The organism is Streptomyces sp. GD-15H, assembly GCF_045291515.1.
Taxonomy (GTDB): domain Bacteria; phylum Actinomycetota; class Actinomycetes; order Streptomycetales; family Streptomycetaceae; genus Streptomyces.
The window spans coordinates 7,199,818-7,315,160 of sequence record NZ_CP149447.1; the positions used below are offsets into that span (position 1 = coordinate 7,199,818).

The following is a 115,343-nucleotide window of genomic DNA, read 5'->3' on the forward strand; positions in this document are numbered from 1 at the left end:
GACCGAGCGCCGACTGGCCGGACCCACCGCGGGCATCGAGAGCGTGAGTACGTCGTTCGGCGGTCCGTTCGTCGGCACGTACGTGGGTCTTGCCCACGACGACCGGGCGTTCCTTTCTGCACACGTGGAACCGACCGGGGTCGCCGGAGACCCGCAGAACGTGCGGTTCACCCGCGTCTCCGCCCGCTGAACCCTGAGGCCGTAAGCGCCGGGCCCCGCCCGTACCTTCGAGGTACAGGCGGGGCCCGGCGCCTACGTGTGTCGGGGCGCTGCCTCGGTGGCCAGGATTACCAGTGGGCACCCAGCCGCTGCCACAGCAGGAGTTCCTCGGCGCTCATCGGCAGGTCCGAGGCCATCCGCTCGGGGTGACCGGGGGCGGGCCCGGCCAGCTGCCCGGCGGACTCCACAGCGGTGGGACGTTCGGGTGGTTCGGGAACCCAGCCGGGGATGTTCACCCAGGTCGTGCCGACGCACTGCAAGCTGTACCAGAACGCACCGGCCAGCCGGCGCAGGGCGGGGAACACGGCTTGCCATAGGGTTTCTCCTTCGGCGGGGCGCCGGATGCTTCGGCGCAGGACGGGACAGGGACGGGGAGGCGGGGCTCAGAAAGCCGACGGGGTCCGGCCGACGGCGCGACGGCGGCTGTGTGTCCCGGCACGGCCGCGACGGCATGCGGCCGGAACCCGGGACCGGCGGGGGAGCGGCCCGCGCGCTCGTGCCCGGCGGTGCCCGGTGGGCGCTGTCGGCGAGGGGAGGCGCGGTGGGTGAGCTTTCGGCCTCAGCCGTGCTGCTCGCAGCACGGCCGCGCTCCGAAACCGTCGGTGGGACCGCGCTGCCAGGACGTGGCGCCTCGGCCCCCGCCTTCCACCTCCCACCGGGCCCTGCCGACCGGCCCGTGTCCGGCGGGTGCCGGCGGCCGACGGTGGACCAGCGTCAGCAGGACCACGGTCACCGCCGCCAGTTCCTCGGGGCTTGCCGTGCCCCGCACCACACGCAACTTCTCGTCGTCCGGGGCTCTCACAGCGGCTGGTTCCCGTGCTTGCGGGCCGGCACGACCTGGTTCTTGCCCTCCAGCATGGCGAGGGCCCCGATCAGCGCGGACCGGGTGTCGGCCGGGTCGATCACGTCGTCGACCAGGCCGCGCTCGGCGGCGTAGTACGGGTGCATCAGCTCGGCCTTGTACTCCTTGACCAGAGCGGCGCGCGTGGCCTCCGGGTCGGCCGAGGCGGCGATCTGCCGACGGAAGACCACATTGGCCGCTCCCTCGGCGCCCATCACCGCGATCTCGTTGGTGGGCCAGGCCAGCGACAGGTCGCAGCCGACGGAGCGGGAGTCCATCACGATGTACGCGCCGCCGTACGCCTTGCGCAGAATGACCTGCACCCGAGGCACGGTGGCGTCGCAGTAGGCGTGCAGCAGCTTCGCGCCGTGCCGGATGATGCCGCCGTGCTCCTGGTCGACGCCGGGCAGGAAGCCGGGCACGTCGACCAGGGTGACCAGCGGAATCCCGAACGCGTCGCAGAACTGCACGAATCGGGCCGCCTTCTCGGAGGCCGCGATGTCCAGCACTCCCGCGAGCACGCTCGGCTGGTTGCCGATCACTCCGGCGACCCGCCCTCCCAGCCGGGTCAGCGCGCACACCACATTCGGTGCCCACGCCTCGTGGACCTCCAGGAACTCGCCGTCGTCGGCCATCTCCGCGAGCACGGCCCGCATGTCGTAGCCCCGCTCCGGCTGGGCGGGTACCAGGTCGAGAAGCGCCTCACAGCGTCGGTCCACCGGGTCCTGGGGCGGATGGACGGGCGGCAGCTCGCGGTTGTTGGACGGCAGCAGCGACAGCAGATAACGGACCTCTGCCAGGCACGACTCCTCGTCGTCGTGGACGAACGCCGCCACTCCGGAGCGGGTCGAGTGCGTCTGCGCGCCGCCCAGCTCCTCATGGCTGACCTGTTCGCCGGTGACCGAGCGCACCACGTCCGGGCCGGTGATGAACATCTGGGAGGTGGAGCGCACCATGAAGACGAAGTCGGTGAGGGCGGGGGCGTAGGCCGCGCCGCCCGCGCACGGTCCCATGACCACGCTGATCTGCGGGATCACTCCGGACGCCCGTACCGACCGGCGGAAGATGCCGCCGTACCCGGCCAGCGCGCTGATCCCTTCCTGGATGCGCGCGCCCGCCCCGTTGTTCAGACTGACCAGTGGGGCGCCGGCCGCGATGGCCAGATCCATCAGCTTGTGGATCTTCTGCGCGTGGGCCTCGCCGAGCGCGCCGCCGAAGAGACGGAAGTCGTGCGCGTAGGCGAACACCTTGCGGCCGTGCACCAGGCCCCAGCCGGTCACCACGCCATCGGTCGGAGGCCGCCGGTTCTCCAGCCCGAAGCCTTGTGCGCGGTGCCGACGCAATCGCTCGATCTCGGTGAACGTGCCCTCGTCGAAAAGGAGTTCCAGACGCTCCCGGACAGTCAGTTTGCCCTTGCGGTGCTGGGCCTCGGTGGCCTGCGGGCCGGGGCCCGCGGCGGCCCGCTCACGGATGGCGGCCAGCTCGGCTGTCAGCTCGCGCAGTCCGGACGCTTTCTCGGCTGCCGCTCTGCGCGGCTGCCGCGCGGGCAGGCCCGCCTCGACGACGCTCATCCCTGGGTGCCCCTTCCCTCGTGTCGGTGCACACCGCCACGCCCGGTGGGCGGTGCGGGCGCGCCTTCAAGGCGAACCCCGAGGGCTGGAGCGGGAATGGAGGAGCGCTGGAGACGGTGGGTGCGGCCCGGTCAGAGCCAGCCGGACGCAGTGGCGATGCGGATCGCGTCCACCCGGTTGCGGGCACCCATTTTGTGCACGACCGTCGTCAGATAGTTCCGGACGGTTCCCGACGACAGGTGCAGCGTCGAGGCGATCTCGTCGATGTCACAGCCGGTGGCGGCGATCCGCAGCACGTCCGTCTCCCGCGGAGTGAGCGGGGAATCGACGACGTCCAGGGCGGCCAGCGTGAGATCCGGGTCGAAGGCCCGCTTGCCTGCGGCGACTGCTCTGATGGAGTCGGCGAGCTGGTCGGGGGAGGCGTCCTTGAGCAGGAAACCGTGGACCCCGGCCGTGATGGCCCGGCGCAGATTGGTCGGCCGGCCCAGGTTGGTGAGGATCAGGATCCGGGTGGGGCTCTCCGCCGGCGCAGCTCCTCGGCGATGGCGATACCGTCCTGACCGGGAAGCTCGATGTCGAGCACGGCCACGTCGGGCCGGAGAGCCAGAACCCGGTCGGCGGCCCCCGTGCCGGTGTCGAGTTCGGCGATCACCTCGATGTCGTCTTCCAGAGAGATCAGCGCCACCAGAGCACGGCGCAGCATGGACATGTCTTCGGCGAGCAGAATCCGGATCATCCGTAGGGGCCCCCGAACCCCCGATGGCTTCAGCCATGATGGCCAGTCAGAATCCGTCGCACTTTAGCCGATGGTTCAAGATTTGTGGACCTTTCGACAAGAGAGGTCCGGGAAGGTGCCGGGGACGGGTTCGAAGGACGCCGGCGAAGGTCAGAGCAGGAGCGGGGCGGGGTTGAGGTCCTCGTACCGCGTCGGACGGGGCAGCCGGCCCAGTGCCACCGGGATGTCGAAGAGCCTGCCCGGTGCGAATCGTGCCCAGAAGTGCCGCATCCCCGGCACCATCACCTTGACCACCGGAAGCCCGATGTCCGGCCGGGTCTGGTCCAGGACGAGAAGCTCCAACCCCTGCTTCGCCACGGCCTGTTCAGCGGCGTGTACGTCGTCCAGGAGATCACCGCGCTCAGGCACGGGGAAGTCGGCGGCGGAGGCGGGCGCCACCTTCTCGGCGGGACGCAGATAAGGGTGACCGGCCACGGTCGCGGTGCGCCACCAGTCCAACAGCCGCTCGTCCGGGCAGCCGTAGCCGCTGCCGTCCGGCGCGGCCTCGACCACGGCCGGCAGCATCTGGTTCACCTCCGCCAATGCCCGGCACAGCGCCACCTTCGCGTCGAAGTGCGCGCCGAACCCCAGCACCACGTCCTCAGCGGGCTTGTCCGTGCGACGGGAAATGGCGGCGAAGACCGGTATGCCGAAGTCCGAAGTGACGTCGAGTGCCTGGACTTCACGATGGACCGAGAGGTGCAACGCCTCGACCTCGGCCGTCCACGGCACATCGAACGACGCCGTGTCCACGGCTCGGTGCCGGGTGCGATTGTACCACCACAGCGCCACCGCGTCCCGCTCCACCAGCTCCAGAAAGCCCTGCACGACGGCGTCCTCCAGGGTGCTGCCGGCCGCGTTGCCGTTGGAGTCCGCCCGGACATGGCCCAGCCCTGGAGTGCGCGGCGCCTCGAAGTACAGCAGCGCGGTCGGGAGCAGCACGTGCCGGCCGTGGGTGAGCGACCACACCGGGGTCCAGTCGACGGGCGCCGACTCGTCGAACGGGACGACGCCCTGCCGCGGGTCGTAGAGCGTACAGCGGTCCGGGTGGACCGCCCGGTCGGCCACGTCGGGCCAGGCCGCCCGAATGGTGGGCTCGTCGCCCTGGTACATGCCGCTGTACCGCTCCAGCGCCTCGCACAGCGCGCCGGCCCGTGCGTCGCGCTCGGTCATGCCCTTGCCGCCGGACTCGCTGCGCAGATGGCGGGCCGGGTCGGTGAGAGAGCGCGGGCCCAGGGCGTGGTTGTGTCCGGCCCGGAAGGCGTAGAGCCCGGCCGGGCCCCGCCTGTCCTGCTCGATCCCCTTGACGACGCCGGTGACGGGAGAGACCAGGTGTCCGAAGGCGCGCAGGGTCTCCTCGGCCGGCACCGCGCGATGGCCGGAACCGGTCCGCTCCCGTTTGGGGCGAGAGCGCAGCGTCACCGGCGCCAGCGTCCGGCGGGCCACCAGACCCGGGTCGCCGCAGCGCGGGCACTGCGGGCGCGCGCGCAACGGATGCAGTACCGACGACATGGAGAGGGTGTCGAGGACGAGCACGCCGTTCTGGCCCGGATACCGGTGCCCGGCCAGCCACTTGGTGCACTCCAGAGCCGCCAGGTGATGGCCGAGGAGCAGGCTCGCCGGGGTCTCGGCGGCCGGCTGCGGTGTCGGCCGGCCCAGCGCGTGGCGCAAGTACAGCTCCGGGCCGCGGTGCCCGGAGAGACGGTGCGTCAGACAGGTGTGGCAGGCATTCAGGCCGGGGCCGTGGACCGGCCCGATCCATACGGTGGTGCCGTGTGGTTTGACCGGCAGCCAGACGGCCCGCCGGGCATCCAGCTCAGCCGCTGCGTCGGCCAGGCCGGGGCTCAGGTAGTCGTCGCACACGACCAGGGTGAGCGCGGCGGACGACGCGTCGTCCGCCGCGGCCACCTCCAGCCCGGCCGCGGCGCAGGCCCGGGCCGCCGCAGGCGCGTCCTCGCTGCCGGCCGCGAGGACCGCCACCCGGTCGGCCGACCTCGTGGCCGGCACGCCCGCCAGCTCCCAGTAGGCGGCCTCGGCGCGGTCCACGGCCGGTGCCGGACCCTGGTGCAGCAGGCCCGAGCGGTGCAGGTTGCCGACCACCGTGGCCACGTCGGCGGGCGAGCAGCGCGGGGCGGCGGCCGCGACCAGGGCCCGGAAGTCGGTCGGGCGGTCGAGCAAGGGAGCCACCACGGCCACCCGAGGGTCTTCGAAGGCCGTGATGGACTGCTCCGAGAGCAGATAGGTGGCCTCGTCCGGCACCACCTCGACTCGAACGTGCTGCTTGAGCCCGAGTTGCATGTCCGCCTCCGTGGTCGGTCGGTGCGTCGTGGCCGTCTGGTGGTGAGGTCCGTCGGGGACGGGTCGCCCGGCTCAGTGACCGGCCAGGGTCTCCGCCTCGGCGGCGATGCAGAGGGTGAGTGCGTGGTGGGAGGCCGGACCGAGAGCGGCGAAGTCCTCGCGGACGGCGTCGAGCAGCTCGCACTGCGCGGCCGCCGCGCTCCCCGGGGCCGGCGCGACCAGGTGCAGCTGCAGCAGCCGCTCGGCGCGGCGCACGTCGTCCTCGACGAAGGCGGGAGCAGCCGGCGCGGACGGGAAGGGGGCCTGGCTCATGGTGGGCTCCTCAAGGTCGGGATCGGGAGGGAAGGTCGTGCGATGTCCAGGAGTAAACGCGGGAGCCGCGAGGCGTGACAAGTGAATGGCTCACGATCGTGGTCGTGAACTCCTCATCCGTCGAAGGCCGTAGAAGGTGACAGGGGAGAACCGGTCGGCGCTGGTGTAACTGACGTAGAAATAGTGTCTGAGTTACGATCGCTTGTATGAGCGCAGTGCTGTGCACGTGTACGTTCTGTGCGAATAGGGGGCTTGGGTGTTGCGTTGCCGTGCGTTCAAGAACGGAAGAGTCGATTCCCTGAACGCTTCAGGAGAAGTCGGGGACGCCGATCCGTGGCCGCCTCCTGAACCCGGCTCCGAGCTTTCCGCCGTCAGCAGCAAGTCGCCGAGTCCTGCGATTGCTTCACTGATAGCGCTCGTGGTGTTGCTCGGCTACGCCCTCATGCAGATGGTCAACGTGCTGGGGGCGGCCACCGGGTTAGTCGAACTGGTGTGCAGTCTCGCCGTGGTGCCGGTCATCGCGACGCTCCACTGGGTGCACTCCTCACCCGCGTTCGCTTCGCTGCGCAGCCGGGTCCTGGTGTGGACACTGCCTCTCCAGGCCCTCATCACCTTCGTTCCCCTGTTCCTCTATGGCTGGCGGTGGGGCGGCATGGGCGGTTTCTTCGCTGCCTCCCTGCTGTACACCCTGCCGGGCCCGAGGGGCAGGGCGCTCTTCGGTTTGACCGTGGCAGGCGTCGTGGTCCTCTCCGCGGCCCAGCACCTCAGTTTCGTCAATGTCGTCTACATGGGCGTCTCGACGGCCCTCACGGGGTTGGTCCTCTTCGCCCTCGCCCGCCTTTCCGCGCTGGCGACGGCCATCCACGAGAACCGCGACGAACTGGCCCGGATGGCCGTCGCCCGCGAGCGCCTGCGTTTCGCCCGCGACCTCCACGACCTGCTCGGCTACAGCCTCTCCTCGATCACTCTCAAGAACGAGCTGATTCAGCGGATCGTCCTGACGAACCCGGAGCGTGCCCGCCAGGAGGTCGGTGAAGTCCTGGTCATCGCCCGGCAGGCACTTGCCGACGTTCGAGAAGTGGCCCGAGGCTATCGGGACCTGTCGCTCCTGGTCGAGACCGAGTCGGCGTGCGCGGTGCTGCGTGCCGCCGGTATCGAGGTCACCAGCGATGTCTCCGTCACCGGACTGCCGTCCGGCGCCAACACTCTGCTCGCGACTGTCCTGCGGGAAGGCCTGACCAACATCCTGCGCCACAGCCAGCCCAGCACCTGCCGGATCTCGACCCGGACCGACGAGAAGGCCGACACCGTTCAGCTGCACCTGGTCAACGACGGCGCCGGCACCCAGGGCGTCGCCTCCCTGGGCAAGGTGCCGGCCGGCACCGGCCTCGGCAACCTGACCGCCCGAGTCTCCGCGGTCGGCGGCCGGCTGCGCATCCGGCGCGGCCCCGAGGACGTCTTCCAGCTGATTGCGGAGGTGCCGCTGAGCCCGCACACGTACACCAAGAGTGCGCGGAACGCCGAGGCCAGGGCGGAGGTTCCGCTGTAGACCGTCGGTTCGCCCCGGCTGCATTCGACTGCGATTCAAGGGGCATGCCTCACCCTGTCACCATGCGCCCACACCACGACGGCCCGGTCTGGCGGAAGGCTGCGCCGGGGCGCGCGGGCAGCCCGCTGGTGGTGGTCGTGGACGGAGTTCCCGGTGGCCACCGTGACGGACCACGCCTACTGCGTCGGCTTGTCCGGCGCGGCTACCAGGTGGCCGTGGTCGTCCCCGACGCAGCCGCCTGGCGGTCCGCCGCGGCCGGCACCTGGCTGGCCGGACTGGCCGTCGGCCGCCGGGACGCGGCCGTCGAGGTCCGCCTGCTCGGCTTCGGCCCGGCCGGCGCCCTTGCGCTGCGGGCCGCCGCCCACGATCCGGCCGTACGCGCGGTGCACCTGCTCGGCACACCGGTGGGCCTGCCCCACCTGGAAGCTCGGCCCCGGCCGGCCACTGCGGCCCGACTGCAGGTCACCGCCCTCGAGAACGAGCCCCCTCGTCAGCCGCTGCACGCCATGCCGCTGACACCTGCCGAACTGTACGAGGTCCGGGCTCCCATCCGCTACGCGTACAACCCCGACGACCCGGTCACCCCGCCCCGGGACGTCGCACTGCTGAAACTCGCCGTTCGGCACTGCGAATTCACGGTGCTCTCGGCGGGCGACGGCGGTACGCCGCACGGCCCTGCGGCAAGACGCTGGGTGGTGGCCGGACTGCCGCGCACCAGGCACCCGCGGTGGGACTAGGGTCTCTCGTTCGGATCAGGCCGGATCAGGCCGGGGCCGAGCGAGAGACCCTGGCGGCCCGCCGGGCGAACCCGGAACGCCTCCGGACCCGGCACCGTCCCCAGGATGCCGCACACTTTCTGCGGCATCACCGAGCCGGGTGGCCCGCGGGCCACCCGGCTCGGTGATGCCGGCGTCGCGGCGCCGTCAGGCCACCAGCGGCCGCGAGTAGGTGTCGTCCAGCTCGGCGGCGCAGTTCAGCACCCCCCGTTGGAGTTCGCGCAGCCGCGGCGACGGCTCCACGCCCAGCTCGTCCACGAGGACCCGGCGCAACGCCGCGAAGGCCTCCAACGCCCGCCATTGCTGGCCCGAACGGTAGAGCGCCAGCATGTACTGGGCGCACAGCCGTTCGTGCAGCGGATGCCGCGCGGTCAGCGCGGCCAGCTCGCTCAGCAGGGACTGGTGGCGGCCGAGTGCGAGGTCCGCCTCGATCCGGCCCTCCAGAACGCTCAGCCGGAACTGCTCCAGCCGGGTCACCTCCACGGCCAGCCGTCGCCCGATCGGCACGTCCGCCAGTGCCCGACCCCGCCACAACTCCAGTGCCCTGGAGAGGTCCTGGGCCGCCCGTGCCCAGTCACCGGCCTCCAGCGCCTGCCGGCCACACGCCGCGCGCAGGTCGAAGGCGCAGGCGTCCACCGTCTCCGGCACCACGTCCAGCAGGTAGCCGCCGTACCGGGTGGTGAGAACGCGCTTGGCTTCCTCCACACCGTCGGGCAGCGCCGCGCCGAGCAGTTTGCGCAGTTGGAGGATGTACGTCTGCAGAGTGGACTGCGCGCTGCGGGGCGGACCGTCGCCCCACAGCTCCTCGATCAGCGCGGATACCGGGACGAGCTGCCGGGGATGGACCGCCAGCAGACCGAACACCTGCCGCGGTTTGCCCGCGGTGGGCAGCAGCGACCTGCCGCCCTCGGTGGCCTCGAGAGCCCCCAGAAGCCTGATGTCCATGCCGGTCTCCTCCCAGCGAACACGGTTGTGACACTGCCAGGTTCCCGGAGGCGCGGACGGGACGACAGTGCTCAGCGCACCGGCGGCCCGTGAATCCGCACCGACAGAACATGATGAAATCACGGGCGCGTTGCCGCCCCGGCCGTCCCCGCCCGTTCCGACGCCCCGGCCGGACGTGGCGTCCGGCGCCGCTCCCAGCCCCACCGGGTGATCCGCACCAGCGCCTCACGCACGATGGCGCCGCTCATCTTGGACTGCCCGAGCGCCCGCTCGACGAAGGTCACCGGAACCTCCGTGATCCGCAGTCCCAGCAGCGCCGTGCGGAGCGTCAGGTCGACCTGGAAGCAGTAGCCGTGCGACTCGACCTCGGCCAGCGGGATCCCTCGCAGTACGTCTGCCCGATAGGCGCGGAATCCGGCCGTGGCATCCCGTACCCCGATACTCAGCATCAGCCGGGTGTAGGCATTGCCCCACCGCGACAGCAGCCGGCGGGAGAGCGGCCAGTCGACGACCCTGCCCCCGGACACCCAGCGGGATCCGATCACCAGGTCGGCCCGGTCGAGCGCGGTCAGTAGCCGGGGCAGTTCTTCCGGCTGGTGCGAGCCGTCGGCGTCCATCTCCACCAGGACCCCGTAGCCGCGCTCCAGGCCCCAGGCGAAACCAGCGGTGTAGGCCCGGCCCAGGCCCTCCTTCGCCTCCCGGTGCAGGACGTGCACGGCGGTGTCCCGTGTGGCCAGCTCCTCGGCCAGCCGGCCGGTCCCGTCGGGGCTGGCATCGTCGACCACCAGAACATGGGCACGCGGCACCGCCCGGCGAAGCCTCCCGAGGACGTCCGGCAGACTCTCGTGTTCGTTGTAGGTGGGCATGACGACGAGGACGTCTTCCCGTTCGCTGTTGTCGGTTGTCATGTCGGACGACTTTGGGCGTGCGGACTGGAGTGTTCCTGGAAGAACCCTGGGAACAGCAAGGGGGCCCAGCCGGGGGCGACTCAGGGGAGAGTGGAATTCGAGGTGCCCTCAACTCGGCATCTACCAGGGCCTCTTAGCCTCGCCGCACGAGATTCGGTCAGTGAGAACTCGAGATGGGGGAGCAGTGGAAATAAAGGTCTTAGGGCCGTTTCAGGTGCTTCGGCGCGGCATGCTTGCCACGCCATCGGCGCCCAAGCTCCGCACCGTCATCGCGTTGCTCGCGATGAACGCGGAATCAGTGGTCGGCACACACCAACTGGTGGAGGAGCTGTGGGGGAAAGCCCGCCTCCCAGTTCCACCACCACCCTCCAGACCTACATCTATCAGCTGCGCAAGACGCTGGGGATAGGGGGCGCGGGCAACCTGGCCCAGCTGTCCGGGAACCCCGCCGCGGCTGACCGGGAGCCGGTCCTGCACACCATGATGAACGGGTATCTTCTCGGCCTTCCGGGAAAGGCCTTGGATTCCCAGGAGTTTGTGTCCAGGGCCCGTCGAGGGCGCGCTGAAATGGCTGCCGGCGAACTGGAGAAGGCGTCCGTTACATTCCGTTCGGCGCTCGGTCTGTGGCGGGGGTCTGCCATGACCGGGGTCGCCGTCGGGCCGATTCTCCAGGCCGAGGATGTACGGCTGGAGGAATTGCGTAAAACTGTTCTGGAGCAGCGCATCGACATCGATCTGCGGCTCGGCCGGCACCGCGAGGTGATTGGTGAACTCATCGGCATCGTCGCCCAACAGCCGATCCACGAGGGGTTCCAGGCCAAGCTGATGCTCGCGCTCTATCAGGCCGGCCGGCGCTCCGAGGCACTGCTCGCCTACCAGAGCGCCCGTAGCGCCCTCACGCGCGAACTGGGGCTGGAGCCCTCGGCTGAACTCCGAAAGCTCCACCAGAAGATGATCGCGGGCGAGCCCGTCATGGAGAACGCCACCCACCCGGCGGCCCGGACCACCCCCGTGATCCGGCTGCCCCCGGGCCTCCCCCGGCTGGTCGGCCGGGACTCCGAACTGGAACAGGTCGGCGCGGCCGTCGACGACCGGCTGGCGTCCGCGCCCGCCGTCCTCGTCCTCGGGCCGCCGGGCAGTGGCAAGTCGGCCTTCCTCACCTATGCCGCCCACCGCATCCGCTCCGCCTACCCCGACGGCGACCTCTACGCGCGGCTGCTCGGTCCGGACGGCGCCCCCGTGCCGCCGGAAACCGTCCTCAACGACTTCCTCCGCGCCATCGGCGTCCGCCCGGACCGCATCCCGGCCACACTGGAGGAACGCAGCCGGATGTTCCGCAGCTGGGCCGACGGACGCAAGGTCCTCATCGTCCTGGACGACGCCACCGACCCCGCGCAGCTGCGGCCCCTGCTGACGGCCGGCCCGGACAGCGCGGTGCTGGTCGCCGCGCGGCGTCGGCTCGTCGACCCGGCGCTGACTGCCACCGTCGAACTCGCCCCGCTCTCCCCGGGCGCGGCCCGCCGACTGCTCGCGGACGCCTGTGGCGACCACCGCCTCGCCGACGACGCGGCTGCCACCCAAGGCCTGCTCGACCTGTGTGCCCGGCTGCCCGTCGCCCTGCGGGTCGTCGCCGACCAGGGAAGGCTCAGGCCGCACTGGCCGATGGCGCGGCTGCTGCGCTCGTACCGGAGCACCGGGGCCGGAGCACGCCCCGGACCGGACGCGGGGCAGGGCCTCGATGACATCGCGCTCGGCGAACTCGGGCTGCTGGAGAGCGTCGACCGGACCCGGCGGCTGCTCGGTGCGACGGAACGGCGGGCCGTGCACCGGCTGGCCGCTGAGGCAGGACCGGCTGTCACCCCCGACGAGGTGGCCGGTCTGCTGGGTGTCGAACCGCAGGACGCGGAGGCGCTGCTGGAGCACCTCGTCGAGCACTACCTGCTGCGTCCGGACCCCGACCCCGACGCCGATCGTGCTCCCAGTGGCGGTGCCGCTGCCGAAGCGGGGGGCCGGTTCCGCTACCGGTTCGTGCCGACGGTCCGGGCCGCCCTCGCCGCCTTGACGGATCCGGTGCCGGCCGAACGGCGTGACGGGGAGCGTGTGTCCGTCCCCGGGCGCGCAGTACCGGTTTCGGGCACCGCAGGGCCGGTGCTTGTCACCAGGTGACCGGCAGGGCCAGAGGCCCGCGGATCATCTTGCGCTCCTCCCAGCGGAGCCGCTCCGGCGGCTCCGCCGGGCCGAGCCGTGGGAACCGGTTCAGCAACGCGCCGAACGCGGCGGACAGTTCGACGCGGGCCAGGTTCGCGCCCAGGCAGTAGTGCACACCGTGCCCGAAGGCCAGATGCGGATTGTGCGCGCGCTCCAGGTCGAGGACGTCCGGGTCGGTGAAGACTCCGGGGTCGCGGTTGGCGGCGGTCGTGGCGGGCTGCACAGCCGTCCCCGCCGGAACGGTTCCGCCGGGCAGGTCGACGTCTGCCACCGTGACCCGCAGTGTGCCGCCGCCGACCGAGACCGCGGTGAACCGCAGCAACTCCTCCACGGCCCGTGCCGACAGACCGCCCGATGCCCGCACCGCGGCCCACTGCTCCGGGTGCGTGAAGAGAGCCACTGCCGCGTTCGAGATCAGCGCAGCCGTCGTCTCGTACCCGGCCACCAGCAGCGTCACGCCAAAGGTGACGATCTCCGTGTCCGACAGCGCCGCTTCGCCCCGGCCTGCCGCCAGCACGCCCAGGACGTCGTCGGACGGCTCCGCACGCCGCCGTGCCACCGCCTCGCGGAGCAGCTCCTTGAGCCCCGCCACCGCCCGCATCATCTGCTCCGGCGTGTGCCCGTCAACGCTCAGATAAGCCTCGGTCATGGCACGGAAAGCGGGCAGATCGGTCACGGAGACGCCGAGCAGGCCGCCGATCACGCCGAGCGAGAACGGGCGGGCGAAGTCCGCGACCAGATCCGCGGGCTGTCCTGCCCCGGCCATTTCCCCGGCCAGTCGCGCCGCGCGGCACCGCACCTCCGGCGAGAGTGCCTTCACCCGCCGGTACGTGAACGCCCGCGCGACCGCCGAGCGCAGCCGGGCGTGGGCCGGCCCGTCCAGCGTCGTCAGCGAGGTCGGATCGAGGGGGATGCGGCGCGCCCGGGGCGCGTCGGCGCGGGCGGCTGCCGCCCGGCTGAACCGCTCGTCGGCGAGGAGCGCCCGGTTGTCCGCATACCCGGTCACCAGCACCGCGTCGCTGCCGGTCGGCAGCCGCACCGGGCAGAGCGGGCGCTCCTCACGCAGCCGTGCGAAGCCGACCGGCGGCAGCCACGGTGTGGCGTTGGGAAAGGGGAACCCCGGCGGGCTCCCGGCCCCCTCGGCGGGCCGGCCGGAGTGGACTTCCGTCGGGGTGTCCGCGGGCTCGCGGCCGGGGGCGCCGGTGTGGTCGGGCACGCTGGTCTGGGGCACGGGCTGCCTCCTGGGCCTCGTCTCGTCGCGGTCCGGCGGCTCACCGGCCACCGCCGGACACCAGGTTCACGAGCCGTGCTCGACACCCGCTGGGGCACCGGTGGGGCGGCCGGGACAACGCCCCGCTCCCGCGCCTACGTTTACCGGCGGGGGCCGACCCGGGCCCCACTCGGCCGAGGGAGACCAGGTGGGACAGGCGATACCGGTACCGGCAGCACACGAGACCGATGCGGCGCGGGCGGCGGCCCAAGGGGCGGGCACCGCGCCCGAACAGACGGACGTACTGATCGCCGGTGGCGGGCTGGTCGGGCTGGCCACCGCCGTCTTCCTGGCCCGCCACGGCGTACGGACCCTGCTGGCCGAGCGCCACCACTCCCTGGCCGTCCACCCCCGGGCCCGCGGTGTCAACCCGCGCAGCATGGAGTTGCTGCGCGGCGTCGGCCTGGAGGATGCCGTACGGGCCACCGTCTCCGGCCGCGCCCTCGCCCACAACTCCGGCGTCATCGCCGTCGAGAGCCTGGCCGGCAGGCACCTGGGGGAGCTGCGCCAGTCGTACCATGCCGACAGCGGCGCCGATTACAGCGCTCTCAGCCCGTCCCCGTGGAGCCTGTGCCACCAGGACGAGCTGGAGCCGCTGCTGTACGACAAGGCGCGTGAACTCGGCGCCGAGCTGCGGTTCGGCCAGGAGATGACCTCCTTCACACAGGACGCGGACGGCATCACAGCCGTCCTGCGCGTCCGGGACGGCGACCGGGAGGGGGAACCGGTGCGTGAGCACCGCGTCCGGGCCGCCTACATGATCGCCGCCGACGGCGCGGGCAGTCGTATCCGCGGTGCCCTCGGCATTCCCACTCATGGACCGGGCACCATGGCACGCTTCGTCAACATCCGCTTCGACGCAGACCTGCGCGAGGTGCTGGGGGAGCGGAGGTTCATCATCTGCTACACCACCGCGGCCGGTGCCCGCTGCGCCCTGCTCCCCCTCGACAACGCCGAGCGCTGGCTGCTGCACGTCGTCGACGAACGTGAGCCCGATGCGCCGCCGCTCAGCGAGGAGCGCTGTGTGGAACTGGTTCGTGCCGCGGCGGGTCTGCCCGGTCTGGACGTGACGGTCCACGACGCGCTGCCCTGGGACGCGGCCGGACTGCTCGCGGACCGCTTCCGGAGCGACCGGGTCCTTCTCGTCGGTGACGCCGCGCATCTGATGCCACCGAGTGGCGCCTTCGGTTCCAACACGGGCCTCGCCGACGCCCACAACCTCGCCTGGAAGCTGGCCGCCGTGTTGCGCGGGCAGGCCGGCGAGGCGCTCCTGGACAGTTATGACGCCGAGCGCCGGCCGGTGGCACGCGCCACCGTCGAACAGGCCGTGCTGCGTTCCAAGGACCGCCCGCGCCTTGTCGGACAGGGCGCCACCGAGCCCGATCCCCGGCTGCGTCCGGACCCGGCCGTGATGTTCCACTACCGCTACCGGTCGGACGCCGTTGTCACGGAGGGCGTGGAAGGGCAGGGGGCTGCCGACGACGTCTGGGAGACCGACCCGCGTGCGGTGCCCGGCACCAGGGCGCCCCACGTCGAACTGGAGTGGGACGGGGAGAAACTCTCCACCCTCGACCTGTTCGGCGAGGGCTTCGTACTGCTGAACACGGCCGACGTGGACTGGGCCTCGCCCGCCGCGGCGGCAGCCGAGGCCACGGGTGTCGCCGTGCGCGCAGTGACGGTGACCGATGCCGGGCCCGCCCCCACGGGTACGGCACTCGCGGTCTCCGCCTCCTGGCAGGAGCGGTACGCGACCGTACCCGGCGAGGCCGTGCTGGTACGCCCCGACGGCTTCGTGGCGTGGCGGTCCGGCGGCGTCGGCGAGGCCACGGCGGAAAGCGCGCCGGAGCGTGCCGCACGGCTCGTCTCCGCGCTCCGGCGCGTCCTCGCCCGGGAGCACAACGAGGCGTAACCGTCTCCAGTCGGGCTGGACGGACCTTGGAGGTGCGGGGGCCATCGTGAGAGGTGTGCAGGCCACCCCCCTCCTGCACGGGCGGCGCGGATCTTCCTGTCCGCGCCGCCCCTCGCGCGTACCGGCGGCGGCCTTCCTCAGGCGGAGCCGGGGCGAGCGAACCGGTGTGCCGCTTCCGCGGCGAGAGCCTCGGACTCCCAGGCGTCCCGGTAGTAGCCGGGCCGGGCGACCAGCTCGGCGTGCGTGCCGCACTGGGTGACCCGTCCTTCCTCCAGGACGACGATCTCGTCGGCCGCCGTCAGACCGCGCAGCCGATGGGTGACCAGCACGACGGTGCGGGGGCCGGGCGCCTGCGACAGCAATCGGGCGGTGAGCTCGTCGGCCGCTTCCGGGTCCAGAGCCTCGGCGGGCTCGTCGAGCAGCAGAACCGGTGGGTCCCGCAGGAGCGCGCGGGCCAGCGCGATGCGCTGCAACTGGCCACCGGAGACCGAGCCACCGTCCTCCCGCAGCACGGTGTCCCACCCCATGCGCCCGGCCCACTCGGCCAGGCCTGCGCATCGCAGCGCCGCTGCGATGCGCGCGTCATCGGCGTCCGGCCGGGCGAGGCGCAGATTGTCGCGGAGCGATGCGTGGAAGACATACGGCTCGGTCACCAGGCCGGTCATCACCCGCTGCACCGCGTCGTCTGCCAGCCCGGCGCCACCCAGCCGGAGACCGTCCCCGGTGGTGTCGCTGAGAAGCACGTGCCCGCTCTCCACCGGCACCAGTCCCGCCAGCGCGCCGAGCAGTGTGCTCTTCCCGGACCCGCTCGGTCCGACGACCGCGATCCGGCGGCCGGGCCGGAGCACCAGACTCACAGCCCGCAGCGCGGGCGCGGCGTCCGGCCGGTACCGAACGGTCAATTCGGCGACATGGACGGTCAGCTCCTCGGTGTCGAGGGATCGTCGTTCCGACGGAGGGAGGGAGGCAACGGGCTTCTCGGCGATGGCGACCGGAGCCTTCGGCTGAACGCCGTCCCCTTCCCGCAGCCGGCGCAGGGCCGATCGCGCCGCGACCCAGTCCTCCGCGGCCCGCGTCAGCGGCAGGACCGGTTCGAAGGCGACCAGCGCGGTCAGGGCGAGGACCGCCGTGACGACGTGGCCGGCGTCGTGCCGACGAGCGAGCAGCACGACCGCGAGCACCGTCAGTCCCTGCACCAGCACGGCCGCCGCGGTGGCCGTGGCCTGCGCATACGCACGGCGGCGCTCCAGCAAGGCCAACTGGTCCGCAGCAGCGGCCACCGCGGCACGCGCCCGCCCGGCGGCGCCGTAGGCCGCCAGATCGTCCGCGCCGTGGACCAGATCGGCGGCGCGGGTGGCCAGTTCCGCGCGGGCCGGAGCAGTACGCCGGGCCCAGCGCCGGGCGGTGCCCGAGGCCGCGGCCGGCAGGAGTACCGCGGCCGTCAGCAGGCCCGCTGCCAGCACCGGGACGGACGCCGGCAGCAGCCAGGCACCCGCGGTCAGGGCACCGGCCGTGCCCGCCGCCGCGGCCACGGCCGGCAGCAGGCAGCGGACCAGCAGGTCCTGTGCCGCGTCGGTGTCGCTGACCATACGGCTCAGCAGGTCCCCGCTGCGGCGGGCCGTCCCGGCCCGTATCAGCGAGGCGAACAGCCGTCCGCGCTCGGCCGCCTGGGCCCGCAGTGCCACGTCGTGTCCGGCCAGCCGTTCGCCGTACCGGAAGACCCCCTTGAGCGTCGCGCAGGCGCGCACGGCGACGATCGCCACGCTCAACGCGGACAGCGGGGGCTGCCCGGCCGCCCGAGTGATCAACCAGGCGGCGGCGCCGGTCAGCCCCAGCCCCGCCAGGGAGGCCAGCGCCCCCCACATCGCCGCGTACGTCACCCGCACCGCGGGCGCCCGTAATCCGTTCATGCTGCCGCCTCCGCCTCCGCCTCCGCCCGCGCCCGCGCCCGCAGGGCCACCTCCGTACCCGTTCACCGTGCCCCCTCACTCGCCGGTGCCGCTTCCCGCTCCGTGCCGTCCTGCCTCCGGCCGGCCGGGCCCGGCGTGCTGCGCCTCCGGGTGTCCGACACGATCCGTCCGTCGCGCAGGTGGACCACCCGGTCCGCGAGGGCGATCATCGCCGGGCGGTGCGCCACGATCACCGCGGTGCGCCCGGCGGTCAGCGCGCGAGCAGCGGAGGTCACGGCACCCTCCGTCCCGGCGTCCAGGCGGGCCGTCGGCTCGTCCAGCAGGACCAGTCCGGACGACGGTGCGCAGAACGCGCGGGCCAGCGCGACGCGCTGCCGCTGCCCTGCGGACAGTTCGGCGCCGCGCTCACCGAGCAGCGTGCGGTATCCGTCCGGCAGCCGCGCCACGAACCCGTCCGCGTGGGCGGCGTGGGCCGCTGCGCGCACCTCCGCCTCGCTCGCGTCCGGCGCCCCCAGCCGGATGTTCTCCGCGACGGAGCCTGCGAACAGGTGCGGCCGCTGCGGGACGTACAGGGGGAGTCCGGCCGGTTCCACCCGCACGGTTCCGCGTTCTGCGGACACGAACCCCATCAGCAACCGCAGGAGCGTGCTCTTGCCCGCGCCGCTCTCGCCGACCAGTGCGACCCGCTCCCCCGGGGCGATCTCCAGTGAGACGTCGTCCAGTGCGGCTGGGCCGTCCGGGCCGTGCCGGACCGTCACACCCGTCAGCCGGATCCCGGGCGATGCGGTGACGGCAGGGACGGACAGCCGCCCGCCGGTGTTCCCGGTGCCGGCGTCGGTGGCTGCGCTCCGGGGCTCGCCCGGGTCGGCCAGGATCCGGAACACCGCATCGGCCGCCGTCACGCCTTCCATGGCCGCGTGGAACTGGGCGCCGAGCTGCCGCAGGGGCAGATAGGCTTCGGGCGCGAGCAGCAGCACCAGCAGTGCCGTCGAGAGGTCGAGCGTCCCCGAGAGCAGGCGCAGCCCCACGGGAACGGCGACCAGGGCCAGCGACAGCGACGCGGCCAGCTCCAGGACCAGCGAGGAGAGGAACGCGACCCGTAGCGCGCGCATGGTCGCCGTGCGATGCCCGTGCGCCATCCGAGCGATCACCGTCGCCTGGTGCGGTGCCCGTCCGAAGGCACGCAAGGTCGGCAGCCCGCGCACCACGTCCAGGAAATGCCCGCCCAGCCGGGTCATCTCGCGCAACTGCCGTTCGGTGACGGCCTTGGTGTGCCTGCCGACCAGTGCCCCGAACAGCGGGATCAGCGGCAACGTCACGAGCACCACCAGCGCGGTGGTCCAGTCGGCGGCCGTCAGCCGGACCAGGACGGCCAGTGGCACCACAGCCGCGACGGCCGCCGCAGGCAGGTAGCCGGTGAGGTAGGCGTCCAGTGAGTCCAGGCCCCGGCCGACCAGAGTGACCAGCTCACCCGAGCGTTCCCCGCTCCGGGCGGCTGCCCCCGGCCGGTTCAGGTGCGCGGTCAGGCGGGCGCGCAGCCCGCGCTTCACCGCCGACGCGGTACGCGCGGCGGCCGCAGCCTGCGCCCACCCGAGCAGTGCCCGTGCGGCGACGACACCGACGAGCGCGGCCCACACCGGCCCCGTGTGGCGTCCGGAGAGCAGTCCTGCCAGCAACTCCGCCTGGATCAGCACGAACAGTCCGGCGAGGACGGCGGCAGCCAGACAGACGGAGAGATGGCGCAGCACGATGTGGTCGGAGCGCACCGACTCGAGCAGTCCTTTATGCATAGTGCGGCCATCCTGGCCCACCTGGGTCGAGCACGGCCCCAGCGTTGGTCGAGCGGCCTGTGCCCGGCCCCGCCCCGGCCTGCCTGACACTCCGTCGGCACCACCCCGTCCCCATGCCGCGTCCAGTGCGTCCACGCACCCTGTGAACGCCGCTTGCGGCACCGGACCGGTTCGCTTCGCTCCGAGAGGAACACATGGATGTCATCGACGGGACGCACACACCCACCGCAGGTCTCACCGAGGCCGAGGCGCGCAGAACGCTGCGGTCCGCCTGCACGCGGGCAGGTCTGGACGCGGCAGGCGCATCTCTGCTCAGGCTCGGTGAGAACGCCGTATTCCTGCTGACGGCCCGTCCGGTCGTCGTCCGGATCTCCCGCGGGGCTGTCCTGCCGCGCGCGCGCAAGGAGTTGGCCGTCGCGCGTTGGCTGGCCGGGGTCGGCTTCCCGGCGGTGCGACCGCTGTCCGACGCGCCGGAACCGGCCCTCCACGACGGCCGGGCGGTGACCTTCTGGCAGGCGCTGTCGGATCCCGGAGGCACGGCCGACTTCCGCGCGCTCGCCGAGGCCCTGCGCTCCCTGCACGACCTGCCCGCCGACACCGCCCCACCGTTGCCCGTCTTCGATCCGCTCGCCGACGCGGCCGGTCACCTCGCGCGGGCCGCCGGCGCCCCCGTCCCGGACGCCGATCGGGAGTTCCTCCGAGACCGGGTGGCGGACCTGCGTGAGGAGTACCGGACACTGCGCTTCGTACTGCCACCCGGCCCGGTCCACGGCGACGCGCACAAGGGAAACTACCTGCGCGCCGCGGACGGTTCGGCGGTTCTGCTCGATCTGGAGCACGTTGCCCACGGACCGCGCGAGTGGGACCTCGCCACCGCCTTCGGTATCCCTCACCGAGGTTTCGGCTGGCTCGGTGCCGACGACTACCGGCAGGTGGCGCGGACCGTCGGGTTCGATGTCGTTGCCTGGCCCGGCTTCGATGTCCTGTTGCGCATCCGCCTGACGTCGATGACGGCAGCGCTCCTGCGCGACACCACTCACGACCCGGCCGCGCGCGCGGAGTTCACCCGCCGCACGGCCACCCTGCGTGGACGAGGGGACGCGACCGGCTGGCGCCGTGGCTGACTCCGAGGCCGGGCCGGCCGGTTCCAGTGATCTTCCAGGGCTCGCCGAGGCGCCACTGCGACGGTCGGGGCGACGGACAGTCGGCCATTCCGAAAGCCGGCAAGCGGAGCAGGAAAGAACCGGAAACGCACACCGGACATCGGATGTCCGGATACGGAAAGGGGAGTCGACGTGACTGCGGTCATCACCGGCGAAGGAGTACAGGCCGGGCGGGGAGGGAGCGGCGGGGACAGCGGGAGCAGAGGCCGGTTCGGCGGCAGGGCCGGGCTGGTGCTCGCCGTCATGCTGGGCGTCGCCTTCCTCAAGCTGGGCTGGCACGCCACCACCAGCTATGTGCTCCAGCCCCAGCTCGCCGAGTACTTCCTCGTCGACCTGGACATCTATCTGGACGCCACCCGCGACATGCTGGCGGGCAGCCCGCTGTACGACGCGGACCCGCCGTTCAACTATCCGCCGTTCGCCGCCTACCTGTTCATCCCGTTCGCGGTCGTGCCGGAGTGGCTGGCGGCGGTGGTCTGGTACGTCGGCAAGATGATGTGCCTCCAGTTGCTGCTCTGGTGGTACCTGGGCCGCCGGGGGACGGCGTTCCGCCGCCGCCTCACGCTGGCCGCGGTCGGCGCGGTCCTGCTGTCACTGGTCTTCGACGCGCTGCAGCACGACTTCTCCGCCGGGCAGGTCAACCTGCTGCTGATGGGACTGGTCCTGTGGGACCTGTTCCGCGACCCGGAGGGCACCGGAAAGGCCGCCCGCTGGCGCGGTGTCGGCACCGGCCTGGCCGCCGCGGTCAAGGTGGTTCCCGCACTCTTCATCGTCCACCTCTTCCTGACCCGGCAGTACCGCACCGCAGCCGTCGCCACCGGCACCTTCCTCACCACCGTCGCCATCGGCTTCGCCACTCTCCCGCAGGTCGCCTGGCGGTACTGGACCGAGGTGCTGTGGGCGTCCGAGCGGGTCCACGAGCACCCGAGCAACGTCCTCAACCAGTCGCTGCGCGGCGTCGTCACCCGCGCCGCCGGACTGGACTCCGACCTGCTGTGGCTGACGACCGCCGCCCTGGTCACCGTCGCCGCCCTTGCCCTCGCCGTCGGTCTGCACCGGCGCGGGCTGACGCTGGAGGCGCTGTGCGCAATCGGCGTCGTCATCCCGATGATCACCCCGCTGGCCTGGACGCACCACTGGGTGTGGGTGCTTCCGGCCACCCTGCTCGTCTACACCTGGGCGCGCGGCTCCTGGGCGCGCATCGGTGTCGCGGCCGTCGTCACCCTGCTGCTCCACGGCAAGCTGTACTTCCTCGCCAACATCGGTGTCGAGGACGACGACCTGTGGACCCACGTCGGCTCGCTCGAACTCGGCCCGGCACAGCAGCTTCTGGCCTCCAGCGTCGTCGCGGGCGGCCTGGTTCTGCTCGCGATGGGCGCGCTCGCCCTGCGCTCGGCCCGACGGATCGCTGCCCCGCCCGCGCCGCTCACGGCGCCCGGGGAGGAGGGGGTGCGACCACTGTGACGATCAGCCGGACGAAGACGGACCTGATGATCGAGGCCGACGGCCTCGGCGTGACTTTCGACGGCCGCCCGGCGCTGGACGGCGTCAGTCTGGCTGTGCCCCGCGGCAGCGTCCTCGGGCTGCTGGGCCACAACGGAGCCGGGAAGACGACCCTGGTCCGAGCCTTGACCACGGTGCTGCCGCCCGCCTCGGGCAGGGCCCGGGTGGCCGGTCTGGACGTGGTGCGCGACGCGGCCCGGGTACGCGGCAGGATCGGTGTCACCGGCCAGTTCGCCGGCGTCGACGACCGGCTCACCGGCGTCGAGAACCTGGTTCTGGTGGCCCGGCTGCTCGGGCCGGCCGGGCCGCCGCCCGCGCCCGCGCGGACGTACTCCTCGACGCCTTCGGGCTCACCGAGGCCGCCGGACGGGGGGCCCGCACCTATTCCGGCGGCATGCGGCGCCGACTCGACCTGGCGTGCAGTCTGATGGGCCGACCCGAGGTGGTCTTCCTCGACGAGCCCACCACCGGCCTCGACCCGGCCGGCCGGCAGGCCCTGTGGGACCTGGTGGAGAACCTGGCACGGGACGGCACGACCGTGCTGCTCACCACCCAGTACCTGGAAGAGGCCGACCGCCTCGCCGATACCGTGACGGTGCTCTCCCGGGGCAGGGTCGTGGCCACCGGTACGGCTGCCGCGCTCAAGGCAGAACTCGGCCATCGCACGGCCGCGTTGACCCTGGCCCGTCCGGACGAGGTGCCGGCCGCCCTGACGGTGGTGCGGCGGGCCGGGCTGCGGCCGGTTGCCGAGGCCTGCCGGATCACCGCCCCGATCGCCGACACCGCGGAGTTCTTCACACTCGTGCGGGCCCTGGACGACGCCGGGATCGCCCCGGACGGCCTCACCCTGTACGAGCCCTCGCTCGACGACGTGTACCTCGCCCTCATCGGGCCCGACGCCCGGTCCACGACCGTACCCGCCGCCGTACCCCTGAAGGAGGCCGCTCCGGCATGACCACACCCCCCGCCGCCACCGGTTCGGCCCCCACCGACCCCGCCGTCGTGGCTTCGGCCCCCGCCGCATCCACCGCGGCCGGACCGGACGGCCCCATCTGGCCGGGCTCCACGCTCGCGACCCAGGTGACCGTGCTCACCGGCCGGCTGCTGCGCTCGCTGCGCGATCCGAGGATGCTGGTGGTGAGCGTCGTCCAGCCGCTGATCATGCTGGCGCTGTTCAGCCAGATGTTCCGCACCCTCGCGGACTCCCCGCACTTTCCCGACGGAGTGCGCTACATCGACTACCTGCTCCCCGCCCTCCTGGTCACCACCACTACCCAGGCCACCGTGTGGGCCGGGGTGGCGCTCGCCGACGACCTGCGCGAGGGCCTGGTGAGCCGACTGCGCACCATGCCGGTCAGCCTGCTCGCGCTGCTGGCCGCCCGGAGCCTGTACGCCGCAGCCCGCAACGCCCTCCAGCTCGTGGTGCTGGTGGTGGTCGGAGTCGTGCTGTTCGACTATCGGCCTGGCGGCCCGCTGGGCGCGACGGCCGCGCTGCTGGTCGCGTTGATGGTCAGCTGGGGGTTGTCCTGGGTCTTCCTCGGGCTCGGCGCGCGCATCCGCAACCCCGAACTGCTCCAGACTTTCGGCATGGTGGTGATCTTCCCGCTGGCCTTCGTCTCCAGCGCGTTCGTGCCCCTCGCGGGGCTGCCTGCCGGTGCCCGCGCGGTGGCCACGGCCAACCCGCTGACGCAGGCCGTCGAGGCTGCCCGCGGATTGTCGCTCGGTACCCCGAGCGCCGGCTGGATCACCGCCGTACTGCTGGCGAGTGCCGTTCTCGCGGCCGGCGGCGGCATCTGGGCCTCGCGCGAAGTACGCCGGGTGGGCTGAATCCGTCCGGTTCCGGCGCCCGCACGAAGGTGTCCTGGCCCCTCCGAGGGGCCAGGACACCTTCGTGCGTTCACGTGCGGGACTCAGCGGGCGACGAGCTTCTCCAGCGCGTCAGCCGCGGCCGCCGCGCCGCCGGCCTCCCGGGTCGCCCGGCCCATGGCGGCCAGCGCCCTCCGTACCGCCGGATTGTCCGCGGCGGCCCCGACCGCCGACCGCAGCCCGGCCGCGTCCAGCTTGTCCGGGTCGATCCGGGTGCCGAGGCCCAACTGTTCGACCTGGTCGGCGGTGATGGCGTGCTCCGGGGCGAGGGCCGCCACCACCATCGGCACCTCGTGGACCAGCGCCTCCATCACGCTGTTGGTGCCGCCGTGGGTGACGAACACGTCGGCCCGGCGCAACACCTCCAACTGCGGGACCGAGCGGCGCACTGTGAAGTGGCCGGGCAGCGCGGCGGCGTCCACCGCCCGCTCACCGGTAGCCAGCAGCACCTGCCAGCCGGTGCCGTCGAACGTGCCGCGCAGCGCGGACAGCACCGCGTCCGTCAGCTCCACCACGGTGCCGAAGGAGACGTAGGCGAGACGGCGGCCGGGCGGGACCGGCGGGCAGAGCGAGGTGCCCCGGGCCTCCGCACGCAGCGAGGCGCCGATGAACCGGAACGGCTCGCCGAACGTCTCGCCGGCCGGGTGGAAGGCACGCGGCATGACGACGAGCACGAGCTGCTCGTCGCGGGCGAACAGTTCCTGAGGGCGCACGGTCAGACCGTGCCGGGCGTTGATCCGGGCGACGACCCGGCCGGTCTCGGCGAAGCCGGACACCAGATGCTCCTTCATGGCCGCGTAGTGACGGGTGCGCACGGGGGAGAAGTGGTCGTTGCCGACGTAGCTGCCGACCACCATCGCCGCCGGGCCGGACCGCAACCGGGCGAGCAGTCTGCCCCACACGCACGTCATGTCGTAGACAATGGCGTCCGGGCGGTGCTCCTCGGCGGCCCGCAGGACGTGCGGCAGGACGTCCTCGGCCTCGGCGGCCAGCCACATCGGGACCTTGGCGAACCGGGCGACCGGGTCGGGCTCACGACGGTAGCCGTGCGGCTCGCGCAGCCGGACCGGCGCCAGCCGGGCGCCCACCGCCTCTGCCTGCGGCCGGAACTCCTCGGGCAGGTGGTAGGTGACGTGGTGGCCGCGGGCGACGAGCTCGGCGGCCATCGGCAGGGTCGGGTTGACGTGGCCCGCCATGGGGGACGGGAGCATCGCATACCTGGCCATGCTGGACAACTCCTCGGGATCGGGACGCGGGATCGGACAAGGGATCGGGACACGCGGACGGGCAAGGGGACGGGGAAACGGGCGGGCCGTCCCCACGCGCTCGGCGCGGGGACGGCCCGAGAGGCAGGTCCGTGGCGTGCGGACGTCAGAAGAAGGCGATGGTCCGCTTGTCGACCCTGTGCCGGAACAGCCACAGCACCCACATCTGCACCAACACCACCACGGCCAGCGCGGGCAGCAGCAGGACGGAGAGCGAGTCGAGGACACCGGCCGGTGCGGCCAGCCCGGTGAGGGACGGGGCGGTGCCCGCGCCGACCGAGAGTAGGGGGGTGGTGACGGCGAACGCCGTGAGGGCGAAGCCCGCGGCGGTGGAGCCACGGCCCAGCAGAGGGCCGGCGCAGGCCACCGCGGCGGCTCCCGCCGCGGCGACGGTGACCGCGGCCCAGGGAGCCGTCACTCCGTCAGCGAGCGGCACTCCGGCGGCGACGGCTGCCCCGAGCAGCACCAGCACCGGAACGACCAGCCGCTTCGCCTCCGCCGCCGCCCGACGGGACAGCTCCCCGGTGGTCCGTGCCGCGGTGAACGCGGCACCGTGCACGGCCAGCAGCATCGGCACGGCGGCCGCGCACAATACCGGCACGAGACCGAACAGCGTGCCCGAGGAAACCTGGCCGGAGGTCTCGGGCAGCCCCTGCGCCAGGTTGCCGAGGAACAGACCCCAGCTTGCGGCGAAGCCCGCCGAGGAGACGGCCAGCAGCAGTTCCCAGCGCCGCCGCCAGGATTCGTCCGGGCGCCGGGCGCGGAACCACATCGAGGCGCTGCGCAGCGCCCAGCAGCACACCAGCACCACCACGACCGGCCGGAACGCGGTGAAGGTGCTCTTCTCCAGCTCCGGGTAGGCGGTGATGAGCACACCCGCCGACACCACCAGCCACACTTCGCCCGCCAGGAAGTAGGGGCCGACGGCGGCCAGGACGGTGCGGCGTTCACCGGGCGTGCGGCCGAGGCGGCGCAGCAGCAGGCCGGAGCCGATCACGAAGCCGTCGAGCACGAACCATCCGCCGAGCATGAGCCCGAGCACGCAGAGCCAGAGGACGTCCATGGTCATTCCTTCTTGTTTCCGGGGCGGTGGAAGCCGGGCGGCACAGCGGTGGCGCCGCGCATCACAACGGAGGGAGCGGGGAGAGCGTGCCGGCGTCGGTGTCCGAGGCGGTACGGCGCCCCTGTTCGTCCCGCTCGGCCCGTGAGCCGTCTCCACCGGTGGGGCCGTTGCCCTCCGGGTTGTCGCCCAGTGTCAGCCCCAGGAACATCCGGCTGGTGCCGCGCCGGACGGTCCGTGCGATCAGCACCCAGTCGATGACGGCGAGCACCGCGAACACGCTGACGAACGCGATCAGCGAGAGGAGCATCGAACCGGCCGAGATGTCCGACAGCGCGTCCTTCACGGCGACTTCGCCGTAGACGGCCCACGGCTGGCGGCCCATCTCGCGGATCAGCCAGCCGCACAGCACGGCGACGAACGGCAGCGGGATCGTCCACAGCAGGATGCGCAGCATGGTCCTGTTCTGCTCGATGCGGCGGCGGAAGAAGAAGCAAGCGGCGACGAACGCGATCGTCCAAGCCAGATAGCCGGCCATCTGCATGGTCATGAAGGCGGTGCTGAGCCACTCCGGCGGCGCCCAGTCGCCCGGGCCGAGAAGTTCGGTCATCTCGGCCTGATAGGCGGCGAGCGCCTCGGCGTCACCGTGGACGGCGGCCGACTTTCCTTCCTGGTCGCCGATGAACGACAGCTGGGTGAAACCGTTCAGCACGGCCAGCCAGACACCGCCCAGGCCGAGTGCGACACCCCCGTGCAGCGAGCGCCGGAACACCTCGGGGTCGTCGGTACCGCGTAGGAAGTGCCAGGCGCTCGCCCCGGCCACCAGGAAGCCGCCCACTCCCAGCGACGCTGCCGCCAGGTGGTACAGGGCAGGCAGCGCGCCCTCGTTGGTCAGCAGGGCGGACAGGTCCGTGAGGTACATCGTGCCGTCGTCGCGCTTGGCGAAGCCCACAGGGTTCTGCAGAAAGCCGTTGGTGACCATGATCCAGTACGCGGAGGCGTAGGCGGTGGCCGTCACGACGTAGAACGAGAGCAAGTGGGCCCAGCGGGGCAGCAGATGCCAGCCGAAGATCCATACCCCGAGGAAGGTGGACTCGACGAAGAACGCGACGATCGTCTCCATCGCGAGTGTCGTGCCGAAGACGTCGCCGGTCAGCCGGGACAGCCCCGTCCAGCTCAGCCCGAACTGAAACTCCATCACCAGTCCGGTGACGATGCCCAGCGCGTAGTTGATCACGTAGACCTGACCCCAGAACCGGGTCATCCGGTCGAACACGGGGCGCAGAGCCGGTTTCCGGGTGAACACCGCCCGGCTGTTGAGGTAGGCGAGGAAGGGCGCGAGGCCCAACGTCACCACGACGAAAGAGAAATGGAGGAACGCGGTCAGCGCGAACTGAAGCCGGCCCAGATCCACGGCGGTCAAGGTCGCTCCTACGGGTCTGTGGAAGGCGCCGTGGCGGCCGACGCCCGGACCATGATCTGCCGAAGCGGTCGAGTCCGCCTGGAGAATCGATCGATCCGGTTCCGAGAAGTCCGCCCGTCCGGCTGTCCAGGAACTTTCGAGCCGTCTTCCAGCCCCCCTTGCGACGGTTGCCACCGCTGAAGACCACCCGACGGTCCCAACCAGGAGGCCCGCGTTGCACCGCACTCTCATCGTCGCCAAGCTCGCCGGTGACACCACCGGCGACATCGCCGACGTCTTCGCCGCATCCGACTCCACTGAACTGCCCCACATGGTCGGGGTCTCCCGGCGTACGTTGTTCTCCTTCCACGACCTCTACTTCCACCTGGTCGAGGCCGACCAGGACATCACCCCGAACCTGTACAAGGCCCGCAGCCACCCGCTCTACGAGGACATCAACACCCGCCTCGCCAAGCTCGTCTCGCCCTACGACCCGAACTGGCAGGAACCCAAGGACGCGATGGCGTCCGCCTTCTACACCTGGACCCCGCAGCAGGGGGTCCAGCGATGACACAGGCTCCGCCCGGCAGGATCAACGTCTCCGACGCCGTGCCCAACACCAAGCGCGGCGGCGACATACGGGTGACCCTCAGCCCCAGGACCACCGGCTGCGCCTCCGGCTTCGGCGGCGTGCTCTGGCTGGAACCTGGTGAGTGGATCACCGAGCACTACCACCCGTACTCCGAGGAGTTCCTGCACGTCGTCGCCGGCGAGCTGGAGATGACGTTGGACGGTCACCCCGTTCCGCTCGGTCCCGGCGACTCGCTCCTGGTACCGATCGCGGTGCGGCACCGGCTGGTCAACACCGGCACTGTCAAGGCGCACGTCGTCTTCCACCTCTCCCCGCTCGCTCCGCGGCCGGAGCTCGGCCACGTCGACACGGAACAGCCGCTGAACCCGGACGGTGTCAATCCCGACGTGGGCGGAACACGATGAGCCGGCGTGCCGTCATCACCGGCATCGGCGTCGTCGCTCCGGCGGCGGTGGGCCGCGAGGCGTTCTGGGACCTGCTCTCCTCGGGCCGCACCGCCACCCGGCCGATCAGCCTCTTCGACGCCTCCGGATTCCGCTCCCGGATCGCGGCCGAGGTCGACTTCGACCCGGCGGCGGCCGGTCTGTCCCCGCAGGAGATCCGGCGGATGGACCGGGCCGGCCAGTTCGCGGTGGTCTCGGCGCGCGAGGCCCTCGCCGACAGCGGCCTGGATCTCGACGGCATCGATCCCGGTCGCCGCTCGGTCAGCCTGGGCAGCGCCGTCGGTTGCACCACCGGTCTGGAGGACGAGTACCGGGTGCTCTCCGACGGCGGCCGGCTGCACCACGTCGACCACCGGTACGGCGTTCCTCACCTCTACGGCCACATGGTGCCCAGTACCCTCGCCGTCGAGGTGGCCCGGGTGACCGGGGCCGAGGGCCCCGTCGCCCTCGTCTCCACCGGCTGCACCTCAGGTCTGGACGCTGTCGCGCACGGCGCCCAGCTGATCGAGGAAGGCTCCGCGGACATCGTCCTGGCCGGAGCCACCGACGCCCCCCTCTCGCCCATCACCAGCGCCTGCTTCGATGCGATCAAGGCCACCTCACCGAACAACGACGACGCGGGCCATGCCTCGCGCCCCTTCGACGCGCGGCGCGACGGCTTCGTTCTCGGCGAGGGGGCGGCCGTGATGGTCCTGGAGCCGGAGGAGGCGGCCCTCGCCCGCGGCGCGCGGATCTATGCCGAGCTGGCCGGGTTCGCCAACCGCAGCAACGCCTACCACATGACCGGTCTCAAGCCGGACGGCCGTGAGATGGCCGAGGCGATCACCCTCGCGCTCGACCGGGCCCGCCTGGATCCGTCCGCCGTCGGCTACATCAACGCCCACGGCTCCGGCACCAAGCAGAACGACCGGCACGAGACCGCCGCCTTCAAGCGCAGCCTCGGCGCTCGCGCCCACGAGGTGCCGGTCAGCTCGATCAAGTCGATGATCGGGCACTCGCTCGGTGCGATCGGCTCGCTGGAGGTGGCCGCCTGCGCGCTGGCACTCCAGCGGCAGGTCGTCCCGCCCACGGCCAACCTGCACCACCGCGACCCCGAGTGCGACCTCGACTACGTGCCGCTCACCGCCCGTGAGCAGACCATGGACACGGTCCTCAGCGTCGGCAGCGGATTCGGCGGCTTCCAGAGCGCGATGGTGCTCACCCGCACTCTCCAGGAGGCGGCTTGAACACCACCGCCAGGACGATGAGCACGACCGCCGTCACGACCGGAACCGACACCGGAACCGACACGCGGATCCTGGTCACCGGCCTGGGCGTCGTCGCGCCGACCGGCCTGACCGTTGAGGACCACTGGCAGGCCGTTCTCGCCGGCAAGTCGGGGCTCGGCCGTATCACCGCCTTCGACCCGTCCGGCTACCCCGTCACCGTCGCCGGGGAGGTCTCGGGGTTCGAGGCGCGCGGCCAGGTGCCCGGCAGGCTCGTCCCGCAGACCGACCGTTGGACCCATCTGGCGCTGGCCGCCACCGAGGCGGCGCTCGCCGACGCCGAGGTCGACCCGGCCGCGCTGAACGAGTACGAGATGGCCGTCGTCACCGCCAGTTCCTCCGGCGGCACCGCCTTCGGCCAGAACGAGATGGAGAACCTGTACCGGCAGGGGCCCTCCTGGGTCGGTGCCTACCAGTCCATCGCCTGGTTCTACGCCGCCACCACCGGACAGATCTCCATCCGGCACGGCATGCGCGGCCCGTGCGGCGTCGTCTGCGCCGAACAGGCCGGCGGCCTGGACGCCATCGCGCAGGCCCGGCGCCTGCTGCGTACCGGTTCCCGGCTGGTCGTCACCGGCGGCACCGACTCCTCACTCTGCCCGTACGGAGTCGTCGCGCAGATCGCTGACGGACAGCTGTCCACGCGTGAGGACCCGGCCCGGGCCTACACCCCGTTCGCCGCCGACGCGGCCGGCCACGTCCCCGGCGAGGGCGGTGCGATCCTGATCACCGAACGCGCGGACGCGGCACGCGAGCGGGGCCGCAGCCGTGCCTGGGGTGTCATCGAGGGCTGGGCGGCGGGCTTCGACCCGTACGACAACGTTTCGGCGGCGGCCGGGGACGGCAGGCCACCGGTCCTCGCCGGAGTGATCCGGCGCGCCCTCGCCGACGCCGGCCTCACCCCGGCCGACCTGGACGCCGTCTTCGCGGACGGCTCGGGCACCCCTGCGCAGGACGCGGCCGAAGCCCGCGCACTCGCCGAGGTCTTCGGCCCGAACGGAGTCCCCGTCACCGCCCCCAAGTCCCTCGTCGGACGCCTCTACGGCGGCGGCGCACCGCTGGACGTCGCCACCGCCCTGCTCGCCCTGCGCGACAACGTGGTCCCGCACACCGCGGGCACCGGCCGCCCGAACCCCGACTACGCCCTCGACCTGGTCGTCGACCGGCCCCGCGAACTCCCGCTGCGCCACGTGCTGGTGGTGGCACGTGGGCACGGCGGTTTCGCATCGGCCCTCGTCGTCGGCGCGGCATGACCCCGCTCCGCAACACCCACTTTCGAAGGGAAGGACTCCTGTGACCAGTCTCGAACTGAACGACCTGTACACGATGATGATCGAATGCGCCGGCGTCGACGACGGCGTGGTGCTCGACGCCGAGGCCGCCGAGCGCGGCTTCGAGGACCTCGGTTACGACTCGCTCGCCGTCCTGGAACTGTTCGGCCGGATCGAGCGGACGACCGGCGTCGAGATCCCCGAGGAGGCGGCGCAGGAGCTGCCCACCCCGGCCGCTGTGATCGCCTACGTCAACGGCAGCCTCGCCCCGGCGGGAGCGTGACATGGCCGGCCACACCGACAACGCCGTCGTCATCGACGCGCCGATGGAGATCGTCTGGAAGATGACCAACGACGTCGCCGGCTGGCCCTCGCTCTTCAGCGAGTACGCCGCGGCCGACGTCCTCTCCCGCAGCGGTGACACCGTCCGCTTCCGCCTCGCCCTCCACCCCGACGAGAACGGCACCGTGTGGAGCTGGGTCTCCGAACGCACCGCAGACCCGGCCACCCGTACCGTCCGTGCGCACCGCGTCGAGACCGGCGTCTTCAAGTACATGTCCCTGTTCTGGGAGTACACCGAGGTCCCCGGAGGCGTGCGGATGCGCTGGGTGCAGGACTTCGAGATGAAGCCGCAGGCCCCCGTCGACGACGAGGCCATGACCCGCCGCCTCAACACCAACAGCGCCGGTCAGATGGCGCTCATCAAGCAGAAGGTCGAGGCTGCCGCGCTCGCGGCAGCCTCCTGAACCCGAGGAGCCACACCCCATGGACCTCCAGCTGAACGGCCGCAAGGCCCTGATCACCGGCGGCAGCCGCGGCGTGGGTCGCGGCATTGTGCTGGCCCTCGCCCGCGCGGGCGTCGACGTCGTCACCTGCTACCGGCAGGAGAGCGAAGCCGTCGAGTCGCTGCGCGCCGAGCTGAAGGAGACCGGCGGCGACCACCACGTGCTGCGGGCCGACCTCACGGACCCCGCCGAGATCGAGAACCTGCTCGCCGAGTGCGCCACCCGGCTCGGCCGGCTCGACCTCGTCGTCAACAACGCCGGTGCGATCAGCCACATCCCGTACGCGGAGCTGCCGCTCGAGGAGTGGCACCGTGTCATCGACACCAACCTCACCGCCTCGTACCTGATCGTCCAGCACGCCCTGCCGCTGCTGCACGAGGGCTCCTCGGTCATATCCATCGGTTCGAAGTCCGCCGAGGTCGGTATCCCCACCCGCGCCCACTACACCGCCTCCAAGGCCGCTCTGACCGGCCTGACCCGCTCACTCGCCAAAGAACTGGGCCCACGGGGCATCCGTGTCAACGTCGTCGCCCTCGGCGTCATCGAGACCGAGGCGATGCACGCCATGCCGGAGGGCGTACGACAGCAGATGCGCGAACGGTACGAGGCCAAGACCGCGCTCGGCCGGCTCGGCACCCCCGCCGAGGTCGGCCAGGCCATTCTCTTCCTGGCCAGCCCGTTGGCCTCCTACGTCACCGGCGCCACGATCAACGTCGACGGGGGTATCTCCTGATGACCGCACCCACTGAGGCCGCGGAGCCGACCGAGGCCGGCGCTCCCGCCAAGGCGTCCTACCGGGTCATGCTCCGGATGGAGATCCGGCCGGGCATGGAGGAGGAGTTCGAGAAGGTCTGGCTGGCGATCGGCGACTCGGTCACCTCCCACCCGGCCAGCCTCGGCCAGACCCTCGCCCGGGCCACCGACGAGGAGAACATCTACTACATACTCAGCGACTGGACCGACGAGCCGAGCTTCCGCCGGTTCGAGACCAGCGAGCGTCACCTGGAACACCGGCAGCAGCTGCACCCGTACCGCAGCGCCGGCTCCATGGCCACCATGCAGGTTGTCGCCCGGGTGGCACCGGCCGGCACGCACCGCTCGCACGAAGAGTGGGAGGCGGCCCGGTGAGTGCCGCGTCGGCCGGTGAAGTGCGAGTCCTCGTATACCACGCGACGGCGGACGAGGACGCCATCGAGGCGGCCTACCACCAGGTCAGCCGGGAGATGGCGAAGGTCGACGGAATGCTCGGCAACGAACTGCTGCACTCCCTGCCCGACACCCGGGGCTTCGTGGTGCTCAGCCGCTGGCGCGACGAGGAGGCGTTCCGCACCTGGGAGCAGGGCGCCTCGCACCGGGACAGCACGTCGCCGCTGCGCCCCTTCCAGGACACCCGGATGCGTGTCCCGTACGGGATCTACCGGGTGTGTACCGCCTACTGAACACCCGTGAGAAGCACGGTGGAAGGGCCCGGCCCCGGTTTCGCAGGAAACCGGGGCCGGGCCCTTCCACCGTGCTCGCGTGCGGTGGACTCAGAGGAAGTCCCGCACGGACTCCAAGTGATCCTCCAGAGCGCTGAGTCCGTCACCCGGACCGTCGAAGGAGACGTAGCCGTCCGGGCGGACGAGCAGCAGCCGTGGGCCCGGGTCCGGGGCCACCGGGGTGCCCGGCCCGGCTGAGCAGGCCACGAGAGGAAGCCCGAACCTGGCCGCCAGTGCGCCCGCCGCGGGGCCAACGCCGGGCCCTGGACCCGTCCCCGCTCCCGGAGAGGTCTCACCGCGCAGCAGCGCCACCCGCCAGCCCGGCCCCGGCGCGTGGGTGGCCCAGTCCGGGGCGGGCAGCCCCGCGAGTTCGCCGCCGGCGGCGGTGAGCGGGCCCGGCGCACAGGCGGCGTCCGGCTCCGTGCGAAGCTCGAAGACGCGAGCCAGCAGCCGGTCGCGGATCACCTCGAGCGGCACGGTCGCCCCGTAGCCCAGGACCCGTTCGGTCCGGACCCGGACCTGATCGGCCACCGCTCGCCGTTCGGCGTCGTAGGTGGCAAGCAGCACGGCCCGGGCCGCGGGTGGGGCGAACGCCGCCCTGGCCAGCTTCCAGCCCAGATTGGCGGCCTCCTGCAGGCCGGTGTTGAGCCCGTGCACCGGCATCGGGAAGGAACGTGCCGCGTCGCCGAGCAGCACGACCGGGCCGTCGACGAACGACGGCGCGACCCAACTGCGCGGACGTACCGACCAGACTGCTCGCGGTGCCCCGGTCAACCGCACCCCGACGGCCCGCCGGGCCGCCTCGGCGACCTCGCCGGGAGACGGCGTACGGCCGCCCTGCCCGGCCCACTCGTCGGGCAGGGCGAGGAAGAGCCGGTGACCGCCGCCGGGCAGCGGCACCAGACCGCCGTGCCCACCCCGGTCGCGCAGGATGTGCTCGACACCGGGCGCGGGCCTGTCCGCGGCCGCCACCTGCACGTCCGCGAGCAGCCAACGCATACCGGCTGACGCCTCCCCGGCCGGTACCGGCGCCCCGCCGACCGAACCGCCGGCGCCCGTCGCGCACACCACCCAGTCGGCCGAGACCTCCTCGGCCCCGGCGGGCCCGTGCAGCACGGCCTTCGCGCCGCCCGCCGCCTCGCCCCCGCGCCGCACCTCCACCAGCTCGACCCCGTACTCGACCTTGCCGCCGAGTGCCGCCAGCCGGCCCGCGAGCAGCCGCTCCAACTCCCCCTGGCGCACCAGCAGCGGGGTGTCGAACGGGCCGTCACCGGTGCGCAGGTCCACCTCGATGTCGGCGCCCGCGATCAAAAACCGTTTGCGCTCCAGCGCCACCCCGAGACGGCGTACCGCTTCCACGCGCATGCCCGCCGCAGCCAGCACCCGCAGACTGCGCTGCCACAGCGTCGGGCAGCGCGAGCCCGCCGCGGGGCCGGGCCGGCGGTCCACCACCCGGCACGGCACGCCGCGCGCGGCCAGTTCCACCGCGCACAGCAGCCCGCTGGGCCCGGCCCCCGCGATCAGGATCCGCGCCGTCACAGCAGTTCCGCCGCGGGTTCGCCGGCAACCACGGGAGGCGCCGGGGAGGACAGCGCGAGCCGCTCCATGGACCGTTCGGCGAAGACCGCCATGAACCCCTCCGGGGTTGCGGTGTCCCCGTACTCCTCCAGGTAGGGCGAGAGCCGCTCCTCGATCGCCGGGCGGCCCGGCCGGTGTGCCATGTACCGGGCCACATCGGCCACGTCACCGTCGTACGCGACGACCCGCACCATGTGCCGGCCGACGACGAAGACCGCCACGCCGTGCAGGGCGCCGCTGGTGCCGCCCCGGTCGTCACGGAGCATCGGGCGGGTCTCGGGGCGGACAGCCGTGAAGATCTGGGTGAGGGCGTCCGCGGCCCCCGCACGCACCGGGTAGTGGATCGCCGACAGCGCCGCCGGGACCGCGTTCACCACCCGTTGCTGCACTCGCCGCATCAGCCGCCCGCGGAGCGTCTTCGCGAGCCCGGCCGAGGCATCGGCGGATTCGGCGAGGAACGGGGCGATGCGCTCCTCCGACCGCGCCACCTCCGGCAGCCCTGCCAGTACCGCGGCTGGATCTTCGTACTCCTCGCGCAGTTGGAACGCCTGGAGCAGCAACTCCCCGCGGACGAAAACGGCGGCGGACAGCACAGGACCACCCGAGTCGAGCACGGGCGGCAGCAGCGCGGCGCCGAGCCGCCCGGAGGCGCCGGGGGCCAGCACCGAGCCGAAAGTGACGAAGGACATGGGAGTACCTCCAGTTGGGGTCAGGGAAAGGAAACGCGAGGAGCCGACGTCCGGCCTCAGGGCAGCAGGACCGCTGCCACGCTGGTGAGCCCCAGTGCGCCGAACGCGCAGGCGGTGCGCGCGACGTGCCACTGCCTCCAGCGCGGGCGCGGGTCCGGCCAGTCGGCGCCGAGCGCGCCCGGCCGCATCGTCGCCACCACCTTGTTGATCGGCACGTTGCCGAACTGCGACACCGCCTGCACACCGATCAGCAGCAGCGCGGCGGCGGCGAACAGGAGTCGAAGCCCGGTCGTCGGCGCCACCACGGTCAGCACCACGTCGGCCAGCAGCGCGGCGGTGACGATCAGCGGCATGTACGGGTGGTAGCCCTTGCCCAGCAGTTGGTGCGTCACCACGTAGTCGTCCGGCGTCAACGCGAACAGGGTGGGCAGCACGCTCACCGCGACCGCGAAGAAGACGCCCGCGACGATTCCGGTGCCCAGCAGGGTGACGCTGCCCAGGATCTGAGTGAACACGGTCGGTCCAACTTCCTTTCGGCAGGGCCGGGACGAGTCCCGGCATGGTCGGCCCGCCACCCTGCCCGAGACGCCTCGCGTGCCGGTCCAGGCGTTCTCCAGCGGCGGCCCCAACGCCTCTCGACCCCCCGTCGAGCCTGCCGACCGACGCTGAGGCGGACCGAGGAGGAGAACACCGTGATCGAACTGATGATGGCCCTGGTGCTGGCCGGCAACGGCGTCGCGGCCGGTGTCTTCGCGGGCACCGTGCTGGGCGGCGTCCCGCTGCTGATGTCGCTGTCACCCGAGGGGTACGTCCACGCCCACCGCTTCCTGGCGACCCGTTACGACCCGTTCATGCCGGTGACGCTGGCCGCCAGCGCGCTGATCGACGCGGTGCTGGCGTTCACCGCGCCCACCGGCACCGCTCGGCTGCTGTACGGCCTCGCCGGTGTCGTCCTGCTGGGCGTGATGACCGTGTCCGTGACGAAGACCGTCCCGATCAACCGCTGGATCGTCACCCTCACCCCGCAGACCATGCCGGACGACTGGGACAACGCCGACCCGCGCCGCGACTGGCAGCGCTGGAACGCCGTCCGCAGCTCCCTGTGCGTGCTCGGCCTGCTGATCAACCTGGCCGCGCTGACGACCGCCTGGAGCTGAGAGGAGCACCATGTCCCGCCGCACTGCGCTGGTCACCGGCGCGTCCTCCGGGCTCGGCGAGGCCTTCGCCCGCGAACTCGCCGCCCACGGCCAGAACCTGGTCCTGGTCGCCCGCCGCGCCGAGCGGCTGCGCACCCTTGCCCAGGAACTCACCGCCGCGCACGGCGTCACCGCCGAGGTGCTGCCTGCCGACCTCACCCGCCCCGAGGAGCTTGCCAAGGTCACCGAGCGCCTCGCCGATGGGCTGCCCGCCGTCGATCTGCTGGTCAACAACGCCGGAGTGCTCGGCCGGATCGCCCCGATCGCCGACCAGGACCCCGACGACCAGGCCGCCCTGGTCGACCTCGACGTCCAGGCCACCGTGCGGCTCACCGCCGCCGCGGCCCGCGCCATGACCCGGCGCGGTGCCGGCCGCATCGTCAATGTCTCGTCGATGACCGGCTTCCTGCCCGTCCCCCGCGGCGCGGCCTACGGTGCGGCCAAGGCGTTCGTCACCGCCTTCAGCGAGAACGTCCACTGCGAAACCACCCACCTCGGCGTGCACGTCACCGCCGTCTGTCCCGGCTCGGTCGGTACCGGCCTGCACCAGGGCTCCGGCGCCAAGGGCCGGCTCGGCCGCAACCTCGATCCGCTCGACGTCGTCCGGCAGGCCCTGGCCGCGGTCGAGGCGGGCCGGCCGCTCTGCGTCCCCGGCCGCGATTACCGGCTCAAGGCCCTGCTCGCCACCGTCCTGCCCCGCGCCCTGGTACGCCGCGCCGTGCTGAGCGTCTGGCAGCAGGAGAGGACACGCCGATGACCCCGACGACCACCACACCGCTCCACGTGCACGTCCGCCACCGCACCACCGACGCCGACACCCTGTACGCCGCCTACACCCGGGCCCGCCGCGACCTGGCCGGCGTCCCCGGCCTCACCGGCCTGGAACTGCTGCACGACACGGCGGACCCGGACGCCTGGCTCCTGGTCATGCGCTGGAGCGGACGCGCCGCCTACGAGACCTGGGAGTCCAGCCCTGCCCACCGTGGATACCGCTCCCCGATGCGGCCCTTCCAGGACCGCACCCACCCGGACGGCCACTACACGGTCTACGAGGACCGGGCTGCCGACGAGAGCGAGGTTCCCGCCCCGGCCCCAGCCCCCACGCCTGCCCGATGAGGAGTCAGCCCCGATGACGTTGAAAGCGCTCATGACCGCCGGGCACAGCAGTCGCGGCCTCCGGCCGGTCACTGCCGGCACCCCCTCGCAGCTCTCCCCGCTCGCCAACGAGCCCATGCTCCACCACATCCTGCGGGAGATCGCTGCCGCCGGCATCACCGACGTCGCGGTGGTCACCGGACCCGACGGAGGCGCCGTCCACCAGTCCCTCGGCGACGGCCGTGCTTTCGGCGTCCGCCTCACCTATCTGCACCAGCCGCACCGCCGCGGCCTCGCGCACTCCGTCCGCGACGCCCGCGGCTGGCTGGGCGACGACGATTTCCTTCTTCATCCCGGCCACACCGTCACCCACCAGGCCCTGCCCGCCCTGGTCCACGACTTCCACGACCGCCGCCCGGATGCCCTGGTCATGGTCGACGCCGGAGCCGACGGCCCGGTCGACACCGACGCGCTCGCCCGGCTCGGCAGCTTGGAGCCCGGCCCGCTCGGCGCCGCCCCCCGCATTCTGGACCCGGCCGACGGACCCGGCGGGCCTGCTGCTGGCACGCTCACCGGCGTCTGCCTCTTCACCCCCGCCGTCCATCAGGCCGTCTCCGCGCTGCGCCCCTCCTGGCACCGGACCCTGGAGTTCACCGACTCCCTGCTCTGGCTCGGCGAACACGGCTACCGGGTGCGGAGTCATGCCGCGCGGGGCTACTGCGGCGATGCCGCCCGCCCTGAAGGGCTGCTTGCCTGCAACCGGTATCTCCTCTCCGGCTGCAAGACCCTGATCGAAGGCACCGTCGACGAGGAGACCCGAATCAGCGGACCCGCCGTGGTCGCCCCCGGTGCGGACGTCACCCGCTGCCGGATCGTCGGCCCCGTCATCATCGGCCACAATGCCGTCGTCGCCGACAGTGTCATCGGTCCGGATGTCTCCGTGGGCCCCGACTGCGTGGTTCAGGACGCCTCCGTCCAGAGCTCGGTCCTCTTCGACGGGGCCTGGGTGACCGGAGTGCGCGGCCTGCGCGACTCCGTGATCGGCCGCGACGCCCGGGTCACCCGTAGGCCGGAACCGGCCGTCGGGCACCAGCTCGTCATCGGTGACCGGGCCACGGCCCGGCTGAGTGCCTGATGACCACGACCGAAGCCGAGCGGCCGGGGAGGGTGCCGGGAGGTGGACCAGGGGGGCGCCGACGCCACGGCTGCGTCGGCCGACGCCACCGGCTCACCGGCAGGCTGCCCGGCCGACTGGGAGAACTGGCCCGATTCGCAGCCGTCGGCGGCGTCGCGTTCACCATCGACGCCGGCGGCGCCAACCTGATGTGGTGGATGTTCGGCGACGGCGGCCACCTCACCGGCAAGGCGCTTTCCGCGCTCGCCGCCACCGCGTTCTCCTTCACCGCCAACCGGCAGTGGACGTTCGATGACCGGCCGCACCGTGGCCGGGCCCGGGAATTGGGACTGTTCGTCCTGGCGAACGTGGTCGCGACCGGGGTGTCCCTGCTCTGCCTGGGCTTCACCGTCTACGTGCTCGGCCTGGACTCGGTGACGGCCAAGAACGTCTCCGCCAACGTCGTCGGCGTAGCCCTGGGAACCGCCCTCCGCTACTGGACCTACCAGCGGTGGGTCTTCCCGCACAGCCGCGGTGTCGAGGACAGCCCGAACCCTGAGGAAAGGAACATCGATTCCGATGCGCATTCTGGTCACCGGAGGAGCGGGATTCATCGGCTCCCGGTACGTCCGAGGAATATTGGGGGGTGAGTACCCCGGAGCCGAGAACGCCCAGGTCACCGTCCTGGACGCGTTCACCTACGCCGGCCGCCCGGAGAACTTCGGCTCCTACCGCGGCGATCCCCGGCTACGGGTGATCCGGGGCAGGGTCGAGGACCCGGAAGCCGCCGACCTGGCCGTACGCGGCCAGGACGCGGTGGTGCACTTCGCCGCCGAGTCGCACGTCGACCGCTCCATAGCGGACGGCGCCGCCTTCGTCCGAACCAACGTGCAGGGCACCCAGACCCTGGTCGAGGCCGCCCTCCGGCACGGCGTCGGCGTCTTCGTCCACGTGTCCACCGACGAGACCTACGGTTCCCTGGCCACCGGCCGCGCCGACGAGAACCACCCCCTGCGTCCCAACTCGCCCTACGCGGCCTCGAAGGCGGCCGGCGACCTCGTCGCCCTCGCCTGCCACCGGACCCATGGCCTTGACGTCCGCGTCACCCGTTGCACCAACAACTACGGCCCCTACCAGTTCCCCGAGAAGATCGTCCCGCTCTTCGCCACCCGTCTCCTGGAGGGCCGCAAGGTCCCGCTCTACGGTGACGGCCTCAACATCCGCGACTGGCTGCACGTCGACGACCACTGCCGGGGTGTCCAGCTGGTGCTGGAGCGTGGCCGGGCCGGTGAGATCTACAACATCGGGGGCGGCGTCGAGCTCACCAACCGCGCCCTCACCGAGCGACTGCTCGCCCTCTTCGGCGAAGGCCCCGACCGCATCGAGTACGTTGCCGACCGCAAGGGCCACGACCGCCGTTACGCGCTCGACTGGAGCAAGATTCGCGAAGAACTTGGTTATCGCCCCCGCTGGAACCTTGCCGACGGCCTGGCCGCCACCACCCGCTGGTACGCCCGGAACCACGACTGGTGGCAGTCGTCGCGGACCCTCTCCGCCGACACCGTGGTGGCCTCGTGACCGGCCGCGACGGACACGGAACCCGGCCCGTGCCAGGCCGGAACGGCACGGTTCACCGCAGTGGTGCGGCAGGCCGGAGCGGCACGCCCGGCATTCGCGGCATCCTGCTGGCCGGTGGCTCCGGCACCCGCCTGCACCCGCTCACCGCCGTCACCTCCAAACATCTGCTGCCCGTCTACGACCGTCCCCTGGTCCACTACCCCCTGGCCGTCCTGATGGCGGCCGGTGTCCGGGAGATCCTCGTCGTCAGCGGCCCCGGACACCTGGCCGCCTACCGCTCCCTGCTCGGCGACGGCAGTCGCCTCGGAGTGCGCCTGGAGTACGTGGTGCAGACCGCGCCGCGCGGCCTCGCCGACGCGCTGCTGGTCGCCGCGGACTTCATCGGCGACCAGCGCGTCGCCCTTGCCCTCGGCGACAACGTCTTCCACGCCCCCGACCTGGCCGCACTGGTACGCCGGGAGATCGCCCGATTGGACGGCTGCACCCTGTTCGGCAGCCGCGTTCCCGACCCGCACCGTTACGGCGTCGCCGCCCTTGCTCCGGACGGCCGGCTGCTCGACCTGGAGGAGAAGCCCGCTGTTCCGCGCAGCGACCTCGCTGTCACGGGCCTCTATCTCTACGGCAACGAGGCCGTGCGGTACGCCGCCGGGCTCACCCCGTCAGCCCGCGGCGAGTTGGAGATCACCGACCTCAACCGTCGCTTCCTGGCCGAAGGACGGGCCCGTCTTGTCCGGATGGGCCCCGGCGTGACGTGGATGGACGCCGGTACGCCGGACAGTCTCCTGGACGCCGGCATCTTCGCCCGTCAGGCCCACCGCCGCGGAGTGCCCTTCCCCACTCCGGAAGAGGCGGCCCGCTTTTCGGGTTTTCTGCCGCCCGCCGTCGGCGCTTCGGGCAAGGACGGCTCCTGGACCGGGCAGCCCGTACGGGACGACGAAGTCCTGGCCGCGGGACAGGCGCTTCCCTAGAAGGTGAAACCGAGCCCGTGGGGAGGACACGAGCGGCCACGGTCACGGATTCCTGCCCGGCCCTGCCCCCGGACGGCTCGACCGGCAGGGCACGGCAGCGCGATGAATCCCGGGTCACGGGTACGTCCCGGAGCCACGGCGGCCCCGAAAGCGTGCGAGATGCCTGCGCGGGCCCGCTTGTGCGCCTACGCTCGCCTCGTGCTGCGCATCACCGACGCCCGGACCGGCGAACCCATGGACGCCACCCCCGCCCGGCGGGGCCTCACCCGCGTCGAGGCCCACACGCGCGGATTCGCTCCGACGAACCTGCGGGTGCTGCTCGTCGCGGACCTGCTCGTGCGTGCCCTGGAACTCGGCGGCACCCCGGTGTGGGCGCTGCTCGTGGGCGAACGGGACCTGCCCGAACTGCGCGCGGCGGGCGCGGCCCTCGGCGTACGGCCCTTCGAGGACAGCCGGGACGCCGGCACGGGGCTGGGCGAGGCCCAGGTCCTGCACGTGGTGAGCGAGGGCGGCGAGACCCCCGACGGAGTCCGGGTCGCCGTCGCGCCCGTCCATCCGGAAGGCCCCGGCGCACCGGACGGCACCGCCTCGACCGGCCCCACCGACCCGACCGTTCTGCGTCTCGCCCTGCTCGCGCACCCCAGGAGCAGCCCCCTGAGGCTCGACCCGGCCGTCCTGGACGACGCCGCCGGCACCCTCGCGCGGTGGCGCGGCGCGGTCGCCGCCTGGGCGCACCGGCCCTCGCGGCCCATCCCCGACGAGGTGCGCGCGGACCTGCGCACCGCCTGGGAGGACGATTTGGACGCGGTCGGCGTGCTCCGTGTGCTGCGGGACGTGGAGACCGCGCCGGACCTGCCGGACGGAGCCCGCTTCGAGACGTACGTCTACGCGGACCGGCTGCTCGGCCTCGACCTCGCCCGAGATCTGGGATCCCCGGCGTGAGTGGGGCGACAGGGGTGGCCGGGCACACCGGTACGGGACGGGTGCGACGGCTGGTCGTCCTGCGGCACGCCAAGTCCGCCTGGCCCGACGGCGTCGCCGACCGGGACCGCCCGCTGGCCGCGCGCGGCCGCCGGGACGCGCCCGCCGCCGGACGCGTGATCGCCGAGACCGTCGGCCTGCCCGGCCTCGTGCTGTGCTCCACCGCCGTCCGCACCCGCGACACCTGGGAGCTGGCGGCGGCGCAGTGGGACACGGCTGTGCCGGTCCGGTACGAACCGCGTCTGTACGCCGCCGACGTCCCCGGACTCCTGGCCGTGGTGCACGAGGTCACCGCCGACGTCGGCACCCTGCTGCTGATCGGCCACAACCCGGGCCTGGCGGACCTCGTCGTGGCACTGGCCGGCGACGGCGTGGACGACACGCTCGACCGGGTCCGCACCAAGTTCCCGACCTCCGCGATCGCCGTACTGTCCTGGCGCGGCGCCGGCTGGCCGGACCTCACCCCCGGCACCGCCCTGCTGACCGCGATGACCGTGCCCCGGGGCGCCGCATAGGCTGGCCGGATGCAGGACGAGTACCGCACCGTCGCCCGCGCGGGTGTGCACGAGACCGAGATCAACCGCTCCCGCTTCCTGTGCGCGCTCGCCCCGGCGGCCACCGAGCGGGAGGCGCAGGAGTTCATCGCCGGCGTCCGCAAGGAGCACGCCGCCGCCACCCACAACTGCTGGGCGTACGTCATCGGCGCGGACGCCTCCGTTCAGAAGGCCAGCGACGACGGAGAACCCGGCGGCACCGCGGGCGTCCCCATGCTCCAGATGCTGCTGCGCCGTGACATGCGGTACGTCGTCGCGGTCGTCACCCGCTACTACGGCGGCGTCAAGCTCGGTGCGGGCGGGTTGATCCGCGCGTACGGCGGCGCCGTCGGCGAGGCACTGGACACCGTCGGCACGCTCACCCGCCGCCGGTTCCGGCTGGCCACGGTGACGGTCGACCACCAGCGGGCCGGCAAGATCCAGAACGACCTGCGCTCCACGGGGCGCATGGTGCGGGACGTGCGCTACGCCGAGGCGGTCACGATCGAGATCGGCCTCCCGGACTCCGACGTGGACGCCTTCCGGTCCTGGCTCGCGGACGCGACCGCCGGGACCGCCCGCTTCGAGCTGGGCGGCGAGGCATACGGGGAGGCGTGACCCCCATTAGGTCACATTGCGGTCTTTAGGTGCATAACTGGCATAAGTGTCCCAGGTCATGACGGGGCGATACCGGAGTCACCGGCCGTGAGGTCGGACCGGCCGTTACTCTCAGGGATCATGAGACTGCTGCACACATTTTCGAGGCGCTGCTTACCATAACTGCGCTGCTTCCACAAAGTGCCAGGTCAGGGTGGGGTCGCCGCGTCGTCGAGGCGCTCGTCGGCGGTGTCGGTGCTGGTTCGGTGCTGACCTGTGGGCACCGCTTGTCATCCCTGGTGATCTCTCCCGTGCTGGGTGCGTGCTGGGTCCTGGGGCTTCAGGTTGTTGGCGGCGGATCGATGTCGGGCCGGGTGGGCAGTCCGTACTGGTGGCCTGGCGGCGTGGAATCTCTTCGGCTCGCCAGCGCATGTATTCCGGCGGTGAAGCGTGAGGAGGTCTTCTTGAAGTCCTGTACCGTACGGCTCTGACCTGCGGTGGTTCCACTGAACCGGTCTCTGATCTGGGCTGATCCATCTTTCTGGATCTTTCAGATTCCTGTCCGGCTACGCAGTCGATTCTTCCCGCACGCCCCCGGCGCTGCTCATACTCCCCAGATTCTCCCCAGAGATGGCCCGCGCCAGGAGGTAATGGCGACGGGGAGGCTGACCTGGAGCGTGTCTCCTTGATGGGTGGGTCAGTTGATCGGATGTGTTTGTCCGGTTTAGTGATCACTGATGCGATGTGGGACCGGATCGAGCCGCTGATGCCGGCCGATCCGGTCCGTGGAAGGCGGTGGGCCGACCGCCGTCGGACCCTGGAAGTCATCGCGTGGAAGTACCGCACCTGCTCGCCTTGGCGCGACCTGCCAGAAGAGCTCGGGCCCTTTCGGAGGGCGTTTGCGTAGGCCTATTCCGAAAGTGGCTTTCATCGCCGCCCTGATTCGTAGCGGTCCGAGTCGTATGCGACCTTCGCCCCCTCTCGCCACTCGGGGCCCGCCATCCGTTTCGCTCGCCTCCGCCGCTGGAAGGCCGTCTGGTTTGAAGATGCGACAGAACCTCCTGATGATCAGCGGAACGACACCTTCCGGCCCTCGCGTTCCCACGCTACGGCGTGAGCCGTACCCCCAGCGACCTGTCCGACGCCCGATGGGCCTTGATCGAGCCGACGTTGACGGCATGGCGGAAAGCCCGGCTCGACCGCAGGCCCACCGGCCAGCCGGCCAAGGCCGACCTGCGCGACGTGTTCGACGCGATTCTCCACGTGAATCGGACGGGAATCCCCTGGAAGTATCTTCCGCACGACTTCCCTAACCACGGCACGGTCTATTCCTGCTACGCCGCCCGGCGCGGCGAGGGAATCTTCGCCCTGCTCAACTACGACCTGACCGGACTGGCCCACGTGAAGGAGGGACGCCAGCCTGAACCCACCGCCTCCGTCATCGACACCCAGAGCGTGAAGGCATCCACCAGCGTGCCCGTGACCGGCCGGGAACCGACGCCGCGAAGAAGATCGTGGGCCGGAAACGAGGCATCCTCACCGACGCGCTCGGCCTGATTCTCGCCGTGACCGTCACCGCCGCGAGCCTCTCCGGAAACGCCCTGGGAATGCGCCTCCTCGACCAGGCCAAGAAGACCTGCCCGACCATCGCCGAGAGCTGGGTCGACACCGGTTTCAAGAAGGCCGTCGTCGAGCACGGAGCGCAGCTCGGAGTCGACGTCGAAGTCGTCGACAGAAACCCCGGAATTCGCGGTTTTCACGTGGTGAAAGACGCTGGGTGGTGGAGCGGAGTATCGGTTGGATCATGATGCACCGCCGACTCGCCCGCGACTACGAGACCCTCGCCGCCAGCTCCGAAGCCATGATCCACGTCGCGTCGATCGACAACCTCGCCAAGCGCATAACGGACGAGACCATACCAACCTGGCGAGGAACCTACTGGATCATAAGTGGCAATCCGCCCACACTAAACGCCCTCTCAAATGATCGAGTCCCTACCGAACCCGGAACGGTTCAGTTCCTACCGAGCCCGGGGCGGTTCACTCCATGAGGTTGCTGAAGGAACCAGGGTTGCAGTCGAGGGCCGTCTCGCGCAGGATGGCCCAGGTCGGCGAAGCAGTTGCCGACCACGGGGCACGCAAGCTAGCGACCGTCCCGTCCTGACGCGCAACGGCTTCGGGGACGGCCGTCCGAACCACTCTCTGGCTGCCGAGTTGTTGAATCGCCTCCGAATAATCGCGATTCAGCAGTGCCCGGCACGTGCCCCGCCCTTCGCCATTCACCGGCTCGATCGATATCGCGCCGCCATGACCGGCTGCTTCAGTAATATGGAGAGTCAGAACAGTGAACACAGAATCGCTTTGGGCACGGTCCACCGAAGTGACTTACATGAACGAGGGCGGAAGGGCCGGGCATCCTTCGCATGCGATCGTAACCAAACGTATCGCGGAGATGTACTCAGAGGAACCGTTCGAGCTGCTCGACTGTGGCGTCATCTCCGGGGTCACGTACCGCCATCTGCAGCAGGCGGGTCTCGCGGTCAACTACACCGGCATCGACATCGGCGAGGCCGCCCTCGCCGACTGCCGCGAGCTCCACCCCGAGGCGCAGTGGCAGCAGATGAGCGTCACCGACCTCGCCTTCCCCGACGGCTCGTTCGACGTGGTGAACTGCCGCCACCTGCTGGAACACCTGCCGTACTACGAGACCGCCGTCCGCGAGCTGTTCCGAGTCGCTCGCCGCACGGTGGCGATCTGCCTGTTCCAGGTGCCGCGGGAGCCGGAGGCGCTGCTGCGCCGGGAGACGGCCAACGGCTACATCTGGCTCAACCGCTACGCCCCCCTTCCCTTCGAGGCGCTGCTGCACTCCCTGTCGGAGTCGGTCGAGACCGTCGACGTCACCGCAGACCACCGCTCGAACCGGATCTACTTCTGCACCAAGCGATCCGCGTAGCCATGGCCCCCTCCAGCAGGACAGGTGACGTGTGTCCTCGCCCCGACCCTCACAAGTACTACAGTCTCAGGTCTTGTGACTACCGATCGGTGATGTCGTTGTCCGGTCATGCTGGTCGATGTGGCACCGGAGCATGTGGAGGGATGGGCTGAGGAACTTGCCTCGCTCACCGCAGGGTTGGGGCACTTGTTCGTGCGGCCGGAGCCGTGGGAGGTGAGGCTGATCCTTTGGAGTGGACACCCTGACAATGGATCTTGAAGGTCCAGGGAGGGAAGTCCAGGTGGGACACCAGTCTCCGTACCCGGAGGAGTTCCGGAAGGACGCCGTCGCGCTATACCGCGCGTCCGACGGCAAGCGTACGTACGCGGCGGTGGCCGCGGACCTCGGGATCACCGGGGAGACGCTGTGGACGTGGGTCCGTAAGGACACCGTTCAGCACGCGCCCGAGCCCCGAACGGCCGTGGGTGGCCAGGATCCGGCGGCGGAACTCGCCCGGCTGCGGGCCGAGAACGCGCGGCTGCTGAAGGCCGAGAAGGAATGGCAGCTGGAGCGCGAGATCCTGCGCCGGGCAGCCGCCTATTTCGCTCGGGAGGTGAAGTGAGGACCCCTCCCCAAGCTCTGCGAGCAGGGGATACCCCATGCTGGGACTTCATCTCCGACAATCGTGCCGACTTCGGCGTCCAGCGGCTCTGCCGGATCCTGGGTGTCTCCCGCTCGGGCTACTACCGGCACCAGGCCACCGCGCAGGCCCGTGCCGAACGTCAGGCCGAGGAAGCCGCGACGGTCGCCGAGATCCGTGACGTCCACGCCGAACACCAGGGCGTCTGCGGTGCCCCGCGCGTCCATGCCGAACTGCGGGCCCGCGGGCGCCGGATCAATCGCTGGGGGTGCCCCCGCTTGCGGGGGAGCGTCACCCGGCTGATGCGGAGCAATCACATTGTCGGGAAGCACTTGCGCCGCAAGAAGCGCACGACGATCCCTGACAGAGCGGCCCCTCCCGTCCCAGACCTGATGAACAGGGACTTCACCGCGCCGGCACTCGACACCAAGTGGTGCGGGGAAATCACCTGTATACCCGTCGGGTCGACATGGCTGTATCTGGCCACGGTCATCGACATCTGCTCGCGCCGGGTGGTCGGCTGGTCGATCGCCGGCCACATGCGCACTCAGTTCGTCACCGACGCGATCGAGATGGCGGTGGCCGCCCGCGGCGGCCGGGTCGACGACGTGGTCTTTCATATGGACAAGGGCGCCCAGTACAGTGCGGCGCCTTCGCGGACGCCTGCCGTCGGCACGGCAGCCGCCTCAGCATGGGCCGTGTCGGGTCGAGCTACGACAACGCATTCGCCGAGTCGTCCTTCCAGGACTGAAACGGGAGTTGCTGCACGAACGGCGCTGGACCTCGAAGGCACAGACGCGGCTGGCGCTGTTTCGCTGGCTGTCGTACTGCAACCGACGCCGCTGACACTCCGCGCTCGGCTATCTCACACCGATCGAATTCGAACAGCGACTGATCGCATCACGTACGCTGTCGCTTGTCGCATGAAACCCGGTGTCCACTCCCGAGGGTGAACCTCAGACGACCTCCTTATCCCCCCCGCAGGCGCGCGGCGGCCGCATCACGCCCGACCCGTACAACGCGCCGGCCCGGCGCCTACCTGCGGAGCTCCTCCGACTGTTTCTGGCGTCAAGTCGACAAATCGGCAGCAGAGTTGAGTGTGCCGCCAACCGCATCACTTTACTGATCAAGGCTTACATGATCAAGGCTTGTGCTCAGGGGTCCCATCAGGCAGCCTCGATGTCATCTGCGCAAAGGCCGACATCAGTCGAGCATTGGGCCACGCGCTTACCCTTCGTTCCGAACCAGATCTCTATAGGAGAGTGACGTGCCCATGCACGTCGGCATCATACGAAATTCGTTTGCGTGGCTTCGCCGCTGCATGTCCGAGAGGTCCGTCGAAGTCGCGCCTTGCACGCGCCAAGGTATCGACTGGCACACGGGCCACCATGGCGGTTCTCACGTTCTCTCCTCTCACGGTAGCGACGCCCAATGACCATGCGCACTCCGCCAAGCCGGTCCGCGCTCGCGTCGAGCGCGTCTTCGCCCGCCTGAAGACATGGAAAATCGTCCGCACCTGCCGCTCGAATGGCAGGCGGTATCCAGGAGTTGCGCCTGTGACCGTTGCCCTGTATCCAAGATGCCCCGCCTGCAGTCCGGCAGTGACTTATCCTGCTGATCTCTCCTCCACCCCGGTGGAGGGTTGTCGGGCACCCGCCCTCAACGAAACAGAAATCAATCTGCTGAAGTTGCTGGCGCAGGGGCTGACGGACGATGCCGCCGCCAAGCGGCTCTGCATCTCCGTTCGCACTGAGCGGCGCATCGTGGCCGAACTGATGCGTCGACTTGACGCGAACAGTCGGTTCGAAGCAGGCGTCAAGGCCGCCCGTTTAGGGTGGATCTGACGTTGTCATCGGCGAGCCGGGACCGAAGGAGAACCAAGAGGAGCTGCTATTCACGCTAGGCCCAAGCTGCCGGTTCGGCGACCGGGAACCCGAAGTTCGCGCGTACCCACTCGTCACTGAAGATCGTGTCGAGATATCGCTCACCCAGATCCGGAGCGATCGCCACGGAGGTGAGGCGTCTGTCCGGGTCGTGCTGCTCGAGCCAGGTCATCGCGCCGCTCACCACGGTCCCGGTCGAGCCGCCGAACAGGAATCCGCGAGCCATGAGCGCGCGGCAGGACCGAATGGTGTCCGCTTCCGGTACCTGGATGGTGTCGTCGACGATGTCCAGGTCGAGGCACGGGGCCGGTGTACTGGAGCCGAGGCCGGGAATCAGCCGCAGCCCTGCCGGTCCTCCGAAATTCGCCGAGCCGTTCGAGTCGACCGCGACGACTCGGACACCGTTGCCGTGTTCCCTGAAGTAGCGTGCGCAGCCCATCAGGGTGCCACCGGTGCCGGTGCCCACGAACAGGACATCGAGAGCGGGAAACTGTTTGGCGATCATCGCCGCCGTGCCCTCGTAGTGGGCGATCCAGTTCGCCGGGTTTTCGTATTGGTTCAGCCAGACATACCGCGGGTCGGCCCGGCACAGCTCCTTGACCCTCGCCTTGCGGGCGCCCAGGAGGCCGTCGACCGGGTCGGGCCGGTCGACCACAATGACCTCGGTTCCCAAGGCCGCCATGAGACGCAGGGCAGCCGTGTTGCACCGCGGATCGGTGACGCAGACGAACCTCAGGCCCTTGCCGGCCGCCACGACACTGAGCGCTGCGCCGAGGTTTCCCGAGGACGACTCGATGAGAACGGAGTCGGCGTTGAGGAGGCCGGCGCGCTCCGCCGCGGCGACCATGGCCGCCGCAGTGCGCATCTTCACCGAACCACCGAAGTTGAACCCCTCGCACTTCAAGTACAGGTCGCGAGAGACGAGTGGCTTGAGGTCGACATAGACATCCGACTCGATCAGCTCGTGCGGAGCGGAGACGATGGTCATTGCTCACCTTGTGCTAGTGAGTTCCGGTCGCTGACTGTGGCAGCCAAGGCTCGGTGGTCGACCTTGCCGTTGGCGGTCAGCGGCATCACGTCGAGGCGTTTCCAACGCTTGGGCACCATGTCGATGGGGAGCCTGGCCCGCACGAACGTCTCAAGGTGCTCACAGGAGACCGCGGAGCGCGTCACAACGAACGCGGTGAGCACCTTCCGCGCCCCGTTCTCACCGATCACGGCCACCGCGCAGCCGGCCACGTCCGGGTGACGGCTCAGCACCGCCTCGATCTCGTCGAGTTCCATGCGGACTCCGCCGACCTTCACCTGCCGGTCGATCCGCCCCAGGTAGTGCAGGACGCCGTTGTCCACCCTGCCCAGGTCACCGGTGCGATAAAGCCTGCCGGTCGGCGAGGTGGGGTCGAGGACGTCGTGGAAGAAGGCGTCGCGGGTCGCGTCGGGATCGCCCAGGTAGCCGAGCCCCACCGCAATCCCGCCGACGAAGATTTCGCCGACCTCACCCGGAGCGGCAGGGGTCCAGGTTCCGTCCTCCGGCCCCGGCCGCAGGCAGTAGAGCTTGACGTTCGCCACGGGCACCCCGATGGGCAGGCGAGGGCCGGCAGTGTCCGAGGCCGTGACGGTGTGATGAGTGACGTCGTCGGAGCACTCGGTGGGGCCGTAGGCGTTGAGCAACTCCGCTTGGGACAGCCCGGCGAGCACCCGGTCGGCCAGCCCGGGCCGGAGCTCTTCCCCGGTGGATATCAGCCAGCGCAGTGCCGGGAACACCCGTTCCGCGCTGCGCCGCTCGGTTTCGTCCAGGAGGTTGCCGATGGCTGTCGGTACGAGTTCCGCCACGGACACCTCGTGCCGGATCAGGAGCCGTTGCAGACGGGTCGGGAACAGGACGTCGTCCTCGGTCGCGACCACGACCGTGGCACCGATCAGCAGCGGAGCGGCCAGTTGCCAGATCGAGATGTCGAAGACGAGCGGTGCCGTGAACGCCACGCGGTCGTTCTCTGTGAGGTCGAGGTCGAGGATCTTGGCCCACAGGTGGTTCATCATGCCGGAGTGCTCGACGACCGCCCCCTTGGGCCGTCCGGTCGTCCCCGAGGTGAAGATGACGTAGCGGGGCGTCGGCCCGGCCGCTTCCACGGCCGTCCCCTCCGGCCTCCCCGCTCTGTCGGTCAGGGCCGTGATTGTACGGGCGTTCGGATCGCCGGCCGTGTAGTCGACGACAAACGCGGCGGCGCTTCGCCGGAGGACTTCGGCGATTCGGGTGTCCGGCCATTCCGGATCCACCGGAAGGTAGACCGCGCCGATTTCCTCCAGTGCCAGGAACAGGACGACGGTGTCGGCGCTCCGACGGCCCAGACAGGCAACGACGTCCCCGGTGGCACAGCCGGCGCCGCGCAGCGCGGAGACGGCGGCGTCGACGGCTTCCGCCAGGCTGCGGTAGCTGATGACGGACTTCCCGGCGATGACGGCTGTGCGATCGGCAGGCTCGCGGCGTGCCGGCGTGTTCGGTCGACCACGCGCCCGGTGATGTCGATGTCGACCGGGTTCTCCAGAGCTGTGAGGGGCACTTCGGAGGCCGGCACCAGCCGGAGGATCCCGAGCTCCGGAGCTTGCAGAACACTTCGGGGGGTCGCCGGGCTCATGCCGCTCCGCCTTCCCGTATGGCGGTGGCGATTCGGCCCGGGGAGCGGTGGCGGTCGGTGTCGTGGAAGAAGCCGTCCACGGTGGTCAGCAGCCCCGCCTCGGCTGCTCGTCGGTGCACGAAGTCGCCGACCACGATGTCGAGCACGCCCAGGCCGAATGGCGAGAACACCACCGGGCGGCCGGGATCCGGCCGGAACGCGCCGGTTATCGCCTCGGACAGGGGCGCGTCGATGAAGTCGCGCCTGCCGGTCCGCTGCTCGGTCAGATGCACCGAGGTGCCCGCCGTCAGGACGTGGTCCACGTCGTCGACAACGTTGGTCGCTGTCAGGATGATCTCCGGGGCCAGGTCACGCAGCGAGACATGCAGCACCAAGGGGTTGTGCGAGAACCATGCCGACTCGGTGATGTGCGGCTGGGCGGCGGTGGTCGCGAGGACGAGGAGGTCGTAGGAGCGGATGAGATCCTCGGGGCTCTGGTGCAGGCGCACTTCGGTGTCGGGGTTGGATTCCGCGACATGCCGGGCAAAAGCGCCTGCGTATTCTTCGGACAGATCGTGGATGCCGACTCGATCGAAGGAAAGCCCGAGCGCGCACAGGTACATGTGAAGGTAGCGAGCGATAAATCCGGTTCCGAAGAACCCGACAGTGGCCGGTCTTCGATCCACTGCCAGGTGACGCACCGCCACCGCGGCCGAGGCAGCGGTGCGCACGGCACTGATGATCGAACCTTCCAGGCAGGCGTATGGGTAGCCGGTCGCAGCATCGTTCAGGAGCAGGACTGCCGAGGCACGAGGGATCCCGTGCGCGATGTTCTCCGGATAACTCGAGATCCACTTGAGACCATCCACACGAACATCCGCCCGCACCGCGCCGGGCAGCGCGATGATCCGGGCCGACGGCTTGTCCGGAAAGCGGAGGAAGTACGAGGGCGGATTCGTCGTCTCGCCCGAACCATGGAGCAGATATGCCCGCTCGACGAGGTCGATCAGCTCTTGTTGACGACCGGCCACGATCTCATGGACCACCGATCCGGGCACGACGGTGAACGGGGGTATCGGCTGGGATTCCACGGCTGCTCCAAAGTCGGTCGCCCGGTCTGTCGGGCATCCTCGGTTTGTCGATGTCGATGTCGATGTCGATGTCGAGGTGGTCGGGGTGTCGGGCCGTTTCATCCGGTGTGCCTTCCGTCGGGTGCCGGGGTGCCGACCGGAAGGCCGAGTCGGCGCAGGGCAGCCAACGCGTCGACCAGCCCGGCCCGCTCGTCACCGTTGCGCAGTGTGGTGACGACCGTCGCGGTGCCGCCGGCGGCGTCCGCGTTCTGCTGGAGGGCGGACGCCAGGACCGGGTGCGCGCTGATCTCGACCAGCACGTCGTGGTCGTCCAGCAGCCTGCGGGTCGCATCAGCCAGGCGGACCCGCTGCCTCAGGTTCCGCACGAAGTAGCGGGGTGTGACGTCCGCCGGATCGAGCGGTTCGCCGGTCACGGTCGAGATCAGCGGGATCCGGCCGGGCCGGGCCTCGAGTCTGCCGATGGCCCGTTCCAGATCCGCGCCGATGGTGTCGATCACGGGGCTGTGCGCGGCGAGGTCCACGCGCACCGGCGCACAGAGCACGTCGCGGGCCTGGAGCTCATCGATCAGGGCGGACAGTTCAGCGCGTCGGCCCGCCACCACGGTGGTCCGCGGGCCGTTCTCGGCCGCGATCACCGCATTCGCGCCACGTGCCTGCAGCAGGTCGGTGATGTCCGGCACGGAGAGTTCGAACACCGCCATGCCGTCCTGGAGCCCGGCGACCCGGCGTTGCTGATCGCTGTAGTGGACGACCAGTCGCGCGGCATCCGGCAGGTCGAGCAGACCGGCGATGACGCAGGCAGCGATCTCGCCGAGGCTGTGGCCCGCGACGGCCCCGGGAAGCACCCCGAAGGCTTCCAGCCACCTGGCGATGGCAACTTGGATGGCGAACACGGCGGGTTGCATGACGCCGATGTCACCGGTGCGCGCTTGCGGCTCGTCGAGGAAGAGCTCGTGGACGACGGAGTGGCCGGTGTGCCGTGCCAACTCCGTGTCGCAGTCCTGGAGCGCCTGGCGGAACACCGGTTCGGTGGCGAAGAGCGTCCGCCCCATGCCGACCCACTGCTGACCGTACGGGGAGCAGACGAAGGCAACGGTGGGCACCTTCCCCGACGCGCGTGGCGGGCGGCGTGCCGCGGGGAGCCGCGGCCGCCGCTTCACCGGTTCGGCGGAGCTGCGGCCGGGCGGCCGGCCCAGTTCACCGAGCCGCAGATCCGGCGCTTCGGCAACCACCGCGAGCAGATCGGTGAATTCCCGTGTCAGCCGTTCGGCGACGGCCGGTGCGAACAGGTCGGCAGCGTAGGTGAGGCTGACGTCCACTCCGGCCGGGACGCGCCCGCCGGTGAACCGCTCGATCAGCTCGAAGCGCAGGTCGAAGCGGGTCACTGCCTCCTCGACCGGTTCGGGACGCACCGTGAGACCGAGGAGGTCGAGCTCGGCCTCGGCGGTGTTCTGGAACGCCAGCATGACCTGGATGAGTGGATGCCAGGCGGAGGAGCGTTCAGGGTTGAGCGCCTGCACCAGGCTGTCGAACGGCACGTCCTGGTGGGCCAGGGCGGCCAGAACGCTGTCGCTGGCCTGCCGCAGCAGCTCCCGGAAGGTCGGGTCACCGTCGGTCTTGATGCGCAGCACCAGGGTGTTGACGAAAAATCCGACGAGTTCGTCCAGCCGGTCGTCGGTGCGGCCGGCGGTGGGGGTGCCGATGGCGACATCAGAGCCAGCGCCGTGACCGGTGAGCAGCACCGCCAGCGCCGCGTACGTGATCATGAACACGCTGGTTCCGGTCTCCCGGGCCAGCTCCTGGAGCGCCTCATGGGTGGCCTCCGGGATGTGGGCCTCGAGCCGTGCTCCCCGGTGCGAGGGTATGGCGGGCCGGGGCCCCGCCAGGTCGATCCTGAGTCTGCCCGGCATCCCGTCGAGCTGCCGGTGCCAGAAGCGGAGCTGCCGCTGGAGCAGACTGTCCGGGGCATCCGCGTGGCCGAGCAAATCGTTCTGCCACAACGTGTAGTCGACGTACTGGACCGGCAGTTCGCCCCAGGTGGGCTTCCGCCCGCTGCGTTGTGCGGCGTAGGCGGTCGCGAGGTCTCGGAGCAGTGGTGCCATGGACCAGCCGTCACAGGCGATGTGGTGCACCACCAGCAGCAGCACGTGCTCGTCAGAGGCGAGGCGGAACAGCCCGGCCCGCAGCGGGGTCTGGGCGGTGAGATCGAACGGATGGCACGCGGCGGTGGTCAGCGCCTCGGCGAGCTCGTCCTCGGTGATGTCGCCGACCGGCAGCTCCACGGGCGCCTCCTCGGGTTCCAGAACGATCTGCTGCGGGCGGCCGTCCCAATCCGGGTAGGCCGTCCGCAGGCTCTCGTGCCGGGCCACCAGATCGGACAGGGCCTGCCCCAGTGCCGGGATGTCGAGGGAGCCGTGCAGTCGGTACGCGCTGGGCATGTTGTAGGTGGCGTCACTGCCCTGCAGGCGGTTGAGGAACCAGAGCCGCTGCTGGGTCCGCGACAGGGGTATGCGTTCCGGCCGGGGAAGCCTGCGCACCGGGGGCCGGGATCCGTCGGCGCCTGCCCGATCGATGACGGCGGCCAGTCCGGCGACCGTCGGGGCCTCGAAGACCGCACGCACCGGGAGCTCCGTTCCCAGGGTGCGCCGGATGCGGCCGACCAGCCGGTTCGCGAGGAGCGAGTGCCCGCCCAGAGCGAAGAACGAGTCGTCGACGGAGACCTGGTCGACTTCGAGCACCTGGGCGAACAACGCGCAGAGGATTTCCTCGCGCTGGGTGCGGGGGGTGCGTCCGGCCGGAGCGGTCGCGCCGATGGCTTGGTCCATGTCAGATCCCCCACGCCGCCGACTCTGTCCGGATCTGCTCCGGCCATTGCCGGCGGTCCGGTCCGTACTGGCAGAGGAAGGCGTAGGTGAGCCGTTCCAGGCCGAACCCGACGCATCCGCTGCGCACCGGTTCGTCCGCCCCGCGGGAGATGTCGAACGCCCGCCCGAACAGGTCGTCGTGGAAGTTGAAGGAGCCGACGGCGATGCTGCGGTCCTCGGCGACGGGGAGCTGCAACTCGTACTTGAGCTCCAACAGCCGCTGGGTCCCGATCCGGTCCGAGGTGTCGGGGCCGCAGAAGAACGGGTCGTTTCCCACCTCGCAGTGCCCGCTCAGGCCGAGATCCTCGATGAAGGCGAAGACTTTCCGCATGAACGTCTCCCGTGCGGTCAGGATCTGCTCCCGCGAGCCGAGGAAAACGATCTCCCGGATGGTGAAGTCCCACAGTCGCTCCAGGCCGGCCGCGTACCCCGCCTCGAACCGGAATGACTTGCCGCGGGCGGTGACCACGTGCAGCCGGTCAGCCGCCAAGCGGCGGCCGCTGAACTGGTGGAAGGTGTGGTAGCACATGGTCGGCGGGAGGCAGTAGTCGACGTTGCCGCAGGATTCCAGCACCTCGGGGCCGATGCCCGCTTCGGCTCGGGCCGCCCGGAAGTCCCGGTAGACGTCGATGTCGTTGCGCAGCCGGGTGACGAACATCAGGTGCTGCGGGAATGCCCCGAAGTAGCCGGCGTTCTCCAGCGCCTTCGTTCTGATGAGCGTGGGGTAGCGGTATTCCTGGGCGGTGAAGTCCTCGGCGAGGAGTGCCAACAGTGCCGCGTCGAAGTACGCGAGGAGGGACAGCAGCGGCTCGCCGATGGCCACTTGCCCCTCCCCGGCCTCGTACACGGCGCCCGTCGCGACGAGTGTCGGCAACACTTCGGAATTCGCCGACCGCCGGTGCGGCGAGGTCCAGATCCCCTTGGCCGGGGTGACCCGCTGCAGGCGGACGTCGTTGTCGATCACGAAGTTCAACTTCTCGGTCAGCTCGTCGGCGTCGAGCGATTCGCGAGAGAACACCGTGACCGCGTGGACGGAGGCTTCGTCCGCCTCGAGCCGGAACCCGGTGATCTCCGGCGACACGAACAACACGCGGCGCTCGACCTCCGGGGCCAGGGCCACCGGGAGCGGGGCCCGCAGAGCCACCCGCGTGGACGTGTCGGCGGGTGGCCCGGCGAGCCGGCGGCCCGGGGAGGTTTGCGGCGGAATCATGATCGATCGCTCCTAAGCCGACGCCGGCGCCTTCGACGCGACGAACCCGACCAGGCCGTCGACCGTGCGGAAGTTGTCGAAATCCATGTCGGCGGGGCCGAGAGTGAGCTCGAACTCCCTCTCCAGGAAGGCCACCAACTGCATGGCGAAAAGGGAGTTGACGTATCCGAGAGCGAAGAAGTCGTCGCTGTCGGCCAGGGGTTCGCCGCCCAGTTGCGGCTCCAGGAACTGTCGGATGCGGGTGCGGACGAAGTCGTGGTTCATCGGTGTGATCCCCTTCTGATTCTTGAGTAAGCGGTTCTGGTTCGTCCACCAGAAGACTTTCCAGACTGTCTTGATGGGTTCTGTGGCAGTGTGTGGGCGCCGGGCGACTCCTGGGTCCTTCCTGGACCGCGAGTCCTTGGGAAAGAGCGGTGGCGCACGGTGTCCTCGGACCGCCACGAAAGTCTTGGCCGTGCGCGAGACATCGACCGTCGCGGTGTGAACCCGTCGCACGGTGACTCTCGTCTGAGCTCCGCGAGCCCTCCGGGCTCTAGGACAGACCAGGGCCCTCGCGGTGTGCCGCCGCCGCGAACGGCCCGCGAGACGACGACCCGTCGAATTCTGGGATCAGGTCGCCGCGCGGCCCGCACAGGACCGTGACCGCCTGAAGGAACAGCCCCGGCGCACGCGAGTGCTTCGGCCTCCCCAGCGCGCGACGGTGGGCGGCGAGCAGCTTGGCGAGGTAGCCCACGACGCGGCGGGAGATGTCGAGCGTGGCAACACAGGTGACCGACGTGAAGCCTCTGGTTGCACGGACGAGCTTGTGGTGAGAACCGTCCGAACCGGGGCTTTACCTCTGCCCGCACCCAAGAGGCCTTGCCAGGAACTGCCCGGAACATCCCGCTTCCGCCCCTTCACGCCGCAACGCGGAGATCATTTCGCCGAGAAAACCTCAGTAGGTGTAGAAACCGCGGCCCGTCTTGCGGCCCAGCAGCTTGGCGTCGACCATCTTCTGGAGCAGGGGCGCCGGCCGGTACTTACTGTCGCGGTAGCTCTCGTACATGACCGTGATGGAGTTCAGGATCGTGTCCAGGCCGATCAGGTCGGCGGTCTCCAGCGGCCCCATCCGGTGGCCGAAGCAGCCCCGGAACATCTGGTCCACCTGCGCGGCGGTGGCAACCTGATCCTGTACGCAGAACACCGCCTCGTTGACGGTCAGCATCAGGACCCGGTTGGTCACGAAGCCCGGGGCGTCCTGGACGACGATACCCTCCTTGCCGAGATCGCGGAGCAGGGAGAGCGCGGTGTCCAGCGTCTCTTCCGAGGTGAAGTGCCCGCGTACCACCTCGACCGTGTCCACCAGTGGGACCGGGTTCATGAAGTGCAGGCCGATGACGGACTCCGGACGGGTCGTCACCGAAGCGAGCCGGGTGATCGGCACCGCCGAGGTGTTGACGCCGAAGATCACGCCGGGGCGGCAGATCGTGTCGATCCGCTCGTAGACCTCACGCTTGGTGTCCCAGTGCTCGGTGACGTTCTCGACCACGAAGTCGACATCGGCCAGCGCCTCCGGCGCGGTGGCGCTCCGGATGCGGGACAGCACCGTGCCGGGGTCTTCCTTGGCCCCGCTCCCTGCGACCATGCCTTGGACCAGCAGGTCGCGCCTGATCTGGGACAGGGCATCGTCGAGCCGGCTGTCGGTCACGTCGATGAGAACGACCTCGTATTCCGCCTGCGCGAACGCCTGGGCGACGCCCCGGCCGATCGTGCCCGCGCCGACAACGCCTACTGTTCGGATGCTCAAGGGGTGCCGTCCTTGTCGTTCGGGGCTGAGAGGGGGAGACCACGCCGTCCAGGTGTGCGGCCAGTTCCGCGATGGTGACATGTCGGTACAGGTCGGCCATCGACAACCGGATGTTCAGGGCCTTCTGCACGCTCTGCGCAATCCGCAGCGCGGCCAGCGAGTCCACTCCGAGGGCGAAGGAGGTGTCGTGCACGTTGAGTGCGCTGATGCCGAGCTCCTTGGCCCAGACAGCGGCAAGTGCGCGTTCGGTGGGCGTGTACGCGGAGTCCGGCCGCCCGGCCAGCACCGGGCCGTCGGCAGCGGGCGACGCCCGCTGCCGACGGCCCGGTGCTGCGGTCGTGCGCGCGGCCTGCAGGGCCTTCTCGATCGAGGCGGCCAGCAGCAGCGGCGGCCGGGTCAGCAGCGCGGCCGGGCCGCGGTCGCCGGGTGCACTCAGCGCGGGATGATTGATCTCGCCGACGATGACGTGCTCACTGTCCGCCGCCAAGATCTCGGTGAAGCTGTCGAGTGCGTCCGCGATCGATATGGAGCGGAAGAAGCCCTGGTCGGGCGGGACTCCGTGGTCGTGGGCCATCCCGGTGCCGAGCCAGTCGCTCCAGTCGATCGCGACCGTGCGGCGACCGCGCGCGCCACGCTCCTCCGCGAGTGCGGTGAGGTAACTGTTGGCGGCAGTGTAGTCCCCCTGCCCGGCCGCGCCGAAGACCGAGACCGTCGACCCGAAGAGAACCATGCAGTCGGGCGGGTCCTGGGCCGTGACCAGATCGAGTACCGCCGCCCCGAGCACCTTGGGCGCCAGGGTCGCGCGGAAGGTCGTGGCATCCTTGCGGAACAGGAAACCGTCGCCGGCGACGCCGGCGGCGTGCAGGACACAACTGATGGATCCGAGATCGGCCCGGATCTCATCGACGATCTGCGCCATCCGCACAGGGTCGGTGACATCTCCCCGGTACCAGCGGACCTCGGCCCCGAGTTCGGTCAACTCGCGCAGCACGACCAGTTTCCGCCGGAGCCCGGTGTCCTCCGCCGGGACCTGCTCCCACAGCCCGCGCGGGGAAGCTCCGAACGCCCCACCAAGGCCAGCCGCACCCCCGGGACGGTCTCGGCCAAGTGCCGGGCGACCGCGAGGCCGAGGCCGCCGAGGCCGCCGGTGACCAGGTGGACGCCGTCCTCCGGGAGCGGCGCGGCGCGAACCTCGTCCTGGAGCCGCACCGGCGTCAGCTGCGCCGCGTAGCGGGTGCCGCCGCGGAGGGCCGTGACGGTCGGTGTGCGCACTCCGAACAGCTCGGCGCAGATCTCCTCGACGGCGGTGTCGTCCGAGACGTCGACGCAGAGGACATCGGTCCCGTCGTGCTCCATCCCGATCACTTTCGCCAGGCCGAACAGTGTCGCGTGAACGGCCGCCGTCGAGCGCTCGTGTCCGGTCACCCGGGCCACCTCGGGCGCGACAACACTGAACCTGCCGGGCACCGCGTCGCGCTCCGAGAGGGCCCGGATCAGGTGGAAGAGGCTGTGGACCCCGTGCCCAAGCCGGTGCTCGAGCGCCATCGGGTCGATCGGCCCCGGCCCGACGGGTGCCGCGACATGCACGACCTCGGCGGGACGCCGGCCGCCGAGCGTGTCGAGCAGCCGACCGAAGCCCTCGGCAGTGGGCGGGACGATGCAGCGGCCGGGCTCGTCGACCGGGCTCCACCGTGCCCCGAGCTCGGCGTGGGTGACCTCGATCCCCCGGGCCCGGATCGCCTCGGCCAGCTCGACACCCGGGCCACCGGGCTCCGCAACGAGCAGCACGCTCTCCGGTACAGCGGGTGCGTCAGGCGCACCGGTCGGGGCCGGCAGGGGCACCCAGCGAAGCGTGTGGTGCCGCGCGTGCGGGCGCAGCCGCGCGACGGTGGCCTTGGCGTCGGTGACCCGCTTGGTGGTGAAACCGCGAACCTCCACTGCCGGCCTGCCCGCGTCGTCGCAGATCACGACATCAACCTTGCGGATCTCGGAGCCGGGCCGGTGATCGGCGTGCGGTCGGATGAGGCTGAACCCCCGGGCAGGGATTGCGCCGAGAATCCGCAGCGAGTCGTATCCCACCGGCAAGAAGAAGTCCCGATCCGTGACGACCCGGCGACGCTCGTGCTCATCCGCCAGGACGGCGAACGCGCTGAACCCCGTGGCGTGGTCGAGCAGCGCGGGATGCAGAACGAACTGCTCGCACTCGGTCCGATGGGCGGCCTGGCAAGTCGAGCCGGCCGAGGGCGACGTTCACCCCGATGTGCACCGCAGGCAGGCTCTCCCGCCACCGCGGGCCGAACGTCATGGTCCTGTGCGCGTCCAGCCGCTCGCCGGTGTCGACGGTCTCGAGGGCGCAGATCCTGCGCAGTTCTGCGAGGTCCTGTTGCGGAGTCCGCTCGGCGAACGGCCCGACGGCCGCGGTGCCGCGGGCGTGGACGGTCCAACCGTCGTCGACCGCGTCCCGGCTCGCGACCGTGAACTCGGCGAGGCCGTCCGTGAGGTCGCGGACGGTGGTGTGCACCGTTCGGGCCGTCCCGTCGGGAACCAGCAGGGGCACCAGAAACGTCACGTCCCGCAGCTCGGTGACTGGTCGGCCGAAGTGCACCGCCGCCGCGGCGCGGGCCATTTCCAGATAGGTGGTACCCGGAACGATCGCCTCCCCGAGCAGCCGGTGTTCGGACAGTACCCAGTGGCGTTCAACGGACAGCTCTGTACGGAAGACGGACTGGCCCAGCGAACGGAGCACGAGCTCGTCGAGCAGTGGGTGGGGTGCCTGCTCGGTCGGGGCGGCCGGTCGGGGCACCGCCTTCTCCAGCCAGTGGTGTCGGGGGTGGAGGGGGTGGGTGGGCAGGGGGATGCGCCGGCGGTGCTGGCCGTGGTAGTAGCCCTTCCAGTCAGGACCGGCACCGCTCTGCCACAGCAGCGCCAGGGCGCGGTGGAGGGTCTCGACGGGGGTGCGGCGGTCACGGCGGTGCGGCAGAGAGGCCAGCGCCGTGGCGGCCTGCGCCCCGGCGCCGGCATCGGCGGCGGCGAGAATGCGGCGGGCCAGACCGGTGAAGGCCTGGCCGGGACCGATCTCCAGCACCACACTCCCGGCGGCGCCCGCCGCGGTGCGCACGCCGGCGTCGAACTCCACGGTGGAACGGATGTGCCGCCCCCAGTAACCGGGATCGACGGCCTCGGCATCGGTCAGCCAGGTCCCGGTCACATTGGAGACCACCGGGACACGGGGAGCGCGGCGCTCCACCGCCGCCACCGCCTCCGTGAACACCCCGACCACCGGCTCCATCAACGCGCAGTGGAAGGCGTGCGAGGTGGCCACCCGCTGGGTCGGCCACCCTCGCTCCGCGGCGAGTTCGGCGAACACCGCCAGGGCATCGTGGGGGCCGGAGACCACGCAGTCACGCGGACCGTTGTGCGCGGCCAGCGCCACCCCCTGCGGCAGCACCCCCTCCACCGCGCTCCGGTCGGCCATCGTGTTGAGCATCCCCCCGGGCGCCTGCTCCTGCATCAACCGCCCGCGCAGCGCCACCAGCGCCAACGCGTCCGGCAACGAGAACACCCCGGCCACACACGCCGCCGTCCACTCTCCCAGACTGTGACCGATCACCGCACCCGGCGTGATCCCCCACGACTGCCACAACCGCGCCAGCGCGTACTGCACCACGAACAGCGCCGGCTGCGCCCACCGCGTCTCCTCCAACCGGGCGGCCACCGACCGGTCCTCGGCCTCCGCGCACAGGACATCGCGGATGTCCGTCTCCAGCAGCGGTTCAAGCAGCCGGGCGCACTCGTCGACAGCCTCGCGGAAGACCGGCTCGTCGCGGTACAGCCCCCCCGCCATGCCCGGATGCTGACTGCCCTGGCCACCGAACAGGAACACCACCGGCGCGCTCTCCCGCACGGTGTGCCCGGTGGTGACCACCGCCGGGTCACGTGCCTCCAAAGCCCGCGCGATCTCCTCCGCGTCACTCCCCACGACCGTGCGACGGTAGGGAAACACCCGCCGTCCCACCGCCAACGTGTACGCCGCATCGCTCAGTTCGGGCCGCCGCTCGCGCAGATGCGCCGCCAACCGGTCCGTGGCCTCCTCCAACGCCCGCTCCGAACGCGCCGACAGCACCAGCGCCGCCACGCCCCGCGCGTCCCCCGTCTCCACCCGCCCCGGCGGCGCCTGCTCCACCACCACATGCGCGTTGCTCCCCCCGAACCCGAACGCGCTCACTCCCGCACGGCGCGCCCGCCCCGTTCGCGGCCACTCCTCCAGCGCCGTCTGCACCCGGAACCGGCCCCCCGCCAGGTCCACCTCCGGATTCACCCGCCGGTGATTCACCGTCGGCGGCAGCACCCCGTGCTCCACCGCCAGCACCGTCTTGATCAGCCCCGCCATCCCCGCGGCGGCGTCCAGGTGCCCCACATTCCCCTTCACCGATCCCAGCGCGCACCGGCCCCGCCCCCCGAACACCCGGCCCAGCGCCTGCACCTCGATCGAGTCGCCGACCAGTGTCCCGGTGCCGTGGGTCTCGATGTAGTCGATCTCCTCGGGCTCCACGCCGGCCACGGCCAGTGCTTCCGTGATGACCTCGGCCTGGCCGGCGACGCTCGGCGCGGTGAAGCTTGCTTTGACCGCGCCGTCGTTGCCGATCGCCGAGCCCTTGACGACCGCATGGATCGTGTCGCCGTCGGCCAGCGCGTCCTCCAGGCGCTTCAGGACCACCACACCGACGCCGCTGCCGAACACGGTGCCCCGCGCCTCCGCGTCGAACGGACGCACATGACCGTCCGGGGAGAGGAAGGAACCGTCCTGATACAGGTAACCGGTGTTCTCGGGGACTTTGAACGCCACTGCTCCGGACAGCGCCATGTCGCACTCGAAGTTCTGCAAGCTCTGGCAGGCCGCGTGGACAGCCACCAACGAGGTCGAGCACGCGGTCTGCACTGGAAAGCTCGGGCCCTTGAGGTCCAGCTTGTGCGACACCCGGCTGGTGAGGAAGGCAAGTTCGAAGCCGAGGCCGATGTTCTTGCCCCGGAGGGCCTCGCCGTGGTCCAGGTTGCTGAAGATGTTCTCGAGGTAGGCTGTGGTGCTTGCGCCGCCGAAGACGCCGACGGAGCCGTCGAACCGGGCCGCGTCGTAACCCGCGTCCTCCAGGGCCTGCCAGCACGTCTCCAGGAAAAGCCGATGCTGCGGATCCATCACCTCCGCCTCACGAGCCGTGTAACCGAAGAACTCCGCGTCGAACAGCCCCGCACCCTCGAACCGCGGCGCGGCCCTCACATAGTCTGACCGCCCGAACACCTCCGGCGGCACCCCGGCCGCCGCCAACTCCTCCTCCTCCAACGGGACGATCGACTCCACCCCGCCGCACACATTGGCCCAGAACTCCTCCACGCCGCCGGCCCGGGAAACCGCCCCGCCAACCCCACAACCGCCACACCCCGCTGCCCCGCGGTGTCCGTGAACTCGGGCTCGACCGTCATCGCTGTCCCCTCGCCGCACGGCGCCTTTGCTGGTACTCGCGCCGTTTCTGCATGTTCTCTCTGCGCTCTTCGAACGCGCGGCCGCCGGTGTCCGCCGGGGCCGGGCTCGCCGCCAGCTTCGCCAAGTGCGCGACGGTGAGTCCCTCGTACAGGTCGGCCAAGGTGACCTTGCACCCCAGTCGAGCGTTGATGACATTCACGAGCTGGATCGCGACCAGGGAATTGCCGCCCAGTTCGAAGAAGTTGTCGTGACTGCCGACGCTCCCGACACCCAGCAGGTCCTGCCACACCGTGCCGATGGCCCGCTCGATATCGTCGGCCTTCGGCACGGGTGCCGCACCGATCGCCGCGTCCGCAGCGGCCGTTGCGCGGGCCCTGAGAAGGGTGCCCTCATCCGTCGGCGACAGCGCCTCCGCGAACAGCGCGCCGAGCTCGACGGGTGACACGACGATCTGCGGCTCGTCGGCGCCGTCCAGGATCGTCTCCAGGGCGCGCAGCCCTTCGGCAACCGTCATTCCGCGAAGCTCCACGGACTGCTGCCGGGCCTGCTCCATGCCGGTCGGGACCGGGGTGTTGACCGCCATGCCGACACCCCTCCACGGGCCCCAGTCGATCGCGATCACCCGTCGGTGCCGACTGCGGTCCTGCGCGAACGCGTCCAGGAAGCAGTTCGCAGCGCAGTAGTCCACCTGTCCGGCGCTGCCGATGTTCGCGCCGTTCGAGCCGAACAGCAGCATGAAGTCGAGGTCCTGATCGGCGAGGGCCTCCTCCAGCACGAGGGTCCCCCGGACTTTCGGGAGCAGCACCTTCTCGGCTGATCGCAGGTTCTTGAGCTGGACGAGTCCGCCGCCGGGCACCCCTGCTGCGTGGAAGACGCCGTCGATCGCGCCCCAGCGCCGGACAGCTCGGGCCACGGCCTCACCCATCGCCTCCCTGTCCGCGACATCGGCCTGGACCACCAGAATCTCCGTGCCGGTTTCCCGTAGCCGCGACAGCCGCCGCACGATGGTGGCGACCCGGCCGTCACCGGGATTGTTCGCGAGCCAGGCCGCCCAGTCCTGGGCGGGCGGCAATGGGGTACGGCCTGTCAGCACGATCCTGGCGCCGCGCGCGGCGAGGTGCTCGGCGAGTTCCAGCCCCAGATCACCGGTTCCGCCCGTGATCAGGTACGTGCCGCCGCTGCGCAGCGTCGGCTTCCGTCCCGGCGCGGGCAACGGCCTGGTGGTGAAGTGCTGAACCCATCGGTGGATGCCGCGATGGGCGACTATCTCCGTTCCGGGGCCCGGCTCCTGGGAGAGCTCGGCCATCACCCGGTCGAGCAGTCGCGAGGTCGGGCCGGCCGCGAGGTCGAGGTCCACCGCGCGGCACCGCAGGCGGGGCATCTCGCGCGGCAGGACCCGGCACGGCCCGAGCAGCGTCGCCTTCGCCGGGTGCAGGCGCTCGACGCCGGTGACGTTGTGGAGGCCGTTGCTGAGCACCCACAAGCGGCACGCGGAGTCGTCGGCGCTCCGTGCGAGGGCCTGAGAGAGTCGGATGAGGCTCTCGAAACCGAGGGTGACGGCGGATTCCTCGTCCTCCCTCTCCCGATCGTCCATTGCGGTTACGCTCCACGCGTGGACGATGTCGGTCGGGGCCGCCCCGCAGTCGCCGAGTGCGGCGATGAGCCGGTCGTAGTCCGTGCTGCAGCGCGGATCCAGTTCGTAGCGTTCTGATCCGGTGCTGCGCCAGGCATCGCCCGCGGCGACCAACGACACGGCCGCGCCGCCGGTGCGCAGCCGATCGGCGAGGGCCTGGCCGACTCCGAGACGGTCGGTGAACACCAGCCACCGCCGGCCCTCCGGCAACTCTCCGCCGGGCAGGGCCTCTCTCCGCCAGGACGGCGCGTAGAACCAGTCCGCTACCTCGGCACGGCGCTTCGTCCCTCCGCATGCCGGCTCTGCCGCGACCGGCTTTCGTCTCTCCAGCCAGTGGTGTCGGGGGTGGAGGGGGTGGGTGGGCAGGGGGATGCGCCGGCGGTGCTGGCCGTGGTAGTAGCCCTTCCAGTCAGGACCGGCACCGCTCTGCCACAGCAGCGCCAGGGCGCGGTGGAGGGTCTCGACGGGGGTGCGGCGGTCACGGCGGTGCGGCAGAGAGGCCAGCGCCGTGGCGGCCTGCGCCCCGGCGCCGGCATCGGCGGCGGCGAGAATGCGGCGGGCCAGACCGGTGAAGGCCTGGCCGGGACCGATCTCCAGCACCACACTCCCGGCGGCGCCCGCCGCGGTGCGCACGCCGGCGTCGAACTCCACGGTGGAACGGATGTGCCGCCCCCAGTAACCGGGATCGACGGCCTCGGCATCGGTCAGCCAGGTCCCGGTCACATTGGAGACCACCGGGACACGGGGAGCGCGGCGCTCCACCGCCGCCACCGCCTCCGTGAACACCCCGACCACCGGCTCCATCAACGCGCAGTGGAAGGCGTGCGAGGTGGCCACCCGCTGGGTCGGCCACCCTCGCTCCGCGGCGAGTTCGGCGAACACCGCCAGGGCATCGTGGGGGCCGGAGACCACGCAGTCACGCGGACCGTTGTGCGCGGCCAGCGCCACCCCCTGCGGCAGCACCCCCTCCACCGCGCTCCGGTCGGCCATCGTGTTGAGCATCCCCCCGGGCGCCTGCTCCTGCATCAACCGCCCGCGCAGCGCCACCAGCGCCAACGCGTCCGGCAACGAGAACACCCCGGCCACACACGCCGCCGTCCACTCTCCCAGACTGTGACCGATCACCGCACCCGGCGTGATCCCCCACGACTGCCACAACCGCGCCAGCGCGTACTGCACCACGAACAGCGCCGGCTGCGCCCACCGCGTCTCCTCCAACCGGGCGGCCACCGACCGGTCCTCGGCCTCCGCGCACAGGACATCGCGGATGTCCGTCTCCAGCAGCGGTTCAAGCAGCCGGGCGCACTCGTCGACAGCCTCGCGGAAGACCGGCTCGTCGCGGTACAGCCCCCCCGCCATGCCCGGATGCTGACTGCCCTGGCCACCGAACAGGAACACCACCGGCGCGCTCTCCCGCACGGTGTGCCCGGTGGTGACCACCGCCGGGTCACGTGCCTCCAAAGCCCGCGCGATCTCCTCCGCGTCACTCCCCACGACCGTGCGACGGTAGGGAAACACCCGCCGTCCCACCGCCAACGTGTACGCCGCATCGCTCAGTTCGGGCCGCCGCTCGCGCAGATGCGCCGCCAACCGGTCCGTGGCCTCCTCCAACGCCCGCTCCGAACGCGCCGACAGCACCAGCGCCGCCACGCCCCGCGCGTCCCCCGTCTCCACCCGCCCCGGCGGCGCCTGCTCCACCACCACATGCGCGTTGCTCCCCCCGAACCCGAACGCGCTCACTCCCGCACGGCGCGCCCGCCCCGTTCGCGGCCACTCCTCCAGCGCCGTCTGCACCCGGAACCGGCCCCCCGCCAGGTCCACCTCCGGATTCACCCGCCGGTGATTCACCGTCGGCGGCAGCACCCCGTGCTCCACCGCCAGCACCGTCTTGATCAGCCCCGCCATCCCCGCGGCGGCGTCCAGGTGCCCCACATTCCCCTTCACCGATCCCAGCGCGCACCGGCCCCGCCCCCCGAACACCCGGCCCAGCGCCTGCACCTCGATCGGGTCGCCGACCAGTGTCCCGGTGCCGTGGGTCTCGATGTAGTCGATCTCCTCGGGCTCCACGCCGGCCACGGCGAACGCCTTGGTGATGGTCCGCGCCTGGCCGGCGACGCTCGGCGCGGTGAAGCCGACCTTGACCGCGCCGTCGTTGCCGATCGCCGAGCCCTTGACGACCGCATGGATCGTGTCGCCGTCGGCCAGCGCGTCCTCCAGGCGCTTCAGGACCACCACACCGACGCCGCTGCCGAACACGGTGCCCCGCGCCTCCGCGTCGAACGGACGCACATGACCGTCCGGGGAGAGGAAGGAACCGTCCTGATACAGGTAACCGGTGTCCGGCTCGGGATCCACGTGGACGCCGCCGCTGAGGGCCATGTCGCACTCATGATCGAGGAGGCTGCGGCAGGCCGTGTGCACCGCGACCAGGGCGGTGGAGCAGGCGGTGCGCATCGATACGGCCGGACCCGTCAGATCGAGCTTGTACGCCACCCGGCTGGCCAGGAAGCCGACCTCGTTCCCGACCAGGATCTGGGTAAGGCCCAGCATCTCGACGAGATCGGCCCGCGACAGCACATGTTGCAGGTAGCGGTTGGCCCCGGCGCCGCCGAAGACGCCGACGGAGCCGTCGAACCGGGCCGCGTCGTAACCCGCGTCCTCCAGGGCCTGCCAGCACGTCTCCAGGAAAAGCCGATGCTGCGGATCCATCACCTCCGCCTCACGAGCCGTGTAACCGAAGAACTCCGCGTCGAACAGCCCCGCACCCTCGAACCGCGGCGCGGCCCTCACATAGTCTGACCGCCCGAACACCTCCGGCGGCACCCCGGCCGCCGCCAACTCCTCCTCCTCCAACGGGACGATCGACTCCACCCCGCCGCACACATTGGCCCAGAACTCCTCCACGCCGCCGGCCCCGGGAAACCGCCCCGCCAACCCCACAACCGCCACACCCCGCTGCCCCGCGGTCATCGGGCCGACTTCAGGTCGCTGACGAGCGCCGCAAGCGTGCGGACCGTGGGCCCCTCGTAGACGATGGTGAGCGGCACAGCCACCATTAGCTCCTGTCGCAGTCGGTGCACCACCTGCAGGCCGAGCAACGAACTCCCGCCGAGTTCGAAGAAGTTGTCGTGTACGCCGACGCCCTCCACCCCGAGCAGGTCCTGCCAGATCTCCGCCACCCGGCGCTCCGTCTCCCCGTTCGGAGCGACGTAGGGGTTCGTCAGGTTCGGACGTTCATGCCGCCGCGCCGGTGTCGGCACGTCGGCGATCGGATCGGCCCAAAGGTCCTGGCGGGCGGACAGGTCACCAGTGGACACGGCGATCTGCGGCACGGCAGAGGCGTCGAGGATGGCCTCGAACACTCGGCGGCCTTCGTCCGGGGTCAGCGCGAGGTCGCGAACGGCCTCCCCCAGGCCCGATGCGGTGCGCTCGTGGTCGGAGAAGAACCAGCCCTCCCAGTTGACGCTGGTCCAAGGGCGACCGGGTACATGCCGATGCTGGGCGAACGCGTCGAGAGCGGCGTTGGCCGCGGCGTACGCGCCGAAGCCCAGCCCACCCAGCAGCGCGGCGACGGACGAGCAGATGATCGCGAAGTCCAGCTCCTGGTCCACCAGCAGGTCGTCCAGGATCTGCGCGCCGATCAGCTTGGGGCGGAAGTGCCAGGAGCTTTCCTCGGGTCCGAGATCCGGCAGCACCCGGTGGGCAGCCTGCCCGGTGGTTCCCGCGCAGTGCAGCACCCCGTTGACCGAGCCGTATTCCCGTAGGATTCGCTGACGCACCTCGGCCATGCCCGTGGAGTCCGCGACGTCCGCCGTGACCACCATGACCTGTGAGCCGAGCCGTTCCAGTTCGCGGACCGCGTCGATGGCCGAGCGCACACCGGCCGGGTGATCGTGATCGTCCCAGTGCTGTCGCTCGGGTAGACCGCTGCGGCCCAGCAGCACCAACCGGACCGGCTCCCGCTCGGCGAGGATTCGGGCCATGAGCAGGCCGATCTTCCCGAGGCCGCCGGTGATCAGGTACACCCCGTTCCGCCTGACCGGTGACGTGCCCGAAGGCGTCGGGGCAGCGGAGGTGAAGACAAGCGTCCACCGATGTCGACCGCGCAGGGCCACGGTCCGCCGGTCCGGTGCCGCAGTGAGTTCTGCGAGCAGTCGGTCGGTGGTGTCCGCCGCGTTGCTCCCGGAGAGCAGGTCGATATGGGTGCACACCAGGGACGGGTACTCCTGACCGATCACCCGGCCCAGACCCTGAACGGCGGCCTTGGGAGGGCAGAGGGGCTCGTCGCCGAGCACGGAGCAGACCTCGGTGGAGACAATGTCCCAGCGTTGCGGGCGGGTCATCAGCTCCGCCTCGGTCTCCTGCGCCCACCGGACGATGCTGTGGAAGGACCGCTGGAGCAGGGCCTCCACCTGCTCGGGCGCCGTCGCGCGGTCCGCGTCGTCCCCGATCGTCCAGCAGTGCACCACTCGATCGGGGAATGCGCCGTCGGCCCGCATCGCTTCGGCGAGCTTCCGGTAGTGCGTCGGCTCTGCGGGATCGACGGCGTATTCGTGCTCGTTCTGCCGGATCCAGTCGGTTCCGGCCTCCACCGTCCGCACCGTCGCACCACGTTCGCGCAGTGCCTCGGCCAGCCGTCGGCCGACGCCATTGGCGTCCGCGAAGACGAGCCAGGACTGATCGTCCAGCCGGACGTCGCCGGCCGGGCGCGCCTGGGTCAGGCGCTGCCAGGAAGGCGCGTAGAACCACTGCGGCAAGGAACCGTTCCGCTGCTGTGCGGAGGTGCTCCCGGCGCCCGTGCCACCCGGCTCCAACCAGTAGGACCGGTGCTCGAAGGGATAGGTCGGCAGGGGAATTCGCTTGCCGGACGGTACGGGCGGGAAGGGGGACGGGACACCCGAGAGCCACAACCGTCCGGCCGCGGCGAGCATCGCGGCCCGGTCGGTACGACGACCGGATGGGCCGGGGAGCGTGGGGACGACCACTCGATCGGCCGGCGCTGCCGGATGCTGGAGGAGGTCGGGCATGAGCGTCGGAGCCGGGCCGATCTCGACGACCGCGAGGCCCGGAACCGACCACAAGGTGCCAACCCCGTCGGCGAACCGGACGGTGGCCCGGACGTGCCCGGCCCAGTAACCGGGGTCGGTGGCCTCGGCGTCGGTGATCCAGGTGCCGGTGACGTTGGAGACGAACGGACGCGACGGCGGGCTCAGCCGGACCGAGCGGACCAGCTCGGTGTAGGGCTCGATCACCGGATCCATCAGGGCCGAGTGAAATGCGTAACGGCTCGTCAGGCGTCGGGTGACCACCCCGTTCCCGGCCATCGTCCGGGCCGCCCGTTCGATTCCCTCGACGGTGCCGGACAAGACGCAGCTGCGCGGACCGTTGACCGCGGCCACGCACACGTCGTCCGTGGTGAAGGCGGAGGCGGCCGCTTCGGAGAGCGGGACCGCCAGCATGGCGCCCTCGGGTTGCCGTTCGATGAGTGCCGCTCGGGCGACCACCAGACGCAGCGCGTCCGGTAGCGAGAAGACTCCGGCGACGCAGGCGGCGACGTACTCGCCGAGGCTGTGGCCGATCATCGCCTCGGGGGTCACACCCCAGGAGGCCCAGAGTTTTGCCAACGCGTACTCGAGGACGAACACCGCCGGGTACCCGAGCCGTGGTTGGTCGATCGGGTGGGTGCTGGGTGCCGGCTGTTCCAGCATGCGGGCGAACCCGCCGGCCGGGTCGGAGGGTCTCGGCTCGGCGAACAGGGTGGTGCGGATGTCCTCTCCGAGCAGCGGCGCCAGGAGGGCGGCGCAACGGTCGACTGCCTGAGCGAAGACCGGCTCGCTGCGGTACAGGCCCCGTGCCATGCCCGGGAACTGGGTGCCGAAGCCGGTGAAGACGAAGGCCACCGATCGGCGCCCCGACTCGGGGACCGAGGCGGTCAGGAGCCGTCCGTCGGTCCGGGCTTCGAGCGCCTCGATCGCCGCGTCGACGCCTTCGCACACCAGCGTCCGGCGGTGTGGGAAGGCCTTGCGGCCCTGCTGAAGCGTTCGGGCGACGTCCGTCAGAGCCGACCCGGGGTGCGACCGCAGGTGGTCCTGCAGCCGGTCGGTGGCCTTCTCCAGCGCCTCGGGGCTGCGAGCGGAGAGCACGATCAGATGTTCGAGGTCGGTCTGCTCGGGTGCCTGCTCGGGTGCCTGCTCGATGACGACGTGGGCGTTGGTGCCACCGAGGCCGAAGGCGCTGACCCCGGCGCGGCGGGGCCGACCCTCCGCCTGAGGCCAGAGCCGAAGCTCTGTGTTGACGTAGAAGGGGCTGCCGTCCAGGGCGATCCGCGGGTTCGGCTCCTCGAAGTGCAGGGAGGGCGGCAGTTGGCCGTGCTCCACCGCCAGGACGGTCTTGATCAGGCCGGCGATCCCAGCGGCCGAGTCGAGGTGCCCGATGTTCGACTTCACCGAACCAAGCGCGCAGCCACCGACGGGCGCGTCGACGAACGCGGAGGTCAGCGCGGAGAACTCGATCGGATCGCCGAGCGCGGTGGCGGTGCCGTGCAGCTCGACGTAGTCGATGCTCTCCGCCGGGATGTCGGCGTTGGCCAGGGCTGCAGTGATGACGGCGGACTGGGTGACGGCGTTGGGCGCGGTGAACCCCGCCCGGCGGGCGCCGTCGTTGTTGACGGCCGAGCCCTTGATGATGGCGTGTATATGGTCCCGGTCGGCGAGAGCGTCCCGCAGGCGCTTGAGCACCACCATGCCGACGCCGTCGGCGCCTGCGGTGCCCTGGGCCCGCGCGTCGAACGTCCGGCAGTAGCCGTCCGGGGAGAAGATGCCGTCCTCGCGGTACAGGTAACCGTCGCGGCGGCCGGCGTCGACCGATACACCGCCGGCGAGTGCCAGGTCGCACTGGTAGGCCAGCAGTGCCTGGCATGCTTCCACCACCGCGACCAGCGAAGTGGAGCAGGCGGATTGGATGTTGAGGCTTGGCCCCTCCAGGCCCAGCTTGTAGGAGATCCGGCTGCTGACAAAGTCCGAGCGATTGCCAATGATGGTCAGCTTGTCGGCCGGATTCCCGACAGCACCCGGCTGCGAGCCCACGTTGTGGAGCAGGTAGGTGTTGTGACCCGCGCCGGCGTAGACACCGACCAGTCCCTCCGTGCGTGCGGGGTCGTGGCCGGACGCCTCCATCGCGGCCCAGGCGCACTCGAGGAGTATCCGATGCTGGGGGTCCATCAGCTCGGCTTCGCGCGGCGAGATACCGAAGAAACCGGCGTCAAATCCCTTGATGTCGTCCAGCACATCAGCCGGCCGCGACGAATGCCGGATCACGCCTGGTCCCGGCGTCCACGCCTCGTGCGTCGAGTTCCTCGTCGGAGAATCGGGTGAGGGAACACACACCCGCCTTGAGATTGGCCCAGAACTGCTCGACGGAGTCGGCGCCGGGGAACCGGCCGGCCATGCCGATGACGGCGATGTCCATGGAGTCGTCGAACTCGTCGGCCTCCTGACGCGCACCGAGGATCGCCTCAGTCATGGTGTCCTCGCTTCGCTTGCAACTGCTGCTGTCTGCGCCTCGCCAGGGCGGCGTTCGGACGAGCGGCGGCGCGGGGAGCGACGGTCGGCTCGGATCCGGTCCGAGAGAGGAGCTCGGCCTGTGTGCGCACGGTCGGACGGGCGAAGAGCTCCAGCAGGTCGACCTCCCGGCCGGTGGCGGTCCGCAGGCGGTGCTGAAGCTCGACCATGAGCAGCGAGTGGCCGCCCAGGTCGAAGAAGTTCTGCTCCAGCCCGACCGGCCGGTGCAAGACCTCGCTCCAGGCCTCGGCCACCAGCCGTTCCAAGTGGTTCCCCGATGGCACGGACGGATGCGAACCGTGTTCCTCGGCCGGGGCCGGGAGGGCGCTCCGGTCGATCTTGCCGTGCGCCGACAGCGGCAACTCGGCCAGTGCCACCAGCGTTCGGGGGATCATGTGCGCCGGTAGCCGGTCACGCAGGTGTCGATCGAGATCCGAGGTATCGGCTGCCCCGGGGGCATGGAGTTCGACATAGGAGACCAGTCGCCGGTCACCCGGGACGTCCTCACGGACGATCGTCACCGCGTTCCGGACGTCGGGGTGGGCGATCAGCGCGGCGTCGATCTCCCCCGGCTCGATCCGGAAGCCGCGGATCTTGATTTGGTCGTCCCGGCGCCCGAGGAACGCCACCGTGCCGCCGGGCAGTCGACGTACGAGATCCCCTGTGAGGTACAGGCGGCCTGCGGCGAACCCGCCGGAGGGGCCTCGGACGAAAGCGGCCGCCGTGAGGTCCTCCCGGCGGTGGTAGCCGCGCGCGACGTTGCCGCCGCCGATCATGAGCTCCCCGACCTCTCCCTCCGGCACCGACTGCCCCTCGGTGTCCACGATGTACGCCTCGGTGCCCGCCAGCGGGACGCCGATCGGTGAGGTGTGCCAGTCGGCGTTCGGGTGGTCAGCGACCGCAAGCGTGAGCACGCCGACAGTGGTCTCGGTCGGTCCGTAGTGGTTGAAGACTCGGCAGGACGGCACAAGTTCCTGCAATTCACGCAGCCACCGCCAGTCCGACGGCTCACCGCCAATCACCAGCAGGCGGCGCGGCAGGAGTTCGGTGAAGCGCGGGGATTCTTGCAGGGCCTTCAGGTGCGAGGGCGCTATCTTCAGGAAGTCGACGCCCTTGGTCTGCACCCAGTCGGCGAACCGGTCGGCATCCAGCGCATGCTCACGGGGAATCATGTGCACCTCGCCTCCGGTGCACAGCGGCAGGACGAAGGCGGTGACGCTGGAGTCCACCGTCAAGGGCTGCACCATCGCGAAGCTGAGCGGCTCGTCGATGCCGAAGCGCTGGACGGCGGCGCAGGTGTACGAGGTCAGCTGACGATTCTCGACAACCACGCCCTTGGGTCTGCCGGTGGAGCCGGATGTGTAGAGCAGATATGCGGCCCTGGTCGGGACGGCGCCGGGTACCGACGGGTTGCCGGTGGGCCGGTCGGCGACCGTGCTCCACTCCGGGTCGATCACCACGGACCTGCCGGCCACGTCGGTCGAGGCCTCAGCGACGAGGGTCAACTCGGCCCCCGCGTCCTTCAGGATGCCGGCTCGGCGCTCGCTCGGGTCATGTGGATCCACCGGCACGTACGCTCCGCCGGCCTTGAGAACGCCGAGCACCGCCGCGGCCATCCGCAGCCCCCGCTCGAAGCAGACCCCCACGGTGACCTCGGGGCCGACCCCGGACGCCAGCAGCAGGTGCGCCACCTGGTTGGCCCGCCGGTTGAGCTCACCGTAGGTCAGGAAGGTGCCCTCGGCTCGGACCGCGACGCCATCCGGTCGATGCGCCGCCTGCTCCTCGAACAGCTGATGAAACGCCCGGTCTTCGAGCTGAGGTCCGGTGTCGTGGTGAGCGTCGGTCATGCGCTGCTCCTCAGCGTCGTCGTGCCCACTTGGCTACGCCGGCCGAATTTTTTCACGGGGAGTGAATCACCGCCCCGGGAATAGGGACGGAATTGACCGGCCGGTGTTTTCGGTTCGGCGAAAGCACACCCGGTCCGGTCGATCGGTGCAGGACGCTACCATGCCCGTTTTAGGAGCTGTTGTGAAAGGATCGGGCTCTTGCCCGCGTTCATCACCGACCCCACTCGGCCCACCATACCGAATTAATCGGACCAAACACTCCCGAAGCCGATTCGAGTATGGCAGTTTCCTGCCTGCGTTAGGTTCGCCGGCCCATCTTCGGGACAAGTCGGCTACGTTGGCCGCAGAAGCACGGACGGCTTTCCCCTAATACCGTCCCGATCACACAGGGAGTGTTCGATGGGGGTTGTCGCAGGCGACTCGGCACCGAAATTCGCTCTCGAATGCCTGCGCTGCGGGCACCGATGCGAAGCACAGTTCCTGCTCCGCTGTCCGGTCTGCGCGGGAGCCCTGGACGCCCGTCCCGAGCTGGCCGGCGCCACCGTCCGACCGGCTGACGAGCCGGAGCTGCGCTACCTGGACTTCCTACCGGTGGCCTCGCCCGCATTCCTGGACCCCGGCATCAGCGTAGCCACCCCGTGTCGTCCGGCGCCCCGGCTGGGTGCGGCGATCGGGGTGCCGAACCTGTGGGTGAAGGACGAGTCCCGGCAGCCCACCGGCACGGTCAAGGACCGGCTGGCCGCCGTTGCGCTCGCAGTGTTCCGCCAGTTCGGCATCAAGGAGTGGGTGGCCTCCAGCACCGGCAACAGCGCGACCGCCCTCGCCCGGGCCGCCGCCCGGGACACCGGTATGCGGGCCCACTTCTTCTGCGGTGCGGATTTCGTCGTCGACCACGACCTGCCGGCGAGCGGGAACATCGAGCTGACGGTCCTCGACACCGGCTACGCCGAGACCAACCGGGCCGCGCAGGATTTTGCCACGCAGCGTGGGCTGACCTGGGAGGGCGGGTTCTTCAACTGGGCCCGCCGGGAAGGGCTCAAGCTCGGTTACCTGGAGTCCTTCGACGCGATGCCCGTCCCTCCGGACACGGTGGTGCAGGCGGTCAGCAGCGGCATGGGCATGCTGGCCGCCCACAAGGGTGCCACCGAATACCTGACCCTGGGCCGGCTGCCGGCCGTCCCCGGATGGTGATGGTGCAGCAGGAGACGTGCGCCCCCATGGCGAACGCCTGGCAGCAAGGCCGCGACGAACTCGACGACCGGGACGTGGTCGTCCGGCCGAACGGACTGGCCAGGGCGATCCTGCTGGGCGACGCACGTGCCTGCTACCCCTATCTGCACAAGGTCGCCTCGGCCACCGGAGGATGCATCCTCTCCGTGACGCAATCCGAGCTCGCCAGGGCTCGTCACCTGCTCGCCGAACTCGAGGGCCTGACGGTCTGCTATTCCTCGGCGGCCACGATCGCCGCGATCGGCAAGCAGGCCGCCGACGGCGCGATCTCTCGCGATCACACCGTCCTGGCCGTACTCACCGGGCGTTCCCGAGCCTGAGTGGAACCCGCTCGCCAGCTCTCCGCCCTCGCCCGGTCGCACCTCAAGGATGCCGTTGATGCTCAGTCACCTTTCCCAGGAACAAATCAAATACCGGAACGACTTCCGGGAGTTCGCGGACCGCGTTCTGGTACCCAACGCGGCGCGGTACGACGCCGACCAGGCGATCCCCGACGACGTGATCGCGGACCTCGCCGGTCGCGGCTACCTCGGCGCCCTGCTCCCAGCGGAGGCCGGCGGGCTCGGCCTGGGAATGGTCGACTACGGCCTGCTCACCGAGGAGTTGGGCCGCGCCTGCCAGTCGATCCGCAACTTCGTCGCCTGTCAGGACATGGTCGCCCATTCGATCTGGAAGTGGGGCACTCCTGAGCACCGGGAACGCCGATTGCCCGGCATCCTCACCGGTCGGACACCGGCCGCCTTCGCTCTGACCGAGCCCGAGGTGGGCAGCGACGCCGCCGCCATCGAGACGACCGCCGTCGCCGACGGCGCGTCGATCGTGCTGCGGGGTACCAAGAAGTGGATCAGCTTCGCGCGGCGCGCCGAGCTCTTCCTCGTCTTCGCCCTGTTCGAGGGCCGGCACACCGCGTTCCTGGTGGATCGGCACACCCCGGGGTTGTCGGTCGAGCCCATTGAGGGGCTGCTCGGGCTGCGCGGTTCGATGCTCGGCCGGATCTCCTTGGAGGACTGCCGGATCCCCGCGACCGATCTCCTCGGCGGACCAGGCCTCGGGCTGACCTTCGTCGCCTCCAGTGCGCTCGACATCGGCCGGTACAGCACCGCGTGGGGCTCGGTGGGCCTGGCCCAGGCGTGCTTGGAGGCTTGCGCCGACTACGTCGGCCGGCGTTCGCAGTACGACGTGCGGATCAAGGAGCATCAGCTCGTCCAACGGCTGCTCGCAGACCTGATCACCGACACCACAGCGACCCGGCTGCTGTGCCACCATGCGGGGCGCGCCAAGGAACTGGCCGAACCGACCGCCGTCGAACACACCCTGATGGCGAAATACCGGGCATCCACGGTCGCGGTACAGGCCGCGGCGGCCGCGGTGCAGATCCATGGCGCGCAGGGGATCGGTCCGGAGCTGCCGGTCCAGCGATATTACCGTGACGCGAAGGTTCTGGAGATCATCGAAGGCACCACCCAGATCCAGCAGACCCTGCTGGGTCGCTTCGCCGCCCGGACGGTACAGCGGTGAGCGCCACCCGCAGCGGCCCAGTCACCTTCGGGCAGCTCTCGGTCATCCGCTCGCTGGCGGTCCACGGCCCAGAACGGCAGGCGGTGGCGAACCTGGTCAGCGTCTGGGAAGTGCCGCCAGGCATCGGCACGGCGGCGGTGATGGATGCGTGGCTGCGCCTGGTCGAGGCCCACGAGTCGTTGCGGACCACGTACGACTCGCCGGGTGAGCGACCGGTCCAGATCGTGCACCCGTTTCGGCCCTCCCGCATCCCGACGGTCGAACTCGCCGAGGACACGTCGGCCGCTGCCCAGCGAGCGACCGCGGAGTGGGCCAGGGAGCCGATCTCGATCGACACCGGACCGCCGTGGCGGGCCTTCGTCGCGGAACACCAGGGCGATCCACTCTGGTTCTGCACCGTGATCCACCATGTGGCGGCCGACAACGGCGCGCTGCGCATCCTGGAAGCACAGTTCCACGAACTGCTGGCGGGGCGGGCCCCGGCAGCTGCCGACCAGCCGCTCGACATGGCGTTGGCCCAGCTGGCGGACCCTGCGCGGATCCGCCAGGGCGTCGCCCACTGGACCGAGGTGTGGGATCGGCTGGTCCCCTCCGACCGAGACCCGACCGACACCAGTGAGCGCCGCCGCGCCTCGCTCTACAGCACTGCGGCTCTGGCGAGCGCCCGGGAGCTGTCCCAGCGGCTACGGATCTCGGTCCAGTCGGTTCTGCTTGCCATCGGCGCGCTGGCGCTCTCCCGGCTCGAGGGCCGCGAGCAACTGACGTTCGCGCTGATGGCGGCCAACCGGCTCGGTGGCCCCTGGGCCTCGGTGGTCGGATCGCTCAACCAGTACGCCCCGGTGACCGTGACGGTGGACGAGCGGACGCACCCGCTGAAGTTCCTGCAGGATCTGTACGTTCAGTCCCTGACTGCCTATCTGAACGGCTGCTACGACGTCGACGTGCTCAAGCGCAGCCTGCGGGAGGCCGGTTGCCGGGATGAGGACCCGACCGCCTTTGCCAAGCACTTCAACTTCCTGGGTGAGGTGGACGCCGAGCCGGAGCCGCGCTCCCTGCTGCGCACCGGAGTCGAATGGCGCGGGTCGGCCCAGCGTTCGGGTCCCAACTTCCATCTGGCGACGGCCGTCGGGACAGGACTCCTGATCGGGGTCGGCGCGAGTCGGCACTGTCTGGCGGACGACGCGCCGGCGCTCCTGGCTGCCTCCATCGAAGCGGGCATCGTGAATCTCGCCGAAGGAGCACACGATTCGCTCCGCAATCTGCGGCTGGATCCGATCAGAGCAGTGTGAGCGGCATGAAGGAAGGAGGTGGGGACCTGTGACCTATCAGCGGAGGAAGAAGGTGAGGGGTGTCTGTGCCGGGTTCTGAGCAGTCCGGCCCCGCGGCGGAGCCGGGCGGAGCCTGGCTTCGCCGCCTGCCCGGGACGGAGGGCGCCGGTGGGCTGCGGCTCTTCTGCTTCCCCTACGCCGGAGCCGGGGCCTCGGTGTTCCGGGGATGGGGCGCGGATCTGCCGGAGGACGTCGAGGCGTTCGGGGTGCAACCGCCCGGCCGCGAGGACCGTTTCCACGAGCCGCCGTTCACCAGCGTGGACGCGCTGCTCGATGCGCTGTTGCTGGATCTGCTGCCGTATCTGGACCGGCCGTTCGCGTTCTTCGGCCACAGCATGGGTGCCCTCATCTGTTGGGAGGCGGCACAGCGGCTCCGGTCGATGCGGGCGCCGTCCCCGGTGCGGATCATCGTGTCGGGATGTAGGGCGCCGCACCGGCACAAGTCGCACGCCCCCGCGGACCTCGACCTGTCCGAGGCGGGGCTGATCGACAAGCTCCGGCGGCTCAATGGGACTCCGGAGGAACTGCTCCACAGCGCCGACTTCCGGCGCTTCCTGCTGCCCACCTTCCGAGCCGACGTCCAGCTTTTCGCCACCTACGCCCACCGCGCGGAGCATTCGTTGAACTGCCCAGTGACCGCTTTCGGGGGGATCGAGGATCCACGGGTCCGCGAGGACCAGATCCGGGCGTGGGGCGACCTGACGACCGGCCCCTGCGACGTCCGGATGTTCCCGGGCGGCCACTTGTTCCTGAATGAGACGCGCGCGAGCGTCGTGCGCGCCGTCGCGCGGGCGTTGACGGACGCGCCGCGTTCAGCCGCGCGTTCTTTTGACTCGATGTAATGGGAGAGACTGGGACTCATGACCGGATCCACGCGGCAGGTTGCCGACTTCGTGTTCGCTGAGGCCGCTCGGACGTTCCGTGTCCCGGCCGTCTCCGCAGCGGACCGGCTCGCCGACCTGAAGGCCGACTCGGTGGCCCTGCTCACCCTGACCAGCACGCTGCAGGACGAGTTCGCCGTCTCGATCGACATCGTCGACATGCTCCTGGCCGAGACGGTCAAGGACATCGTCGTACTGGTGGAGCGTCTGACCGCGACCCGGCCTGCGGAGCAGGACGCCTCCCCGATCTCCGACGAGGCTGTCCTGGCGCTGATCAGGTCCCGGCTGCCCGGCTTCCGGGACACCTCGGTGATCGCGGTGGACACCGACCTGTGGGAGGCGGGCATGGATTCGCTCGGCAATATCGCGATCATGGTCGCGGTTGAGGAGGCCTACGGTGTCGAGTTCCCCGACGAGCTGCTGACCCGCGAGGTGTTCTCGACGGCGGGCCGGATCGCCGAGGCGGTGCGCCGCATCGCTGCCGGCTGCAGCCGGCAGCTGACGGGCTGCCCGCACAGTACTCGAACGCCATCGCTGTCAGCGTGTGATCGGCCGAAGCCACGGCCAGCAGTCGGTCACCGTCCGACAAGGCGTCGGTGCGCTCCAGGTCCCGCATGTTCAGGGGCACGTCCGCGGCGAAGCAGTGCCCGACCTCGGCGGCCAGGCCGGCGTGCAGGCGGGTCGGCGGCAGCCCTGCGGCCAACGCCAGCAGGTGCCGGGTCGCTCTGCCGAAGTTCGGGGTCACCAGGTGGCCGAATCCGATGGCCGGGCCGCCCGCCACCCGACGGGCCGCCGAGCGCATGGCGGACACCACCGCTCTGGTGTCCGCCAGTCCCCGCTCCCGGGCCGATCGGGCCGGCCAGATCTCGGTGGCCGTGGCGAGCAGCCGAAAGGACGCGACGGGCGGGGGAGTCCTGCTCACCAGACAGGCCACCGCCCCGTCGCTGAAGACCGTGGTACTGATCGGTGGATACCGTGTCCCGGACAGGATCCGGTCGGCGGTCACCAGCAGGACCGAGTCCGCACCGCCTGTGGCGATCAGCCCGTGGGCCGTATCCAGGCCGGCGGCGAAGTTGGCGCACGCCGCGCCGCTGACGAACAGGGTCCGGACGGTCGACAGTCCGGCCGCGTACCGGTAGTCGTTCAGCCAGCCGGTCGGCTCCCGGTCCTCCAGGGAGTCGCTGCAGACCACGGCCGCCTGGAAGACGGCCGTGGCCGGGCCGTCCGGGGCGCCGGGGGTAACCGCCAGCGCCAGTTCGGTGGTTGACGAGTCGGTGACCCGCACGGCGGAAATACCCTGCTCGGTCAGTGCCGGAAGATTGGCCCGCACCTCGGAGTCCGCCAACTCTCCGAGGGCGATTCGCTTTCCGAGTCGGGAGGCGAGAATACTGACGTACACATCCGGATGCACGATGAAGAGGGCCCTTCGGCGGAATTGTCCGGTGCGACCTGCCCGGTTCCATCGGTGAGAGTTCCATATTTCGTCCGGCGCCAGGACGTGCGGGGAAATCGTGGCAATAACCTGCCACGTCGACGAGCGCCGGGCCGAGCGGCGATTCAGTACAGTGCACGAATGGTCGCTGACTTCGCCGGACCTGAGCCGGTCCATCTCAGCAATTGGGCCCGATTCCTGCTCTGGTTGATCGTGAGTCAGCTGCGGCGCACCCTCACGGGGGCGGTGCTGGGCAGTCTGTGGATGCTGGGGCTGTCGGTCCCGCCGTATCTGCTGTCCCGCGCCATCGACGACGGGCTGAAGGCCGGATCCGGCAGGGCGCTGCTCGGCTGGGTGGCGGTACTGTGCGTGGTCGGCCTCGGGAACGCGGCGTTGGGGATCGCGCGGCACCGAACGATGACCATGGTCCGCATGGACGCCTCGTTCAGGATCGTGCGGGCGGTGGTGCGGCAGTCCACCCGGCTGGGTGCCACGCTGACCCGGCGGAGCTCGACCGGGGAGGTGATGGCGATCGGCATGGCGGATGTCCAGGCGATCTCGCAGTCGCTGACCGTCACCGGCCCGGGGATCGGCGCCGTCGTGGCGTACGTCGTGGTGGCTCTCCTGCTGTTCGCCATATCGCCGTTGCTGGCCGCTGTCATCCTGCTTGGCGTCCCGCTGCTGGCCGTCACTGTCGGCCCGCTGCTGCACAGAATGCAGGAAGCGGGCATGAGCTACCGCGAGCAACAGGGGGCCCTGACTGCTCGGCTGGTGGACGTGATCGGCGGCCTGCGGGTACTCAACGGCCTCGGCGGCAAGCAGGCCTGCGCCGATCACTACCACCGGGAGTCGGGGGCGTTGCGCACGGAGGGCTACCGGGTCGCGGCGATCACCAGCTGGGTCGGCGCGCTCGGGGTGGGACTCCCGGCGCTGTTTCTTGCCGTGGTCACCTGGCTCGCCGCTCGGATGGCGGCGCAGGGATCGATCACCATCGGCGATCTGATCGCCGTGTACGGATACGCGGCGATGCTGATCGTGCCGGTGTCTTTCTTCATCGAAGGCGGCTCCGACCTGGCCCGGGCCTCTGTCGCCGCCCGGCAGGTCATCGCCTTCCTACGGCTGGAGCCCGAGCAGGGGGCGGATCCGCGAACGGCGCCCGCAGCGCCCACGGCGCCCGCAGTGCTCCACGACCCAGTGTCCGGCGTCGAGGTGCGCCCCGGCTTGCTGACCGCCCTCGCGGGCAGCCGCCCGGCGGACGGCGCAGCGGTCCTCGACCGGCTCGGTCTGCTCACCGACTCCGCCGTGACCTGGGGTGGCGTCCGGCTCGACGAGCTGCCCCGGGAACAGGTGCGGGAACGGATTCTGGTCGCGGACAATGAGGCATACCTGTTCGCCGGTGCTGTCCGTGAGGTCGTCGCGGGCCGCCACGAGCCCAACGACGTCGCGGTCCGAGCGGCGATCCACACGGCGGTCGCCGACGACATCGTGGAGGCGCTGCCCGAGCGGCTCGACGCAGCGGTCACCGGGCAGGGCGGCAACTTCTCCGGCGGCCAGCGCCAGCGTCTGCGCTTGGCCCGCGCCCTGTATGCCGAGCCCGAAGTGCTGCTCGCCGCCGAGCCGACTTCGGCCGTCGACGCGCACACCGAGGCCCTGATGGCCGAGCGAGTGCGGGACGCCAGGCAGCGGCGCACCACGGTGATCACCACCACATCGCCGCTCATCCTGGAACTCGCCGACGTGGTGGTGCATTTGGTGGACGGCAAGGCCGCAGGGTCGGGCACGCACCGCGAGTTGTTGCGCACCGACGCGGACTATCGGGTGCTGGTCACCCGCGGCTCGGAGGAGGAGCGGGGATGAGCATCTCGTTGCCCGTCGTGGGGCCGGCCGAGGTCCGCCGCGCCGCCTACGGCGAGATCCGCGCCGATGCGCCGGCATTCGCCCTGCTCATCGTGCTCAACGTGCTGGCCGCCGGGGCAGGGCTGGTCGGGCCGAAGCTGCTCGGCGACATCGTCGATGCCGTCAAGTCGGCTCCCGTGCGTACCGCGGTGGCGACCGTCGATCGGGCGGCCGTGCTGATCGTGGTCTGCACGCTGGCCCAGATGGTGCTGGCGCGTGCCGCCCTGTACGTGGGGGCGCGGTTCGGCGAACGCACCGCGGCGCGCATCCGCGAGCGGTTCGTCAATCGCACCCTGGCGCTGCCGGCCGCCTCAGTCGAGCACATCGACGCGGGCGATCTGATCACCCGGAGCACCAGCGACGTGACAACCGTGGCGGGGACCCTGCGCAGCGCGGCCCCGGAGGTGTTCGTGGCCACCGTGCAGATCCTGGCGATCGGGGCGGCGGTCCTGTTCCTCGATCCACAACTCGGGGCCTGCGGCTTGAGCTGCTTCGTCGTCGTCGCGGTGGTGCTGCGGTGGTATCTGCGACGGGCGCGCCCCGCTTATCTGGCCCAGGGCGCGGCGAACTCGGTGCTGGCGGATGTGCTGGTAACCACGGCGGAGGGCGCCCGGACCGTCGAGGCGTTCGGGTTGCAGCGCCGCCGCGAGCAGGCCGCCGAGGAGGCGATCGCCCAAGCCCGGCGGACCGGCCTGGCCACGCTGCGGCTGCGCACGGTGTTGTATCCGACGGTGGACCTTTCGTACGTCCTGCCCCTGGTCGGGGTGCTGATGATCGGTGGGGCGCTGTACGACCGGGGTGCAGTCAGCCTCGGTACCGTCATCGCGGCGACGTTGTATCTGCGGCAGCTGGCCGCGCCGATGGATGTCGTGCTGCTCTGGGCAGAGCAGTTGCAGAGCAGCGGTGCCTCCTACGCCCGGGTGGAAGGCCTGGCTCCGCTCGTGCGGGAGGAGCCACGGCCGACCGACGAGCCGGCCGACGACCGGATCGAGGTGGCGGACGTCCGCTTCGCCTACAGTCCGGGGGCGGACGTCCTGCACGGCGTCGGGCTGGTGGCCCGGCCGGGCGAGCGTCTGGCCCTGGTCGGACCGTCCGGTGCGGGCAAGTCCACCCTGGGCAGGCTGCTGGCCGGCATCGACCGCCCGCGATCCGGCACGGTCACCGTGGGGGGTGTGGCAATCGCCGACCTGCCACCGGACCGGCTGCGCCGTCAGGTCGTGCTGGTGACCCAGGAACAGCATGTCTTCCGCGACACCCTGCGCAACAATCTGCTGCTCGCCGAGGCGAACGCGACCGAGGCGGAGCTGCGCGCGGCGCTGTCGGCCGTCGGCGCGGATTGGGTCGCCGACCTCCCGGAGGGGCTGGACACCCGGCTGGGCGCCGACGCCCACCCGGTGGACGGCGCCCAGGCGCAGCAGATCTCGCTGGCCCGCGTGATCCTCGCCGACCCGCACACCGTCGTACTGGACGAGGCTACGGCCCTGCTCGACCCGAGTACGGCCCGCAGCACGGAACGAGCCCTCGCCGCCGTACTGGACGGACGCACGGTCATCGCCATCGCCCATCGCCTGCACACCGCCCACGACGCGGACTGGATCGCCGTGCTGGAGGGCGGCCGGGTGACCGAGCTTGGGACCCATGACAAGCTGGTGGCGGCGGGGGGCGCGTACGCGAAACTCTGGCGTGCCTGGCACGGGGAACGGGATCTCAGTCGCTGAGTCAGGGCCGAGAATTCCCAGAATTGGCAACCTCCTGCCATTCCGACAGACCACTTCGATTCCTTCGAAATGTCCTAGGTATAGTGCGCAGTTCCGCCAGAAAGACTACCGCAACCCGAATTGCGCTCGTCCAGCCGAGCTGAACTCACGATTCCCGTCCGAGGCCGTCGCGAAACGGCCCGCGCTAGGAGAACGATGATCGTACTCGGCCTCAGCGGCCTACCGAACGCCCAGCCCTTTCATCTTCGCCAGTATCCCGACGCCGCCGAGGTCGATCGACGGATATGTCAGGGAATGGACAGTGCTGCCTGTCTCGTGGTCGACGGAGAAGTGCGGGCCGCGGCGGCGGAGGAGCGATTCACTGGTGAAAAGGCGACCGGCGCCTTCCCGGAGCACGCCATCGCCTACTGCCTCGACCAGGCGGGAATTCACGCCGAGGACGTGGACTTCATCGCCCACGGATTCAACTACGACAAGTACCGCCGGTTCTTCCACCAGACCCCCGAGTACTTCGACGAAGTACTCAGTGGGCGCACCATCGTCAATGCTCTGGAAAAACTCGGCTGGCAGGACGTCCCCCGCCGGTTCCGCCCCGTCGACCACCATGTGGCGCACGCCGCGTCCGCCTACTTCTCCAGCGGCTACCGGGACGCCCTGTCCATTGTGTCCGACGGCATGGGCGAGATCAGCTCCCTGACCGTCCATCGCTTCCGGGACGGGAAGCACGAAGAGCTCCACAGCCAGGGAGTGGACGCCTCGCTCGGCATTCTGTACTCGATCGTCACTCGCTACCTGGGATACACCTTTAATTCCGACGAGTACAAGGTGATGGGCTTGGCCGCGTACGGCGATCCCCATCGGTTCTCCGGGTTCTTCCAGGACTTCCTGCGCTGCACCGGCGGGGAGTCGACTATCGCCTGGCCGCACCATGCGCTCGCCCGGTCGGGCGAGGGTTACCCGAACGCGCTGGCGTTTCTCGCCGCAGAGCTCGGGGTGGCACCGCGCGAGCCGGGCAGCGCGGTGCGGGACGCGCATGCCGACATCGCGGCCGCATTCCAACAGCGGTTCTCCGAGGTGCTCACCGAGCTCACCGGGTACTGGCTCGACCGGACAGGCGACGACTCCCTGTGCCTGTCCGGCGGCACCTTCCTCAACTGCCTCGCCAACGAATCAATTTCGCGGCTGCCGCAGATCAACCGGATGTTCGTTACGCCGGCCGCCGGGGACGACGGCACGGCCCTCGGGGCGGCGCTGGCGATCGAGGGGCGTTCCACCGGTGACTTCACGCCGTACACCGGGCCGGCCTACGGGCCAGACGCGGTGCGGGAGGCCCTGGAGGAGCCGGCGGCCCCGAGGTCCCGACCGATGGCCTGGCAGTACCACGGCCCGACCGACGAGTATCTGGAGCTCGCCGCCCGCGATCTTGCCGCGGACGACATCATCGGCTGGTTCGCCGGCCGCATGGAGTTCGGCCCCCGTGCCCTGGGTAACCGGTCCATCCTCGCTCTGCCGAGTGGCAAGGACATCAAGGGCCGGCTGAACCGGGTCATCAAACTGCGCGAGTCGTTCCGGCCATTCGCCCCGGCGGTGCTGGACTCCGACTACGAGGAGCTGTTCGAAGGGCGCCCCCTCGCCCCGAGCAGGTACATGTTGTCCACGGCACGTGTCCGTCCCGAGCGCGCTGCGGAAATCGCCGGAGCGGTGCATGTCGACGGCTCCGCCAGGGTCCAGATCGTCACCCGGGAGAACAACGAGCTGTTCTGGCGCCTGCTGCGCCAGGTCAAGCGGCAGACCGGCATCGGGTGTGTCATCAACACCTCCTTCAATGTCAAGAACCAACCGATCATCATGACTCCGGCACTCGCGGTGGACGCCTTCTCGACCATGGCACTCGACCGCCTGTACATCGAGGGGTTCCGGGTGACCGAACCGGAGGGTCAGTGAAGGACATCGGTGGCGCACGGCCGCTGTCGTTCGGACAGGAACGGTTGTGGTGGCTCCAGCAGTTGGATCCGAACCAGGTGGCCTACCACCTCGTCCTGCAACTGGAGTTCCCCAGGGGGTGGTGGAGCACGCCCTGCTCGCCGCGCTCACCGACCTGGTCGAGCGGCACCCGGTCCTGCGCACGACGTATCCCGTGGACGGCGAAGACGCTCCCGGCCTGCGGGTGCTGGACGGGTTCGAGCCTCCGCTGACCCGGTGCGTCGCGGCCGACGCGGACGAGCTCCGTACCGTTGTCGACGAACTGGCCGGCCTGCCTTTCGACCTGGCCCAGACTCCTCCCGTCCGCGGTGTGGTCGTCCGTCGTCCGGACGGCCCTGCGGTACTGGCCCTGGTCCTGCACCACATCGCCGCTGACGGATGGTCGCTCGAGATCCTGCACCGCGAGCTGGCCGCGCTGTACGAGGGCCGGCTACTCGGGCGGCATGTCGACCTGCCCCGGCCGGCGGCGACCTTCGCCGACCACGCGATCGACCAGCGCCAAAAGCCCAGCCGCGCCCACGCCCTGCAGCAGGTGGAATACTGGCGCACGGAGCTCGCAGGTTTTGAGCGCCTGGACCTTCCGTACGATCAGCCCCGCCCGGCCTCCTCCGATTTCACGGCCGACCGAGTCCGATTCACGCTTTCCGAACAGGCCACCGAGCAGCTCCGAACGTTCGCACTGCGCCGGCGCTGCGCCCTCTCGAGCGTGATCGCCGCGGCGTTCCAGCTTGTTCTCGGCGAGTATTCCGGCCAGTCCGACATCACCATCGGCACCGTTTTCTCCGGCCGGACCGACCCGAAGTTCAACGACACCGTCGGGTTTTTCGTGAACACCACCGCGCTTCGGGTCGACCTGTCCACCGCGCGGACGTGTCACGAACTGGTGCGTCTGGTGCACTCGAAGGTGGCGAACGCGCACGCCCATCAGGAGGCCCCCTTCGACCGGGTTGTGCCCGCCGTGGAGTCAGCCCGGGCGACCGGCCGTAATCCGATCTTCGATGTCCTCCAGGTGCACCACGGCGAGGGGTTCGGGAGCCGAGCGGTTCCCACCCGTACCGACCTGCTGCGGAAGCTTCCCTGGCGCAGCCCGGCGACCCAGTTCGATCTGGAATTCAGTACGGCCGTTTCGGACGGCCGGCTGCAGGGAGCCCTCGACTTCCGGGTCGACCTGTTCCGACGTGCCACGGTCGAAGCGCTCGCCCGGCGGCTGCTGCACGTCATCGAGCGGATCGCGGCAGCCGCTCCCGACGACCTGGTCGAATCGCTCCTGACGCTCGCCCCGGACGAACACGAGCAGCAGGTGCGTCGCTGGAACGGCCCAGCGGTGCCGGTGGCCCCGGGCCCCGTGATCGATTCGTTCGAGGCGCAGGTCGGCCGCACTCCGGACGAGGTGGCCCTGGTCTGCGACGATTCCTCGCTCACGTATGCTCAGTTGAACTCACGGGCCAATCGGCTGGCCCGCCATCTGGTGGGGCGGGGCGTGGGGCCCGAGCGCGTGGTGTGTCTGGCGATCCCGCGCTCGGAGGACCAGGTCGTCGCCCTCCTCGCCGTGCTGAAGGCGGGTGGGACGCTGCTGCCCGTGGAACCGGATCACCCTGCCGACCGGATCGCCCGGATCCTGCTCGAGGCACGACCGGTTCTGGTGCTGACCACCTCCGACACCTCGCAGAAGCTCACCGGGGCACTGCCGGATGCTACGGCGATGCTCCCTCTCGACGATCCCGCTCTGCTGCGCTCCCTCCTCGCGGTCCCGGAAGTCGATCTCGGCGACGAGGAGCTGATCGCCCCCGTCCAGCCGCAGAACGCCGCCTACGTGCTCTTCACCTCGGGCACCACCGGCCGGCCCAAGGGCGTGGTGATCGAGCATCGGAGCCTGGCCAACCTTCACGCGGACCACACCGCAACACTGTTCGATTCATGTGTGACGCCTTCGGGCCGGGACAGGCTGAAAGCGGCCCTGACCGCCCCACTGTCCGTCGATGCCTCGTGGGTCGGACTGCTGGCCATGATGGCAGGCCACGAGCTGCACCTGATCGACGACAAGACCCGGCTGAATGCCGAATCCTTGGTCCGCTACGTCCGCAACCACGGCATCGACTTCCTGGACCTCACCCCGTCCTACGCTCGAGTGCTGCTCTCCGCCGGGCTCCTCGAAGGTTCCGAGCACACACCACCACTGCTGGTCATCGGCGGTGAGGCGGCCGACCAGGAGCTGTGGGAGGACTTGCGGGCAGCAGCGGCCTGCGACGCCCACAACTACTACGGGCCCACCGAGTTCACAGTCGACGCGCTGACCGGCCGGGTCAGGGACAGCGATCAGCCGCTGATCGGCCGACCGATCGGGAACACCCGCGCCTACATCCTGGATTCCCGCCTGCGGCCGGTCCCGTCCGGCGCCCGCGGAGAGCTGTATCTCGCCGGCATACAGACGGCCCGCGGCTACCTCGGCCGGCCCGGGTCGACGGCGGAGCGGTTCATTGCCGACCCGTACGGGCCACCCGGTTCGCGGATGTACCGCACCGGAGACCTCGCCCGCTGGACGCCCCAGGGAGCGGTCGAATACCTGGGGCGTGCGGACGATCAGTTGAAGATCCGCGGTTTCCGGGTCGAAGCGGGGGAGATCGAGTCGGTTCTGCTGCGGCACGAGAACGTCGAACAAGCCGCGGTCGTGGTGCGCGACGACCGCCCCGGCGAGCCTTGTCTCGTCGCCTACCTGGTGCCCCGCGAGGGGCTGCTGGAACCGGTGGAGCTGCGCCGCCTTGCCCGGGAGTCGCTGCCCGGTTACATGGTGCCGGTTGACTACGTGTCGCTGGACTGTCTGCCATTGACCGCCGCCGGCAAGGTGGACCGGAGGAGACTGCCCGCGCCCGAGCGGGTTTCCCCGGTGTCCTCCCGGGCACCGCGCACGGCCCGGGAGGAGATCCTCTGCGCCCTGTTCGCCGAGGTGCTCGGCCTGGACCGGGTCGGCGTCGACGACAACTTCTTCGACCTGGGCGGGCACTCGCTGCTGGTGATGCGCCTCGTCGGCCGCATCCGGTCGGTGCTGGGTGCGGAGGTGGCGATCCAGACCCTCTTCGAAGCCCCCACCGCCGCGGCTCTGGCCGATCGGCTGGACGACGGCAGGCCGTCCCGGATCCCGTTGCGGGCGGCAGCCGGGGAACGTCGAAGCCGGCTGCCGGTCTCTCCCGCCCAGCGCCGCCTGTGGTTCCTGAACCGGCTCGACGCGGGCGCCTCGTACAACGTCCCGTTCGCGTTCCGGCTGTCCGGCGGCCTCGACCCGGACGCGCTCGAGGCCGCCCTGGCGGACGTGGTGGAGCGGCACGAGAGTTTGCGGACGGTCTTCCCCGAGGTGGACGGCCTCCCCTGGCAAGAGGTCCGGCCGCCGGAGGCGGCGCGGCCGCCGCTCACCGTGGTGGAGCCGGCCGAAGGGGAACTGGGCCGGGCACTGGCCGCCGCCGTGGGCCGGGGGTTCGACCTCACCGTGGAGACCCCCCTGCGGGCCCGGCTGTTCGTCACCGGTCCGGACGAATACGTGCTCCTGCTGGTGGTGCACCACATCGCCTGCGACGGCTGGTCGGCCGGCCCCTGCTGCGGGACCTCGCCGGGGCCTACGAGGCACGGCGGGCGGGCGATCCGCCACCCCCGGCGGCCCTGCCGGTGCAGTACGGGGACTTCACCCTGTGGCAGCGGCAGTTGCTGGGCGAGGAGGACGATCCGGACAGCCTTGCCGCGCGCCAGCTGCGCTTCTGGCAGGAGCACCTGGCGGGCCTGCCGGGCGAGTTGGGTCTGCCGTTCGACCGTCCGCGCTCGGGGGGAGCGGGTTCGCTGGGCGACACGGTCTCCTTCGACGTGCCACCGGATGTGGCCCAGGGGTTGTCGGCCCTGGCCCGAGCCAACCGGGTGACGCTGTTCATGGTCGTGCAGGCCGGCGTGGCGGCCCTGCTGTCGCGGCTGGGGGCGGGGACCGACATTCCGCTGGGCACCCCGATCGCCGGCCGGAGCGACGACCTGCTCGACGGCCTGGTGGGCTTCTTCGTCAACACTCTGGTGCTACGCACCGACCTCTCCGGTGATCCCACCTTCCGGGAGCTGCTCGCCCGCGTGCGCGAGACCGACCTGGCCGCCTACGCCCACCAGGACGTCCCGTTCGAGTCCGTGGTCGAGGCGCTCAACCCGGAACGCGTTCCGGGGGCCAATCCGCTGTTCCAGGTCAGCCTGGTCCTCGAGCACGACACGGACCCGGACTGGGCCCTTCCCGGCGCCGCGACGACTCCACTCCCGGTCGCTGCCGACACGGCGAAGTTCGATCTCACCTTCGCCCTGAGCGAGCCCGCCGGGCCCCTTCAGGACGGCTCGGCGCTGCAGGGCGCGGTCGAGTACCGGACCGACCTGTTCGACCGGGCGACGGTGGAGGAGCTCGCGGCCCGGCTGCAGCGGGTGTTCGAGGCCGTCGCGGCGGACCCCGGCATCCGGGTCGGGGACATCGACGTGCTCGCGCCGCAGGAGCGGCGCCGGTTGCTGGTCGAATGGAACGACACTCTGGCTCCGCTGCCGGAGGCGACCGTGTCGGCGTTGTTCCAGGACCAAGCGTCGGCGAGCCCCGATGCGCTCGCGCTCGTCTGCGGAAACGGCAGCTTCTCCTACCGGGAGCTGAACGGCCGGGCCAACCGCTTGGCCCGGCACCTCATCGGGCTGGAGGTCGGCCCGGAGTCCCTGGTGGCCCTGGCACTGCCGCGCACCGACGACCTGGTGGTGGCGCTGCTGGCGGTGGCCAAGACCGGAGGTGCCTACCTACCGGTGGACCCGGACCACCCGGCAGAAAGGATCGCCCACGTACTCGAAGACGCCCGCCCGGTCTGCCTGATAACGGCCGGGTCGCTGGTGTCGGGCCTGCCCACCGCCGACGGGATTCCGCGCCTGCTGCTGGACCGGGAGGACACCCGGGCGGCTCTCGTCGGCCACCGGGATGCGGACCTGACCGACGAGGAGCTAATCGCCCCCGTCCAGCCGCAGAACGCCGCCTACGTCCTCTACACCTCCGGCTCCACCGGCCGGCCCAAGGGCGTCGTCGTCTCGCACGGCAGTCTGGTGAACGTCATCACGGCTGGGGCCGAGCAGACCCACCTGGACGCCCACGACCGGCTTCTGGCGGTCTCCACGATCGCCTTCGACATCGCAACGCTGGAGATCTTCCTGCCCCTGGCCCGCGGAGCCGGGGTGGTACTCGCCGACGAGCACGCCGCGAAGGACCCCTCGGCACTGGCCGAACTCATTGCATCGACCGGGGCGACCGTGCTGCAGGCCACGCCCACGCTGTGGCAGGCGCTGATGGCAACCGAGGCGGATCAGGTCCGGGGCCTGCGCAAGCTGGTCGGCGGCGAGGCACTGCCGCCCGCGCTGGCGGCCCGGATGCACGGCTCGGGCGTCGCGGCCTTCAACCTCTACGGACCCACCGAGACCACCATCTACTCCACCGGTGCGCCGCTGTCATCGGCGGCCGTTCCGCCGATCGGCCGACCCCTGGCCAACACCCGGGTCTACGTGCTGGACGACCGGGCGCGACCGGTACCGGTGGGGGTGGCCGGCGAACTGTACATCGCAGGCGCCGGATTGGCGCGCGGCTACCTGGGTCGGCCGGGGCTGACGGCGGAGCGTTTCATCGCCGACCCGTACGGGCCCCCGGGATCGCGGATGTACCGCACCGGCGATATCGTGCGGTGGAACCGGGACCAGGAACTGGTGTATCTGGGCCGGGCCGACCAGCAGGTGAAGCTGCGGGGCTTCCGCATCGAACCGGGTGAGGTCGAAGCGGCACTGACCTCGCACCCCTCGGTGGCCCGGGCGGCGGTGGCAGTACGCGAGCACCGGCCCGGCGACCGGCTGCTGGTCGGGTACGTCGTGCCCCAGACGCCCGCCGCGGCCGAGGGGATGGACTCGGAGCTGCGCGCATTCGTGCAGCGGCGCCTGCCCGCGTACATGGTCCCGTCGGCGATCGTGGTGCTGGAGAAGCTGCCCCTGACACCGAACGGGAAGCTGGACCGTCGAGCACTGCCCGCTCCGAACTTCGGCGCGGCCGTCAGCGGCCGGGACCCGCGGACCCCGCAGGAGGAGATCCTCTGCGCCCTGTTCGCCGAGGTGCTCGGCCTGGACCGGGTCGGCGTCGACGACAACTTCTTCGACCTGGGCGGGCACTCGCTGCTGGTGATGCGCCTCGTCGGCCGCATCCGGTCGGTGCTGGGTGCGGAGGTGGCGATCCAGACCCTCTTCGAAGCCCCCACCGCCGCGGCTCTGGCCGATCGGCTGGACGACGGCAGGCCGTCCCGGATCCCGTTGCGGGCGGCGGCCCGACCGGATCGCCTGCCGATGTCGTTCGAACAGCGTCGCCTGTGGTTCCTGAGCGAGCTGGACGGTGGGGTCGCGTACAACCTCCCCTTCGCGCTCCGGCTGTCCGGCGCCCTCGACGTCGAGGCGATGAGGGTCGCTCTGGCCGATCTGGTGGATCGGCACGAGGTGCTGCGGACGGTCTTCCCCGCAGCTGACGGCCGTCAGTGGCAGCAGGTGCTGACGGGATCTGCCGCGGAGCCGTCCCTGACGGTCGTGTCGAGCACCGAGGAGTCTCTCGACGCGGAACTGGCCGTAGCGGCAGAACGGCCGTTCCGGCTCAAGCACGAACCCCCGCTGCGCTCGTTCGTTTTCGAGCTCGGTCCTGACGATCACGTGCTCCTGCTGGTGGTGCACCACATCGCCTGCGACGGCTGGTCGGTGCAGCCATTGCTGCGGGACCTGGCCGAGGCCTACGAGGCACGGCGGCGCGGGACGGCGCCGGATTGGCCGCTCCTGCCGGTGCAGTACGCCGATTACACGCTGTGGCGACAGGAGTTGCTCGGCAGCGAGGACGATCCGGACAGCCTTGCCGCGCGGCAGGTGGCGTACTGGCGTGAGGCGCTGGCCGACGTTCCGGCCCTACTGGAGCTTCCGTTCGATCACCCGCGGACACCCGAATCCGATCTCCGGGCCGGGACGGTGGATTTCGAGGTCGTCCCGGAGGTGACCGCAAAACTGGTCTCGGTGGCTCGTTCCTGCGGCAGCACACTGTTCATGGCGCTGCAGGCCGCAGTCGCCGTGCTGCTGTCGAGGGTAGGCGCAGGCCCTGACATTCCTCTGGGCACGGCTGTCTCCAGCCGGACCGACGAAGCCCTCGACAACCTGGTGGGCTTCTTCGTGAATACCCTGGTCCTGCGGACTGACCTGTCGGAGGATCCGCCCTTCACCGGACTGCTGCGACGCATCAGGCAGGCGGATCTGGAGGCGTTCGCGAATCAGGACGTGCCGTTCGAGTCCCTGGTCGAGGCGCTCAACCCGGAGCGAGTTGCGGGGGCCAACCCGCTGTTCCAGGTGAGCGTTTCGATGCAAGTCGGGGAGGAGGCGGTGCCGGACCTGTCCGGACTGGAAGTGCACTGGCAGGAGGTGGGCCCCGGCCTGGCGGCCTTCGACCTGGCCTTCGTGTTCGACCAGGTCGAGGCGGATGCTCCCCGGGACGTCCCCACCCATGGCCTCGCCGCCTCGATCCGGTATCGAGCGGATCTGTTCGACCGGACTTCGGTGGAGCTGCTGGCGACTCGCCTCCTGCGGGTGCTCGACAGCGTGGTCCGGGACCCTTCCGTGCGGGTCGGCGAGGTGGAGATCCTCTCGCCGGAGGAGCGCCACCGGGTCTTGGTCGAATGGAACGACACCGCCCGGGAGTTGCCGACGCGATCGCTGCCGGAGCTGTTCGCAGCGCAAGTGGCTCTCAATCCACGGGCCGTGGCGGTGGCGTGCGGGGACGAGGAGCTGACGTACGCCGAACTAGACGCCCGGGCGAATCGGTTGGCCCATGAGTTGATCGCCCGCGGGGTCGGCCCGGAGCGGATCGTGGCGCTGTCGCTGCCGCGCACCGACGACCTGGTGGTGGCACTGCTGGCGGTGCTCAAGACGGGTGCGGCCTATCTTCCGGTCGACCCCGGTTACCCTCCGGACCGGATCACCTTCATGCTGGCCGATGCGGCGCCCGTGTGCATGATCAGCACGGCGGCCGTGGCACCCGGCTTGCCGGACGCCCCCGACCTGCCCACTCTGGTGCTGGACGACGAGGAGTTCTCCCGGTCGTTGGCGAAGCGGCCCGCTGACGGCCCCTCGGACGACGTGCGCACCGAGCCGTTGTCTCCCGCTCATCCGGCGTATGTCATCTACACCTCCGGCTCCACCGGCCGGCCCAAGGGCGTCGTGGTATCCCACGCCGGACTTCCCGGCATGGCGTTGTCCCAGGCGGCGAGCCTCGGTGTGGACCGTGACGCGCGGGTGCTCCAGTTCGCCTCGATCAGCTTCGACGCCTCGGTGTCGGAGATCTGGATGGCGCTGTTGTCCGGCGGCCGCCTGGTCATCACGCCTGAGGCGAGCCGGGCGGCGGGGCCGGTGCTCGCTGATTTCCTCCGGGCGAACGGCATCACGCATGCCACGCTGCCGCCGGCGGTGCTGCTCGGCACGGACTTCAACGCGGACGTGGCCGGCATCACCCTCGTGACCGCCGGCGAGGCGTGCACTCCGGCGGTCGCCGAGGCGACCCGCCACTTCGGCCGGGTGGTCAACGCCTACGGCCCGACCGAGGCGACGGTGTGCGTGACAATGCACCCGCTCGACCCGGCGCAGCCGGTCGTCCCGCTCGGCCGTCCGCTGGCGAACACCAGGGTGTACGTGCTGGACCCAAGGCTTTCACCGTTGCCGCCGGGGGCGATCGGCGAGCTGTACGTGGCGGGACCGGGCCTGGCCCGGGGGTACCTGGGCCGGCCGGGGCTCACCGCGTCACGTTTCGTCGCCAATCCGTTCGGCGCGCCGGGGGAACGAATGTACCGGACCGGGGACCTGGTCTCATGGTCGAAGGACGGCGAGCTGATGTTCCACGGCCGCACCGACGAGCAGGTGAAGGTCCGGGGTTTCCGCATCGAACCCGGCGAGATCGAGTCGGTGTTGGCGGACCATCCGCAGGTGGGTCGAGTAGCGGTGACCGCGCGCGAGGATCGTCCCGGAGATGTGCGGCTGGTCGCCTACGTGGTGCCCCCCACCACCCTTCCGGGCGCGGAGCCGGACATCTCGCAGCTGCGGCGTTTCGCGGCAGATCGCCTACCGGGCTTCATGGTCCCGACTCTGGTCGTCCTGGACTCGTTGCCGCTGACCGCGAACGGGAAGCTGGACCGGAAGGCGCTTCCGGTGCCCGGTGGCCCGACAGCCGTTTCCGACGAGGATCCGCGGCTTCCGCTGGATCCGCGCACCGACCTGCTCTGTCGGGTGTTCGCCGATGTGCTGGGTCTGGAGCGGTTCGGAATGGACGACTCGTTCTTCGAACTGGGCGGACATTCCCTGCTGGCGGTTCGGGTCATCGATCGGATCAGCGCTCTGCTCGGTGTCGAGATCAGCGTCGGGACACTGTTCGAAGCACCGACCCCGGCCGGTCTCGCGGCGCGACTGGACGCCGCCCCGAGCGACCAGTTCTCGAGCGTCATCGAACTTCAGCGTGGCCAGGGGAACGGTCGGCCCGTGTTCTGCATTCATCCGATCGGGGGGCTCGCTTGGTGCTACTCGGCGGTGCTGCCCTATCTGGAGCGCGGACAGGCCGTGTACGGCATCCAAGTGACGGAAAGTCACGGAAGATTCCGATCGGTGGCGTCCATGGAGGAGTTGGTCGCACGCTACGTCGACCTCATCACCTCAACGCAGCCCGACGGGCCGTACATCATCATGGGCTGGTCCCTTGGCGGCGTACTCGCCTGTGAAGTGGCGAACCGGCTCAAGGCATCCAGCCGCCAGGTCGACCTGGTCGCCATGTTCGATTCCAGGCCGTACGAGGAACCGCTGTCCCTGGATGCCTCCGCGGGCGAATTCGAGGAGTGGATTGCCACCGAAGTCCTCGGCAGCGGAGGAGCGGAGGCAGCCATCGACGAGCAGCAGAGCCGAGCACTGATCCGGGCGGCCCGGGCGGTCGCCGCCGTTCTCCGCCCACCCACGACGGACGGTTACTCGGGGCGGGTGCTGAGCATCGCCGCCTCCCGGTCGACGGCGGAACTCGGTTCCCCGGAACCCTCATGGAGCCCGTATCTGAAGGACGTCGATCACCACACCATCGACGCGGAGCACCGGACGATGATGTCCGCGACGGCAATGCAACAGGCGGGTCCCATCCTGCGCAGTGCTCTGGCGAGGACGGACTCGACCCCGAGAAAGCGGGATGACGACGTGTGACACATCGGCCTCGGCATCTCGCATCCCGACGAATCCCGACCGCTCGGCGACGGCCGATGCGACTTTATTCGGCCCACGCTCGGCCGGACGCCGAGCTCCGTGCACTCTTCACCGATCTGCTGCTCGCCGTCGCCGACGCGGAGGCGGCCGGGCCCGTGCACCAGCTGCATTCCAACATGATCAGAGGATTCGAATTGCTCCCGGTTCTGCTGCATCGTCGCCGCCCCTGAAAGGAGTGCGATGTCCAACCCGTTCGACAACCAGGACGGAATCTTCCTGGTGCTTCGGAATGCCGAGGGACAACACTCATTTTGGCCCGAAACGATTGACGTTCCCGCCGGCTGGGATGTCGCGTGCGGACCCGCCCCCCGTGTGGACTGCCTCGCATACGTCGAGCACCATTGGACCGATCTGCGTCCCCGGAACCTGTGGAACCAGTGATCGGCGAGATCCTGCCACCCGGAATCGCCTGGGCGGATCGGTTCGACGCCCGGGTCACGGAGTTCCGAGGCCGCCCTCTCGACGCCGGCCCCTGCACCTTCGTATGGGTCGACGCCCGACCCAGAAGGTCCGCGAGGGCGGGCGGGTGGTCAACGTGCACGCCCTGGTCGCGGTCGGCGTGAACGCCGAGGGCCACCGTGAGACCCTCGGCATCGACATCGCCAGCAGCGAGGACGGCGCCGGCTGGCCGTCCTTCCTGTGTTCGCTGGTGGCCCGCGGCCTGACCGAGGTCCAACTGGTGGTCTCCGACGTCCATGCCGGCCTGGCCTCCGCGACCGGCGAGACTCTGCCCGGTGCCGCCTGGCAGCGCTGTCGCCCCCACTGAAGCCGTAAGGAATCAACCTGTCGGCGTGTCGTGGTCGGTGCGGGCGGCGGGGAGGTCGGTGGCGGTGCGGTAACGTCCCTCTATGTCCTTCGTCAAGCCTGGGCCGGTCATGCGGCGGCGGTTTCGGGGGTGCGGCATTCGTAGAAGGTTCCGTCGCGGAGCATGGCGAACAGAACACTGATGCGCTGGCGGGCGAGGCGGAGGAGGGCCTGGGTGTGGGTCTTGCCGCGTGCTCGCTGGCGGTCGTAGTAGGTGCGGGAAGCGGGGTCGTGGAGGGCGGCGAAGGCGGACAGGAACATGGCCCGTTTCAGGAGCCGGTTGCCGGTCCTGGGGGCGTGTTCGCCGTGGATGGAGGACCCGGAGGACTTGGTGGCCGGGGCCAGCCGGCGTAGAGGCCAGGTGGGCGGCGGTCGGGAACGAGCTGCCGTCGCCGACGGTGACCAGCAAGGTGGCGGCGGTCCTGACTGAGGGGCCACGAAGTTTCCGGACAGGGACCCAATAGGGTTGTCCTGAACAGGAGACGAGGAAGAAGTGGCGCCACCCAGTAAGTACTCGCCGGAGTTCCGCGAGGAAGCCGTCCAGATCGCGTTGAGGTCGAGCAAGACGATCTCCGAAGTCGCCCGGGAGCTTGAGCTGAACCCGGAGACACTACGCGGCTGGGTCAAGAAGCACCAAAAGCAGCAGGAACCGGCTCCCGATGCGGAACTGACGGTGAACGAGCGGGCGCGCCTGAAGGAACTCGAACGACGCAACCGCGAGCTGGAGATGGAAGTCACCTTCCTGAAAAAAGCCGCAGCGTACTTCGCGAAGGATCCCCGGTAGCAAGCAAGTACGAGTTCATCGACGAGATGCGGCTCGACACCACGGAGTACGCATTGGTCCGCCCAGCGTTTGCGGGACAACCCATAGCCAGACAGAGAAGGTTGGTGATGTAACGGGACGCCTCTTGGGAGTCCATGTCAGGGACTCCCGATCACCATTACGGGCTCGTACCCGGTGGCCTGATCAGGCCGTTGATTGACGCCGGACCTCGCGTTCCGGCGCCCTTCAACGTTCTCCCTCGCACGCGCCGACGAGGGGATTACGTCGTGTGCTTATCGCCGGCGCGCAGAGGGCAGGCCGCAGCACATTTGCCCGGGGCGATTTGAGGTCAATGATGGATCAGGGGGCGACATGCGTTAGCGTGGCGGGGGTTGGCGGCGAGTCCCGTGCTGGTTCGTGCTGGTTTTTGAGGCGCAATAGGGGTAAACGTGCAGGGCAGAGCGATTTCATGAAATTGCTGCACACTTCCGACTGGCACCTCGGCCGGTCGTTCCACCGGGTCGGCATGCTCGGTGCCCAGGCCGAGTTCATCGGCCACCTGGTGGCGGCCGTGCGCGAGCACGCCGTCGACGCGGTGGTCGTGTCGGGAGACGTGTACGACCGGGCGGTGCCGCCGCTCGCCGCGGTGGAGCTGTTCGACGACGCCCTGCACCGCCTCGCCGGCCTCGGCGTGCCGACGGTGATGATCTCCGGGAACCACGACTCGGCCCGCCGTCTCGGCGTCGGCGCCGGACTCATCGGACGCGCGGGCATCCATCTGCGGACCGACCCCTCGGCGAGCGGCACCCCCGTGGTGCTGTCCGACGCGCACGGGGAGGTCGCCTTCTACGGGCTGCCCTATCTGGAACCGGCGCTGGTCAAGGACGAGTTCAAAGTGGAGAAGGCGGGCCACGAGGCGGTGCTCGCGGCCGCCATGGACCGGGTCCGCGCCGACCTCGCCGCCCGCCCGCACGGCACCCGGTCCGTAGTCCTCGCGCATGCCTTCGTCACCGGCGGTGCACCGAGCGACAGCGAGCGGGACATCACCGTCGGCGGGGTTGCCGCCGTGCCCGCAAAGGTGTTCGACGGCGTCGACTACGTGGCGCTCGGGCATCTGCACGGCTGCCAGACCCTCACCGAGCGGGTGCGCTACTCCGGCTCTCCGCTGCCGTACTCCTTCTCGGAGGCGAATCACCGCAAGAGCATGTGGCTCGTCGACCTGGGAGCCGACGGAACGGTCACCGCCGAGCGGCTCGACTGCCCGGTGCCGCGTGCCCTCGCCCGGATCCGCGGCACCCTGGAGGAGCTGCTCACCGACCCCGCCCTCGCGCGGCACCGGGAGGCGTGGGTCGAGGCCACGCTCACCGACCCGGTCCGCCCCGCGGACCCCATGGCCCGGCTCACCGAACGCTTCCCGCACACCCTGAGCCTCGTCTTCGAACCCGAACGCGCGCCCGACGACACCGCGGTGTCCTACGCCCGGCGCCTCGCCGGCCGCGACGACCAGCAGATCGCGGAGGACTTCGTCGCCCATGTGCGCGGCGCAGGCCCCGACGAGTGCGAGCGGGCCGTCCTGCGGGACACCGTCGACGCGGTCCGCGCCGCCGAAGCCGTGAACGAGGTGGCGCGTTGAGGCTGCACCGGCTCGACATCACCGCCTTCGGGCCCTTCGGCGGCTCGCTGACCGTCGACTTCGACGAACTCTCCGCCGCGGGCCTCTTCCTGCTGCACGGCCCCACCGGCGCCGGCAAGACCTCGATACTCGACGCCGTCTGCTACGCGCTGTACGGCTCCGTCCCCGGGGCCCGGCAGAGCGGGCAGGGGATGACGCTGCGCAGCGACCACGCCGCCCCCGCCACCCGCACGGAGGTCACCCTCGAACTCACCGTCGCCGGCCGTCGGCTGGAAGTCACCCGGCAGCCGCCCTGGCAGCGCCCGAAGAAGCGCGGCACCGGCACGACACTCGACAAGGCGCAGAGCCGGCTGCGTGAATACGACCCGGCGACCCGGTCCTGGAAGGACCTCAGCCGCTCCCACCAGGAGATCGGCGAGGAGATCACCCAGCTCCTCGGAATGAGCCGGGAGCAGTTCTGCCAGGTCGTCCTGCTGCCCCAGGGCGACTTCGCGCGTTTCCTGCGCGCCGACGCGGAGGCGCGCGGCAAACTGCTCGGCCGGCTCTTCGACACCCGCCGCTTCGCCGACATGGAGAAGCGCCTCGCCGAACGCCGCCGTGCCACCGAGTCCCAGGTACGGGACGGCGACGCCGATCTGCTCGCCGACGCGCACCGGATGCAACAGGCCGCGGGCGGGGCAATGGAGCCGGTAGACCTCGTGCCGGGCGAACCGGGGCTGGCCGAGACCGTGCTGAGCGCGGCAGCCGTTGCCCGCAGCACCGCCCGCGAACAGCTCGACGTCGCCCACTGCCGCCTCGCCGCGGCCGAGTCCGCCCAGGCCGCCGCCGGCCGGTCACTGGAAGACGTACGCGAACGGGACCGGCTGCAGAGGCGGTTCGCCGAGGCGCGGCAGCGCGCGGCGCGGCTGGCGGAGCGGGCCGACGCCCAAAAGGAGGCGCAGACGCGCCTGGACCGGTCCCGGAAGGCCGAGGCGGTCGCCCCCGCCCTGGAACTGCGGGAGTCCGCCGACGCCGAGCACCGGCGGGCGGCCGACGCCGAGTCGCGTACCCGCGCCCTGCTCCCCCGGCCCTCAGGGACGCGGGTGCGGCCGGGCTCGCGGCCGCCGCACGCCGGGCCGCCGAGGAGCTGGGCGGGCTGGAGTCGGCCCGCCGTGCCGAGCGGCGGCTCACGGAACTGCTCGAGGAGCGGGCCGGCCTGGACCGTCAGGAACGCGCCGACGACGACGTGCTCGACGAGTCCGACGCGTGGCTCACCGACTGGGAGGAGACCCGCACCGGTCTCCAGGCCCGTATCGAGGCTGCGCAGGAGGCCGCGACCCGGGCCGGTGAGCTCGCCGTGCAACGCGACCCCGCGCACAAGCGATTGAACGCCGCACGGCTGCGGGACCAACTGGCCGAGGACACCAAGGGCGCCGCCGAACAGGCCCGCGAGGCCCGGGAACAGGCACTCGAGGCCAAACAGCGCTGGCTCGACCTCAAGGAACAGCGGTTGGCCGGCATCGCCGCCGAACTCGCCGCGGACCTCACCGACGGCGAGCCCTGCGCCGTCTGCGGGGCCACCGAACACCCCGCCCCCGCACGCAAGGTCGCCGGCCATGTCGACCGCGAGGCGGAGGAGCGGGCCCTGGTCGCCCACCAGAGTGCTGAGGAGCGCCGAGCCGACCGGGAAGGCCGCCTCGGCGTCGTACGCGAGGCGCTGGCCGCCGCCGGAGCGGAGGCGGGTGACACGTCGACCGCTCACCTCGCCCAAGAAGTTGAGGAGTTGGAGCGGCGGTACGCGCAGGCCCGGGGCGCTGCCTCCGTTCTGCACTCCGCCCGGGAACAGCTGCGACAGGCGGAACACGAGCGTGAACGGCGCATCACCGCCCAGCGGGAGGCGGCGGTCCGGACCGCCGCCCGAGCGGGCCACCGGGAGCGGCTGAACCATGAACAGGCCGTGCTGGGGGAGGAGTTGAAACAGGCACGGGGCAACGCGGACAGTGTGGCCGCGCGCGCCGCACAACTGGAGCTGTACGCCGCACAGTTCACCGAAGCCGCCGACGCCGCCCGCGTCGCCGACGGCACCGCACAGCGACTCAAGGACGCCGACGACCGGCTCGCCGACGCCGCCTTCCGGGCCGGCTTCGACACCCCGCGGGCGGCGGCCGAGGCACTCCTCGACGCGGCCGCCCACCGCGAACTGCAGGCCCGGCTGGACGCATGGCAGCAGGAGGAGGCCGCCGTACGCGCGGTGCTCGCCGAGCCGGACACCGCGGCCGCCGCCCAGCAGCCCCCCGCCGACCTCACCGCCGCGCAGCGCACCGCCGAGGACGCGGACCGCAGGACGCGCGAGGCGGCCTCCGCACGCGATGCCGCCGCCCGCCGCTGCGCCGAACTCGACCGGCTCTCCGCGCGGGCCACCGCCTCGGTGCGCCGGCTGGCGCCGCTGCGCGAGGAGTACGACCGGGTGGCCCGCATGGCAGGCCTCACCGCGGGCACCTCGGCCGACAACGAACGCAGGATGCGCCTGGAGTCCTACGTCCTGGCCGCCCGCCTGGAGCAGGTCGCCGCCGCGGCGACCGCCCGGCTGCACCGCATGTCGTCCGGCCGCTACACCCTGGTGCACTCCGACGACCGCACCGGGCGCGGGCGCAGCGGCCTCGGACTGCATGTGGTGGACGCGTGGACCGGGAGGGAGCGGGACACCGCGACCCTCTCGGGCGGCGAGACCTTCTTCGCCTCGCTCGCCCTCGCGCTCGGACTCGCCGACGTCGTCACCGACGAGGCCGGCGGTGTCCGGCTGGACACCCTCTTCATCGACGAGGGCTTCGGCAGCCTCGACGACCAGACGCTCGACGAGGTCCTGGACGTCCTGGACTCCCTGCGGGAACGCGACCGCAGCGTGGGCATCGTCAGCCATGTCCCCGATCTGCGCCGGCGGATCCACGCCCGACTCGAAGTGGTGAAGGGGCGGTCGGGATCGACGCTGCGGCGGCACGGCGTCACCTGAGCCGAACCCGTGGGCACACCAAAGAAGTCGACCCTGTCAGGTTTCGCGCATGGTGCGATACGCGAAGCCGGGCACGCCGGCCCGGTCAGCACCGTCAAACCCGGCCCGGTCGACACGGACTACCTCACCGGTGACGTCTCCGAGGCCGTCGCCGTGCGCTTCCCCGGCGGGAGTCGGGGGATGCCCGAAGATTCCGCCCGCCTCGTCCGTGGCCGGCCACGGACGAGGCGGGCGGAATCTCCCCGCTCGAACGGAGGGGAGAGCTTGGAGAAGGACCACCGGTACCGTCATTGACTCGGAGGGTGGATTCCGGCGTTGACCGGACGGCTCACAGCGCCGACAGTTCGTCCACCAGGTCGTCCAGGCCCAGCGAGCCCTGGGACAGCGCCGCCATGTGCCACGCCTTCGGGTCGAAGGCGTCGCCGTGCCGCTTGCGGGCGTTCTCCCTGCCGAGCAGCCAGGCCCGTTCGCCGAGCTTGTAGCCGATGGCCTGGCCGGGGATCGTCAGATAGCGGGTCAGCTCGCTCTCCACGAAGTCCGCGGGACGGCTGCTGTGTGCCCCGAAGAACTCCTCGGCCAGTTCCGGCGTCCAGTGCTCGCCCGGGTGGAACGGCGAGTCCGCCGGGATCTCGAGCTCCAGGTGCATGCCGATGTCCACGATGACCCGGGCGGCCCGCATCATCTGCGCGTCCAGGTAGCCGAGCCGCTGCTCCGCGTCCGTGAGGAAGCCGAGCTCGTCCATCAGCCGCTCCGCGTACAGCGCCCAGCCCTCCGCGTTGGCACTGACCATGCCGACGGAGGCCTGGTAGCGGGAGAGGTCCTCGGCGACGTGCGCCCACTGCGCCAGCTGGAGGTGATGGCCGGGGACGCCCTCGTGGTACCAGGTCGACACCAGGTCGTAGACGGGGAAGCGGGTCAGTCCCATGGTCGGCAGCCAGGTGCGGCCCGGCCGTGAGAAGTCCTCCGACGGGGGCGTGTAGTACGGAGCCGCCGCGCTGCCCGGCGGGGCGATCCGGGACTCCACCTTCCGGACCCGCTCGGCGAGTTCGAAGTGGGTGCCGTCGAGCGAGTCGATCGCCTGGTCCATCAGGCCCTGCAACCACTCACGGACCTCGTCGACGCCCTCGATGTGCCGGCCGTGCTCGTCGAGGTGCGCGAGCGCCACCCACGGCGTCGCGGCGCCCGGCAGGATCTTCTCGGCCTCCTTCCTCATCTCGCCGAGCAGCCGGTGGTACTCGGCCCAGCCGTAGGCGTACGCCTCGTCCAGGTCGAGGTCGGTGCCGTTGAAGTACCGGGCCCAGCGGGCGTACCGCTCCCGGCCCACGGTGTCCGGGGCGCCCTCGATCGCGGGCGCGTACACGTCGCGCATCCAGTCCCGCAGCTCCACCACGGCCGCGGTCGCGGCGCGGGCCGCCTCGTCCAGCTCGGCGCGCAGCGCGTCGGGTCCCGACGAGGCGAAGTCCTCGAACCAGCCACGACCGGAGCCGTCCATGTCGGACCACTCGGTGAGCTGCCCGACGAACGTGGCGGTCGGACGCGGGGCCGCGTACAGCTTGCGCTCCAGGCCGAGCGCGAGGGACTCCCGGTAGCCCGCCAGCGCGGCCGGTACCGCGCGCAGCCGCTCGGCGACCGCGGCCCAGTCCTCCTCGGTCTGCGTCGGTGTCACGGTGAACACCTCGCGCACCGAGTGGGCGACCGTGCCCAGGTTGCCGACCGAACGCAGACCCTCGTCGGCCTCGTACACGGCGATCTCCGCGGTGAGCCGCTCCCGCAGCAGCCGGGCGCAGCGGCGTTCGATGTCGCTGTCCGCGCCGGGCCGGGCCTCGGCCTCGTCGAGCCGGGCGAGCGTGGCCCGCTGGAGTTCCGCGAGCGCAGCCTGGCCCGCGGGCGAGAGATCGGGCAGACGGCTGGAACTCTCCTGCACGCCGAGATACGTACCGGTGACCGGATCGAGGGTGATGAGCTCGTCGACGTAGGCGTCGGCGAGCTCGCGGGGCAGTGGGCTGTTGGTCTGTGACATGCGGACCATCCTGGTACGCGGCCCGCCGCCCGTCACCCGGTTTGAGCCGAGGGCGAAGACGGCAGCAGTGGGCCGCAGTCCCACTGCTGGAAGATCAGCCGGGTCTCCACGCGCGCGACCTCCCGCCGCGACGTGAACTCGTCCAGCACCAGCCGTTGCAGATCCGCCATGTCCGCGACCGCGACATGGATCAGATAGTCGTCCGGTCCGGTCAGATGGAAGACGGTCAGTGACTCCGGCAGTGCCCGGATCCGCTCCACGAACGGTCCCACCAGCTCCCGCCGGTGCGGTCTCACCTGCACCGACAGCAGCGCCTGAAGTCCCCGCCCCAGCTTGGCCGGGTCCAGCTTCAGTCGATGCCCGAGGATCACGCCGGCGCGGCGCAACCGGGTCACCCGGTCCAGGCAGGTCGACGGCGCGACCCCGACCTGTGCGGCGAGATCCCGGTACGTCGTCCGGGCGTCGTTCTGCAACAACCCCAGCAGACGCAGGTCCACCGGATCCAGTACGACGGATTCGGTCATGGGCCGAACGTAGCACGGAGACAGCCGCTCACGACCCGGTCGGTGTTCACCCTTCGCTCCATGGACTTGGACAAGGACGTGCGCACGGACACGCGCAGCACCACGAGAGCACTCGCCACCGAGGCCGTGCACGCCGGCCGGGACGACCTCGCCCGGCAGGGACTGCACGCCCCGCCGATCGACCTGTCCACCACCTACCCCTCGTACGACAGCCGCGGCGAGGCCGCCCGTATCGACTCCTTCGCCGCCACCGGCGCGGAACCGGACGGCCCGCCCGTCTACGGGCGGCTCGGCAACCCGACCGTCGCCCGTTTCGAGACCGCCCTGGCTCGCCTGGAGGGCACCGAGGCCGCGGTCGCGTTCGCCAGCGGCATGGCCGCGCTCAGCGCCGTCCTGCTGGTACGCGGCTCCATGGGCCTGCGCCACGTCGTCGCCGTACGTCCCCTGTACGGGTGCAGCGACCACCTGCTGACCGCCGGGCTGCTCGGCTCCGAGGTGACATGGACCGACCCGGCCGGGGTCGCCGACGCGCTGCGCCCGGACACCGGTCTGGTCCTGGTGGAGTCGCCGGCCAACCCGACCCTCGCCGAGGTCGATCTGCGGGCCGTCGCCCATGCCTGCGGCTCCGTGCCGCTGCTCGTCGACAACACCTTCGCCACCCCGGTCCTCCAGCGTCCGGCCGGGCAGGGGGCGCGGCTGGTGCTGCACAGCGCCACCAAGTACCTCGGTGGGCACGGCGACGTCCTGGCCGGCGTGGTGGCCTGCGACGAGGAGTTCGCGGGGCGGCTGCGGCAGATACGGTTCGCCACCGGCGGCGTGCTGCATCCGCTGGCGGGCTACCTGCTGCTGCGGGGCCTGTCGACGCTTCCGGTTCGGGTCCGGGCCGCGTCGGCCAACGCCGCCGAACTCGCCCGCCGGCTCGCCGCGGATCCGCGCGTGGCCCGTGTGCACTACCCGCGCATCGGCGGGGCGATGGTCTCCTTCGAGGTGCACGGAGACCCGCACGCGGTGATCGGAGGGGTACGGCTCATCACCCCGGCGGTGAGCCTCGGCAGCGTGGACTCCCTCATCCAGCACCCGGCGTCCATCAGCCACCGCATCGTCGATGCCGGTGACCGCAGGGACGCGGGAGTGAGTGACCGGCTGCTGCGGCTCTCGGTCGGCCTGGAGGACGTCGACGACCTGTGGGCGGACCTGAACGGGGCGCTGGGAGAGCGGACCGGGGCACCGGGCGACGGCCGCACGAGGGGGACGGTCGGTCGGCCGGAGGTGCCGGCCCGGGGCTGAGGTGCGGGCTGTGCCCCGCGCGTATGCCGAACGGTCCGGCGGACACCGCCGGGCCGTTTCGTCTCGTGTTCCGGGTCCGGTGGGGCGGTGGTCTACGACCGGCGGCCGGTCCGCGAGCCGTGCTCCCACTCCTCCTGCGCGTGGCGGGCCCGTGCCGGGTCCAGGCGTGCGGTGACGACGAGGGTGCTCTCCTCGATCTGGTGGTCGAGGGGCAGGCCCAGCCCGCGCATCGCGGCGGCCATCCCGGTGTTGGACGCTTGCGTCACGGCGTAGACGTGGGCGCACCCCGCCTCGGTGGCCATCGACACCAACCGGGTCAGGAGCTCGGTGCCGATGCCCCGGCGCTGCCAGGCGTCCTCGACGAGCAGTGCCACCTCGGTCTCGTCGCCGTCCCACAGCAGATGACCGAGGCCGACGATGCGGCCGGAGGCGGTCCGCGCGGCGAGCGTACGGCCGAAGCGGGGGCCGAGCAGGTGGTTCAGGTAGCGGTCCGCGTCACCCACCGGGCCGTGGTACCGCCGGCGCAGGGTCTCGGGCGAGCACCGCTCGTGCATCGCCCGCGCCGCCTCCAGATCGCCGGTGTCCGCCCGGCTCACGGCGATGTCGCTGCCCTCGGACAGGGTGAGGACGTCCTGGCCGCGCGGGACCCGGGGGCCGAGCCGGGCGTCCAGCTCCACCAGGGCCCGTGCCCGGGCGAACTCGGTGGGCGTGAAGGGCGGATGCGGCCGCTCCACGGCGAGTACGCCGCCCTCCGGGGCGCGCAACCGCATCACGGTGTCCTCCAGGGCCCCCTCCGCCGGGACGCCCTCCGGCGCCGGCCGCCCGCCGCCCGGTGTGGCGGGCAGCGAACGGATCGTGGACCGCCCCAGCAACTGCCGTAACGCCACCGGAAGTTCCGCGCCGTCCAGTGCCGTACGTGCGGCGAGCTCCAGCATCCGGGGCGGGGCGGCCACCAGATCGCGGGCGTCGGTCCGCTCGGTCCAGGTGTCCGCGCCCCCGGCGCCCGTCACCGCCACCGTGAGGCCGGTGCCGGTCAGGTCGGCCGGGGCGCGCAGCAGGAACTCGTCGACCGTGGCCTCGCCCAGCGGATGCGTCTGCAGGCTCAGGATGTCGACCCGGTGCTCGGCCAGCGCCGTGCACAGCGCGGCCAGCGCGCCCGGTTCGTCCCGTACCGTCGTCCGCATCCGCCACAGGGCGCTCTCCGGCGGCCGGTTTTCCGCGGCCCCCTCGGTACCGGATGCGGGCGGTGCGTGACCGTGGCGGCGTGCCCACCAACTGTGGAACGCCGCCGTGAAGCGTGTGGCCGGTTCTCCCTCCGGCTGTCCCTGCGCGGGACGGCCGTGCCGGGTGTGCGTCACCTCGGACATGCCTCGACTCATGCGACCACTGTGCTGGTGCGGCGCGGCTCGCACGTAAACCCCGAGTGAACGACTCAGTGAACAACTCACCGCGGCACGAAGCGGACCGACGCACCGTCAGCACCGCGTCCCGACGTATTGCCCCACCCCACCGCCCAGTCCGCCCGGCGCCGGACCGCGCCGGATCGGACAGCGCCGCGCCGCGCCGTTCAGCGGCTGCCGTCGAGGAGGACGCGGGCGACCAGTGCCGGGTCGTCGTTCATGGGGACGTGACCGCAGCCGGGCAGCCGGACCAGTCGCGCCCGGGGGATCATCCGCTTGGCGCGGACCCCTTGACGGGGAATGAGCAGCCGGTCGCGGGCACCCCAGGCGACGGTGACCGGGACACCGGGCACGTCGCCGGCGAACCGCACCGCGGTGCCCGCCCGGAGCGTCTCGGCGAAGCCGGTGGCACCGGCCAGCGCGAGCGTCTCGGCGACCACCGCCTCGGGCGAACGGCGTCCCGGCCGGGCGTAGATGGTGCTGGTCAGCGCCGCTCGCCCGGCAGTCGAGCGGGCGAGCCGCTCGACCAGCGGCAGCGGCATCCGCTCCGCGACGCGTCGCATCCCGATCAGTACACCGAAGGCGTAGCGCCGCTCGGCCTGGGTCCAGAACCCGGCGGGGGACAACGCGGTGACGGACCGTACGAGGTTCTGGCGGCCGAGCTCCAGTGCCAGAAGCCCGCCGAGCGAGTTGCCCGCGACATGCGGCCGGTCGAGCCCCAGCTCCTCGCACAGGGCGCCGAGGGCGGCGTTCATGGTGGGCAGGTCGTGGGTGAGGCCGTCCGGCAGCGCCGGGGAGGCACCGAAGCCGGGCAGGTCCACGGCGATCACCTCGCGCTCGGTGGCGAGGATGTCCACGACCGGGTCCCAGGCCTGACGGTGGTGACCGACGCCGTGCAGCAGGAGCAGCGGTTCGCCGCGGCCCACGCGCGCGTAGGACAGGGTCACGGTCTGCGGGCCGTGCGGAGAGGTGACCTCGAACGAGACGGTCGCGGACATGAAGGTGCTCCTCGTCTGGAACTCGCGGTGGGACGCCGCCTGACGCCGTAGACACCTTGTCAGCAATTACTACCGGCGGGTAGTCCCCGGGCGCCCGGCTCCGGGCTCCTGCTCCGTGACGCGTCGAATCCTCCTGGACACGGCCGTGCGGGTCGGCTGGGATGGAGAGGTGAGCGCCGACACCGTGACCGATGCCTTCGAAGAGCACCGTCCCGTCCTCCAGGGGGTCGCCTACCGCATGCTCGGCCGGGTGGCCGACGCCGAGGACGTGGTTCAGGAGGCCTGGCTGCGCTGGGCGGGCGGCGACCGGTCCGAGGTCCGCGAGCCGCGCGCCTACCTGGTGCGTGTCACCACCCGCCTCGCCGTCGACCGGCTGCGTCAGATCAAGGCGCGGGGCGAGACGTACGTCGGCCCGTGGCTGCCCGAGCCGTATGTCACCGGCTTCGGCGACACCGCCCCGGACACCGCCGAGCAGGTGGTGCGCGCCGATTCGGTCTCGCTCGCCGTCCTGGTCGTCATGGAGTCCCTGTCCCCACTGGAGCGCGCGGTGTTCGTCCTGCGCGAGGCGTTCGGCTACCCCTACGCCGACATCGCCGCCATGCTCGACCGCGGCGAACCGGCGGTGCGTCAGCTCGCCACGCGGGCCCGCAAGCACGTCGAGGACCGGCGCCCGCGCTACGACGTCGACCCCGCCCAACGTCGCGAACTGACCGAGCGGTTCCTGGCGGCGGCGGCCGGCGGTGATCTGGAAGGGCTCATGAAGCTGCTCGCCCCCGACGTGCGTCTCGTCGGCGACAGCGGCGGCAAGGCCCCCGCCCCGCTGCGCGTCCTGGAGACCGCCGACAAGGTGGGCCGCTTCGTGCTCGGCGCCGCCCGCAAGAGCCTCCGGGACGACTTCTCCGCCCGCTTCCTGGAACTCAACGGGGGCCCCGCGGCACTGCTCCTCGCCGGCGACACGCCCGACTCCGTCTTCCAGCTGGATGTCGCCGACGGGCGCGTCCAGGTGGTCTACCTCATCCGCAACCCCGACAAACTGCGTTCGCTGGTGGCGGCCCGGTAGGGGGTCGGCCACCCGGCAACGGGGTCCGCGCCCTCCGGCGCGGGCCCCGTGGTCATGTCCGATTGGTATTGACCAAGGGTGGGGGGCGCCATATGGTCGCAGACAAGTGAAACAACCTTTAATAAACAAGGGCGCGAAAACGCCACCGGACCCGACGATCGCGGAGGACAGGGTGGGGACCACGCAGTTGGACACGGTGCCGGAACCGAAGTACTGGCATCTCAGGACCGTGCTCAGTGAGGCGCTGGACTCGGAGTTCTCCGTGGGCGAGATCCTGCCCAACGAGCGCGACCTCGCCGCCCGCTTCGGCGTGGCCCGTGCCACGCTGCGCCAGGCACTGGAGCAACTGGAACTGGAAGGCAGGCTGCAGCGCCGCCGCGGCGTGGGCACCACCGTCGCCCCGCCGCGCATGGGTGTGTCCGTCGGCACGGCGCAGCACGCCTGGCCGGGCGGGCCCGACGACGCCTGGCAGGCTCTGGACTGCACGCTCGAGGTGCCGCCCGCGGCCATCGCCGAGACCCTGGTGACCGGCCGGGACGAGCCCGTGCACACCGTTCGGCGGTCCCGGGCGTCCCAGGGCCAGCCCGTCGCCGCCGAACTGCTGTACATCCCGGCGGCCTCGGTGCCCGACCTCTCCGCCATCGACGCCCCGGCCGGGGCGGCACGCGCGCGTGCGGTACTGCGGGAACTGCACCACCTGGAACTGGAGCGGCACGAGAACGCGGTGGAGCTCGGCTCCGCCCGCGCGGACGACGCCAGGGAACTGGACCGCCTGCCGGGCGCGCCCGTCCTCGTCGTCACCACCCGCTTCATCACCCGGGGCCGGGTCTCCGCGCTCTCCGTGGCCACCTACCGCGCGGACACCTGCCGGCTGACCTTCGGCGACTCCGGAGGCGTGGAGATCCACCACGGCCCCGAACGCCGCGCTTCCTGAACGCCGCGCTTCCTGAACGCCGCGCTTCCTGAACGCCGCGCTTCCTGAACGCTCCGGGCGCGGGGCGGGGCGGTGGGGCGAGACCGATGGCGGGTCCACCCGGCCGCCGCCTACCGGTGGGTCGTCACCCTGCCTTCCACAGCGAAGAGTTGCTCTTCCACATGGTCCAGGGCAAGCCGCACCGCGCCCGTCGCCACCGCCGCCTCCCCCAGGCGGGACAGGGCGACCTTCGGCGGACGCAGGCAGTAGCGGGCCAGTTCACGCCGCAGCGGCTCCAGGACCCCGTCCAGCCCGGCCGCCCAGCCGCCGATCACGACGAGTTCCGGATCGAGGGCCAGCACCAGCGCCGCCACGTCGTGGACCAGCCGCTGGATGAAGCGGTCCATGGCCGCGAGGGCCCGCTTGTCGCCCTCGCGGGCCTGGGCGAAGACCTCGGCCACCGCCTGCTCGTCGAGCGGGTGCAGTGGCTCGTCCGTGGTGGACAGCAGCTTCTCGGGGGTCGCCTCGCGGCCCAGCAGGTGCAGCGCCCCGATCTCGCCGGCCGCCCCGCCGTACCCCCGGTGCAGCCGCCCACCGATCAGTGAACCGGCGCCGGGACTCAGCCCGGCCAACACGAACACCACGTCGTCGGTGCCGGTGGCGACGCCCTTCCAGTGTTCGGCCACGACCGCCGCGTTGGCGTCGTTCTCGACCAGCACCGGGCATGTGAAGGACCGGCTCAGCCGCTCGCCCAGCCCCAGCCCCGTCCACCCGGGCAGCGCCGTGCCCAGCCGTACCGTGCCGTCCGCCTCGACGATCCCGGGCGTGCCCACGCCCACGGCCCGCAGTGAGTCGCGCGGCACCCCGGTCCGGCGCAGCAACTCGGCGACGGCGGCGCGCAGCCGCTCCAACCGCCCGTCGGCGTCGGCTCGTTCACCGACATTCTTGGCCTGGGCGCCGAGCACCCGGCCGTCCAGATCGGCCAGCAGCGCGGCCACCCGGTGCGGCCCGATCTCCAGGCCCAGGAGATGCCCGGCCTCGGCCCGGAACCGGAACCTCCGGGCCGGCCGCCCCTGCCGCCGCGCCGCCCCCTCCTCGGCCGCCGTCTCCACGACGAGACCCGCCTCGATCAGACCCTCCACGACGCCCTCGACGGTGGGCCGTGACAACCCCGTCACCCCGGTGACCTCGGTCAGCGTCGCACAGGCCGTGGCCCGCAATGCGTGCAGCACCACCGCGGAGTTGATCCTCCGCAACAGCGAGGGATCCCCGCCGGTCAGCCGACCCACCGTCCGTCCTCCCCGCTCGTGCGCGCGTGGGGCGGATCGTACTCGGCACGGCCGCCCCCGGCGACCACCGGGCGCGACCGCCCCGGCCCATGACCGGAACCCGCCCCTCCCCGGCCCGACCCGCGTCACCCCGGTCCGACTCCCGCGGACCGATCTACGCGCACCCGGCTCACCCGAGCCCCACGAAACCCGACTCGTACGCCACGATCACCGCCTGCGTACGGTCACGCGCCCCCAACTTCGCCAGCACGGCGCTCACATGTGACTTCACCGTCTCCACCCCCACCACCAGCCGACCGGAGATCTCCGCGTTCGACAGGCCCCGCGCCATCAGCCGCAGCACCTCCGCCTCCCGACCGGTCAGTCCCGCCCGGTCCAGCACGGCCCGCGCCGCACGGTTGCCGCCGCTCTCGCCGTACTCCGCGGCCAACTGCCGGACCGACGCGGGGAACAGCAGCGACTCGCCCTCGGCGACCAGCCGCACCGCGTGCACGATCTCGGCGGGGCGCGCCCGCTTCAGCAGAAACCCGTCGGCACCCGCGCGCAGCGCCTCGTACACGTACTCGTCCTGCTCGAACGTCGTCACCACGATGATCTTCGGCGGATCCTCGACCGTCCGCAGCACGGCGCGGGTGGCCTCGATGCCGTCCATGAGCGGCATGCGTACGTCCATCGCGACGACATCCGGACGCAGCTGCCGTACCAGCGGAATCACCGCCGCCCCGTCGGCTGCCTCCCCGACGACCTCGATGTCTGGCTGCGTTTCCAGCACGGCCCGCAGGCCCGCGCGTACAAGGGGTTCGTCGTCGACGAGCAGAACGCTGACCGGCATCCGGTCAGCCTAGATCAGTACGCCCCCGTTCAACCCAGCGGCAGTTCGACCCGGACCCGCCAGTCGCCGTCGGCCGGGCTGGTCCGAGCCCGGCCGCCCAGCAGCGCGGCGCGCTCGCGTACGCCGCGCAGCCCGCTGCCGCGGCCGGGGCCCGGTACCGCCTCGGCCAGCGGATTGCGGATCTCCAACAGCAGTGTGCCGTCGGCGACGCACACCCTCGCCCGCACCGGAACCGGCCCCGCGTGCCGCAGCGCGTTGGTCAGGGACTCCTGGAGGATGCGGTATCCCTCGCGCGAGATCGGGCCCGGCACGGTGTCCAGGGGGCCGGTCACCTCGGCGTCGAGCAGCAGGACGGGCACTGGACCGTGCCGCACGCGCGCGTGGACGACATCGGACGCCTCGCCTCCGCCGCGGGCGTACCGATCCTCGAACTCACGGCGGACGAAGGCACGCTGGAACAGGCATACCTGGATCTGACGGCAGCCGAGACCGAGTTCACCGCACCGCACCAGGAGGCCTGACCATGCAGTTCGCACCCGTACTCCACGCCGAGTGGCTGAAGATCCGCACACTCCGCTCGCTGCTGGGCGCGCTGGCGGCGCTGTTCGTGACGACCACGGCGTTCTCCGCGCTCGGCGGTGCGTCGAGCACGTCGGAACCGGAGTTCGACCAGCTGTTCACGACCCAGTCCGGGGTCTACCTGGGGCAGATCGCGGCGATCTCCTTCGGTGCCATGGCGGTGTCGACCGAGTTCCGCAACGGTGCGCTGCGGCTGTCGCTGTCGGCGGTCCCGCAGCGCGGACACTGGTTCGCGGCCAAGGCGACCGCCATCGCCCTGTCGGTGCTCGCCGTCGGCCTGCTGACCGCTCTGGCCTCCCTCTTCGCCGCGAGAGCGGGGATGGGTTCCGCGGCGGACGGGCTCACCGCGGGCGAGCAGGCGCGCGCGGTCGTAGGCTGCGGTATCTACCTGATGCTGATGGCCCTGTTCGCGGCCGGACTCGCGACCCTGCTGCGCAGTGGGGTGATGACGCTGTCCCTGCTGATCCCGTTCATCCTGATCGTGTCGTTCGTGATCGGGGACGCGGCCGGCACTGCCATCGAGTTCATGCCCGACCGGGCCGGGCAGGTGATCCTCCAGCACACGCACGACGGATCGCTCGGGCCTTGGTCCGGGCTCGGGTGACCGCGCTGTGGACCGCGGCCGCCCTGCTGGCGGGGGTGTGGAGTCTGCGGCGCCGGGACGCCTGACGGGCAGGAGGTTGACACACCGCC

Annotated in this window: 82 protein-coding genes and 16 pseudogenes (1 of these 98 running past the window's edge); 57 read left to right on the plus strand and 41 right to left on the minus strand. The window is 71.0% G+C overall.

All coding sequences use genetic code 11. The annotated features are described in order from the left end of the window. Window positions 1-190: the end of a sialidase family protein gene (locus WJ438_RS34025; protein ID WP_406728608.1), read on the plus strand. Its footprint begins 1,256 nt before the window's first position; the window shows 190 of its 1,446 coding nt (coding positions 1,257-1,446); its start codon lies beyond the left edge, outside the window; the stop codon is at window positions 188-190. A 97-nt stretch (window positions 191-287) separates the two neighbouring features. Here the strand turns inward: WJ438_RS34025 and WJ438_RS34030 are convergent, their stop codons facing one another. The 6 genes and pseudogenes from WJ438_RS34030 to WJ438_RS34055 form a co-directional block, all read right to left on the minus strand. Beyond that, window positions 288-524 (minus strand): DUF6059 family protein, encoded by a 237-nt coding sequence (locus tag WJ438_RS34030; protein WP_406728609.1) that lies wholly within the window; start codon window positions 522-524, stop codon window positions 288-290. A gap of 254 nt (window positions 525-778) precedes the next feature. Continuing rightward, window positions 779-1,021, minus strand: coding sequence for an acyl-CoA carboxylase subunit epsilon (locus tag WJ438_RS34035; protein ID WP_406728610.1), 243 nt, complete (start codon window positions 1,019-1,021; stop codon window positions 779-781). Beyond that, entirely contained in the window at window positions 1,018-2,631 is a 1,614-nt protein-coding gene (locus tag WJ438_RS34040) for an acyl-CoA carboxylase subunit beta (protein WP_406728611.1), read from the minus strand. The genes WJ438_RS34035 and WJ438_RS34040 overlap by 4 nt, the downstream gene beginning before the upstream one ends. Window positions 2,632-2,762: 131 nt before the next feature. Continuing rightward, window positions 2,763-3,367: pseudogene (locus tag WJ438_RS34045) on the minus strand (DNA-binding response regulator). A gap of 150 nt (window positions 3,368-3,517) precedes the next feature. Beyond that, window positions 3,518-5,704: a TOMM precursor leader peptide-binding protein gene (locus WJ438_RS34050; RefSeq protein WP_406728612.1), complete on the minus strand. Its 2,187-nt coding sequence runs from the start codon at window positions 5,702-5,704 to the stop codon at window positions 3,518-3,520. Window positions 5,705-5,776: 72 nt separating this feature from the next. Continuing rightward, on the minus strand, window positions 5,777-6,016 hold the full coding sequence (locus WJ438_RS34055) for a hypothetical protein (protein ID WP_406728613.1): 240 nt from the start codon (window positions 6,014-6,016) through the stop codon (window positions 5,777-5,779). 418 nt (window positions 6,017-6,434) lie between these two features. Here WJ438_RS34055 and WJ438_RS34060 point away from each other — a divergent pair, with 418 nt between their 5' ends. Together WJ438_RS34060 and WJ438_RS34065 are read left to right on the plus strand one after the other, a co-directional pair. Next, window positions 6,435-7,565: a sensor histidine kinase gene (locus WJ438_RS34060; RefSeq protein WP_406728614.1), complete on the plus strand. Its 1,131-nt coding sequence runs from the start codon at window positions 6,435-6,437 to the stop codon at window positions 7,563-7,565. Window positions 7,566-7,627: 62 nt separating this feature from the next. Next, window positions 7,628-8,302 carry a hypothetical protein gene (locus WJ438_RS34065; protein ID WP_406728615.1) on the plus strand — a complete coding sequence of 225 codons (675 nt, stop codon included), beginning with the start codon at window positions 7,628-7,630 and terminating at the stop codon, window positions 8,300-8,302. Between the two features lie 186 nt (window positions 8,303-8,488). Here WJ438_RS34065 and WJ438_RS34070 read toward each other — a convergent pair whose 3' ends face one another. Next, entirely contained in the window at window positions 8,489-9,286 is a 798-nt protein-coding gene (locus WJ438_RS34070) for a BTAD domain-containing putative transcriptional regulator (protein ID WP_406728616.1), read from the minus strand. A 119-nt stretch (window positions 9,287-9,405) separates the two neighbouring features. Further along, window positions 9,406-10,194 (minus strand): polyprenol monophosphomannose synthase, encoded by a 789-nt coding sequence (locus WJ438_RS34075; RefSeq protein WP_406728617.1) that lies wholly within the window; start codon window positions 10,192-10,194, stop codon window positions 9,406-9,408. 330 nt (window positions 10,195-10,524) lie between these two features. Between WJ438_RS34075 and WJ438_RS34080 the strand changes: the two genes are divergently transcribed. After that, the gene (locus tag WJ438_RS34080; RefSeq protein ID WP_406728618.1) at window positions 10,525-12,360 is read left to right on the plus strand and encodes a BTAD domain-containing putative transcriptional regulator; all 1,836 of its coding nucleotides are present in this window, start codon (window positions 10,525-10,527) and stop codon (window positions 12,358-12,360) included. On the opposite strand, the gene WJ438_RS34085 is transcribed toward WJ438_RS34080, so the two are convergent. Beyond that, window positions 12,350-13,633, minus strand: a complete 1,284-nt coding sequence (locus tag WJ438_RS34085; RefSeq protein WP_406728619.1) for a cytochrome P450 — start codon at window positions 13,631-13,633, stop codon at window positions 12,350-12,352. The two genes, WJ438_RS34080 and WJ438_RS34085, sit on opposite strands and share 11 nt — an antisense overlap. A gap of 187 nt (window positions 13,634-13,820) precedes the next feature. Here WJ438_RS34085 and WJ438_RS34090 point away from each other — a divergent pair, with 187 nt between their 5' ends. Then, on the plus strand, window positions 13,821-15,581 hold the full coding sequence (locus WJ438_RS34090) for an FAD-dependent monooxygenase (protein ID WP_406728620.1): 1,761 nt from the start codon (window positions 13,821-13,823) through the stop codon (window positions 15,579-15,581). 137 nt (window positions 15,582-15,718) lie between these two features. On the opposite strand, the gene cydC is transcribed toward WJ438_RS34090, so the two are convergent. Both cydC and cydD read right to left on the minus strand, forming a co-directional pair. Next, a complete protein-coding gene (gene cydC, locus WJ438_RS34095) occupies window positions 15,719-17,491 on the minus strand; it encodes a thiol reductant ABC exporter subunit CydC (RefSeq protein ID WP_406728621.1) in 1,773 nt (590 codons plus the stop codon). A gap of 62 nt (window positions 17,492-17,553) precedes the next feature. Continuing rightward, on the minus strand, window positions 17,554-19,281 hold the full coding sequence (cydD, locus tag WJ438_RS34100; RefSeq protein WP_406728622.1) for a thiol reductant ABC exporter subunit CydD: 1,728 nt from the start codon (window positions 19,279-19,281) through the stop codon (window positions 17,554-17,556). A gap of 194 nt (window positions 19,282-19,475) precedes the next feature. Between cydD and WJ438_RS34105 the strand changes: the two genes are divergently transcribed. From WJ438_RS34105 to WJ438_RS34120, 4 genes and pseudogenes are all read left to right on the plus strand, one after another. Next, window positions 19,476-20,405 (plus strand): phosphotransferase enzyme family protein, encoded by a 930-nt coding sequence (locus WJ438_RS34105; RefSeq protein ID WP_406728623.1) that lies wholly within the window; start codon window positions 19,476-19,478, stop codon window positions 20,403-20,405. Window positions 20,406-20,576: 171 nt separating this feature from the next. Continuing rightward, complete coding sequence (locus WJ438_RS34110) at window positions 20,577-21,908, plus strand: glycosyltransferase 87 family protein (RefSeq protein ID WP_406728624.1); 1,332 nt, start codon at window positions 20,577-20,579, stop codon at window positions 21,906-21,908. A 26-nt stretch (window positions 21,909-21,934) separates the two neighbouring features. Next, window positions 21,935-22,902: pseudogene (locus WJ438_RS34115) on the plus strand (ATP-binding cassette domain-containing protein). Continuing rightward, complete coding sequence (locus tag WJ438_RS34120; RefSeq protein WP_406728625.1) at window positions 22,899-23,774, plus strand: ABC transporter permease; 876 nt, start codon at window positions 22,899-22,901, stop codon at window positions 23,772-23,774. Before WJ438_RS34115 ends, WJ438_RS34120 begins: the two are co-directional and overlap by 4 nt. An 83-nt stretch (window positions 23,775-23,857) precedes the next feature. On the opposite strand, the gene WJ438_RS34125 is transcribed toward WJ438_RS34120, so the two are convergent. From WJ438_RS34125 to WJ438_RS34135, 3 genes are all read right to left on the minus strand, one after another. Further along, window positions 23,858-25,039, minus strand: coding sequence for a macrolide family glycosyltransferase (locus WJ438_RS34125; RefSeq protein WP_406728626.1), 1,182 nt, complete (start codon window positions 25,037-25,039; stop codon window positions 23,858-23,860). Window positions 25,040-25,184: 145 nt separating this feature from the next. Then, the gene (locus WJ438_RS34130; RefSeq protein WP_406728627.1) at window positions 25,185-26,141 is read right to left on the minus strand and encodes a cytochrome d ubiquinol oxidase subunit II; all 957 of its coding nucleotides are present in this window, start codon (window positions 26,139-26,141) and stop codon (window positions 25,185-25,187) included. Window positions 26,142-26,202: 61 nt separating this feature from the next. Beyond that, entirely contained in the window at window positions 26,203-27,552 is a 1,350-nt protein-coding gene (locus WJ438_RS34135) for a cytochrome ubiquinol oxidase subunit I (protein ID WP_406729893.1), read from the minus strand. Window positions 27,553-27,775: 223 nt separating this feature from the next. On the opposite strand from WJ438_RS34135, the gene WJ438_RS34140 reads away from it, so the two are divergent. From WJ438_RS34140 to WJ438_RS34180, 9 genes are read left to right on the plus strand one after another with little or no spacing between them, the layout of a single operon-like run. Then, entirely contained in the window at window positions 27,776-28,111 is a 336-nt protein-coding gene (locus tag WJ438_RS34140) for a TcmI family type II polyketide cyclase (RefSeq protein ID WP_406728628.1), read from the plus strand. Beyond that, complete coding sequence (locus WJ438_RS34145; RefSeq protein ID WP_406728629.1) at window positions 28,108-28,536, plus strand: cupin domain-containing protein; 429 nt, start codon at window positions 28,108-28,110, stop codon at window positions 28,534-28,536. Before WJ438_RS34140 ends, WJ438_RS34145 begins: the two co-directional genes overlap by 4 nt. After that, window positions 28,533-29,801 (plus strand): beta-ketoacyl-[acyl-carrier-protein] synthase family protein, encoded by a 1,269-nt coding sequence (locus WJ438_RS34150; RefSeq protein WP_406728630.1) that lies wholly within the window; start codon window positions 28,533-28,535, stop codon window positions 29,799-29,801. The genes WJ438_RS34145 and WJ438_RS34150 overlap by 4 nt, the downstream gene beginning before the upstream one ends. A 17-nt stretch (window positions 29,802-29,818) precedes the next feature. Beyond that, the gene (locus WJ438_RS34155) at window positions 29,819-31,093 is read left to right on the plus strand and encodes a ketosynthase chain-length factor (RefSeq protein WP_406729894.1); all 1,275 of its coding nucleotides are present in this window, start codon (window positions 29,819-29,821) and stop codon (window positions 31,091-31,093) included. A 40-nt stretch (window positions 31,094-31,133) separates the two neighbouring features. After that, window positions 31,134-31,394: an acyl carrier protein gene (locus WJ438_RS34160; protein ID WP_406728631.1), complete on the plus strand. Its 261-nt coding sequence runs from the start codon at window positions 31,134-31,136 to the stop codon at window positions 31,392-31,394. A gap of 1 nt (window position 31,395) precedes the next feature. Then, the gene (locus WJ438_RS34165; protein WP_406728632.1) at window positions 31,396-31,857 is read left to right on the plus strand and encodes an SRPBCC family protein; all 462 of its coding nucleotides are present in this window, start codon (window positions 31,396-31,398) and stop codon (window positions 31,855-31,857) included. Window positions 31,858-31,876: 19 nt separating this feature from the next. Beyond that, on the plus strand, window positions 31,877-32,629 hold the full coding sequence (locus WJ438_RS34170) for an SDR family NAD(P)-dependent oxidoreductase (RefSeq protein ID WP_406728633.1): 753 nt from the start codon (window positions 31,877-31,879) through the stop codon (window positions 32,627-32,629). Next, window positions 32,629-33,024 (plus strand): antibiotic biosynthesis monooxygenase family protein, encoded by a 396-nt coding sequence (locus WJ438_RS34175; protein WP_406728634.1) that lies wholly within the window; start codon window positions 32,629-32,631, stop codon window positions 33,022-33,024. The genes WJ438_RS34170 and WJ438_RS34175 overlap by 1 nt, the downstream gene beginning before the upstream one ends. Beyond that, on the plus strand, window positions 33,021-33,335 hold the full coding sequence (locus WJ438_RS34180; RefSeq protein ID WP_406728635.1) for an antibiotic biosynthesis monooxygenase family protein: 315 nt from the start codon (window positions 33,021-33,023) through the stop codon (window positions 33,333-33,335). Before WJ438_RS34175 ends, WJ438_RS34180 begins: the two co-directional genes overlap by 4 nt. Before the next feature lie 90 nt (window positions 33,336-33,425). On the opposite strand, the gene WJ438_RS34185 is transcribed toward WJ438_RS34180, so the two are convergent. From WJ438_RS34185 to WJ438_RS34195, 3 genes are read right to left on the minus strand one after another with little or no spacing between them, the layout of a single operon-like run. Further along, window positions 33,426-34,913 carry an FAD-dependent monooxygenase gene (locus WJ438_RS34185; protein WP_406728636.1) on the minus strand — a complete coding sequence of 496 codons (1,488 nt, stop codon included), beginning with the start codon at window positions 34,911-34,913 and terminating at the stop codon, window positions 33,426-33,428. Next, on the minus strand, window positions 34,910-35,641 hold the full coding sequence (locus WJ438_RS34190) for a SchA/CurD-like domain-containing protein (protein ID WP_406728637.1): 732 nt from the start codon (window positions 35,639-35,641) through the stop codon (window positions 34,910-34,912). Before WJ438_RS34190 ends, WJ438_RS34185 begins: the two co-directional genes overlap by 4 nt. Window positions 35,642-35,697: 56 nt before the next feature. Next, window positions 35,698-36,156: an anthrone oxygenase family protein gene (locus WJ438_RS34195; RefSeq protein ID WP_406728638.1), complete on the minus strand. Its 459-nt coding sequence runs from the start codon at window positions 36,154-36,156 to the stop codon at window positions 35,698-35,700. A 177-nt stretch (window positions 36,157-36,333) separates the two neighbouring features. On the opposite strand from WJ438_RS34195, the gene WJ438_RS34200 reads away from it, so the two are divergent. The 12 genes and pseudogenes from WJ438_RS34200 to WJ438_RS34255 all read left to right on the plus strand — a co-directional run. Beyond that, the gene (locus tag WJ438_RS34200; protein WP_406728639.1) at window positions 36,334-36,798 is read left to right on the plus strand and encodes an anthrone oxygenase family protein; all 465 of its coding nucleotides are present in this window, start codon (window positions 36,334-36,336) and stop codon (window positions 36,796-36,798) included. Between the two features lie 10 nt (window positions 36,799-36,808). Continuing rightward, window positions 36,809-37,594, plus strand: coding sequence for an SDR family NAD(P)-dependent oxidoreductase (locus WJ438_RS34205; RefSeq protein WP_406728640.1), 786 nt, complete (start codon window positions 36,809-36,811; stop codon window positions 37,592-37,594). Continuing rightward, complete coding sequence (locus tag WJ438_RS34210) at window positions 37,591-37,953, plus strand: antibiotic biosynthesis monooxygenase family protein (protein WP_406728641.1); 363 nt, start codon at window positions 37,591-37,593, stop codon at window positions 37,951-37,953. Before WJ438_RS34205 ends, WJ438_RS34210 begins: the two co-directional genes overlap by 4 nt. A gap of 13 nt (window positions 37,954-37,966) precedes the next feature. After that, window positions 37,967-39,067 (plus strand): sugar phosphate nucleotidyltransferase, encoded by a 1,101-nt coding sequence (locus WJ438_RS34215; RefSeq protein WP_406728642.1) that lies wholly within the window; start codon window positions 37,967-37,969, stop codon window positions 39,065-39,067. Next, window positions 39,067-39,696 carry a GtrA family protein gene (locus WJ438_RS34220; protein ID WP_406728643.1) on the plus strand — a complete coding sequence of 210 codons (630 nt, stop codon included), beginning with the start codon at window positions 39,067-39,069 and terminating at the stop codon, window positions 39,694-39,696. The genes WJ438_RS34215 and WJ438_RS34220 overlap by 1 nt, the downstream gene beginning before the upstream one ends. Beyond that, complete coding sequence (rfbB, locus tag WJ438_RS34225) at window positions 39,626-40,624, plus strand: dTDP-glucose 4,6-dehydratase (protein ID WP_406728644.1); 999 nt, start codon at window positions 39,626-39,628, stop codon at window positions 40,622-40,624. Before WJ438_RS34220 ends, rfbB begins: the two co-directional genes overlap by 71 nt. Window positions 40,625-40,653: 29 nt before the next feature. Then, a complete protein-coding gene (locus WJ438_RS34230) occupies window positions 40,654-41,592 on the plus strand; it encodes a sugar nucleotidyltransferase (RefSeq protein WP_406728645.1) in 939 nt (312 codons plus the stop codon). Between the two features lie 159 nt (window positions 41,593-41,751). After that, window positions 41,752-42,534 carry a hypothetical protein gene (locus WJ438_RS34235; protein ID WP_406728646.1) on the plus strand — a complete coding sequence of 261 codons (783 nt, stop codon included), beginning with the start codon at window positions 41,752-41,754 and terminating at the stop codon, window positions 42,532-42,534. Further along, on the plus strand, window positions 42,531-43,088 hold the full coding sequence (locus tag WJ438_RS34240; protein ID WP_406728647.1) for a SixA phosphatase family protein: 558 nt from the start codon (window positions 42,531-42,533) through the stop codon (window positions 43,086-43,088). The genes WJ438_RS34235 and WJ438_RS34240 overlap by 4 nt, the downstream gene beginning before the upstream one ends. Window positions 43,089-43,097: 9 nt before the next feature. Next, complete coding sequence (locus tag WJ438_RS34245) at window positions 43,098-43,724, plus strand: YigZ family protein (protein WP_406728648.1); 627 nt, start codon at window positions 43,098-43,100, stop codon at window positions 43,722-43,724. Window positions 43,725-44,412: 688 nt separating this feature from the next. Continuing rightward, a pseudogene (locus tag WJ438_RS34250) lies at window positions 44,413-44,601 on the plus strand (transposase); the annotation flags it as partial. Window positions 44,602-44,816: 215 nt separating this feature from the next. After that, a pseudogene (locus WJ438_RS34255) lies at window positions 44,817-45,642 on the plus strand (IS5 family transposase); the annotation flags it as partial. A 100-nt stretch (window positions 45,643-45,742) separates the two neighbouring features. Here WJ438_RS34255 and WJ438_RS34260 read toward each other — a convergent pair. Continuing rightward, the gene (locus WJ438_RS34260; RefSeq protein WP_406728649.1) at window positions 45,743-46,054 is read right to left on the minus strand and encodes a hypothetical protein; all 312 of its coding nucleotides are present in this window, start codon (window positions 46,052-46,054) and stop codon (window positions 45,743-45,745) included. A gap of 100 nt (window positions 46,055-46,154) precedes the next feature. Here WJ438_RS34260 and WJ438_RS34265 point away from each other — a divergent pair, with 100 nt between their 5' ends. From WJ438_RS34265 to WJ438_RS34280, 4 genes and pseudogenes are all read left to right on the plus strand, one after another. Next, entirely contained in the window at window positions 46,155-46,655 is a 501-nt protein-coding gene (locus WJ438_RS34265; protein WP_406728650.1) for a class I SAM-dependent methyltransferase, read from the plus strand. A gap of 280 nt (window positions 46,656-46,935) precedes the next feature. Continuing rightward, the gene (locus WJ438_RS34270; RefSeq protein WP_406728651.1) at window positions 46,936-47,256 is read left to right on the plus strand and encodes a transposase; all 321 of its coding nucleotides are present in this window, start codon (window positions 46,936-46,938) and stop codon (window positions 47,254-47,256) included. Then, window positions 47,253-48,227: an IS3 family transposase gene (locus tag WJ438_RS34275; RefSeq protein ID WP_406728652.1), complete on the plus strand. Its 975-nt coding sequence runs from the start codon at window positions 47,253-47,255 to the stop codon at window positions 48,225-48,227. Before WJ438_RS34270 ends, WJ438_RS34275 begins: the two co-directional genes overlap by 4 nt. 480 nt (window positions 48,228-48,707) lie before the next feature. Next, window positions 48,708-48,806 (plus strand): annotated as a pseudogene (locus tag WJ438_RS34280) (IS5/IS1182 family transposase); the annotation flags it as partial. A 367-nt stretch (window positions 48,807-49,173) separates the two neighbouring features. On the opposite strand, the gene sbnA reads toward WJ438_RS34280, so the two are convergent. The 14 genes and pseudogenes from sbnA to WJ438_RS34350 form a co-directional block, all read right to left on the minus strand. Continuing rightward, window positions 49,174-50,145, minus strand: coding sequence for a 2,3-diaminopropionate biosynthesis protein SbnA (sbnA, locus tag WJ438_RS34285; RefSeq protein WP_406728653.1), 972 nt, complete (start codon window positions 50,143-50,145; stop codon window positions 49,174-49,176). After that, window positions 50,142-51,635: pseudogene (locus WJ438_RS34290) on the minus strand (amino acid adenylation domain-containing protein); the annotation flags it as partial. The gene sbnA and the pseudogene WJ438_RS34290, both read right to left, overlap by 4 nt. Before the next feature lie 154 nt (window positions 51,636-51,789). Next, the gene (gene sbnB, locus WJ438_RS34295) at window positions 51,790-52,863 is read right to left on the minus strand and encodes a 2,3-diaminopropionate biosynthesis protein SbnB (RefSeq protein WP_406728654.1); all 1,074 of its coding nucleotides are present in this window, start codon (window positions 52,861-52,863) and stop codon (window positions 51,790-51,792) included. A gap of 98 nt (window positions 52,864-52,961) precedes the next feature. Continuing rightward, window positions 52,962-55,688, minus strand: a complete 2,727-nt coding sequence (locus WJ438_RS34300; RefSeq protein ID WP_406728655.1) for a condensation domain-containing protein — start codon at window positions 55,686-55,688, stop codon at window positions 52,962-52,964. A 1-nt stretch (window position 55,689) separates the two neighbouring features. Beyond that, window positions 55,690-56,937, minus strand: a complete 1,248-nt coding sequence (locus WJ438_RS34305) for a hypothetical protein (protein ID WP_406728656.1) — start codon at window positions 56,935-56,937, stop codon at window positions 55,690-55,692. Window positions 56,938-56,949: 12 nt separating this feature from the next. Beyond that, window positions 56,950-57,201 carry an acyl carrier protein gene (locus tag WJ438_RS34310; protein ID WP_406728657.1) on the minus strand — a complete coding sequence of 84 codons (252 nt, stop codon included), beginning with the start codon at window positions 57,199-57,201 and terminating at the stop codon, window positions 56,950-56,952. Between the two features lie 670 nt (window positions 57,202-57,871). Next, window positions 57,872-58,804: a 3-hydroxyacyl-CoA dehydrogenase family protein gene (locus WJ438_RS34315; RefSeq protein ID WP_406728658.1), complete on the minus strand. Its 933-nt coding sequence runs from the start codon at window positions 58,802-58,804 to the stop codon at window positions 57,872-57,874. Beyond that, window positions 58,785-59,714 (minus strand): annotated as a pseudogene (locus WJ438_RS34320) (beta-ketoacyl reductase); the annotation flags it as partial. The pseudogene WJ438_RS34320 and the gene WJ438_RS34315, both read right to left, overlap by 20 nt. Continuing rightward, complete coding sequence (locus WJ438_RS34325; protein ID WP_406729895.1) at window positions 59,699-60,910, minus strand: polyketide synthase dehydratase domain-containing protein; 1,212 nt, start codon at window positions 60,908-60,910, stop codon at window positions 59,699-59,701. The pseudogene WJ438_RS34320 and the gene WJ438_RS34325, both read right to left, overlap by 16 nt. Then, window positions 60,849-64,220: a type I polyketide synthase gene (locus WJ438_RS34330; RefSeq protein ID WP_406728659.1), complete on the minus strand. Its 3,372-nt coding sequence runs from the start codon at window positions 64,218-64,220 to the stop codon at window positions 60,849-60,851. Before WJ438_RS34330 ends, WJ438_RS34325 begins: the two co-directional genes overlap by 62 nt. After that, window positions 64,198-68,805, minus strand: coding sequence for an SDR family NAD(P)-dependent oxidoreductase (locus WJ438_RS34335; RefSeq protein ID WP_406728660.1), 4,608 nt, complete (start codon window positions 68,803-68,805; stop codon window positions 64,198-64,200). The genes WJ438_RS34330 and WJ438_RS34335 overlap by 23 nt, the downstream gene beginning before the upstream one ends. Further along, entirely contained in the window at window positions 68,802-73,151 is a 4,350-nt protein-coding gene (locus WJ438_RS34340; protein ID WP_406728661.1) for an SDR family NAD(P)-dependent oxidoreductase, read from the minus strand. The genes WJ438_RS34335 and WJ438_RS34340 overlap by 4 nt, the downstream gene beginning before the upstream one ends. Continuing rightward, on the minus strand, window positions 73,123-73,356 hold the full coding sequence (locus WJ438_RS34345; protein WP_406728662.1) for a beta-ketoacyl synthase N-terminal-like domain-containing protein: 234 nt from the start codon (window positions 73,354-73,356) through the stop codon (window positions 73,123-73,125). Before WJ438_RS34345 ends, WJ438_RS34340 begins: the two co-directional genes overlap by 29 nt. Next, entirely contained in the window at window positions 73,349-75,241 is a 1,893-nt protein-coding gene (locus tag WJ438_RS34350; protein ID WP_406728663.1) for a non-ribosomal peptide synthetase, read from the minus strand. The genes WJ438_RS34345 and WJ438_RS34350 overlap by 8 nt, the downstream gene beginning before the upstream one ends. A 399-nt stretch (window positions 75,242-75,640) precedes the next feature. Here WJ438_RS34350 and WJ438_RS34355 point away from each other — a divergent pair, with 399 nt between their 5' ends. The 6 genes from WJ438_RS34355 to WJ438_RS34380 all read left to right on the plus strand — a co-directional run bounded on the left by WJ438_RS34355 (window position 75,641) and on the right by WJ438_RS34380 (window position 81,146). Beyond that, a complete protein-coding gene (locus WJ438_RS34355; protein WP_406728664.1) occupies window positions 75,641-76,432 on the plus strand; it encodes a pyridoxal-phosphate dependent enzyme in 792 nt (263 codons plus the stop codon). 26 nt (window positions 76,433-76,458) lie between these two features. Next, window positions 76,459-76,791, plus strand: coding sequence for a pyridoxal-phosphate dependent enzyme (locus WJ438_RS34360; RefSeq protein WP_406728665.1), 333 nt, complete (start codon window positions 76,459-76,461; stop codon window positions 76,789-76,791). A gap of 58 nt (window positions 76,792-76,849) precedes the next feature. After that, on the plus strand, window positions 76,850-77,989 hold the full coding sequence (locus tag WJ438_RS34365) for an acyl-CoA dehydrogenase family protein (RefSeq protein ID WP_406728666.1): 1,140 nt from the start codon (window positions 76,850-76,852) through the stop codon (window positions 77,987-77,989). After that, complete coding sequence (locus WJ438_RS34370) at window positions 77,986-79,278, plus strand: condensation domain-containing protein (protein WP_406728667.1); 1,293 nt, start codon at window positions 77,986-77,988, stop codon at window positions 79,276-79,278. The genes WJ438_RS34365 and WJ438_RS34370 overlap by 4 nt, the downstream gene beginning before the upstream one ends. Window positions 79,279-79,343: 65 nt before the next feature. Then, window positions 79,344-80,159 carry a thioesterase II family protein gene (locus tag WJ438_RS34375; RefSeq protein ID WP_406728668.1) on the plus strand — a complete coding sequence of 272 codons (816 nt, stop codon included), beginning with the start codon at window positions 79,344-79,346 and terminating at the stop codon, window positions 80,157-80,159. A gap of 18 nt (window positions 80,160-80,177) precedes the next feature. Continuing rightward, entirely contained in the window at window positions 80,178-81,146 is a 969-nt protein-coding gene (locus WJ438_RS34380) for a phosphopantetheine-binding protein (RefSeq protein ID WP_406729896.1), read from the plus strand. Here the strand turns inward: WJ438_RS34380 and WJ438_RS34385 are convergent. Further along, window positions 81,118-81,807, minus strand: a pseudogene (locus WJ438_RS34385) (hypothetical protein); the annotation flags it as partial. The gene WJ438_RS34380 and the pseudogene WJ438_RS34385 overlap by 29 nt on opposite strands. Between WJ438_RS34385 and WJ438_RS34390 the strand changes: the two are divergent. The 8 genes and pseudogenes from WJ438_RS34390 to WJ438_RS34425 form a co-directional block, all read left to right on the plus strand. Beyond that, window positions 81,772-83,487, plus strand: a complete 1,716-nt coding sequence (locus WJ438_RS34390) for an ABC transporter ATP-binding protein (protein ID WP_406728669.1) — start codon at window positions 81,772-81,774, stop codon at window positions 83,485-83,487. The pseudogene WJ438_RS34385 and the gene WJ438_RS34390 sit on opposite strands and share 36 nt — an antisense overlap. Continuing rightward, the gene (locus WJ438_RS34395) at window positions 83,484-85,244 is read left to right on the plus strand and encodes an ABC transporter ATP-binding protein (protein WP_406728670.1); all 1,761 of its coding nucleotides are present in this window, start codon (window positions 83,484-83,486) and stop codon (window positions 85,242-85,244) included. The genes WJ438_RS34390 and WJ438_RS34395 overlap by 4 nt, the downstream gene beginning before the upstream one ends. Before the next feature lie 294 nt (window positions 85,245-85,538). After that, on the plus strand, window positions 85,539-87,188 hold the full coding sequence (locus WJ438_RS34400) for a carbamoyltransferase (protein ID WP_406728671.1): 1,650 nt from the start codon (window positions 85,539-85,541) through the stop codon (window positions 87,186-87,188). Between the two features lie 121 nt (window positions 87,189-87,309). After that, window positions 87,310-90,747: pseudogene (locus tag WJ438_RS34405) on the plus strand (amino acid adenylation domain-containing protein); the annotation flags it as partial. 68 nt (window positions 90,748-90,815) lie between these two features. After that, a complete protein-coding gene (locus WJ438_RS34410; protein WP_406729897.1) occupies window positions 90,816-97,499 on the plus strand; it encodes an amino acid adenylation domain-containing protein in 6,684 nt (2,227 codons plus the stop codon). Window positions 97,500-97,555: 56 nt separating this feature from the next. Continuing rightward, window positions 97,556-97,729, plus strand: a complete 174-nt coding sequence (locus WJ438_RS34415) for a hypothetical protein (RefSeq protein ID WP_406728672.1) — start codon at window positions 97,556-97,558, stop codon at window positions 97,727-97,729. Window positions 97,730-97,739: 10 nt separating this feature from the next. Next, complete coding sequence (locus WJ438_RS34420) at window positions 97,740-97,940, plus strand: MbtH family protein (protein WP_406728673.1); 201 nt, start codon at window positions 97,740-97,742, stop codon at window positions 97,938-97,940. A 32-nt stretch (window positions 97,941-97,972) separates the two neighbouring features. Further along, window positions 97,973-98,322 (plus strand): annotated as a pseudogene (locus WJ438_RS34425) (transposase); the annotation flags it as partial. A 110-nt stretch (window positions 98,323-98,432) separates the two neighbouring features. Here the strand turns inward: WJ438_RS34425 and WJ438_RS34430 are convergent. Continuing rightward, window positions 98,433-98,799, minus strand: a pseudogene (locus WJ438_RS34430) (transposase); the annotation flags it as partial. A 57-nt stretch (window positions 98,800-98,856) separates the two neighbouring features. Here WJ438_RS34430 and WJ438_RS34435 point away from each other — a divergent pair. The 4 genes and pseudogenes from WJ438_RS34435 to WJ438_RS34450 form a co-directional block, all read left to right on the plus strand. Further along, window positions 98,857-99,147 carry a transposase gene (locus tag WJ438_RS34435; protein WP_175264782.1) on the plus strand — a complete coding sequence of 97 codons (291 nt, stop codon included), beginning with the start codon at window positions 98,857-98,859 and terminating at the stop codon, window positions 99,145-99,147. 448 nt (window positions 99,148-99,595) lie between these two features. Beyond that, window positions 99,596-100,759: an exonuclease SbcCD subunit D gene (locus tag WJ438_RS34440; protein WP_406728674.1), complete on the plus strand. Its 1,164-nt coding sequence runs from the start codon at window positions 99,596-99,598 to the stop codon at window positions 100,757-100,759. Then, a pseudogene (locus tag WJ438_RS34445) lies at window positions 100,756-103,748 on the plus strand (AAA family ATPase). Before WJ438_RS34440 ends, WJ438_RS34445 begins: the two are co-directional and overlap by 4 nt. 66 nt (window positions 103,749-103,814) lie before the next feature. Continuing rightward, window positions 103,815-104,067 (plus strand): annotated as a pseudogene (locus tag WJ438_RS34450) (hypothetical protein); the annotation flags it as partial. Window positions 104,068-104,076: 9 nt separating this feature from the next. Here the strand turns inward: WJ438_RS34450 and WJ438_RS34455 are convergent. Together WJ438_RS34455 and WJ438_RS34460 are read right to left on the minus strand one after the other, a co-directional pair. Beyond that, complete coding sequence (locus WJ438_RS34455; protein ID WP_406728675.1) at window positions 104,077-105,768, minus strand: DUF885 domain-containing protein; 1,692 nt, start codon at window positions 105,766-105,768, stop codon at window positions 104,077-104,079. Between the two features lie 32 nt (window positions 105,769-105,800). Continuing rightward, window positions 105,801-106,292, minus strand: coding sequence for an Lrp/AsnC family transcriptional regulator (locus WJ438_RS34460; RefSeq protein ID WP_406728676.1), 492 nt, complete (start codon window positions 106,290-106,292; stop codon window positions 105,801-105,803). Window positions 106,293-106,352: 60 nt separating this feature from the next. Between WJ438_RS34460 and WJ438_RS34465 the strand changes: the two genes are divergently transcribed. Further along, entirely contained in the window at window positions 106,353-107,579 is a 1,227-nt protein-coding gene (locus tag WJ438_RS34465) for a trans-sulfuration enzyme family protein (protein WP_406728677.1), read from the plus strand. A gap of 92 nt (window positions 107,580-107,671) precedes the next feature. Here WJ438_RS34465 and WJ438_RS34470 read toward each other — a convergent pair whose 3' ends face one another. Together WJ438_RS34470 and WJ438_RS34475 are read right to left on the minus strand one after the other, a co-directional pair. Continuing rightward, window positions 107,672-108,958, minus strand: a complete 1,287-nt coding sequence (locus WJ438_RS34470) for an N-acetyltransferase family protein (protein WP_406728678.1) — start codon at window positions 108,956-108,958, stop codon at window positions 107,672-107,674. Between the two features lie 188 nt (window positions 108,959-109,146). After that, window positions 109,147-109,977, minus strand: a complete 831-nt coding sequence (locus WJ438_RS34475; RefSeq protein WP_406728679.1) for an alpha/beta fold hydrolase — start codon at window positions 109,975-109,977, stop codon at window positions 109,147-109,149. Window positions 109,978-110,146: 169 nt separating this feature from the next. Between WJ438_RS34475 and sigJ the strand changes: the two genes are divergently transcribed. After that, window positions 110,147-111,037 (plus strand): RNA polymerase sigma factor SigJ, encoded by an 891-nt coding sequence (gene sigJ, locus WJ438_RS34480; protein ID WP_406729898.1) that lies wholly within the window; start codon window positions 110,147-110,149, stop codon window positions 111,035-111,037. A gap of 172 nt (window positions 111,038-111,209) precedes the next feature. Then, the gene (locus WJ438_RS34485) at window positions 111,210-111,971 is read left to right on the plus strand and encodes a GntR family transcriptional regulator (RefSeq protein ID WP_406728680.1); all 762 of its coding nucleotides are present in this window, start codon (window positions 111,210-111,212) and stop codon (window positions 111,969-111,971) included. A 110-nt stretch (window positions 111,972-112,081) separates the two neighbouring features. On the opposite strand, the gene WJ438_RS34490 is transcribed toward WJ438_RS34485, so the two are convergent. The 3 genes and pseudogenes from WJ438_RS34490 to WJ438_RS34500 all read right to left on the minus strand — a co-directional run. Beyond that, window positions 112,082-113,239 (minus strand): ROK family protein, encoded by a 1,158-nt coding sequence (locus WJ438_RS34490; protein WP_406728681.1) that lies wholly within the window; start codon window positions 113,237-113,239, stop codon window positions 112,082-112,084. A 169-nt stretch (window positions 113,240-113,408) separates the two neighbouring features. Continuing rightward, the gene (locus tag WJ438_RS34495; RefSeq protein WP_406728682.1) at window positions 113,409-114,071 is read right to left on the minus strand and encodes a response regulator; all 663 of its coding nucleotides are present in this window, start codon (window positions 114,069-114,071) and stop codon (window positions 113,409-113,411) included. Window positions 114,072-114,100: 29 nt separating this feature from the next. Further along, a pseudogene (locus WJ438_RS34500) lies at window positions 114,101-114,415 on the minus strand (sensor histidine kinase); the annotation flags it as partial. On the opposite strand from WJ438_RS34500, the pseudogene WJ438_RS34505 reads away from it, so the two are divergent. Continuing rightward, window positions 114,299-114,592, plus strand: a pseudogene (locus WJ438_RS34505) (hypothetical protein); the annotation flags it as partial. The pseudogenes WJ438_RS34500 and WJ438_RS34505 overlap by 117 nt on opposite strands. A gap of 2 nt (window positions 114,593-114,594) precedes the next feature. Next, window positions 114,595-115,319, plus strand: a pseudogene (locus tag WJ438_RS34510) (ABC transporter permease). Window positions 115,320-115,343: the final 24 nt, after the last annotated feature.

Bases quoted from the DNA above. Each gene is read 5' to 3' on its own strand.
- WJ438_RS34495 (WP_406728682.1), bottom strand. From the start codon at position 114,071: ATGCCGGTCAGCGTTCTGCTCGTCGACGACGAACCCCTTGTACGCGCG.
- WJ438_RS34215 (WP_406728642.1), top strand. From the start codon at position 37,967: ATGACGTTGAAAGCGCTCATGACCGCCGGGCACAGCAGTCGCGGCCTC.
- WJ438_RS34360 (WP_406728665.1), top strand. From the start codon at position 76,459: ATGGCGAACGCCTGGCAGCAAGGCCGCGACGAACTCGACGACCGGGAC.
- WJ438_RS34175 (WP_406728634.1), top strand. From the start codon at position 32,629: ATGACCGCACCCACTGAGGCCGCGGAGCCGACCGAGGCCGGCGCTCCC.
- WJ438_RS34040 (WP_406728611.1), bottom strand. From the start codon at position 2,631: ATGAGCGTCGTCGAGGCGGGCCTGCCCGCGCGGCAGCCGCGCAGAGCG.
- WJ438_RS34165 (WP_406728632.1), top strand. From the start codon at position 31,396: ATGGCCGGCCACACCGACAACGCCGTCGTCATCGACGCGCCGATGGAG.
- WJ438_RS34055 (WP_406728613.1), bottom strand. From the start codon at position 6,016: ATGAGCCAGGCCCCCTTCCCGTCCGCGCCGGCTGCTCCCGCCTTCGTC.
- WJ438_RS34145 (WP_406728629.1), top strand. From the start codon at position 28,108: ATGACACAGGCTCCGCCCGGCAGGATCAACGTCTCCGACGCCGTGCCC.
- WJ438_RS34465 (WP_406728677.1), top strand. From the start codon at position 106,353: ATGGACTTGGACAAGGACGTGCGCACGGACACGCGCAGCACCACGAGA.
- WJ438_RS34460 (WP_406728676.1), bottom strand. From the start codon at position 106,292: ATGACCGAATCCGTCGTACTGGATCCGGTGGACCTGCGTCTGCTGGGG.
- WJ438_RS34245 (WP_406728648.1), top strand. From the start codon at position 43,098: ATGCAGGACGAGTACCGCACCGTCGCCCGCGCGGGTGTGCACGAGACC.
- WJ438_RS34190 (WP_406728637.1), bottom strand. From the start codon at position 35,641: ATGTCCTTCGTCACTTTCGGCTCGGTGCTGGCCCCCGGCGCCTCCGGG.
- WJ438_RS34305 (WP_406728656.1), bottom strand. From the start codon at position 56,937: ATGATTCCGCCGCAAACCTCCCCGGGCCGCCGGCTCGCCGGGCCACCC.
- WJ438_RS34265 (WP_406728650.1), top strand. From the start codon at position 46,155: ATGTACTCAGAGGAACCGTTCGAGCTGCTCGACTGTGGCGTCATCTCC.
- WJ438_RS34150 (WP_406728630.1), top strand. From the start codon at position 28,533: ATGAGCCGGCGTGCCGTCATCACCGGCATCGGCGTCGTCGCTCCGGCG.
- WJ438_RS34390 (WP_406728669.1), top strand. From the start codon at position 81,772: ATGGTCGCTGACTTCGCCGGACCTGAGCCGGTCCATCTCAGCAATTGG.
- WJ438_RS34300 (WP_406728655.1), bottom strand. From the start codon at position 55,688: ATGGACCAAGCCATCGGCGCGACCGCTCCGGCCGGACGCACCCCCCGC.
- WJ438_RS34400 (WP_406728671.1), top strand. From the start codon at position 85,539: ATGGACAGTGCTGCCTGTCTCGTGGTCGACGGAGAAGTGCGGGCCGCG.
- WJ438_RS34365 (WP_406728666.1), top strand. From the start codon at position 76,850: ATGCTCAGTCACCTTTCCCAGGAACAAATCAAATACCGGAACGACTTC.
- WJ438_RS34475 (WP_406728679.1), bottom strand. From the start codon at position 109,977: ATGTCCGCGACCGTCTCGTTCGAGGTCACCTCTCCGCACGGCCCGCAG.
- WJ438_RS34395 (WP_406728670.1), top strand. From the start codon at position 83,484: ATGAGCATCTCGTTGCCCGTCGTGGGGCCGGCCGAGGTCCGCCGCGCC.
- WJ438_RS34345 (WP_406728662.1), bottom strand. From the start codon at position 73,356: ATGACTGAGGCGATCCTCGGTGCGCGTCAGGAGGCCGACGAGTTCGAC.
- WJ438_RS34235 (WP_406728646.1), top strand. From the start codon at position 41,752: ATGCCTGCGCGGGCCCGCTTGTGCGCCTACGCTCGCCTCGTGCTGCGC.
- WJ438_RS34070 (WP_406728616.1), bottom strand. From the start codon at position 9,286: ATGGACATCAGGCTTCTGGGGGCTCTCGAGGCCACCGAGGGCGGCAGG.
- WJ438_RS34130 (WP_406728627.1), bottom strand. From the start codon at position 26,141: ATGGACGTCCTCTGGCTCTGCGTGCTCGGGCTCATGCTCGGCGGATGG.
- sbnA (WP_406728653.1), bottom strand. From the start codon at position 50,145: ATGACCATCGTCTCCGCTCCGCACGAGCTGATCGAGTCGGATGTCTAT.
- WJ438_RS34420 (WP_406728673.1), top strand. From the start codon at position 97,740: ATGTCCAACCCGTTCGACAACCAGGACGGAATCTTCCTGGTGCTTCGG.
- cydC (WP_406728621.1), bottom strand. From the start codon at position 17,491: ATGAACGGATTACGGGCGCCCGCGGTGCGGGTGACGTACGCGGCGATG.
- WJ438_RS34120 (WP_406728625.1), top strand. From the start codon at position 22,899: ATGACCACACCCCCCGCCGCCACCGGTTCGGCCCCCACCGACCCCGCC.
- WJ438_RS34380 (WP_406729896.1), top strand. From the start codon at position 80,178: ATGACCGGATCCACGCGGCAGGTTGCCGACTTCGTGTTCGCTGAGGCC.
- WJ438_RS34210 (WP_406728641.1), top strand. From the start codon at position 37,591: ATGACCCCGACGACCACCACACCGCTCCACGTGCACGTCCGCCACCGC.
- WJ438_RS34205 (WP_406728640.1), top strand. From the start codon at position 36,809: ATGTCCCGCCGCACTGCGCTGGTCACCGGCGCGTCCTCCGGGCTCGGC.
- WJ438_RS34440 (WP_406728674.1), top strand. From the start codon at position 99,596: ATGAAATTGCTGCACACTTCCGACTGGCACCTCGGCCGGTCGTTCCAC.
- WJ438_RS34415 (WP_406728672.1), top strand. From the start codon at position 97,556: ATGCGACTTTATTCGGCCCACGCTCGGCCGGACGCCGAGCTCCGTGCA.
- WJ438_RS34065 (WP_406728615.1), top strand. From the start codon at position 7,628: ATGCGCCCACACCACGACGGCCCGGTCTGGCGGAAGGCTGCGCCGGGG.
- WJ438_RS34335 (WP_406728660.1), bottom strand. From the start codon at position 68,805: ATGACCGCGGGGCAGCGGGGTGTGGCGGTTGTGGGGTTGGCGGGGCGG.
- cydD (WP_406728622.1), bottom strand. From the start codon at position 19,281: ATGCATAAAGGACTGCTCGAGTCGGTGCGCTCCGACCACATCGTGCTG.
- WJ438_RS34125 (WP_406728626.1), bottom strand. From the start codon at position 25,039: ATGGCCAGGTATGCGATGCTCCCGTCCCCCATGGCGGGCCACGTCAAC.
- WJ438_RS34155 (WP_406729894.1), top strand. From the start codon at position 29,819: ATGAGCACGACCGCCGTCACGACCGGAACCGACACCGGAACCGACACG.
- WJ438_RS34455 (WP_406728675.1), bottom strand. From the start codon at position 105,768: ATGTCACAGACCAACAGCCCACTGCCCCGCGAGCTCGCCGACGCCTAC.
- WJ438_RS34315 (WP_406728658.1), bottom strand. From the start codon at position 58,804: ATGTCACCATCGCGGAACTGGCCGCACACCTGGACGGCGTGGTCTCCC.
- WJ438_RS34105 (WP_406728623.1), top strand. From the start codon at position 19,476: ATGGATGTCATCGACGGGACGCACACACCCACCGCAGGTCTCACCGAG.
- WJ438_RS34355 (WP_406728664.1), top strand. From the start codon at position 75,641: ATGGGGGTTGTCGCAGGCGACTCGGCACCGAAATTCGCTCTCGAATGC.
- rfbB (WP_406728644.1), top strand. From the start codon at position 39,626: ATGCGCATTCTGGTCACCGGAGGAGCGGGATTCATCGGCTCCCGGTAC.
- WJ438_RS34220 (WP_406728643.1), top strand. From the start codon at position 39,067: ATGACCACGACCGAAGCCGAGCGGCCGGGGAGGGTGCCGGGAGGTGGA.
- WJ438_RS34470 (WP_406728678.1), bottom strand. From the start codon at position 108,958: ATGAGTCGAGGCATGTCCGAGGTGACGCACACCCGGCACGGCCGTCCC.
- WJ438_RS34310 (WP_406728657.1), bottom strand. From the start codon at position 57,201: ATGAACCACGACTTCGTCCGCACCCGCATCCGACAGTTCCTGGAGCCG.
- WJ438_RS34350 (WP_406728663.1), bottom strand. From the start codon at position 75,241: ATGACCGACGCTCACCACGACACCGGACCTCAGCTCGAAGACCGGGCG.
- WJ438_RS34170 (WP_406728633.1), top strand. From the start codon at position 31,877: ATGGACCTCCAGCTGAACGGCCGCAAGGCCCTGATCACCGGCGGCAGC.
- WJ438_RS34075 (WP_406728617.1), bottom strand. From the start codon at position 10,194: ATGACAACCGACAACAGCGAACGGGAAGACGTCCTCGTCGTCATGCCC.
- WJ438_RS34050 (WP_406728612.1), bottom strand. From the start codon at position 5,704: ATGCAACTCGGGCTCAAGCAGCACGTTCGAGTCGAGGTGGTGCCGGAC.